Source organism: Streptomyces flavalbus, from assembly GCF_042674625.1.
Classification (GTDB): Bacteria; Actinomycetota; Actinomycetes; order Streptomycetales; family Streptomycetaceae; genus Streptomyces; species Streptomyces flavalbus.
The window spans coordinates 2271912-2386551 of the sequence record NZ_JBHTEB010000001.1 but is presented as its reverse complement, the minus strand read 5'-3'; the positions used below and the strand labels follow the sequence as shown (position 1 = coordinate 2386551).

The 114640-nt window shown below is 68.6% G+C and carries 101 protein-coding genes and 8 pseudogenes (2 of these 109 only partly in view); 51 read left to right on the top strand and 58 right to left on the bottom strand.

The features are described 5' to 3' along the window. Positions 1 to 831, top strand: the 3' portion of a protein-coding gene (locus tag ACFQZ6_RS10610) for a hypothetical protein (protein WP_381607003.1). The gene continues 18 nt to the left of window position 1, outside the view; only the last 831 of its 849 coding nucleotides appear in the window; its start codon lies beyond the left edge, outside the window; its stop codon occupies positions 829 to 831. Between the two features lie 51 nt (positions 832 to 882). On the opposite strand, the gene ACFQZ6_RS10605 is transcribed toward ACFQZ6_RS10610, so the two are convergent. Further along, entirely contained in the window at positions 883 to 2328 is a 1446-nt protein-coding gene (locus tag ACFQZ6_RS10605) for a PCC domain-containing protein (protein ID WP_381607001.1), read from the bottom strand. Positions 2329 to 2444: 116 nt separating this feature from the next. After that, the gene (locus tag ACFQZ6_RS10600) at positions 2445 to 3890 is read right to left on the bottom strand and encodes a helix-turn-helix domain-containing protein (protein ID WP_381606999.1); all 1446 of its coding nucleotides are present in this window, start codon (positions 3888 to 3890) and stop codon (positions 2445 to 2447) included. A 505-nt stretch (positions 3891 to 4395) separates the two neighbouring features. On the opposite strand from ACFQZ6_RS10600, the gene ACFQZ6_RS10595 reads away from it, so the two are divergent. From ACFQZ6_RS10595 to ACFQZ6_RS10540, 12 genes are all read left to right on the top strand, one after another. After that, positions 4396 to 4557, top strand: a complete 162-nt coding sequence (locus ACFQZ6_RS10595) for a hypothetical protein (RefSeq protein ID WP_381606997.1) — start codon at positions 4396 to 4398, stop codon at positions 4555 to 4557. A gap of 88 nt (positions 4558 to 4645) precedes the next feature. Then, positions 4646 to 5857 carry a JmjC domain-containing protein gene (locus tag ACFQZ6_RS10590; RefSeq protein ID WP_381606995.1) on the top strand — a complete coding sequence of 404 codons (1212 nt, stop codon included), beginning with the start codon at positions 4646 to 4648 and terminating at the stop codon, positions 5855 to 5857. After that, complete coding sequence (locus tag ACFQZ6_RS10585) at positions 5791 to 6663, top strand: aldo/keto reductase (protein WP_381606993.1); 873 nt, start codon at positions 5791 to 5793, stop codon at positions 6661 to 6663. The genes ACFQZ6_RS10590 and ACFQZ6_RS10585 overlap by 67 nt, the downstream gene beginning before the upstream one ends. A gap of 314 nt (positions 6664 to 6977) precedes the next feature. Continuing rightward, positions 6978 to 7985 carry an NAD-dependent epimerase/dehydratase family protein gene (locus ACFQZ6_RS10580; RefSeq protein WP_381606991.1) on the top strand — a complete coding sequence of 336 codons (1008 nt, stop codon included), beginning with the start codon at positions 6978 to 6980 and terminating at the stop codon, positions 7983 to 7985. Then, positions 7982 to 8692 carry a phytanoyl-CoA dioxygenase family protein gene (locus ACFQZ6_RS10575; protein WP_381606990.1) on the top strand — a complete coding sequence of 237 codons (711 nt, stop codon included), beginning with the start codon at positions 7982 to 7984 and terminating at the stop codon, positions 8690 to 8692. The genes ACFQZ6_RS10580 and ACFQZ6_RS10575 overlap by 4 nt, the downstream gene beginning before the upstream one ends. Before the next feature lie 38 nt (positions 8693 to 8730). Further along, positions 8731 to 9732 carry a glycosyltransferase family 2 protein gene (locus tag ACFQZ6_RS10570; protein ID WP_381606988.1) on the top strand — a complete coding sequence of 334 codons (1002 nt, stop codon included), beginning with the start codon at positions 8731 to 8733 and terminating at the stop codon, positions 9730 to 9732. Further along, a complete protein-coding gene (locus ACFQZ6_RS10565) occupies positions 9729 to 10784 on the top strand; it encodes a glycosyltransferase family protein (RefSeq protein WP_381606986.1) in 1056 nt (351 codons plus the stop codon). The genes ACFQZ6_RS10570 and ACFQZ6_RS10565 overlap by 4 nt, the downstream gene beginning before the upstream one ends. Positions 10785 to 10801: 17 nt before the next feature. Further along, entirely contained in the window at positions 10802 to 12004 is a 1203-nt protein-coding gene (locus ACFQZ6_RS10560) for a polysaccharide pyruvyl transferase family protein (RefSeq protein ID WP_381606985.1), read from the top strand. A 110-nt stretch (positions 12005 to 12114) separates the two neighbouring features. Continuing rightward, a complete protein-coding gene (locus tag ACFQZ6_RS10555; RefSeq protein ID WP_381606983.1) occupies positions 12115 to 13137 on the top strand; it encodes an NAD-dependent epimerase/dehydratase family protein in 1023 nt (340 codons plus the stop codon). After that, the gene (locus tag ACFQZ6_RS10550; RefSeq protein ID WP_381606981.1) at positions 13134 to 13889 is read left to right on the top strand and encodes an HAD family hydrolase; all 756 of its coding nucleotides are present in this window, start codon (positions 13134 to 13136) and stop codon (positions 13887 to 13889) included. The genes ACFQZ6_RS10555 and ACFQZ6_RS10550 overlap by 4 nt, the downstream gene beginning before the upstream one ends. Continuing rightward, a complete protein-coding gene (locus ACFQZ6_RS10545) occupies positions 13886 to 14785 on the top strand; it encodes a glycosyltransferase family 2 protein (protein WP_381606978.1) in 900 nt (299 codons plus the stop codon). The genes ACFQZ6_RS10550 and ACFQZ6_RS10545 overlap by 4 nt, the downstream gene beginning before the upstream one ends. An 8-nt stretch (positions 14786 to 14793) precedes the next feature. Beyond that, complete coding sequence (locus ACFQZ6_RS10540; RefSeq protein WP_381606976.1) at positions 14794 to 15783, top strand: glycosyltransferase; 990 nt, start codon at positions 14794 to 14796, stop codon at positions 15781 to 15783. Positions 15784 to 15793: 10 nt separating this feature from the next. Here ACFQZ6_RS10540 and ACFQZ6_RS10535 read toward each other — a convergent pair whose 3' ends face one another. The 5 genes from ACFQZ6_RS10535 to ACFQZ6_RS10515 all read right to left on the bottom strand — a co-directional run bounded on the left by ACFQZ6_RS10535 (position 15794) and on the right by ACFQZ6_RS10515 (position 21510). Next, complete coding sequence (locus ACFQZ6_RS10535) at positions 15794 to 16624, bottom strand: RNA methyltransferase (RefSeq protein ID WP_381606975.1); 831 nt, start codon at positions 16622 to 16624, stop codon at positions 15794 to 15796. 186 nt (positions 16625 to 16810) lie between these two features. Further along, complete coding sequence (locus ACFQZ6_RS10530; RefSeq protein ID WP_381618198.1) at positions 16811 to 17650, bottom strand: phosphotransferase; 840 nt, start codon at positions 17648 to 17650, stop codon at positions 16811 to 16813. A gap of 32 nt (positions 17651 to 17682) precedes the next feature. Further along, complete coding sequence (locus ACFQZ6_RS10525; RefSeq protein WP_381606973.1) at positions 17683 to 19119, bottom strand: helix-turn-helix domain-containing protein; 1437 nt, start codon at positions 19117 to 19119, stop codon at positions 17683 to 17685. Between the two features lie 148 nt (positions 19120 to 19267). Then, complete coding sequence (locus ACFQZ6_RS10520) at positions 19268 to 19996, bottom strand: HAD family hydrolase (RefSeq protein ID WP_381606971.1); 729 nt, start codon at positions 19994 to 19996, stop codon at positions 19268 to 19270. Further along, positions 19993 to 21510: a helix-turn-helix domain-containing protein gene (locus ACFQZ6_RS10515; protein ID WP_381606969.1), complete on the bottom strand. Its 1518-nt coding sequence runs from the start codon at positions 21508 to 21510 to the stop codon at positions 19993 to 19995. Before ACFQZ6_RS10515 ends, ACFQZ6_RS10520 begins: the two co-directional genes overlap by 4 nt. 731 nt (positions 21511 to 22241) lie before the next feature. Here ACFQZ6_RS10515 and ACFQZ6_RS10510 point away from each other — a divergent pair. The 7 genes from ACFQZ6_RS10510 to ACFQZ6_RS10480 all read left to right on the top strand — a co-directional run bounded on the left by ACFQZ6_RS10510 (position 22242) and on the right by ACFQZ6_RS10480 (position 27681). Then, entirely contained in the window at positions 22242 to 22436 is a 195-nt protein-coding gene (locus tag ACFQZ6_RS10510; RefSeq protein WP_381606967.1) for a hypothetical protein, read from the top strand. A 132-nt stretch (positions 22437 to 22568) separates the two neighbouring features. Beyond that, complete coding sequence (locus ACFQZ6_RS10505) at positions 22569 to 23846, top strand: ATP-binding protein (RefSeq protein ID WP_381606965.1); 1278 nt, start codon at positions 22569 to 22571, stop codon at positions 23844 to 23846. Next, on the top strand, positions 23843 to 24274 hold the full coding sequence (locus ACFQZ6_RS10500) for a roadblock/LC7 domain-containing protein (RefSeq protein WP_381606963.1): 432 nt from the start codon (positions 23843 to 23845) through the stop codon (positions 24272 to 24274). The genes ACFQZ6_RS10505 and ACFQZ6_RS10500 overlap by 4 nt, the downstream gene beginning before the upstream one ends. A 23-nt stretch (positions 24275 to 24297) precedes the next feature. After that, a complete protein-coding gene (locus tag ACFQZ6_RS10495) occupies positions 24298 to 24612 on the top strand; it encodes a DUF742 domain-containing protein (RefSeq protein ID WP_381606961.1) in 315 nt (104 codons plus the stop codon). Next, a complete protein-coding gene (locus ACFQZ6_RS10490; RefSeq protein WP_381606959.1) occupies positions 24590 to 25192 on the top strand; it encodes a GTP-binding protein in 603 nt (200 codons plus the stop codon). The genes ACFQZ6_RS10495 and ACFQZ6_RS10490 overlap by 23 nt, the downstream gene beginning before the upstream one ends. Positions 25193 to 25203: 11 nt before the next feature. After that, positions 25204 to 26424 (top strand): cytochrome P450, encoded by a 1221-nt coding sequence (locus tag ACFQZ6_RS10485; RefSeq protein WP_381606958.1) that lies wholly within the window; start codon positions 25204 to 25206, stop codon positions 26422 to 26424. A gap of 12 nt (positions 26425 to 26436) precedes the next feature. Then, entirely contained in the window at positions 26437 to 27681 is a 1245-nt protein-coding gene (locus tag ACFQZ6_RS10480) for a cytochrome P450 family protein (RefSeq protein WP_381606956.1), read from the top strand. Between the two features lie 200 nt (positions 27682 to 27881). Here ACFQZ6_RS10480 and ACFQZ6_RS10475 read toward each other — a convergent pair whose 3' ends face one another. The 5 genes and pseudogenes from ACFQZ6_RS10475 to ACFQZ6_RS10455 form a co-directional block, all read right to left on the bottom strand. After that, entirely contained in the window at positions 27882 to 28496 is a 615-nt protein-coding gene (locus ACFQZ6_RS10475; protein ID WP_381606955.1) for a hypothetical protein, read from the bottom strand. Then, positions 28493 to 28621: a hypothetical protein gene (locus tag ACFQZ6_RS10470; RefSeq protein WP_381606954.1), complete on the bottom strand. Its 129-nt coding sequence runs from the start codon at positions 28619 to 28621 to the stop codon at positions 28493 to 28495. The genes ACFQZ6_RS10475 and ACFQZ6_RS10470 overlap by 4 nt, the downstream gene beginning before the upstream one ends. A gap of 41 nt (positions 28622 to 28662) precedes the next feature. After that, positions 28663 to 29673 (bottom strand): annotated as a pseudogene (locus tag ACFQZ6_RS10465) (MAB_1171c family putative transporter); the annotation flags it as partial. A 13-nt stretch (positions 29674 to 29686) separates the two neighbouring features. Continuing rightward, complete coding sequence (locus ACFQZ6_RS10460; RefSeq protein ID WP_381606952.1) at positions 29687 to 30196, bottom strand: hypothetical protein; 510 nt, start codon at positions 30194 to 30196, stop codon at positions 29687 to 29689. A gap of 164 nt (positions 30197 to 30360) precedes the next feature. Further along, on the bottom strand, positions 30361 to 30861 hold the full coding sequence (locus tag ACFQZ6_RS10455) for a helix-turn-helix domain-containing protein (protein WP_381606950.1): 501 nt from the start codon (positions 30859 to 30861) through the stop codon (positions 30361 to 30363). 372 nt (positions 30862 to 31233) lie between these two features. On the opposite strand from ACFQZ6_RS10455, the gene ACFQZ6_RS10450 reads away from it, so the two are divergent. The 12 genes from ACFQZ6_RS10450 (at position 31234) to ACFQZ6_RS10395 (ending at position 43264) form a co-directional block, all read left to right on the top strand. Further along, complete coding sequence (locus ACFQZ6_RS10450; RefSeq protein WP_381606948.1) at positions 31234 to 32235, top strand: hypothetical protein; 1002 nt, start codon at positions 31234 to 31236, stop codon at positions 32233 to 32235. Further along, positions 32235 to 32930 carry an ATP-binding protein gene (locus ACFQZ6_RS10445; protein WP_381606946.1) on the top strand — a complete coding sequence of 232 codons (696 nt, stop codon included), beginning with the start codon at positions 32235 to 32237 and terminating at the stop codon, positions 32928 to 32930. The genes ACFQZ6_RS10450 and ACFQZ6_RS10445 overlap by 1 nt, the downstream gene beginning before the upstream one ends. 118 nt (positions 32931 to 33048) lie before the next feature. After that, positions 33049 to 33615 carry a WhiB family transcriptional regulator gene (locus tag ACFQZ6_RS10440; RefSeq protein ID WP_381606944.1) on the top strand — a complete coding sequence of 189 codons (567 nt, stop codon included), beginning with the start codon at positions 33049 to 33051 and terminating at the stop codon, positions 33613 to 33615. Continuing rightward, positions 33612 to 34679, top strand: a complete 1068-nt coding sequence (locus ACFQZ6_RS10435) for a DUF2637 domain-containing protein (RefSeq protein ID WP_381606942.1) — start codon at positions 33612 to 33614, stop codon at positions 34677 to 34679. Before ACFQZ6_RS10440 ends, ACFQZ6_RS10435 begins: the two co-directional genes overlap by 4 nt. Before the next feature lie 105 nt (positions 34680 to 34784). Beyond that, complete coding sequence (locus ACFQZ6_RS10430; protein ID WP_381606940.1) at positions 34785 to 35009, top strand: hypothetical protein; 225 nt, start codon at positions 34785 to 34787, stop codon at positions 35007 to 35009. Beyond that, entirely contained in the window at positions 35006 to 35671 is a 666-nt protein-coding gene (locus ACFQZ6_RS10425) for a plasmid mobilization protein (protein ID WP_381606938.1), read from the top strand. The genes ACFQZ6_RS10430 and ACFQZ6_RS10425 overlap by 4 nt, the downstream gene beginning before the upstream one ends. After that, positions 35671 to 37440, top strand: a complete 1770-nt coding sequence (locus tag ACFQZ6_RS10420) for a relaxase/mobilization nuclease domain-containing protein (protein WP_381606936.1) — start codon at positions 35671 to 35673, stop codon at positions 37438 to 37440. Before ACFQZ6_RS10425 ends, ACFQZ6_RS10420 begins: the two co-directional genes overlap by 1 nt. Before the next feature lie 287 nt (positions 37441 to 37727). Continuing rightward, entirely contained in the window at positions 37728 to 37949 is a 222-nt protein-coding gene (locus ACFQZ6_RS10415; RefSeq protein ID WP_381606935.1) for a hypothetical protein, read from the top strand. Between the two features lie 236 nt (positions 37950 to 38185). Beyond that, positions 38186 to 40525 (top strand): argonaute/piwi family protein, encoded by a 2340-nt coding sequence (locus ACFQZ6_RS10410; protein WP_381606934.1) that lies wholly within the window; start codon positions 38186 to 38188, stop codon positions 40523 to 40525. Continuing rightward, entirely contained in the window at positions 40513 to 41076 is a 564-nt protein-coding gene (locus ACFQZ6_RS10405) for a hypothetical protein (protein WP_381606932.1), read from the top strand. Before ACFQZ6_RS10410 ends, ACFQZ6_RS10405 begins: the two co-directional genes overlap by 13 nt. Further along, positions 41073 to 41819: a PD-(D/E)XK nuclease domain-containing protein gene (locus ACFQZ6_RS10400; RefSeq protein ID WP_381606930.1), complete on the top strand. Its 747-nt coding sequence runs from the start codon at positions 41073 to 41075 to the stop codon at positions 41817 to 41819. Before ACFQZ6_RS10405 ends, ACFQZ6_RS10400 begins: the two co-directional genes overlap by 4 nt. A gap of 200 nt (positions 41820 to 42019) precedes the next feature. Beyond that, positions 42020 to 43264, top strand: a complete 1245-nt coding sequence (locus ACFQZ6_RS10395) for a DUF6236 family protein (protein ID WP_381606928.1) — start codon at positions 42020 to 42022, stop codon at positions 43262 to 43264. Positions 43265 to 43523: 259 nt separating this feature from the next. Here ACFQZ6_RS10395 and ACFQZ6_RS10390 read toward each other — a convergent pair whose 3' ends face one another. The 6 genes from ACFQZ6_RS10390 to ACFQZ6_RS10365 all read right to left on the bottom strand — a co-directional run bounded on the left by ACFQZ6_RS10390 (position 43524) and on the right by ACFQZ6_RS10365 (position 46038). After that, complete coding sequence (locus ACFQZ6_RS10390) at positions 43524 to 43733, bottom strand: hypothetical protein (protein ID WP_381606926.1); 210 nt, start codon at positions 43731 to 43733, stop codon at positions 43524 to 43526. A 332-nt stretch (positions 43734 to 44065) separates the two neighbouring features. Then, entirely contained in the window at positions 44066 to 44371 is a 306-nt protein-coding gene (locus ACFQZ6_RS10385; RefSeq protein WP_381606924.1) for a hypothetical protein, read from the bottom strand. A gap of 30 nt (positions 44372 to 44401) precedes the next feature. Then, positions 44402 to 44635 (bottom strand): hypothetical protein, encoded by a 234-nt coding sequence (locus ACFQZ6_RS10380; RefSeq protein ID WP_381606922.1) that lies wholly within the window; start codon positions 44633 to 44635, stop codon positions 44402 to 44404. Positions 44636 to 44968: 333 nt separating this feature from the next. Further along, on the bottom strand, positions 44969 to 45298 hold the full coding sequence (locus tag ACFQZ6_RS10375; protein ID WP_381606920.1) for an esterase: 330 nt from the start codon (positions 45296 to 45298) through the stop codon (positions 44969 to 44971). Between the two features lie 91 nt (positions 45299 to 45389). After that, positions 45390 to 45602 carry a hypothetical protein gene (locus tag ACFQZ6_RS10370; RefSeq protein WP_381606919.1) on the bottom strand — a complete coding sequence of 71 codons (213 nt, stop codon included), beginning with the start codon at positions 45600 to 45602 and terminating at the stop codon, positions 45390 to 45392. Between the two features lie 94 nt (positions 45603 to 45696). Next, a complete protein-coding gene (locus tag ACFQZ6_RS10365) occupies positions 45697 to 46038 on the bottom strand; it encodes a DUF317 domain-containing protein (protein WP_381606917.1) in 342 nt (113 codons plus the stop codon). Positions 46039 to 46204: 166 nt separating this feature from the next. On the opposite strand from ACFQZ6_RS10365, the gene ACFQZ6_RS10360 reads away from it, so the two are divergent. Beyond that, entirely contained in the window at positions 46205 to 46522 is a 318-nt protein-coding gene (locus ACFQZ6_RS10360; protein ID WP_381606915.1) for a hypothetical protein, read from the top strand. Positions 46523 to 46526: 4 nt separating this feature from the next. On the opposite strand, the gene ACFQZ6_RS10355 is transcribed toward ACFQZ6_RS10360, so the two are convergent. From ACFQZ6_RS10355 to ACFQZ6_RS10280, 16 genes and pseudogenes are all read right to left on the bottom strand, one after another. Next, positions 46527 to 47015, bottom strand: a complete 489-nt coding sequence (locus ACFQZ6_RS10355; protein ID WP_381606913.1) for a hypothetical protein — start codon at positions 47013 to 47015, stop codon at positions 46527 to 46529. A 34-nt stretch (positions 47016 to 47049) separates the two neighbouring features. Beyond that, complete coding sequence (locus ACFQZ6_RS10350; protein ID WP_381606911.1) at positions 47050 to 47529, bottom strand: DUF317 domain-containing protein; 480 nt, start codon at positions 47527 to 47529, stop codon at positions 47050 to 47052. A 438-nt stretch (positions 47530 to 47967) separates the two neighbouring features. After that, on the bottom strand, positions 47968 to 48636 hold the full coding sequence (locus ACFQZ6_RS10345; protein ID WP_381606909.1) for a hypothetical protein: 669 nt from the start codon (positions 48634 to 48636) through the stop codon (positions 47968 to 47970). Continuing rightward, positions 48633 to 49121 (bottom strand): hypothetical protein, encoded by a 489-nt coding sequence (locus ACFQZ6_RS10340; RefSeq protein WP_381606907.1) that lies wholly within the window; start codon positions 49119 to 49121, stop codon positions 48633 to 48635. The genes ACFQZ6_RS10345 and ACFQZ6_RS10340 overlap by 4 nt, the downstream gene beginning before the upstream one ends. Next, entirely contained in the window at positions 49118 to 49885 is a 768-nt protein-coding gene (locus tag ACFQZ6_RS10335; protein ID WP_381606905.1) for a glycosyl hydrolase, read from the bottom strand. The genes ACFQZ6_RS10340 and ACFQZ6_RS10335 overlap by 4 nt, the downstream gene beginning before the upstream one ends. After that, a complete protein-coding gene (locus ACFQZ6_RS10330) occupies positions 49882 to 50478 on the bottom strand; it encodes a DUF4913 domain-containing protein (protein WP_381606903.1) in 597 nt (198 codons plus the stop codon). Before ACFQZ6_RS10330 ends, ACFQZ6_RS10335 begins: the two co-directional genes overlap by 4 nt. 287 nt (positions 50479 to 50765) lie before the next feature. Then, positions 50766 to 51278, bottom strand: a complete 513-nt coding sequence (locus ACFQZ6_RS10325; RefSeq protein ID WP_381606901.1) for a hypothetical protein — start codon at positions 51276 to 51278, stop codon at positions 50766 to 50768. Between the two features lie 13 nt (positions 51279 to 51291). Further along, a pseudogene (locus tag ACFQZ6_RS10320) lies at positions 51292 to 51531 on the bottom strand (DNA cytosine methyltransferase); the annotation flags it as partial. A gap of 118 nt (positions 51532 to 51649) precedes the next feature. Next, positions 51650 to 51829, bottom strand: a pseudogene (locus ACFQZ6_RS10315) (DNA cytosine methyltransferase); the annotation flags it as partial. Position 51830: 1 nt separating this feature from the next. Next, complete coding sequence (locus ACFQZ6_RS10310) at positions 51831 to 52427, bottom strand: hypothetical protein (protein ID WP_381606899.1); 597 nt, start codon at positions 52425 to 52427, stop codon at positions 51831 to 51833. Positions 52428 to 52485: 58 nt separating this feature from the next. Beyond that, positions 52486 to 53654, bottom strand: a pseudogene (locus ACFQZ6_RS10305) (DnaB-like helicase N-terminal domain-containing protein). Then, the gene (locus tag ACFQZ6_RS10300) at positions 53651 to 53896 is read right to left on the bottom strand and encodes a hypothetical protein (protein WP_381606896.1); all 246 of its coding nucleotides are present in this window, start codon (positions 53894 to 53896) and stop codon (positions 53651 to 53653) included. The pseudogene ACFQZ6_RS10305 and the gene ACFQZ6_RS10300 overlap by 4 nt, the downstream one beginning before the upstream one ends. A gap of 258 nt (positions 53897 to 54154) precedes the next feature. Next, positions 54155 to 55168, bottom strand: a complete 1014-nt coding sequence (locus ACFQZ6_RS10295; RefSeq protein ID WP_381606894.1) for a hypothetical protein — start codon at positions 55166 to 55168, stop codon at positions 54155 to 54157. After that, a complete protein-coding gene (locus ACFQZ6_RS10290; protein WP_381606892.1) occupies positions 55165 to 56949 on the bottom strand; it encodes a type IV secretory system conjugative DNA transfer family protein in 1785 nt (594 codons plus the stop codon). Before ACFQZ6_RS10290 ends, ACFQZ6_RS10295 begins: the two co-directional genes overlap by 4 nt. Positions 56950 to 57065: 116 nt before the next feature. Further along, complete coding sequence (locus ACFQZ6_RS10285; protein ID WP_381606890.1) at positions 57066 to 57740, bottom strand: hypothetical protein; 675 nt, start codon at positions 57738 to 57740, stop codon at positions 57066 to 57068. Positions 57741 to 57908: 168 nt separating this feature from the next. Further along, entirely contained in the window at positions 57909 to 59186 is a 1278-nt protein-coding gene (locus tag ACFQZ6_RS10280; protein ID WP_381606888.1) for a hypothetical protein, read from the bottom strand. A 681-nt stretch (positions 59187 to 59867) separates the two neighbouring features. On the opposite strand from ACFQZ6_RS10280, the gene ACFQZ6_RS10275 reads away from it, so the two are divergent. Next, the gene (locus ACFQZ6_RS10275) at positions 59868 to 60818 is read left to right on the top strand and encodes a hypothetical protein (RefSeq protein WP_381606886.1); all 951 of its coding nucleotides are present in this window, start codon (positions 59868 to 59870) and stop codon (positions 60816 to 60818) included. An 887-nt stretch (positions 60819 to 61705) separates the two neighbouring features. Here the strand turns inward: ACFQZ6_RS10275 and ACFQZ6_RS10270 are convergent. Both ACFQZ6_RS10270 and ACFQZ6_RS10265 read right to left on the bottom strand, forming a co-directional pair. Next, positions 61706 to 62479, bottom strand: coding sequence for a hypothetical protein (locus tag ACFQZ6_RS10270; protein ID WP_381606884.1), 774 nt, complete (start codon positions 62477 to 62479; stop codon positions 61706 to 61708). 864 nt (positions 62480 to 63343) lie between these two features. Further along, positions 63344 to 64042: a hypothetical protein gene (locus ACFQZ6_RS10265; protein ID WP_381606882.1), complete on the bottom strand. Its 699-nt coding sequence runs from the start codon at positions 64040 to 64042 to the stop codon at positions 63344 to 63346. Positions 64043 to 64217: 175 nt separating this feature from the next. Here ACFQZ6_RS10265 and ACFQZ6_RS10260 point away from each other — a divergent pair, with 175 nt between their 5' ends. Then, on the top strand, positions 64218 to 64463 hold the full coding sequence (locus ACFQZ6_RS10260; RefSeq protein WP_381606880.1) for a hypothetical protein: 246 nt from the start codon (positions 64218 to 64220) through the stop codon (positions 64461 to 64463). Positions 64464 to 64588: 125 nt separating this feature from the next. Here ACFQZ6_RS10260 and ACFQZ6_RS10255 read toward each other — a convergent pair. The 10 genes and pseudogenes from ACFQZ6_RS10255 to ACFQZ6_RS10210 form a co-directional block, all read right to left on the bottom strand. Then, positions 64589 to 65968: pseudogene (locus ACFQZ6_RS10255) on the bottom strand (ATP-binding protein); the annotation flags it as partial. Between the two features lie 57 nt (positions 65969 to 66025). Beyond that, on the bottom strand, positions 66026 to 66796 hold the full coding sequence (gene istB / locus ACFQZ6_RS10250) for an IS21-like element helper ATPase IstB (RefSeq protein ID WP_381604214.1): 771 nt from the start codon (positions 66794 to 66796) through the stop codon (positions 66026 to 66028). Next, a complete protein-coding gene (gene istA / locus ACFQZ6_RS10245) occupies positions 66793 to 68142 on the bottom strand; it encodes an IS21 family transposase (RefSeq protein ID WP_449334067.1) in 1350 nt (449 codons plus the stop codon). The genes istB and istA overlap by 4 nt, the downstream gene beginning before the upstream one ends. Before the next feature lie 191 nt (positions 68143 to 68333). Continuing rightward, positions 68334 to 68528: pseudogene (locus ACFQZ6_RS10240) on the bottom strand (ATP-binding protein); the annotation flags it as partial. A gap of 30 nt (positions 68529 to 68558) precedes the next feature. Beyond that, positions 68559 to 69011, bottom strand: coding sequence for a DUF6238 family protein (locus ACFQZ6_RS10235; protein ID WP_381606877.1), 453 nt, complete (start codon positions 69009 to 69011; stop codon positions 68559 to 68561). Positions 69012 to 69045: 34 nt separating this feature from the next. Further along, complete coding sequence (locus tag ACFQZ6_RS10230) at positions 69046 to 70518, bottom strand: SCO6880 family protein (protein ID WP_381606875.1); 1473 nt, start codon at positions 70516 to 70518, stop codon at positions 69046 to 69048. A 135-nt stretch (positions 70519 to 70653) separates the two neighbouring features. After that, a complete protein-coding gene (locus tag ACFQZ6_RS10225; protein WP_381606874.1) occupies positions 70654 to 72045 on the bottom strand; it encodes an SCO6881 family protein in 1392 nt (463 codons plus the stop codon). A 27-nt stretch (positions 72046 to 72072) separates the two neighbouring features. Then, a complete protein-coding gene (locus tag ACFQZ6_RS10220) occupies positions 72073 to 72762 on the bottom strand; it encodes a hypothetical protein (protein ID WP_381606872.1) in 690 nt (229 codons plus the stop codon). Beyond that, complete coding sequence (locus tag ACFQZ6_RS10215; protein ID WP_067020063.1) at positions 72762 to 73070, bottom strand: DUF6112 family protein; 309 nt, start codon at positions 73068 to 73070, stop codon at positions 72762 to 72764. Before ACFQZ6_RS10215 ends, ACFQZ6_RS10220 begins: the two co-directional genes overlap by 1 nt. An 87-nt stretch (positions 73071 to 73157) precedes the next feature. Next, entirely contained in the window at positions 73158 to 74303 is a 1146-nt protein-coding gene (locus ACFQZ6_RS10210) for a C40 family peptidase (protein WP_381606870.1), read from the bottom strand. Positions 74304 to 74883: 580 nt separating this feature from the next. On the opposite strand from ACFQZ6_RS10210, the gene ACFQZ6_RS10205 reads away from it, so the two are divergent. Further along, positions 74884 to 75630 (top strand): DNA-methyltransferase, encoded by a 747-nt coding sequence (locus ACFQZ6_RS10205; RefSeq protein WP_381606868.1) that lies wholly within the window; start codon positions 74884 to 74886, stop codon positions 75628 to 75630. Between the two features lie 96 nt (positions 75631 to 75726). Here ACFQZ6_RS10205 and ACFQZ6_RS10200 read toward each other — a convergent pair whose 3' ends face one another. Next, complete coding sequence (locus ACFQZ6_RS10200) at positions 75727 to 76647, bottom strand: DUF5655 domain-containing protein (RefSeq protein WP_381618194.1); 921 nt, start codon at positions 76645 to 76647, stop codon at positions 75727 to 75729. A 413-nt stretch (positions 76648 to 77060) separates the two neighbouring features. On the opposite strand from ACFQZ6_RS10200, the gene ACFQZ6_RS10195 reads away from it, so the two are divergent. From ACFQZ6_RS10195 to ACFQZ6_RS10170, 6 genes are all read left to right on the top strand, one after another. After that, a complete protein-coding gene (locus ACFQZ6_RS10195) occupies positions 77061 to 78263 on the top strand; it encodes a serine/threonine-protein kinase (RefSeq protein ID WP_381606866.1) in 1203 nt (400 codons plus the stop codon). A 105-nt stretch (positions 78264 to 78368) separates the two neighbouring features. After that, positions 78369 to 81542: an SNF2-related protein gene (locus ACFQZ6_RS10190; protein WP_381606864.1), complete on the top strand. Its 3174-nt coding sequence runs from the start codon at positions 78369 to 78371 to the stop codon at positions 81540 to 81542. After that, complete coding sequence (locus ACFQZ6_RS10185; protein ID WP_381606861.1) at positions 81539 to 87025, top strand: hypothetical protein; 5487 nt, start codon at positions 81539 to 81541, stop codon at positions 87023 to 87025. Before ACFQZ6_RS10190 ends, ACFQZ6_RS10185 begins: the two co-directional genes overlap by 4 nt. After that, positions 87022 to 92784, top strand: a complete 5763-nt coding sequence (locus ACFQZ6_RS10180) for a DEAD/DEAH box helicase (protein WP_381606859.1) — start codon at positions 87022 to 87024, stop codon at positions 92782 to 92784. The genes ACFQZ6_RS10185 and ACFQZ6_RS10180 overlap by 4 nt, the downstream gene beginning before the upstream one ends. After that, positions 92781 to 93734, top strand: a complete 954-nt coding sequence (locus tag ACFQZ6_RS10175) for a hypothetical protein (protein WP_381606857.1) — start codon at positions 92781 to 92783, stop codon at positions 93732 to 93734. The genes ACFQZ6_RS10180 and ACFQZ6_RS10175 overlap by 4 nt, the downstream gene beginning before the upstream one ends. Then, the gene (locus ACFQZ6_RS10170; RefSeq protein WP_381606855.1) at positions 93731 to 96043 is read left to right on the top strand and encodes a UvrD-helicase domain-containing protein; all 2313 of its coding nucleotides are present in this window, start codon (positions 93731 to 93733) and stop codon (positions 96041 to 96043) included. The genes ACFQZ6_RS10175 and ACFQZ6_RS10170 overlap by 4 nt, the downstream gene beginning before the upstream one ends. 57 nt (positions 96044 to 96100) lie before the next feature. Here the strand turns inward: ACFQZ6_RS10170 and ACFQZ6_RS10165 are convergent, their stop codons facing one another. From ACFQZ6_RS10165 to ACFQZ6_RS10145, 5 genes are read right to left on the bottom strand one after another with little or no spacing between them, the layout of a single operon-like run. After that, entirely contained in the window at positions 96101 to 97069 is a 969-nt protein-coding gene (locus ACFQZ6_RS10165) for an S-4TM family putative pore-forming effector (RefSeq protein WP_381606853.1), read from the bottom strand. 7 nt (positions 97070 to 97076) lie between these two features. Then, positions 97077 to 97931, bottom strand: coding sequence for a CBASS oligonucleotide cyclase (locus tag ACFQZ6_RS10160; protein WP_381606851.1), 855 nt, complete (start codon positions 97929 to 97931; stop codon positions 97077 to 97079). A gap of 24 nt (positions 97932 to 97955) precedes the next feature. Then, entirely contained in the window at positions 97956 to 98459 is a 504-nt protein-coding gene (locus ACFQZ6_RS10155; RefSeq protein WP_381606849.1) for a hypothetical protein, read from the bottom strand. Beyond that, on the bottom strand, positions 98456 to 98902 hold the full coding sequence (locus ACFQZ6_RS10150) for a hypothetical protein (protein WP_381606847.1): 447 nt from the start codon (positions 98900 to 98902) through the stop codon (positions 98456 to 98458). The genes ACFQZ6_RS10155 and ACFQZ6_RS10150 overlap by 4 nt, the downstream gene beginning before the upstream one ends. 19 nt (positions 98903 to 98921) lie before the next feature. After that, positions 98922 to 99809 carry an AAA family ATPase gene (locus ACFQZ6_RS10145; protein ID WP_381606845.1) on the bottom strand — a complete coding sequence of 296 codons (888 nt, stop codon included), beginning with the start codon at positions 99807 to 99809 and terminating at the stop codon, positions 98922 to 98924. A 328-nt stretch (positions 99810 to 100137) separates the two neighbouring features. On the opposite strand from ACFQZ6_RS10145, the pseudogene ACFQZ6_RS10140 reads away from it, so the two are divergent. The 4 genes and pseudogenes from ACFQZ6_RS10140 to ACFQZ6_RS10125 all read left to right on the top strand — a co-directional run. Beyond that, positions 100138 to 100236 (top strand): annotated as a pseudogene (locus tag ACFQZ6_RS10140) (helix-turn-helix domain-containing protein); the annotation flags it as partial. A 512-nt stretch (positions 100237 to 100748) separates the two neighbouring features. After that, the gene (locus ACFQZ6_RS10135) at positions 100749 to 101189 is read left to right on the top strand and encodes an ImmA/IrrE family metallo-endopeptidase (RefSeq protein WP_381606843.1); all 441 of its coding nucleotides are present in this window, start codon (positions 100749 to 100751) and stop codon (positions 101187 to 101189) included. Positions 101190 to 101787: 598 nt separating this feature from the next. Beyond that, complete coding sequence (locus ACFQZ6_RS10130) at positions 101788 to 102066, top strand: helix-turn-helix domain-containing protein (RefSeq protein ID WP_381606841.1); 279 nt, start codon at positions 101788 to 101790, stop codon at positions 102064 to 102066. Positions 102067 to 102193: 127 nt separating this feature from the next. Continuing rightward, entirely contained in the window at positions 102194 to 103456 is a 1263-nt protein-coding gene (locus ACFQZ6_RS10125; RefSeq protein WP_381606839.1) for a tyrosine-type recombinase/integrase, read from the top strand. Positions 103457 to 103593: 137 nt separating this feature from the next. On the opposite strand, the gene ACFQZ6_RS10120 is transcribed toward ACFQZ6_RS10125, so the two are convergent. Genes ACFQZ6_RS10120 through ACFQZ6_RS10110 form a run of 3 tightly spaced genes read right to left on the bottom strand, consistent with a single transcriptional unit; the run spans position 103594 to position 106033 of the window. Continuing rightward, entirely contained in the window at positions 103594 to 103926 is a 333-nt protein-coding gene (locus tag ACFQZ6_RS10120; RefSeq protein WP_381606837.1) for a hypothetical protein, read from the bottom strand. Further along, positions 103923 to 104495, bottom strand: coding sequence for an RNA polymerase sigma factor (locus ACFQZ6_RS10115; protein WP_381606835.1), 573 nt, complete (start codon positions 104493 to 104495; stop codon positions 103923 to 103925). Before ACFQZ6_RS10115 ends, ACFQZ6_RS10120 begins: the two co-directional genes overlap by 4 nt. Next, on the bottom strand, positions 104492 to 106033 hold the full coding sequence (locus ACFQZ6_RS10110; protein WP_381606833.1) for a sodium:solute symporter family protein: 1542 nt from the start codon (positions 106031 to 106033) through the stop codon (positions 104492 to 104494). Before ACFQZ6_RS10110 ends, ACFQZ6_RS10115 begins: the two co-directional genes overlap by 4 nt. A gap of 168 nt (positions 106034 to 106201) precedes the next feature. On the opposite strand from ACFQZ6_RS10110, the gene ACFQZ6_RS10105 reads away from it, so the two are divergent. The 5 genes and pseudogenes from ACFQZ6_RS10105 to ACFQZ6_RS10085 all read left to right on the top strand — a co-directional run. After that, positions 106202 to 106423 (top strand): DUF3311 domain-containing protein, encoded by a 222-nt coding sequence (locus ACFQZ6_RS10105; RefSeq protein ID WP_381606831.1) that lies wholly within the window; start codon positions 106202 to 106204, stop codon positions 106421 to 106423. Positions 106424 to 106500: 77 nt separating this feature from the next. Continuing rightward, positions 106501 to 108675 (top strand): carbon starvation CstA family protein, encoded by a 2175-nt coding sequence (locus ACFQZ6_RS10100; RefSeq protein WP_381606829.1) that lies wholly within the window; start codon positions 106501 to 106503, stop codon positions 108673 to 108675. Next, entirely contained in the window at positions 108672 to 108863 is a 192-nt protein-coding gene (locus ACFQZ6_RS10095) for a YbdD/YjiX family protein (protein ID WP_381606826.1), read from the top strand. Before ACFQZ6_RS10100 ends, ACFQZ6_RS10095 begins: the two co-directional genes overlap by 4 nt. Positions 108864 to 109488: 625 nt before the next feature. Next, positions 109489 to 109791 carry a hypothetical protein gene (locus ACFQZ6_RS10090; RefSeq protein WP_381606824.1) on the top strand — a complete coding sequence of 101 codons (303 nt, stop codon included), beginning with the start codon at positions 109489 to 109491 and terminating at the stop codon, positions 109789 to 109791. Between the two features lie 939 nt (positions 109792 to 110730). Beyond that, positions 110731 to 111565: pseudogene (locus ACFQZ6_RS10085) on the top strand (BREX system ATP-binding domain-containing protein); the annotation flags it as partial. Positions 111566 to 111689: 124 nt separating this feature from the next. Here ACFQZ6_RS10085 and ACFQZ6_RS10080 read toward each other — a convergent pair. The 3 genes in view from ACFQZ6_RS10080 to ACFQZ6_RS10070 are tightly spaced (at most 60 nt apart) and all read right to left on the bottom strand, a layout consistent with a single transcriptional unit that may run on beyond the window. After that, positions 111690 to 113300: a VWA domain-containing protein gene (locus tag ACFQZ6_RS10080; protein ID WP_381606822.1), complete on the bottom strand. Its 1611-nt coding sequence runs from the start codon at positions 113298 to 113300 to the stop codon at positions 111690 to 111692. A 21-nt stretch (positions 113301 to 113321) separates the two neighbouring features. Further along, entirely contained in the window at positions 113322 to 114515 is a 1194-nt protein-coding gene (locus ACFQZ6_RS10075; protein ID WP_381606820.1) for an AAA family ATPase, read from the bottom strand. A gap of 60 nt (positions 114516 to 114575) precedes the next feature. Next, positions 114576 to 114640, bottom strand: the end of a protein-coding gene (locus ACFQZ6_RS10070; RefSeq protein WP_381606818.1) for a glycoside hydrolase family 64 protein. 1123 nt of this gene lie beyond the right edge of the window; 65 of the gene's 1188 nt are visible here — the last part of the coding sequence; its start codon lies beyond the right edge, outside the window — the gene reads right to left on this strand; its stop codon occupies positions 114576 to 114578.

The following is a 114640-nucleotide window of genomic DNA, read 5'->3' as shown; positions in this document are numbered from 1 at the left end:
ACGGTCACTTCCATCGATTTGCGCCTTCAACCGGTTGACGAGGTACTCGAACGCGTGGAGCGTGCGCTCGACGTGCGGGTAGAGCCGGAGTCGCTGGTCCGGAAGCGCCGAACGGTTGGTGCGCGAACGGACCGTGGAACCTGGGTACGGATCGAGCGGCGTCCGCTCGGAAAGGTAAGAGGGCAGGGCTGGAACGGTACGGAGTGCGCCGCCGTTCTGGACGGCGTGGCGAAGCCCGTGTGGTTCCAGGGTGTGTCCTGGAGCGACCCGCCTGGAGCGGCGATGTGGCGCGCCGACGAGACCGAGCTGCTTCCCGGGGAGCCCGTGCGCCCGGATTCGGTTTTGGTGCTGTCCGAGGAGTGGTGGAAGGCACTGAACAGCTCGCTGGACGCACTCGCTGGCCAGCGCACGACGCGCGTGGCGACGCCGGACACCGTCGCGATCACTCAGGCAGGAGTCACAGCCGCGATCAAAGAGACGTTCCCGGCGGTATCGGATACGACCATCGGGGAGTGGGCGCCAGCACACGCGGATCTGAACTGGGCGAACATGACCACCCCGCAGTTCTGTCTGTTCGACTGGGAGGACTGGGGGATGGCTCCCCGTGGCCTGGATGCCGCGTGGCTATGGGGAAACTCGCTCGTCCTCCCGGAGCTGGCCGAGCGGGTGCGGCGGGAGCGTCAGAGGGACCTGGAGAGCCGGGACGGCAAGCTCATGTCGTTGTTCTTCTGCACGAAGATCCTTGGCCCGCACGCCGATCCGGGTGACCCCCGGAGAGGGCTCGCCCGGATCGAAGCGGATCGAATCGTGGCGGATCTCCGAGCGGGATGAGCGTTGGCGCCGTGATGGATCCGTTGGCTGGGTGCTCGACGGGCGAGGGCGTCACTCCGGTGTGCCGAAAGTGAGCAGTGGCACGTCGTACAACTGAGGGTTTCGAGGCCGGGTCATGGTCGGCGAGAGCACCTCGACGACGTAGAGCTCGCTCAGGAACTGGACCCTGGCGCTCAGGAGGTGGCTGGTACGCCCGTCAGCGGACAGTGCCTTCAGGCCGGCGGACACGTGGATGTGCGGCAGAATGGCCCCCGTCTCCGGATCGTGTGCGATCGTTCCCGCGCCGAAGGCCTCGACGTTGGTGACGTGCGTTCTGTCCCAGACCGGGGCGTCCGGGTTTTCGAGCTTCCCGCAGGCGCCTACGATCTCGGCTTCGGCGAACGCGCCGATGAACGAGGGAATGTAGCCCTGCCGCACCCCGTGGTCACGGCAGAACGCGGAAAGCGCGTCGAAGAAGTCCTCGCCGTGGTCGAAGGTGACGCCGAACGTCCTGCCGGTGTCCAGCACGTGAGCACGCATATGGGTCCTCTCGGATGGGACTGAGGTTCGTGGGTCAGCGCGCGAGGGCGGAGAACTTCGAGGTGATCGTCTCGTGGTCCGCGTCCTGGGCGAGCAACGCCTGAAGCAGGAGCCGCGCGTGGTACGGTCCAGGTCGCCGGCCGGGATGAGCCCTCGGCCGATCAAGTCCTTCTCCGATCCGGGAAAGCCGTAGGTGCCTGTCAGGACAGGGCCGTTGCCGATGCGAGAGGCGAGAACCACGGGAATGCGTGCGGCCAGCCGTTCGAGGCTCGCGACGAGCCGCTGGGGAACATGCCCCACACCGAAGGCGGCAACGACGAGCCCGTCGCACCGTCCGTCCCACGCATCGAGCAGCGTGCCGTCATCGCCGAGGCTGACCGTGTAGAGGCCCACGCGTGCGTCACGAACAGCCGGCGCCAGGGGGGCGACACGCGTGGGTGGCGGGGAAGCCAGCCGTACGCGGTCCTCGGCGACCCGGCCGACGGGTCCGGCACCGGGTGACGTGAAGGCGGCGGGGTTGGTGGTATGGGACTTACGGACGTGGCGTGCCGCGTGGATCTCGTCGTTCAGGACGACCAGCACCCCGGCGCCATGCAGCTGCGGGTCAGCTGCGGCGATGACGGCGGCATACAGGTTGGCAGGTCCGTCAGGGCCGACCATGGTGGGATTGCGCATGGCGCCGGTTACGATGACCGGTTGGTCGTGACCGTGATGAAGGTCGAGGAAGAACGCGGTCTCCTCGATGGTGTCGGTGCCCTGCGTGATCACGACGCCGTCGATCTCGCCGCCGCCGAGGGTCTTGTCGATCGCCGCGCCGAGCTCCGTGAGATCGGCAAAGGTGAGCGAGGCGCCGGGCGCCCGGCGAAAGTCATGCACACGCAGGTCGATGCCGTGACGGTCCAGGCCGGGCACGGCCGCCAGGAGATCGTGCGCGGAGAGCGCCGGCACAACCCCTCCGGTCGCCGGGTCGGTGGCCATCGCGATGGTGCCACCGAGAGAGTAGACAGCTACCGTTCGCGTCATGCCCGCCATCGCTCCAACTTCCCATCCGGCTCAGCCTGGTTGGATCTTCCTCGGAGATCTTTCTGAGCAGGCTATCGGGTCGCCCCTACGCGAGGGCCAGCTTCGGGCTGCAACTCGACTGCCACGTATGCGCAGGCCCGATCCAAGGCAGCGAGGCTCAGGTGGCGACTTCGTGGCTTGGCGAGCCCGGTGGTGCCTACAGCCGCGAGCTGTCCACAGCGGCGGATGAGCCAAGCACGATCAAGGCCCAGAAAGTCCGATGTCGCTGCCAGGCGTTCTCCGGGAGTCGTTCCCGCAGTGACGCTGTGGGCTCGCGCGTGGCCAGTGATGTCCTCGAAGGCCCGCAGCGAACGCGGCCCGGCGGTCAGAGCGGTCTGCGGGGTGCGTTCGGCGCGTACCCAGGTCGCTATCGCGGCCCTGTGTCCAGGGACGAGTACGAAGCCGTCCGTCTGCTGGAGATCGGCTTCGTCGGTCACCCACGTCGTGACGCCGTACGACTCCATCAGCGCGATCGCGAGGAACAGCAACACGCGCTCGTACAGGGGCGAGGCGACGACCTCTTGGTGGGGGATACAGAAGGCTCGTCCGACGCCGTCGTGTGTACGTGCGGGAGCCATCGTCCGGAGGTAGTGGTGCTTGTGTTCGAAGAGCAGCCAGGTCGCAGCCTCCTCCCCTCGCTGCTCGCGCGTCCAGAAGACCGGATCACCGGACAGCTCATCGCGTTGGTTGAGGATGAAGCTGGCGCACGCCCGCGAGCCGACGAGCATCTGCGAGCCGTCAGTGAGGGCGTCAGCAGCGATCGACCGGCTGTCAGTTCCTAATCGGGGCTGGGACAGAAGATCGAGACTCCCGTGTAGTGCTGCGTCGTCGCCGAGGACTGCGGAGTCGAACCCTGCCGTGGCCCAGAGGATTCCATAGGTGAGATCGTCGAGTTCGTAGGCCATGGGGATCGCGAAAGACGTGCCCAGTTGGTCGCGGTCGCCCCCGCGCGCGTCCATGACGAAGTGCCGCTCTTTCCCGACTTCGCCGTGGCGCACGGCGAACAAGGCCCTGAGCGGCATCCGACTCCATGCTGCGGCCTCCCGGTTGGACGTGAGCCAAAGGGCGTCCCTCTGTGAGGAGACGGCTGGCTCAGTCAGCGTGGGAAGTGCTGTGGGCGGCAGGTTCCGTCCTGCCGGAAGGAGGAGTTGCCCCGGTCCTAGCGGAAGGGCCAGGCGGCCACGGGTGCTGCCCGCGGTTGACGAGAGCCGGTCCACGTCGGGCAGCGCACCCAGGAGTCCGACAGGAACTCCGAGGGCCTCGCTCCACTGGGCAAGCTGGCGGCGGTCGCGGATCTTCTTGCGACCCCGCTCAAGCCGACTCACTTCGGCCTGATCAATGTTGACGAGCCGAGCGACCGCTGCCTGTGACAGACCGGTGTGCTGACGGAAAAGCCGCACGACCACACCGAGATCCCAGGCCCGGATTGCTGTCTCAACTGAGGGATCGGCCCAGAACCCCTCCTTGACCTGGGGCACTGCGCCACCCCTATGGCAGGGCCCACACCGCGTTCCCGCGTTGAAACGGCTGAGCGTCGCACGGCACACCGAGCAGTGCCGCTCCACCTCGCCAGCCATCCCGGTCTCACCTCTAGGTGATCAGGCCCATCTCCAGCTGTTCGACGTCCCGCAGATCTACTTTGCCGCGCGGTTCCAGCGTCCAAACCCACCGGCCGAGGCTCAGTATGGGCTCTGCCAGGCCCAGGGGGAATCCCGTGCGGAGGCCCGCCGTCGCTGTGTTCGAGTCTGTCCAAAACCCACTGGATCACGGAAGAGATATCACGGCCGTGATGTGCGACTGCCGACCGCCTGAAGCAGGTTGGGCTCGGGGGTGAGCGAGGGCTGGTGCAGGAAGACGACCAGTGCCCGGCACCGCGTTTGGCCCGACCTCTGCGGTTCCAGCCGGACAGCTCCCCAGGTTCGACCTAGCCCCCAGGACCGCCCAGCGGAGCCCCGTTGGGCAATGAGGTGGAAGGAGTACGTGGTGAAGGAGAACGCACCCCCGGCGCCTGGTGGCCTGCTCGTGGCCGTCGAGGTTCTGAAGGCCGTACACAACCGCAACGACACCAGCGCCTCCGACCCGTCGCAGGGCGGCGGCGGAGACGGCCCGTGGCCCGGTGGCGACGGCCTGAACCACCCCGTGTAGCAGCCAGCACACGACCGTACGGGGACCGTGTGATCCGGCGCGGTCCCCGTACCGGACAGTCCGTTACCACTCGAACGATGGGGAGACCATGGAGCACCGACTGATACGTGGCATCGAGCAGGCGCTGGGGTGGGACGGCCCCGAGGGTCTCGGAGGAGCCTTCGCCCGCGGCAGCCTCACGGACACCGTGCTGACCGAACGAATGCTGACCCCACAGCGACTGCTGGACATGACGATGCGGCGCACCCTCGCCCACCCGCAGTTCCGCATGTTCCGCGACGGCGAGGAACTGCACCCGCGCCGGTACCTCCACCAGGAAGTCAGTCGTCGGGGCCAGAGTGTCGACATGGTGGACATGCGGCTCCTGGCGGGCCTGCTCCGCGAAGGCGCGACGATGGTCCTGGACCAGTCCAACGTGTTCGATCCCACGATGGAGGTCGCCTGCCGGGCCCTGCAGTGGTGGTCCCGCGAACACGTCCAGGCGAACATCTACCTCACCACGAACGAGGCCGCCGGCTTCAGGCTCCACTGGGACGACCACGACGTCGTGATCGTCCAGCTCGCCGGGGAGAAGGAGTGGGAGGTCCGTGGGATCTCACGCCCCTACCCGATGTACCGCGACGCGGCACGCAACGATTCCCCGAGCGAGGAGATCGTCTGGGCCGGCACCATGAAGACGGGCGACGTCATGCACATCCCGCGGGGCCACTGGCACCAGGCCACGCGCAACGGACGCGGCTCCGGGCAGAGCCTGCACATGACACTCGGGTTCGAGAAGCGCACCGGGGTGAACTGGCTGTCCTGGCTTGCCGACTGGTCTCGCGAGACCGAGATCTTCCGCCATGACCTCGACCGATGGGGCAGCGTGAACGAGCAGAAGGTCCAGCAGCGGCTGTTGACCGAAGCCACGGTCTCGCTCATCGGATCGCGCAGCCCGGCGGACTTCCTGGCCTCCCGTGAACAGGAAGTCGCTCCGCCCCGGCACGTGCCGTACGTCGACTTCTTCGGCCCCCTGACGTCCGTCGTCTGCATCACCAACTTCCCGCCGCGCATCGTGGAGCTCGGCGAGGCGGTCGAGGTCGTCGCGGCACGCAAGAAGCTGACCTTCGCGGTCAAGGCGCTCCCTGCGCTGCGGCTCTTGCTGAGTGGCCGCCCCGTGCACATCGAGGAGGCAGCCAGCCAGGTCGGTGCCGAAGTGGAACAGGTCGCGAAGATCCTGACGGAGGAGGAGCTGTGCGCGCCCCTGACCGCAGAATTGCTCTCGGGCTACACCGATCTCGTCACCAGCGCGACCAACTGACCAACGCGCTCGACCTGGGGATCACCGCGATCGACACGGCCTTCAGCTACCGCGGGTTCGCCTCCCACACGATCCTCGCGGACATCGGGCGCGGCCTGCTCGACCGCTTCACGATCTCCACCAAGGTCGGCTTCTTCCCACGGCCAGGCGGGGCCGAGCACTCACTCGACCCGGCCCGCCTGATCGGGGCCCTGGAGCAGACGAACCGGGTGCTGGGTCGCGCACCCGACCTCGTCTTCCTTCACAACCCGGAGCACAGCCTCCGGGATGCCGTCACGGGGCGTGCCCACGACGCACTCGCCCGGGCATGCGCCGTACTGGCGGACGCCACGGACAAGGGGCTCTGCGGGGCGTGGGGCGTCTCCACCTGGGACCCGTCTCCGTTGGCCGACGCGATCGACACCACCGTGGCCAAGCCAGCCGTCCTGATGGTCAGGTGCGGCCTGCTTGTCGGCGTTCACACGCTTCGCGCGGCGGACTTGCTCGCCCACCGGTGGGGTGATCACAGCACCCAGGTGTGGGGCATGAGCCCTTTCAGCGGAAACGCCCACGACCCGGTGTGGAGCAGGTTCGACGCCCGTGTCTTCCTACGAGAGCGTCCGGACCACGTCACCCAGGTGCAGGCAGCCTTCAGGACGGCCTATGCCCTCCCGAGGGTGAGCACAGTCGCGGTTGGTACCGACAACCCCGTCCACCTTCGCGAACTTGTCGACGCGCTGACCTTCGAGGTGGACGAACAGGCGGTCCTCCAGTACCGAGACCTCCTGCTGGGCGGGGCAAGGCAGGACGCTCATAAACGCTCATAAGCAGGTGGACGGTTCGCCGTCATCGTGGAGTGCGAGCCAACTGCCGAGGCTCCACATCTCGCGGTGGCTCCCGACCGAGGTGAAGCCGTGCTCAGGCAAGGGACCACGTCTGGCGAGTGCCAGACGATGACCTTGGCGCTCTTCCTGGCCAGCAGTTGCGTTCGCCGTTGCTGCAGCGGTCAGGGGCCCGGGTGCCGTCGTCGAGGATGCTGACCAGGCCGCCGGTGAACTCAACCCGGACTGGGCTCGGATGTCTGACCCCCGTAGCAAGCCCCGACTTTGCAACCTGGCTACGAAGGATGAGATGAGGCGCTATGAAAACCTCCCGAAGGAGGAACAGGCCGCACTCGGATTGGGGCGGTCCCATCCGGCGTGCCGTCGTCACCGGCGGCTGTGGGTTCGTCGGCTCGCACCTGTGCGACCTGCTGCTCGACAGCGACGTAGAGGTGGTGTGCGTCGACAACTTCCTGACGAGCAACGGGGACAACGTCGCGCACTGCCTGTCGGACGGCCGCTTCGAGTTGCTGGACCACGACGTCACGGAGCCGATCCCGGTACCTGGTGAGGTCGACCTGGTCCTCCACCTGGCGTCACCGGCCTCCCCGCAGGACTACCTGCGGCTGCCGGTCGAGACGCTGGAGGCAGGTTCTCTCGGAACCTTCAACGCCCTGGAACTGGCTCGGCGGAAGCTGGCCCGCTTCGTGCTCGCCTCCACCTCCGAGGTGTACGGGGACCCGCTCCAGCACCCGCAGCACGAGTCGTACTGGGGGAACGTCAATCCGGTGGGGCCGCGCAGCGTGTACGACGAGGCCAAGCGGTTCGCGGAGGCTGCGACGATCGCCTACCGCACGACACACGGCGTCGACACCGCGATCGTGAGGATCTTCAACACGTTCGGGCCACGGATGCGCACGAAGGACGGGCGGGCCGTACCGACCTTCATCCGCCAGGCGTTAGCGGGTGACCCGCTGACCGTCACCGGCGACGGCTCGCAGACGCGGTCGCTGTGTTACGTCGGCGACACCGTACGGGGCATCCTCGCCGTCGCCGCAAGCAGCCACCCGGGCCCCGTCAACCTGGGCAACCCCGCCGAGACCACGGTCCTGGACCTCGCACACCTGGTGCGGGACCTGAGCCGGTCCACCGCCCCGATCGAGTTCGTCGCCCGACCGGTCGACGACCCGGGGCGCCGCAGACCGGACATCACCCTCGCCTGGGAACAGTTCGGCTGGAAGCCGGAGACCGATCCCCGCAAAGGACTGAGCACCACCGTCGACTGGTTCGCCACGCAGCTCAACGACACCGCAGCGAGGGAACGATGACGCGACACGCACCTCGTCACGCGGGGACTGACGAGACGCCGTTACAGAACGCCCGATTCGACGGCGGGCTCCAGGGCTTTCGTACAGATGGCTACGCGGTCCTGCGCCAGAGGATCACGGGGAACGTACTTGAGGCTCTGCGGACTGAGGCCGACGACCTGGTCCGGCGCTTCACCCAGGACGGGTTCCGCTCGGACGACTACTGGTACTTCACGCCCTCCGGCACGGACGCGCCCGTCCTCTACCGCATCCACAACCTGGAGAACCAGGGCTCTCCGACCGCGACACGGCTCTACACCGGCGGAGGTCCCCTGCACTCGATGGCCGCCTCCGTCCTGGGTGGTCCCGTGCGTGCCACCGCGTGCGCCATGATCGTCAAACTGCCCAGGGTGGCCGCCTCGGTGCCCTGGCATCGCGACCGCACCGACGTTCCGCCGCACACCGTGTGCAATCTGAGCGTCTTCCTCGATGACTCCGACGCGGACAACGGATGCCTCGAATTCGTCCCCGGCTCACACCTGTCGCCCGACGACGAGGGGGCCGGGGAGCTCCAGGCCCGAGGCCCGGTCCACGCCCTCCCACTCTCGGCCGGTGACGTCGCCGTACACGACGTGCGCATTGGCCACGCCTCGCGCCGTAACCACTCGGGGCGGATCCGGCGCAGCATCGTCATGGAGTTTGCCCCCGCTGATCTGGAGCTGGCGTGACCAGCCCCAACCCCGCTGGCCGGAGCCCGAGAGTGAGGGTGGCCACCATCACGGTGGGCACCAACGAGCGCCGCTGGCTGGAGCGTTGCTTCGCCACACTCGTCGACAGCGACACGCCCGGCATAGACCTGACGGTCTGGTACGTCGACAACGACTCCAACGACGGCAGCACGGCGTTCGTCGGGGACCGCTTCCCCGAGGTGCGTGTCATCCAGAACCGGAGCAACGTCGGTTTCGCCCGCGCCAACAACATCGGCATGCGGGCGGCGCTCGACGACGGTGCTGACTACGTGTTCCTCGTCAACCCGGACACCCGGACACCGAAGTCGCTGGTACGCGATCTGACCGAGTTCATGGAGATTTGGGCCGACTACGGCGTTGTCGGTCCCATGCAGTACGAGTACGACGAGTCGGGCGGCACCGCTCTAAGCGCGTACAACGACTGGTCGAAGACGGCTCTGCGCTGGGGCGAGCAGCATGCCTTCGCCGGCGACTGGCCGAACCACCCCTCACCTGCCAGCCCGCCCGAAGGCCGTGCCCCGAACACCCTGGAGCACGCCTACGTCCAAGGGGCCGCCTTCTTCGTCCGCGCCGAGCTGTTGCGCACCGTCGGACTCTTCGACGAGGTCTTCCACACGTACTACGAGGAGACCGATCTGTGCCGTCGCGCTCGCTGGGCCGGGTGGCGCGTCGCCCTCAGGCTCGACGTCGGGATACAGCACTTCGGTGGCGGCGGAACCGCGGGCAGCAACTACCGGCGTCTCCAGATGCGCCGCAATCGCTACTACTACCTCCTCACCGACATCGACTGGCACGCGCTGCCCATGCTGCGGCTGGCCAGTCGGTGGCTGAAGAACGATCTGCGTGGGCGTGGCGTGGGTGGAGTGACCAGCTGGTGGCGCGGGAGTTGGGAGACCGCCGAGGCCGTGTGCTGGCTCGCGCGCCGTGCACCGTTGATCAGGGCCCGCCGCCGCGCCCACCGCCAGCTCGGCCGGCAGACGGTCGGTGCCGGTCGTTCGCAGGCAAGGAGCGCGCGATGACCACACCCCGGATCCTGTTCGCCGGTGTATTCCACTGGAACGCGGGCTCCAGCCACATGATCGCCGAGTACGCCCGGGTCGCCTCAGAGGTCGGATGCGAGGTCGGCGTCTCCAGCCGACTGTCACGCCTGGACGGCACGGTGAACGTCCACCTGCGGCTCGTGGACGACCTCACCTGGGCCACCCACCTCGTCCTCGTCTTCGAGGGTCGGCAGTTCCTTTCGACCGAGCAGCGTGAGCTGTGCGAGGTTGTGCCGCGCTGTCGGCGCATCATCCTGGACCCCGACGGCCACTGGGGCCCGTACGTCACCGCTGACCTGGACGACAACGCGGGCGCGGACACCATCGAGTCCTGGCACAAGCTGTATGCCGACCTCAGCGACGTGATCCTGCAGCCCCACCTCTCTGAACGGCTGCCCGACGGAGCCGAGTTCTTCAGCTACTTCGGCATGCCGGACATCCACCGCCTCGCCACAGACCTCCCGGACCCACAGTCCCTGGCGTACGAGCTCCAGTACGTCGGCGCGAACTGGTGGCGCTGGGAGGCGATGACCAGCCTTGTCCGGGCCGCAGCCGCGGCCGAACCACCGATCGAGCGCATCCGGGTGTGTGGACGCTGGTGGGCGGGCGACCCGCACCCCGACCACCTGACCGCCACCACCAGCGATCCCGGCTGGATGCAGGATCACGGTGTCGAGGTGGCGCCGCCCGTTCCGTTCGGGCACGTGGTCGCCGCCATGTCCCAGGCAGCGATCACACCGGTGCTGGTCCGTCCGCTGCTCGCACAGATGGGGCTCCTGACCCCCCGCATGTTCGAGACCCTCGCCTCGGGCAGCATCCCCGCGCTCTGGCCCGGCCTGGACTACCTGTCCGAACTCTACGGCGATGACGCGGAGCTCTTCCTGCTCGGCGACGGTCCGGCAGACACCCTCTCCCGGATGGTGCGCGAGCCGGCTCGGTACCGCGAGCGCCTGGCGGCCGTCCAGCTCCGAGTCCACGAGCGCTTCAACTACCGGGCCCTCCTGGCCGAACTCATGCGGTTCACCCGATGACCACTGTGAGGTCCGCTGTGTCCAACATCTTGATCACCGGTATTACCAGCTGCGAGAGCCGGGGTGTCGAGGCCCTGGCCCGGGCCATCACCGAGCAACTGAACCGCGAAGGCGGCAACAGGGTCACCGTCCTCACCCAGACCCCGGCGCTCGACGAGGAAGCCCTCGCCCCCGCCGGTGCCCGCTGCGCGGCCGATCCCTTCGTCGTCTCCCGCTCCTGGCAGCAGATGCGCCCTCAGGAGAGCCCCGCCGAACTGACCGCACGCAGCGAACAACTGCTCGCCGAAACCGACCTGCTCATCGCCACCGGGGGCGACCTGCACACCTCTGACTACGGGGTCTCCACACCGTACCTGCGGGCTTTGACCGCCGCTCAGCAGCGGGACATCCCGACAGCGATGATCGGCCAGTCCGTCGGCCCCTTCGACGATCCCGCCGACGCCGAGGCCTGGCTCACGGTCGCAGCCCGGTGCGATCTGCTCAGCGTCCGGGAGAGCGTCTCCCGCGGCTACCTCACGGGCAAGCTCGGCCTTCCCGAGCACCGTGTGCAACTGTCCTCCGACCCCGCCTTCCTGCTGCCGACAGCCACCGCCGAGCGGACCTCGGCCGTGCTCGGACCCCTCGGGCTCACCTCCGAGGACCCCTACATATGCCTCGCCCCCAGCCAGGGCATCACCCGCTTCAGCGGCTTGGGGGAGGCACAGCACGCGGCCGCACTGACGCGATTGGCCACCGCTCTCGTCCGCACCCGCAAGATGCCGGTCGTCCTCGTTCCGCACTGCCACGACTCCCGACCCCACAACGACGACCGGATCCTGGCGGCCCGCATCGCCGAGGCCGCTGGCATGTCCCAGGTCGTGGCGCTACCCGGCGCACTGACGGCCTCCGACTACAAGGGCGTGCTCTCCCGCGCAGAACTCGTCATCTCCGAGCGCCTGCACGCCGCGATCGGTGCGCTCTCCGGTGGCGTCCCCGCGATCGCGATCGGGCACTCGCACAAGTTCAACGGCGTGCTTGCCGAGACCTACGGCGACACCGTCGACGTCGACGACATCCACGCAGACGTCCGGGCCTTCGCCCGGGACAACACCGTCATCGACCGGATCGTCCACGACACCGACGCGACCGTGCTGCGCACCACCCTGCAGCAGCGGCTCCCGCTGATCACGGACCGCGCCCGCGGCGACTTCGCCCAGATCAGCAGGCTCCTCACGTACTGAACTCCCCGGCTCCACGCACGGCTCGTCCGCACCGCATCCCGCACGACCCGCTGTGCACCGCTTCTGGACAGCAGCGGGGACCGACTGACGAAAAGGGAGACACGACAACCATGCCCACGCATTTGGTGTCCGGCGGCGCCGGCTTCATCGGGTCCCACCTTGTCGCATCCTTGATCGAGCGCGGCGACGACGTCGTAGTCCTGGACAACCTCGACGGCGGCAAGACCGAGAACGTGCCTGCCAGCGCGACCCTCGTCGTCGGCTCGGTCGCCGACCAGGCCACCGTCGCCGAACTCTTCGCCTCGTACCGCTTCGACGGCGTCTACCATCTGGCAGCCTTCGCCGCCGAAGGCATCAGCCACGCCGTCAAGCACCACAACTACTCCGTCAACGTGCTCGGCAGCATCAACCTGATCAACGCCTCACTGGCCGCAAAGGTCAGGTTCTTCGGTTTCGCCTCGTCGGTGGCCGTGTACGGCCATGGACACGTCCCGATGCGCGAGGACGAGCACCTCGTCCCGGCCGACAGCTACGGCAACGCGAAACTCGCCGTGGAGCGTGAACTCGCCGTCACCATGGAGCTTCAGGGCCTGCCGTACTTCGCGCTGCGCATGCACAACGTCTACGGCGAGCGGCAGAACATGGGCGACCCCTACCGCAACGCCGTCGCCATCTTCCTCAACCAGATCATGCGTGGCGAGCCGATCAGCGTGTACGGAGACGGCAGCCAGGTCCGCGCCTTCACCTATGCCCCGGACATCGTCGGCACCTTCCTCTCCGCGTCCGACCAGCCGAGCGCCTGGGGCCAGGTCTTCAACGTCGGTTCTTCACAGACCGCCACCGTGCTGGACATGGCGCACGCCGTACGCGCCGCGATGGGTGTCCCCGACCACCCGATCAAGCACCTGGCGGCCCGCCACGAGGTCCACGCCGCGTACACCGACAACAGCCTCGCCCGTAGGGCGCTCGGCGACTGGACCGACACCCTGCTCACTGACGGACTGCGACGCACCGCGGCCTGGGCCCGCGAGCAAGGCCCTGTCGAACCCGCGACCTCCCTCAGCATCGAGAACGACACCGCGGAGAAGCCCGAGTGGTTCGCCTGGGCCTCGGGACGGACGGTCACGTCATGAGGGCCAGCACGCTCGCCGTCGACGTCGGCGGCGTCCTCTACTACGACGAACCCTTCGACCTCGCCTGGCTCCAGGGCGTCTGGGAGCTGGCGCAGGAGGACGATCCCACCCTCACCATGGACGCCTTCCTCCAGGCCGTGCGTGACTTCTACCGCCACCGCACGCCTGGAACACCCCCACCCAGCCTCTTCCCACCCAACGGCACGAAGAGCTGGCAGTGCGTCCGCGAACGCTGGACCTCGCTCGTGCAGCCCATCCCTGGAGCCGTCGACGCGCTTGGCCAACTCGCCGGCGAGTACGAGACGTGCATCGTCGCCAACCAGCCCCTGGAATGCCTCTCCGCCCTGGGCGCCATGGGCATCGAGCAACAGGTCCGGCTGGTCGCACTCGACTCCCTCGTCGGCTACGCCAAACCGGACCCCCGGCTCTTCGAGTGGGCCCTGGACCGTCTCAACTGGAAGCCGGAACACACCGTGGTCGTCGGCGACCGGACCGACCACGACGCTGCTCCGGCACTCGCCCTCGGCTGCTCGGCGGCGATCGTCAACGTCGACGGCGGATGGAGTGCACCAGCCGAGGTCGATCCCGAGATCGAGGCCGTCTACCGCGGACTGGAAACCCGTCAGGGCTACACCAGCGAGGGCAGCGCGAGGTACTGGTCCGTCGCTGCCCTCGGAGACCTGGCCGATGTGCTCTGGGCCGGGGGTCGCGAAGAGTGTTGCCCCTGGCCGAGCCAGGAGGTGCACCCGTGACTCTCGGCGCCGACCTGCCCCTCACCATCGTCATCTGCAGCAACCGCCCCGACAGTCTGCCGGGAGCTGTCGCTCGAACCGCCGCGGCGATCGGGCCCCGAGACCGCCTGCTGATTATCGCGGACATGCCCACTCAGCAGCTTCCGCCGGTGCCCGAGAGCTCCTCGCTCCCCCCGTCCTGCGTCCGCGTCATCTGCAACGACGAGAACCAGGGACTCGCCTACAGCCGCAACAAGGCCATGAAGGAGGCCGCGACGCGACACGTTGTCTTCCTTGACGACGACATAGTCCCCACCGCTGAGGCCCTGACGCAGATGCGGGTCGCTCTGGCCACCGGCGCACACGTCACCGGGACGCGGATCACCGCCCATCTTCAGGGGCGCCGTCGCCCGTGGTTTCTCACCTCTGGTCAGCTGCACTACCTCGGGTCCCACGCCCCTACCTGGCCAGCGACGATCTGGGGCGGCAGCTTCGCCATCGACTCCGAGCACGCCCGCCTGCTCGGAGTCGCCTTCGACGAACGCCTCGGCCGGATCGGCACCTCCCTCACCTCCGCCGAGGACACCACCTTCGTCCGGGAGATGACCGCCCGCGGCGCCACCGCGACGGTCCTGCACGACGCCGAGGTCCGACACCTGATCCCCGCCCATCGGCTGACCCTTGCCTATCTGTTGCGCCGCGCCTTCTGGCAGGGGCGCAGCGAAACCCGGCGTAACGACGCGCGGCGAGGCATCAGGAAGGAATGGGACCGTAACCGGTCGGGAGACGGCGCCCGTCCACTTCGGGACGTCCTCGCGGTGCTCTACACCGCCAGCGTCCTCATTGGCGTCTGTTGGGAGGCCATCACGTGGCGCTGGGCCGGCGCCGCCGACCCTGGACCCAGGGGCGACCGATGAAGGTGGCCATGGTCGTTCCGCCGTACCGGTACGGGGCCGACCCCACCCAGTGGATCACCGTGCCACCCCAGGGCTACGGCGGAATCCAATGGGTCGTTGCCACGCTCATGGACGGCCTGCTGGAGGCCGGGTGCGAGATCCTGCTGCTCGGAGCCCCTGGAAGTCCGGTACAGGACGGTGTCACGGTGTCCCCCGCGGTCAAGACAACGGACATCCACGTCGCCATCGAGGCGTTCGCCCCGGACGTCGTCCACGACCATTCGAACGCCGCCGCGCTTCCACCCGGCGGGCTCAGGCCGACGGTGAGCACGCACCACCTCAACGGCGTGCCGGAGGGCCAGATCAACGGCGTGTACCTCTCCCGGGCACAACGCATCGCCGCGGGGTCCGAGTCCGCCCCGGTGATCAGACTGCCGGTCAACGCTTCGCGATATCCGTTCCAGGAAGCGAAGGACGACTACCTCCTCTTTCTGGGCCGGGTCTCCGCACACAAGGGCGTACGCGAGTCGGCCGCGTTCGCGCGCGCCGCCGACCTGCCGCTGACGGTCGCCGGACCAGCCTGGGAGAAGGACTACCTGGACGCTCTGCTGGCGGACTTCCCGCACACCGTCCGCTACGTGGGAGAGGTCGGTGGCAGCGCCCGTACCCGCCTGATCGCACGAGCCCGAGCGCAGCTAGTGCTGTCACAGCCCTGGGGAGGACCGTTCAGCGGACGATGGGTCGAACCCGGCGCCACCGTGGTCTCGGAGGCCGCCGCCAGCGGCACCCCTGTCATCGCGAGCGACAACGGTTGCCTGCCCGAGATCGTTCCCGGTGTCGGGACGGTTCTGCCGGTCGGGCAGGAGATCACGCCCCGAGACGCGGAGCGGGTGCTGGGATCGCTGCCTACGGCCCAGGCCGTGCGCGAAGCAGCGGTGGACCGATGGAGCCACCACACCATCGCCCGCCAGTACCTCGCGGTCTACAAGAGAGCGGTCAGCGGCGAGGTCTGGACGTGACCTCGGCAGATCACGCCGTACGCTGCCTCGCGAGACGCTGACGGCGCGTCTCGTAGAGAACGACGGAGGCGGCGTTCGACGCGTTCAGGGAGCTGGCCGAGCCCGTCATCGGAATGCTGACCACGTGGTCGCAGAGCTCACGCCAGGCCGCACTGAGGCCCGCGGTCTCGTTGCCGATCAGCAGCAGGACCGGCTGGGTCAGGTCGAATTCCGAGACATCGGCGTCGCCGTCCTCGTCCGTGCCCACGACGGCCACCGGGCGCCCCTGGGAGCGCTCCTTCTCCAGCCACTCCATGACCTCGTGGTGCGACTGGCTGCGCACCACGGGCACGGCGAAGAACGACCCCGTGGAGGCACGCACCGACTTGGGGTCGTAGGGGTCCGCAGCGTGCCCCGTCACGATGAGCCCGTCGGCACCGAATGCGTCGGCTGAGCGCACGATGCTTCCGATGTTGCCGGGCTGGGTGGGTCGGTCGAAGACCAGACCGAGGAAGTCGTCGTGGACCTTGATCCGTGACAGGCTGTCCGGCGCCATCTCGACCACCGCCAGGACCTCCGGAGCACCGTCGGCCTTCTCGCTTAGCTCGGCCAGTAGCTGCGGCGCCATCGCCACGCGTTCGGCACCGACACGGCGCAGCAGGTCCTCAGCCCATCGGGAGAGTGGGCGGGTGGCGTCGTAGAGGAGGGAGCGAATGGTCCAGCCGTGCTCCACGGCCATCGTGATCGGACGTACGCCCTGGACCAGGAACTCCTTGGCCCGCCCTCGCTTCGTGCGGTTGTTGAGCAGCGTCTGCAGCTGCTGGAAACGGGCATTGCGGGTCGAGATCCGCTGTACTGCCACCCGTCCTCCAAGCCGAAGATGATCATTACGGACCCGGTCGTCTCGTCCCAGTGGAACTGAGCAGCGGGCAACCCGAAGGTTACACGGACCAGGCCGTCACCCAGGGTGTCCGTCCGGTTGCGTCAGGCGTCTCCATCCGAGCCCGTACCGGAGACGGCAGCTGGTACCGGAGCGACTTCGGACTCTTCAAGCCGAGCCCCATTTCGCTTGGCCGTCCAAGTTCCTCAACGTCTCAATGCGATACGACAGCTGGTCGGCGGCGGCCGTGTCTCCGCGATCCGCGCGCCGAATGAAGGAGCCGAGCGTGTGCAGGTCTCGGATGCCGACCAGGACCGGGAGGCCCGGCCACTCCCTGATGTCGTAGCCGTACCGGAGGCTGAAGTCGTCCAGTTCTGCGGAGGTGCGCCCGAAGCGGACCCCTTGGAACGTGTTGGCCAGATCGATCTCGCGAGGTCCGACCGCCGCCTCGTCCCAATCCCCGAGCCTGATGCTCCCATCGTCCCAGAGGGTGTTGCCGGGGTAGGCGTCGCCGTGGATGTGGCCGTAGCCCAGGCGGAATTCGAGCCCCGCGTAAGCGTTCAGGAGTTCCTGCCTGCGCTCCATGAGCCACGTTCGCACGTCGGGCCCAAGGTACGTGCTGGATTCCACGGTGGCCTTGAGCGACGCAAGGGGCTGGTACTGCGGCAGCGTCACTGATGGGGTCGGCAGGGAGTGCAGGGCACGTAGAAGGTCCCCCAACCGGCCGGTCGGGGGTCGGCCGTGCCCGGGCTGGGGATAGTACCGCCAGAGCGTGACGGCGTAGGGCTCGTACGCCACCGGCTGGGGCACGTCTGCTGGTTCTGTCGCCGGAAAGCCGTTCGCGACGAGCCAGCGCGTGAGCGAGACGGCCGTCGCGAGGTTCTGCTGCTGCGCGACGGGGCTCACTCGTACCACCATGTCCTCCGCTGACAGGAGGAACACGGAGGTGGCGTGGTGGTGAAGAGGGGCGAGGGACCGGTCTGTCAGACCTGATGCCCGGCAGGCCATGCGGGCGGCGGACTCAGGAGAGACCGTCAATGTCATGAGGTGAGGGCCTTCGCTCGGGTGTCGATCGCCTGGTAGCCGCGGGTGGCGTCGGCAAGCTCGCGCACAACGCGGTTTCCGGCGAACCGTGGGTCTTCCAGAAGCCTAGCCACTCCTTGCACCGCGTCGCCGATCTGTCGGATGCGACGGTTCACCGGCAGTTCCAGGATGGGGTGGAGCTGTTCGCCTACTCCCTCGATCTCGCCCGCCGCAATGCGTGCGGTGACGATGTCGATGCGTGCCAGGGACTCGTCACCGTACGAACGCTGCTCCGCCGGGCCTGTCGCGTACAGTTCGATCGCCGCGGCGGCGTGGTGCTCGGCCAGTTCGTGCTCGCCCAGCAGGGCGTACGTCCCGCCGATGTAGTACTCCTGCTTGGCTTCCGGGAAGGTGAGCAGCCCTCCGAAACGCGTGAGTCCGTCAGGGTCCGTGTGTTGGTCACGGGCGCGTTCGAGTTCCCGGAGCGCGGTCAGTGCTGTGTTCCGGTCGCCGATACGTGCCGCTGCCCTGGCCTTGATGGCGGCGGTTCTGATCCGCGTCTCACCGTCGGGAGCGTGTCGGATCGCCTGTTGCGTGTACTCCAGGGCCGTGAACCGGTGAGTCGACCACTCGGCGATCAGTGCAGCTGTGCCCTTGACCCATGCCCGGAGATCGTTGTGGTCGGTGTGATCGGCTAACGTCCAGGCCGTCTGGAGCTGGGCGATCGCCGAATCCTGGTCACCGAGGTTCTGTGAGGCATGGGCGAGGAGCAGGCAACACGTGCCGGCGAGGAGGTACAGCTCGCGGGTTTGCGCTGGCGGCTGTTGGCCGCTTAGGAGCGAGAAGATCCGGTCTCGCGTAGACAGCAGGTCGTGGAAGAGCGGGTGGAGAGGAGCGTGAACGTAATCGGTCGCGATGTGGGTGATCTTGGACTCCAGCGCCTCCAGCTCGACGTCGCTCACGTTGCTCCTCGTGACCTCTTCCGTGAACCGCAGCGACTGCGACGCGGCCTGTGCCGCGAGTTCATGCAGGTTCCCGGTCCGTTCGCCGGTCGCGACCTGAAGGTCGGTTACTGATGGACCCCGGTGTGAAAGGGGAACGTGCGACACAACCTCGCGGTGCTCGCGGAACGGCGGCGGGAGGAGGGCATCAGGCGTCTCGATGCCCCTGAGGAACCGGGCGACCTTGTCGAGGCTGGTCAGACGACGGGTTCCGGCTTCGAGCATCGACAGGAAGCCTTGGCTTAGCCCGGTCAAAGCAGCCATGTCGTCCTGGCGGAGCCTGGCCCGCTCCCGGACGAGGCGGCTGACGCGACCGAAGTCCCACGCCGCGATAGCTTTTTGAACCTCTTCGTCCCGCCAGACGGTGTCCGGTACCTGGGGTTCGACGCGGGAGGCAAGACGCCTGCCACGTGCGCAGGTGGCACACCGGTCCTCGTCGTTGTACTGGCTCAACCGGCATCCGCAGTCGGCACACACGCGAGTGTGCTGTCGCATCGCACCCCCGTCTCTCGTCCGCGCACGTCAGGGTACGAGGGGTACGAGTAGGCCGGTATCACACCTGTAATACGCGCAGTTGACGTCTGGTGCTGTCCGTCTCGCCTCAGCTACCGGAGGCCGTCGCGGTGGCTATCGCATCCAGGAGCCGCGGGACGTCCTCGAGGCCGTCGAGGACCACGTCAGCTCCGGCCGAGGTGAGTTCGGCGGCGGTTGTCTTGCCGGACGCGACCCCGATCACCGGAGCGCCTCCTTCGAGTCCCGTACGGACGTCTTCGAGGGAGTCTCCGATGATCACGGTGTTGGAGCGGGCGAACGCCGACCCGTACTTGGCCTGGGCCCGCTTCTGCGCGACGGCGACCAGGGCGGGGCGGTGGTCGTTGTCCGAAGAGTAGCCGCCGATCTCGGTGTCGAGGTACCTGCCGAGGTCGAACGCTTCCAGTTTCAGGACCGCGTTTGGCTTGAGGTTGCCCGTGACGACGGTGGGCACGAGGTTCGGCTGCGCGCGGACCGCCTCCAGGGCTGCGACGGCGCCGGGCATGAGGACGCCTTGCTCACGCAGATCCTCTGAGTGTGCCGCGAGACGGTTGGGAAGGAGTTCCACCATGCGCGGCACCAGGTGGGGGACGTCCGGTTCCGGGACGCCGTTGTCCAGGAGGAGGGATCGGATGGCGAGGGGCATGGTCACGCCGGTTCCCCGTGCGGGCAGGTGTTCTGCGGGGCGCCCGACGATCTCTGCGAAGGCTTCGCGATAGACCTGCCGGTCGATGTCGCCGACGTATACCAGCGTGCGGTCGATGTCCCACAGCACAAGGACCCTCGGGCTCTCCGTCAAGTTCGGCTCCCTGTTCCCGTCGCGTCGGCGGCTCGTTCCAGTACACCTTGAGCGTACGGGTTGTGGATCACAGGCCGGAGGTGGCCGAGCATGACGTCGATGTGGTCGTTCAGGCGGGTGGACTGAAGTTGGTCAGCGAGGTCGAGGGCCTCGTGCGCCGTGACGGCTCCGGCTTCGAGATCGCCGTTGGCGAAATGGGCGGTCGCGGCACGAGAGAGAAACAGACCCCTGGTCCGGTGGTCACCGGGGTTGAGGGCCTTCCGCGCCTTGGTGAAGCTGGCAACCGCGCTCCGGGCATCACCGAGGTCCAGATGGCAACTGCCGGTCTGTCCGTGGATCTCGCCTTCGTTGATCCAGTACAGCCAATCCGGATCATGCTCTGAGCGGCCCTGTGCGCAGAGTTCCGAGGCACGCCCGAGCGCGGCGAGTGCGGCCTGCCCTTCGCCGAGCTTCGCGTGCCCGCGCGCCTGTCGAGTGAGCAGCATGGCTTCGAGGGCGGGCGTGCCGAGTTTCCTGATCTTCTCCCGTGCTGTGTGGGCCGCGGTGACTGCGTGATGCGGCGCCCCCGTGGAGTAGGCGTGGATGGCGATGTACGAGAGGGCACCGGCTCCGAGCCGGATGTCCCCGGAGGCCTTGGCAGCACGGAGAGCGGCGTACAGGTAGCCGAGGGTCTGCTCGCGTTCACCGGAGTCGAAGGCGAACCAACCTGTCTGGGTCGCCGTGTCGGCGATGATCGCCGCGAGCCGCTGTCCCGTGGCCATGTCGTATGAAGTACGGTCCACAAGGTGTCTGAGGAACTTGAGGTGTGTGTTGCCCAGCTCGGTCAAGGCGCCGCTGCCACTACTGGCGTCCATGGTCCGCAGGCCGTCGGTGGTGCGCTGCAGGCTGTCGAGTAGCCCCGGAGTAAGTCGGCTTCCCTCGGCGACGCGTTGGAGAGGCTCGACTTCGGCGCGGTCCCACTGGTTGACGTAGGCGGTGAGTGCTACGCCGCTGGCGGTGAGGAATCGTCGGCGTTTCATTGTGTTCCCTCCTACCGCGGTATCCAGTGCTGCCACCATGCGAGCCGAGGTCCAGGGCAGGGTCGGATCGGCGTCGCCGGGGTACTGCGTCAGGGGTTCCCGCTGGGCAGGTAGGGGCGCCCGGGGGAGGGGCAGCGGCACCAGTTCGTCGGGTACGGCAAGGCCCGCGAGGAAGTCGACGATTTTGTCGATGTTCGTAAGACGGCGGCTGCCCGATTCCAACATGGACAGGAATGCCTGACTCAGGCCGGTGAGTTGTGCCATGTCCTCTTGGCGAAGACCGCCGCGGAGCCGAACAAGACGGCTGGCTCGACCGAAGTCCCATACCGAAAGGGCGTCCCGGACGTCCTGGTCAAACCAAACGTGCTCCGGAACGGTGGGGTTGCTTGCCTCCCATGTTCGTAAGCGAGCGCAGGCGGAGCACAGTGTGTCCGTGTTGTACTGGCTCAGGGGGCAGCCGCATCGGTCACAACGTCGCTGCGCAGGCTGTAACACCTTGCCTCCCCTGACCGAGTACGCGGCCGACAGGCCCTTGTCGGAACCGGAATCACCTAAGTGATATCACCCTCGGAATGTGCGTAGTCGCCGTTCGTTGACCAGCCTTGGGGAACCAGAGAGCGTCCTGGTGACAGAAGTCGCCCGGATCGCGACCCAGCCAGTGCGCCCCGAGGTACGGGAGATTCCGGTGATTGTCTCTCCAGGTCGGCTCGAAGCCGCCTCTGATCCGCTTGCCGACCAGCCGTCGGCGTTAGGTGCCGCGCTCCGGAACGGCGAGTCCCAGCCCAGTCGTCCCCTGCTGGTGGGTTCGACGTCACCGGACCCGAGGCAAACCGCACTGCCGTGGAAGCTTCAGCTCGGGATGAGTCCGCCTCGGCAGCTCGAAGCATCTGACGTCGTGCAGGTGGGGCTGCTGTTGGGGCTGCGAGCGGTGGAGCGCCTGCGCGAGCGGAGGCTTCCTGTTGGCCCGGTCCTTTGCTGCATCAAGCACTCCCTGGTTCACATCCTCGTCGAACCGGGGACGGTGGACCGGTGGCACGCGCCGCAGACCATGTGCCGTACGGAAACGCGGGTGTGTTCGGTCGACAGGCAGGGATCGGCGTACGCGACCTGCATGGGGGTCTGGCTGCTTCCCCCTGACGGTCGTCACATGTTCACCGACAGCACCAGTCTCCACCACGGAATCTCCGTCACACGGTCTTCCATAGCTAGCAACTCGGTGATGCCGTATGGCGGTTAGCGTCTCGGCCGTCGTTCTCCTGGCGATCGTCACGTTCTTGCTGATCAGGAAGGGCGGACTGAAGGCCGGCCATGCCGTCGTCTGTACCTTGTTCGGCTTCTACCTCGCGAGTTCCTCCATCGCACCCACCGTCTCGCAGACGATGACGAGCCTCGCCAACATGATCAGCGGCTTCAAGATCTAGTCGACCACCAGTGGCGAGGGCCAACTCGGGCCACATCGCTCGGTCGTCGCTTCAGTGATCACCAGCCCGCGCTCGTGCGACTGCTCGTCTTTCCCCGCCGTCGCTGCCCCTTCGATCCCCGTGAGAGAACTGATGAGTCACGAGATAGCCGTCGTGGTGTCCTTGGGCTCGGCCGCCCTGGTCGTTGCCGTCGCAGGACTGGCCGCATACTTCGCCTGGCTGTCCCGTAGCCACCGCTCGCAGGCCGCCCACTGGCAGGAGCAGGTCGTGGCGCGGGACCGCGCTCTGCACGGTCTCATCGCCCAGGGCTTGGGCTCCGTCGCATCCTCCGTTCAGATGTCACAGCCCGCTGCGACGGAGTTCGACGTGTCCGACTGCCTGGCCGACTCCGCGTTCGTGAACGACTTGCGCGTGCTCGGGGAGCGGTATGTCGCCGATCTCCAGCAGGTGCAGACGGAGACGGCGGTCTCGGTGAGGCGTCAGGTCGAGGACGAGGCCCGTGAGGCGGCCCGGGCGGCGGTCAAGTCGTTCGCCACGGCCGCCGTGAGCGTAGGTATCGACGTGAGCAGTGAGATCGCGCGGGCCCTCCGCCAACACCACGACAGCACCGTCTTCACGACGTTGACCAGAATCGATCACGGTGTCCAGCAGATGCTCCACCAGGCCCAGTCGTACGTCGTCCTGGGTGGGGGACTGCTCGGGCAGAGGTGGCCGGCCAGCACACTGACCGAGGTCGTGGGCGCGGCACAGGGGGCCATTCGCGACTACACACGCGTTCAGCCCTACGCATCCGACAGGGCCGTCATCAGCCGGATGGTCGGACCGGTGAGGCTCATCCTGAGCCACCTGCTGGACAACGCCGCCCGCTACTCGCCGCCGCAGACGTACGTCGAGGTGAGTACCCAACCCGGCCACCACGGGGTGACGCTTCTCATCGACGACGCCGGCAAGCGCATGAGCGATGAGCAGCTGGAGCGCGCGCGGCAGATCCTGGAGGGCCGCCGCCAGGTCGACATCCTGGCGATGGAGGCCTATCCGAAGGTCGGCTTCCCGGTGATTGCCCTCTTGGCCCGTCGGTACGGCATCGAGGTCGTCCTGACCGGCCCCAACCGCTACGGAGGCATGCGCGCTTCGGTGTTCATTCCCGATGCGCTGCTCACCACCGTGCAGGGCGATCCTGCGACGACTCAACCCGCTCAGATCGAAATGAGCGCCGAGTCCCCGGTGACGGAGAACGGGCTGCAGATTCGGCGCCGCCGCTCACCGGGCGGACAACAGCAGACCACGGCGGCGAGGCGTGTGAGTACGGCGCCCGGCCGTTCGGGCGTCATCGGAGCTTGGCAGCAGAGCAGCAGAAGCAGCCGGGAGACGGCTGCACGGACACAGGAATCGAGGTCCTCGGACTCATGACGACGCAGGTGAACGGTGCCGACAACCGGCTCGGCTGGATGCTGAACGAGCTGGCGGACATGCCGGAGGTCCGCTTCGTCGTTCTGCTGGCGGCCGACGGGATGTCCATTGCCTATTCGGAGTCGGTGGACCGCGACACGGCGGACAAGGTGGCCGCCTCGGCCAGCGGCTTCCACTCGATCGGCGTGGCGCTGGCTCCCTTCTGCGGCGGGAAGGACAACGGTCTGCGTCAGGTGGTGGGCGAGTTCGACGAGGGGTTCCTCTTCGTCAAGACGGCTGGCAAAAACACGCTGCTGGCCGTCTCCACCACCGATCTTGTGAACGCCGAGATCGTCACCCACCGGATGAACGGGCTGGCTGAACGCGTCGGTGAGGAACTGGTCAGTCCGGCGCGGAGCCAGGGCGGCGAAGGCGGCGCTCGGCCGTGAGCGGTCCGCGGCGCGATCCGGACATGATCCGGGCGTACGTCAGAACCAGAGGGCGCTCGACTCCGTCCCGCGACGACCTGGAACTGACATCCCTGGTACGCGCCGCGGACCGACCGCTGCAGGGCCTCGACGCAGAGGCCGTCAGGGTGGTGCGCGTCTGCGGCGGACCGATGGCGGTCGCAGAGATCGCCGCGCTCCTGGACATTCCACCGACCGTGGCGCTCATCGTGGTCTCCGGACTCCTCGACACCGGTCACCTCGACACCCCCGCGCTGGCCGACGCCCCCAGCATCGACATCCTGAAGGAAGTACTCGATGGACTCCGTGCTCTCGTCTGAGCACGTCTACCTGCCCACCACGGTGACCCGGTCGGCGAAGATCCTTGTCGCCGGCCACTTCGGGGCAGGGAAGACGACACTGGTCGGAAGCGTCTCGGAGATCAGGCCGTTGCGCACCGAGGAGCCGATCACACAAGCCAGCGTAGGGATAGACGACCTCAAGGGACTGTCCGGCAAGACCGAGACGACGGTCGCCTTCGACTTTGGTCGTCGTACCCTCAGCCCCCACCTGGCTCTGTATCTCTTCGGCACACCAGGACAGAACCGGTTCACTCCCTTCTGGGAGCACCTCTTCCGGGGCGCGCTGGGCGCCTTGGTCCTGGTCGACACCCGTCGGCTGGAGGACTCCGACGGCGTTCTCGGCCTGTTCGAGGAACGTGCCCTCCCTTTCGCGGTGGCCGTCAACGAGTTCGACGGTGCTCCTCGCTACCCCCTGGACGAGATCAGACAGGCCCTCGCCCTTGAGGACGACGTTGTGCTCACGACCTGCGACGCGCGCGACGAAAGCTCCTCGATCCACGCGCTGATCGCCCTCGTCGACCACCTCCACCGATCCCGCCGACTGGAGCACCTCTCGTGAACAGGACGCCGATGCCACCCCCTGCCGGCTGCCCCGCCCACGCCGAGCAGTACCGCTTCCCGATGTACGCGCACGAGTTCGCGGCCGATCCGTACGCCGCCTACGCGTACATGCGGGAACGGTACGGATCCGTGGCGCCGGTGTACCTCGATCCGGACGCCCCCGCCACCCTGGTGATCGGCTACCACGCGGCGGTACGCATCCTCCACGACACCGAGCGGTTCCCGGCCGACCCTCGGATGTGGCAGCAGACTGTCCCGGCCCACTGCCCGATCCTGCCGATGATGGAGTACCGGCCCAATGCCCTGCGCAGCGCCGGAGCAGCGCACACTCGCTACCGCACTGCCAACGTCGACGCTCTCGACAACGTGCGCCAGCACGTCCTGCACTCCACGGTGCAGCAGGCCGCCCTGCCCCTGATCAACCAGATCTGCGTCACGGGCCAGGCCGACCTGCTAACGCAGTACGCGCACCCTCTGACCTTCCAGGTGCTCAACGCCATCCTGGGGTGCCCACCCGAGATCGGACAGCGTGTCGCAGCGGGAATGGCCGCCATCTTCGAAGGCGTGAACGCCGAGCAAGGCAACGCCATGCTTGCCCAGGCGCTCACCGAACTCGTCGACCTCAAACGCCGCCACCCCGGCATGGACATCACCACCGGGCTGCTGATGCACCCGACCCACCTCGACGACCTGGAAATGCTGCACCAGCTGGTCACCCTCTACGGCGCCGGCATCGAGCCCCAGACGAACCTGATCGCCAACACCCTGCGGCTGATGCTCAGCGACGACCGGTTCTCCGGCGACGTCCTGCGCGGGAGCCTCAGCGTCCGCGACGCCCTCGACGAGCTCCTGTTCGTGGACCCACCGTTGGCCAACTACTGCGTCTCCTATCCGCCAGTCCCCGTCGAGGTGGACGGCGTGGTTCTGCCGGCCCACCAGCCGGTCGTCATCAGCATGGCCGCCTGCAACAACGACCCGGCCATCGCGTCCGACTACCGGGCGGGCAACCGCTCACACCTCACATGGAGCGCCGGTCCTCACGTCTGCCCCGCCCAGCCCCTGGCCTACCTGATCGCGCAAGTGGCCATCGAGCAGATCCTCGACGCCCTGCCCGAGATGGAACTCGCCGTGCCTGTCGACCGCCTCACCTACCGCCCCGGCCCGTTCCACCGCTCCCTGACCGCGCTGCCGGTCCACTTCCCCCCATCGCCGCGCCTCACCCTGACCTAGGGAGAACCGAACATGGAGCTCACCCTCCCCCTCGTCCTCGACCCCACCGGCCGTGCCCGCTCGAACGAAGAGGCCGCCCTCCACGCCGCCGGTCCCGCGACGCTCGTGGACATCCTCGGAGTGGCGGCCTGGTCGGTCAGCGACCCGGCCATCCTCAAGAGCCTCCTCAACGACCCTCGGGTGTCCAAGGACGCCAGCAAGCACTGGCCAGCCTTCATCAGCGGCGAGATCACCGAGAAGTGGCCGCTGGCCCTGTGGGTCGGCGTGGACAACATGTTCACGGCGTACGGGGAAAACCACCGACGACTGCGGCGCCTCGTCAGCAAGGCGTTCACCGCGCGACGCACCGCCGAGATGGTGCCGCGCATCGAACAGATCACGGCCCGTCTCGTCAACGAGATGGCCAGGACAAAGCCCGGTGAGGTCGTCGACCTGCGGGAAGCCCTGGCGTACCCCCTTCCCATCCAGGTCATCGGCGACCTCATGGGCCTGTCCGAGCAGGTCTGGCCCAGGTTCCGTACCGTGGTCGACGGAGTCTTCGACACCACGCTCAGCAGTGAGCAAGCCACCGCCAACACCATGGCCCTGTACGGCATCCTCACCGAACTGGTCGCCGTGAAGCGGACCACGCCCGGCGCGGACATCACCTCGGCGCTCATCGACGTGCGCGACGACGAGGGCGACGGCTCCGTCCTCACCGAACAGGAGCTCCTGGACACGTTGCTGCTGGTCATCAGCGCCGGCTACGAAACCACGGTCAACCTGCTCGATCAGGCCGTCACCGCGCTGCTCGCCCACTCCGAGCAGCTGGCTCACGTCCGCGCGGGGCGCGCGTCATGGGACGACGTGATCGAGGAGACACTCCGGTATGCGGCGCCCATCAGCCACCTGCCCCTCCGGTACGCGGTCGAGGACATCCCTCTCCCCGGGGACATGGTCATCCGCCAGGGCGAGGCGATCCTCGCTTCGTACGGGGCCGCCGGCCGCCATCCGAACCTGTACGGCGTCACCGCGGGAACGTTCGACGTCACGCGGAAGGACAAACAGCATCTCGCCTTCGGGCACGGCGCGCACTTCTGCCTCGGCGCACCCCTGGCGCGTGCCGAAGCCCGAGTCGCGCTCCCCGCCCTCTTCGACCGCTTCCCGGAAATGGACCTCGCCGTGCCCGTCGCGGATCTCGAACCGGTCGCCAGCCTCCTCATCAACGGGCACCGCACGCTGCCCGTCCGCCTGCGGCCCACCGGCCAGACCGGTTGAGCCGGGGCACGGCAGCCGATACGTCACCGCACCTGACGCGGAATCGACCAGCACAGCCGCCAGTGTCAGTGGATCCTGACGAGCAGAGCGCTGGTTCGCCAAACAGCACGTGGGCCCGAAGCCGGACCTGGCAGATTCAGCACTACGACCTCGGCTCAGTCGACGAGGACCACTGATGGGGTGACCGTGTGCGGAACGGGTCAGCGCAGCCCCGCGAACACCACGGCTGCCGCCGTGCCGCCCAGGATGGTGCCAACGATCACCTGCGCCGTCGTGTGGTCGCGCAGCGAGACCCGGGACCAGCCGACGGCGGCGACACCGAGGAAGAGGAGGGCGGCCCACCAGCCGTAGGCGACGGTGATGACGACGGCGACGCCGGAGGCGACGGCGGTGTGGACGCTGACCTTCCACCAGACGGTGACCGCCATGGTCAGCAGCAGGCCGACGATCATGGCGGCGACCAGGGCGACGACCTCGCGGGGCGCGTCGAGCGCCAAGAGCAGGCCCGTACCGAGGAGAACGGAACCCAGGGTGACGAACAGCGGTATCCAGCGCTGGGAGCGGACCTTGAGGTGCTTGTCGCTCCAGCGGCCACGGCGGACGCCTATGACGATGTAGGCGATCGGCAGGCCGCCGCAGAAGGTACCGGCCAGCAGACCCCAGCCCGCACCCGCAGGGGAGTTGGTGGAGTGCCAGCCGATCACCAGCAGGACCCCGATGACCAGATTGGCGGGCGCCAGGACCTCGGTGACGAGGCGGGCGGAGCGCCGCTCGGCAGGAACGGAGGCAGTGGGCGGAAGCTGCGTGGTGGTCATGCCGGTGTCCCCTCAAGGTGGGCGCGGAGGAAGTCCTGCGTGGCGCGGGAGCGGTAGGCGGTGCTGAGGGTGGTGAGGGCGCGGATCTCCGTGGCCAGGTCGCGGCCTCCGCTGGCGGGGGGCATGGGCTCGCCGGAGCCGACGGCCGTGCCGCGGAGTCGTTCCTCGCGGGCGACGGCCAGCCAGCGGCCTCGGCGGTGATGTCGGCGTGGGCGCCGATGAAGCCGAGGGAGGTGGCGTGGTCGTAGGCGCGTCCGCGGAGTTCCGCCGGTGCGTGGTCGGCGAGGGTGAGGATCGAGTCGCGGATCTCGATGGTGCGCCGGTACAGCCGGTCGTGCGTACGCAGTGGGTTGGTGGCGTCGGCGGAGCGGCTCGGCGGTGTGTCGAGCCGGGTCTCCGGGACGGCGTCGGTGAGGGTGCGCCACAGGGGGTAGAGGCTGACGAGCTGCCAGTGGGCCCGGATGCGGGCGAGGACACGTGGGGCGGCGGGGAGGGTGCTGCCCAGCACGATCAGCAGCAGGGCCAGGAAGAGCAGGCCCGTGCTGAGCGTGTGGTTGACGTGATCACCGAGCGGACTGCTGCCGACGTAGTCGATGAACAGCACGACGACGCGGTGGAGGGCGTATACGAGGCCGACGGCGGTGCCGGTGCCGGTGAGGATCAGCCCTCGGCCGACGAGTCCACTGTCGGGGCGGCGCCCCCAGCGGAAGCAGAGCAGCGTGGCGCTCAGCAGGGCGGCGCCGAGGTAGGAGGTCCATACGACGCCGTACGCGAGGATCGTGGCGTGGTCGGCGTAGTCCGCCAGGAGGTCCTCCGCCTCGTGAGGCTGGGGTGTGGCGAAGAAGCAGGCAGCCAGAAGGACGACCGTGACGACAGGCACGGCCTTGTGCAGCCTGGACACGCGCATCCCGGTCTTCGACTCGGCCATGTCGGCGACGAAGGTGAGGACCGATGCCGCCGCGACGGTCGCGCAGATGTGCTTGATCAGGAACGACAGGTTGGTGACGTGCAGGTGCTCGTCGACGGCCGACGCGATGGCGACTGGTCGGACCGACATGGCCACGGCGAGTGCCGCGAAGGCCAGCCAGAGACTGAGTCGTTCGGGTCTCCGGAAGGCGGAGCGGGCACGCCAGAGGGTGACGGCCCAGAGCAGGACGGCGGGTATCGCGTCAATCATGTGTGGGGGAGTCTCAGGAGTCGCTGAGCGCGGCATTGAGCCGGCGCAAGGTGCTGGGGGTGGTCCGGTCGCCGTTTCCACGTAGAGCGGCACGGGTCGCGATGAGGCCGGCGAGCGTCTCGGCGCTCCGCTCTTCCTCGGTCTCGTAGCTCGTGCGGCCGAGGACACCCGTCACGAGGTCGGCGTCGAGGTGGTGGAAGGCACGGCCGAGGGTTTGGCGAGGGGTGTGCCCGAGGAGCATGTGGCTGACCTCGTGCAGCACGATGTGGTCCCGGTGGAGAGGGCTGGTGGACTCCTCAACGAGGATGTGGTCCGCCTTCTCCGTGGCGAGCCAGGCTCCGCAGGGCAGTTCGTCACCGGTGATCGCTGGGAACGTATGCAGGTGGATAGGACGGCCGCGCTTCTTGGACACGCGGGCGAGTAGTTCCTCGATCTTGAAGGGGTCCGGAAGATCGAGATCGTCCAGGACGGATTCGAGCCGGATTCCCTGATCCTGGGCAGGCCTCGAACGACCGGACTTCATCTGCCCTCCGACTCCGACACTTCTCGAACGCGCGACTCATTGCCGCGATGCCGTGGCGAGTATATGGATCATTTCCGGTCGCACATCTGGAGGGCTACTGATCGTGCCGGGCGAATGCGGACAATCATGCGCAAGTAGGGCGGTGGATCCTGGCTAGTGGTGTATCAGTTCACGCCGTCGTGATGTTTGCCACTGGAATTCACATCGATGATCGAATCCTCGCCAGGGGTACCGAGGCCTTCGAGTTCGCGGGCGCGTTCGATGAATTCGGAAATGATCTTGAGGCTCTTGTCGGAGAGCCCGGACGCACGTAGAGCCACTGATCTCACACCAGCGTCACGCATGGCGGCGAGCGCGTCGAGTTCGGCGGCGATCTTCTCTGATTCGTCGTCGTCGAAGAAGTAGGCGGGCTTCACGCCGAAGAAGGTGGAGAGAGCCTCGAGGTGGCGCTTGGTCGGATTGTCCTTGGCGCCGGTCCTCAGTTGCCAGATGTAGCTCGCGGAGATGGTCGGGCCGCCCTGTCGGCGGATGCCCGACGCCACCTCCTCGTAGCTGTACGGGCCGCGGCCCTTCGGGTGGACGGTGGTGAACAGCCGGTCCAGGCGACCGGCAAGCGTGGTCCCGCCGCCCGCCTGCGCTGCAGGTGGGTTGTTCTCGTGGTCCATCGTGGCCGTCCTCCGGTCGCGTCGCCTTCACTGGTGTGAATGGCTGCCCCGCCTGCATTTTCTCTGGTTGACAGCGGCGCCCCACCTCAGTCTAGTGTGATCATCGTGCCATCCACCCACGAAAACGGTCCAGGCCAGGGTGGGGCCAAACGGCGATGCCCAGGAGCGCCAACTCCCGGGCATCCGTCGGCTGCCCTCGCCGAGGGCACCCAATGATCCGGGGCCGCGTAGCCAGCTTGCAGGCGACAACCACGCAGCCCCGTCCATGAGGACGGAGTATCACATGCGCCCACCCGGCAGGGGAATCCCGGCAGCCTCGACGCGGGGCCGATGCCAGCGGCTCCAGCGTCGTCGAGCTCGCCGGGAGAGCTGATGGCCCGCATCCGGACAGTCAAGCCCGACCTGTTCGTCAACGAACGGGTCGCGGCCTGCTCGGTCACCGCCGTCGTCACCTACATCGGCCTGTTCACCCAGTCCGACGATCACGGACGGCACCGGGACAACCCAGCGATCATCGCCGGCCTCCTCTGGCCGCTGCGCGCCGAGCACACCCCCGTACACGTGGAGGAGGACCTCCAGCAGCTCGCAGACGCCGGGCTGATCTGCCGGTACACCGGCTGCGACGGCAAGCGTTACCTGCACGTCACCGGTTGGTACGAGCACCAGAAGATCGACCGGCCCAGCCAGTCCCGGCTCCCGGTCTGCGTCGCCCACAACAGCGACAAGAGGTGCGGCCGGTGCAAGGGAGCCTGCGCCGAGACCGAGGCGAAGACTCGGGGAGCAGTGGACGAGCCTTCGGCAGATTCTCACCGAGCCCTCGACCGGCACCCGGCACAGCTCGCGCGTCCGCACAGCGACCGCACCACGGCCCCGGGCACCGGCGACGACAGGCGTCCCGACACCAGCGGGACGGCCTGCCCCACGGGGAGGGAATCCGCAGGTCAAGACCAGTTCGTCGAGGCTTCGGCAAACCCTCCGCGAACCCTCGCCGGAGCCTCGACATCCGGATCCAGGATCATGGATCCTGGATCTTCTTCACCTACGGGGCGCACAGCGCCCGACGGCACCGTCACCGCCGGGAACCTCCTCGCCGAGTACGTGGGCTCCTGCACCGAACGTCCGCCCGGGGACGTCCTCGGACACCTCGGCCGACTGCTGAAGAAGCTGCTCGCCGAAGGCATCGACGTGGACCACATCCGCGCCGGCCTCGCCCGCTACGCCGAGATCCAGGGCCATCCCTCACGGCTGCCGAGCCTGGTGAACGACGCCATGAACGCCCGCATCCCTGCCCAGACGGCGTCCCAGCTCGGCGCGCCGCACCGAGCGTGGACCAACCCGGTCGATGCTGCCGCCGCCTACGCGGAGGAGCTGTGATGAGCCGCGAGCCGGAGCTCCTCGGCGCCGGTGCCCTCCAGCGACTGCAGCGGATCCTCACCGCCCGGGGCATGAACCCACAGCGCCTCCCCGACACCCCGGACGAAGACAAGCCCTACAGTCCGCTGGGCCTGCTGGACGCCCGGATGCCCCCGCGCTACCGGACCGCCCGCGCCGACCACCCCGAGGTACTGGCCTGGACCCGCGACGTGATCGCCCGGGCCGAGGCACCCAACCCCGGCGCGCGACGACAGATCACCACCGGCCCCAGCCTGCTCCTCGCCGGCGTCACCGGCGCGGGCAAGACCCACCAGGTGTACGGCGCGGTCCGAACCCTCGTCGAAGTGGGCATCGCAGTCCGGTGGCGGGCCACCACAGCCGCCGACCTCTACGCGGACCTGCGTCCACGCCCCGGCCATGACACCGAACGCGAACTCGAGACGGTCAGCCGCTACCCGCTGCTGATCCTGGACGACCTCGGCGCGGCCAAGACCTCCGAGTGGGTCGAGGAGATCACCTACCGGCTCATCAACCGCCGGTACAACCTGATGCTCCCCACGCTGATCACCACCAACCTCGCCATGCGCGACCTCCGCGACCAGCTCGGCGACCGCGTCGCCTCCCGGCTCGCCGAGATGACCACCCGCGTCACCTTCGAGCCCGTCGACCGCAGACGCCAGCCCCACGCCGCCTGACCTGCCGCAGGCCGCCACGCCGGGCCGCGCAACCGGCGCGCCGCCCACGTACTTCCCGACCCAGCGACACCTCTCCGCAGACGCCCACCACACGCGGAGAGCGATCGGAGCAACCAGCATGACCCCCACGACGATCAACCCTGCCCGCCACCGCTCGCTCGGCGACCACACCTGGCAGGACCAGGCCGTCTGCCAGAGCACCGAGTACAACCCGGTGGAGCCCGACATCTTCTTCCCCGAGCCCGACGAGACCGCCAAGATCGCCGCAGCGAAGTCGCTGTGCGGCCAGTGCCCGGTCCGCCGCACCTGCCTGGATGCCGCACTGGAAGGGGGCGACACCCACGGCATAAGGGGCGGGATGACAGAGGAGGAGCGCGAGCCGCTGCACGAACACCTCGCCAGCCGCCTCGACTACAGCCGGGTCAACGCCACCGTCGCCGGGCGCGACGTCCACCTCACCAAGGCCGAGCGTCGCGCGGTCGTCCGCGCCGCCTACCGCCACGGCCTCACCGAACAGCGCCTGGCCTGGCTCCTGAAGATCAGCGAGGAACACGCCCAGAAGCTCTACCGCGAAACCCGCCGAGCCCTGCGCAACCGAGACCTGGAGCAGACCACGAAGAGCACCCCGCCCCCCGGGGCCGACGGCAAGCGCCTGGGCCGCGACAACTTCGGGACGGCGGCGTGAGCATCGCGAGCGCGCGGAGCACGGCGCACGTCACCGGGTGGGATCGCGCGGTCGTCATCGCCCTCGGCGGTGCGGGGTGCGCCCTGTCCTACGACGCCCTGCAGCAGATGGCCGTCGCCGTCCACGTCCGGGGGCTGTTGACCTACCTCTTCCCCTTGGTGATCGATGGGTTCATCGCGTACGGCATCCGCGCTCTGCTCGTCCTGCGCGACGCACCGCTGCGCGCCCGGCTCTATGTCTGGACGCTCTTCGGCACGGCCACCGCTGCCAGCATCTGGGCCAACGCGCTGCACGCGGTCAGGCTCAACGAAGTGAGCACCTCAGCCACCGGGCTGCGGCTCGGAGACATGGTGGTCGCGGTGCTGTCCACCATCGCCCCGCTGGCCCTGGCCGGAGCGGTGCACCTGTACATCCTGATCGCCCGGGGGCCGGTCAAGGACAGTGACCGAAGTGACCGCGATGGCCTCGGTCAGGCCAGCCGCCCCAGTCAGTCCGAGCATCTCCCGGTCACTCGGACTGACCGGGCCGGCCGCCAGCAGCCACCGCCCGGTCAGGTCAGCGCCGGACAGCCAGCCACCGCCCTGACCGACCGGCCCCGCCTGTCCCCGGACAAGCAGGAACCGGAGGCTCGGACGCTGACCGGTGACAGCGCCCCAGCGGGCAGCAGGAGCCCGGACACCAGTCGCCTTGACCGGGAGCCCAAGTCCACTGACTTGGGCGGACAGCAGGACACCACCCTGGCGGTCAGCGGCGGACCGGCCGTCACCGAGCCGGTCACCAGTCACCCGTACAACCTCCTGCAGGTCACTGACGGGCCGGTCACTCAGCCACCGGTCACTGACCGCGCCCCCCGGACAACCGGTGACCGGCGACCTGACCCGGACACCGAGGAACTGCTGGAGATCGCCCGGTCAGCGGTCAGGGCCGAAGACAAACTGACCCGCAAGGTGGTCGCCCAAGCGATCCGCGGTCAGCAGATCCCGCTGTCCAGCGACACACTGACCCGCCTGATGGCCCAGCTCCGCCAGCAGCACGGACAGTCGGTCACCACTCCCCGGAACTGACCGCACGCCCCATGGGGTGGGTGACCAGCCGGACACCTCGGCCGGTCACCCACCCCCCAGACACCCCACCCCACGACCTCCTCCCGTGAACCGGAGAGCACCGCCATGCGCACGAGCCCCGCCACACCCGCCGAGGTGGACACCTGGCTGACCGTCCTGCACCAACGCGGCCACCTCCACCGCGCCGAATCCGGTCCCGACAACACCTGGACCGTGCAACGGTGCCGACACAGCCGCCCCTGGACGCTGCACCACCCGGTCCTCGCCATGGACTGGATCGAGGACCTCGTCCGCGACATCCGCCAGCAGGACGCGGAGACGGGCCGATGACCGCCAACGACCCGGCGGCCACCACGTCCGGACCGCAGCGTGGACCCAACTCGGCTTCAGGCGGAGCAAGTTGTCGCATACGACGGTCCTATGGCCCGGCGTACGCACTTGCCCCCGCCCAGGGGAACGGGGGAAGCCCGGCTGGTCCTCGAGCGAGGGCGCACGGTGACCAGCCGGACTCCCGGCACCAGGAGGCGCCCGTCGGAGGAGGAGAAGGAGACGACCGCGCCCCGCGCGAGCAGCAGAGCCCGAGCCAACCTGCGTTCCCCGACCGCAAACCGCGCCGCCGCACCCGCAACCCGAGCCAGCGCACCCACAAGACGACCATCCGCCTGTCCGACACCGAGAAGACCGAGATCACCGCCGCCGCCAAGCAGCGCGCCGTCACCGTCGCCCGATTTCTCGCCGCCGCCGGCCTCGCCGTCGCCCGCGGTTCGACCACCGTGCACACCAACGAACAGCTCGACGCCGCCATCGACGAGCTGGCCGCGCTGCGCACCGCCATCTCCCGTGTCGGCAACAACATCAACCAGATCGCCTACGTCTACAACGCCGGAGGGCAGCCCCGCCCCGGTGAACTCGACCGCGCCCTGACGACCGTGAACCGCGTCCTGGCTCGCGTGGACGACGCGGCCGACGCCCTGGTGAAGAAGTGCCTCTGATGGTCCCCAAGATCCGACGCGGCTCCCGCACCCACGGCCTGCTCGTCTACCTGTACGGTCCCGGCAAGCGCGACGAACACACCGACCCCCACCTCGTCGGCAGTTGGGACGGCTTCGCCCCCGACCCCGGTCGCGACACCAGCCCCGACCCCGACCCCAAGGTCACCCTGGCCCGGCTCACCGCCGCCCTGGACCTGCGGGTGAAGCAGGCCAGCGACAAGGCGCCGGCCCAGCACGTCTGGCACTGCTCGGTCCGTACCGACCCCGGCGACCGGACCCTGAACGACGATGAGTGGAACACCGTCGCCCGCCGTCTGGTCCACGCCGTCAACCTCGCCCCCGAAGGCGATCCCGACGGCCGCCGCTGGGTCGCGGTGCGCCACGCCGACGACCACATCCACATCGTCGCCACCATGGTCCGAGGCGACCTGCGCCGCCCGAGGATGAACTACGACTTTAAGAAGGCCCAGGCCGAATGTCGTCGCATCGAACAGGAGATGGGCCTGCGCCAGCTCAAGCCCGGCGACGGCACCGGAGCCAAGACGCCCACCAGCGCCGAGCGCTTCAAAGCCGAGCGGACCGGCCGACCCGAGACACCGCGCGAGACGCTTCGCGAAGCCGTCCGCCAGGCCGTCGCCGGAGCCGCCAGCGAAGCCGAGTTCTTCACCCGCCTTCGCGAGGCGGGCTTGCGCATAAAGCTCCGGCACGCCCCCTCCGGGGACGTTCTCGGCTACACGGTCGCACTGCCCGGCGACCGCAACCGCGATCGCGAGCCGGTCTGGTTCGCGGGCTCGACCCTGGCCCCCGATCTCTCCTATCCGAAGATCCAGCGCCGCCTCGCCGACGGAACTCCCGAGACGGGCCCGCTGCCGGAAGCCGACAGCGTCCGCTCGGACTGGTCGCCGTCCGCACGGGAGCGACGCACCGCGACCGGGGTCGCCGAGCGCGCCGCAATCCTCCTGGACAGCGACGACGACGAAGCCGCAGCCCAACTTGTCGGAGTCGGTGAACTCCTGGACGCCATCGCCCAGACCTCCCCGGCCGCCACCCGCGCCGAACTTGGCGCCGCCGCTCGCTCATTCGAACGCGCCACCCGCAGCCACATCCGAGCCGAACGCACCGACACCCGGGCGATCCGCTCGGCGGCCCGGGGCATCATCCAGGCCGGAGGCGCGCTCGGTCGAGGAGAAGACGGCGGCACCACCGCCATGCTCGTCTCCACCCTGGTCCTGGTGGCGCTGGCCGCAGCACGCTGGCACTCCGCACACGGTCACGCCCAGCAGGCCGAAGCCTCCCGTCAGACCGCCGAGCACCTTCGCGCCGCCTACCGCCAGGCCGCCGCCGCACCCATGCAGGCCCTGCGCGACCAGGGCCGACGCTTGCCCGAAGCCCAGCGCCGCACCTACGAGACCACCATCCGCGCCGCCTTGCCCGAGAACCGAACCCGACCCGGCACGAGCACGAAGGACGACGCCCTGGCCGCTACCTTGGCTCAGGCCGAGCAGGCAGGCCACGACCCGAAGGCCCTCCTGCAGGAGGCCATCGCCATGCGCGAACTCGACACGGCCGAGGACGTGAACGACGTCCTGGTCTGGCGACTGCGCCGCCTCGCCCAGCTCCCCGCCCACCCGGGCGAAGCCACTCGACGCCCGCAGGCTGGCACCGGTCGCGCCACGCCTCCCGCCAACCCGGTCAGCGTCCGGACCGCGCCCCCGGCCTCGCCGAGGCCCGCCGCACCGGACCCGCGCAGCCGCCCGCCGCGCCGCTGACCAGCAGTCCGGCAGGCCCGCCACCGTCCTGCCGGACTGCGCGAAACACCTGGACAACCCGCTCCACCGGCTGTTACGGATAAAGAGAAGGACCTCGACCGGGAGATGACGCTCGTGCTCAGAGCGACCGACCACCACGTAGAGCCGACCCCCGTCCTGCCCGCCGCGCCCGCCGGAAACGATCCGCTGCCGCAACTCCAGTACGAGACACAGTCGCCCAGCGGACCCGGCGCAACGCGCTGCCTCAGCCACCCACCGGAGCTGTCCCTGCGGGGCATCCCCGTGCTGTGCTCGGCCTGCCGGTCCGGCGCGACTGGCTGCTCATCAACCACGGCCGCAACGTCTGGGTCCGCTGCCGCTGCGGCAACCAGTGGCTCGAGCCCGAGATCAGCCGCGCCGACTTCGACGCCATGATCGCCATCCCGGACGGGACGACCTACCCCAGCGTCGAGCAGGGCCTGATCGCACTCGGCTTCGACGGCGCCTTCGCTGGCATCTACCTGGAGTAACGGAGCTGCGAGCGGTCAGGTTCGAAGGCACCGCTTCCCATGGCACCCGTCGCTCCTGGACGAACAAGGTGAACAGCTTCCCGTAGCGCGTGGCGGGATGTTTGTGAGCCGAGGCAAGATTGCACATACTGCGTGGGTCAACTGACCCCGTGTGAGCTACTCGACTGCGTCACAATTGAATGAGCCGGAGCCGCAGAGGCGGCACCGTGGGCATGGTAAGAGTTCAGGCAGGAGGCATGAGGCTCGCGATGCCATCCAATTCGCCGGCGGTGCGACGAGGCGCAGCCCCGAGGCGGGATTCCGCACACGGTGGTTCGCAGATCGTCTTCAACTATCTGCCTGTTCAGTACCGACCTGGCCGTTTCAGCGCTGGCGTCATGCCCTACGAGGCTGCTGAGCAGCTCCGCAGGCTCCGCGACGATCTCGCCGGGACCCACGTCGTGATTCGTAGCGGGGACACGATCGTCTGCGTGCCCGTTGTCCCCGACGCCCCTACTATCGGCTCCGAGCAGGAGTTCAACACCGAGGCTGACTCGGTGGTGGTCACTTCCTTGCTACAAGCGGCCCTGAGGCGGGTCCTCACCGAAGGCTGGAACTTCCGGCTGCGAAAGTTCGCTCCGCTGGTCTTCGTGTCGCGCATTCCGGGACGTGACTTGCTGGAGGCAGCTGCATCGGGCACGAACGTGGAAGGGCTGCACGTCTACCCCGAATACCGATTGGACGTACGACGTCGAGGGCCAGCGGGAACACCCGGGATCCTCGTTGGCATCAAGGCTCGCTATGAGATTGATCTGCCCGTCAGCGAGCTGTTGCGACGGGGCGTGCGTGTTGAGGGCCGGTACGTACTGGCTGTCGACCACGACGTGCCAGTGCAGCCGAATACGGACTTGAGCGCACGGCGACGACTGGTCGGCATGGTCGAGGTCGTGGTGGGAGACCGGCTGCGGCTGACCGATTCCTCGGGGCAGTCCGAGATCCCCGCCTCTGAGGCTTGGTTGGAGCCGAGGCGAGATGTTTTCCACGACATGCTCGCCATTGCAGCGGGAAGCGGATATCGGCGGATCGAGAGCCGGCTGAACGAGGCTGCATTCAAGCTGTCCGGCGCGGAGGGGCGTTACGAGCGCACGAAGGAGATCGCGGACGGTCTGGGGCGGCATAGCCCACTGACGATCGCCGTGGGCGTGCAGGCTTCCATTGGCGAGCCAGCAGGGAGCACCAGCAGGATCTCCACACGGCGACTTGATTCTCCGACTTTCGTATTCGACCTCAGTGGGGACAAGACTCACCGGTATCCGAGACAGGGATTGGAGCGGTACGGCCCCTTCGATTCCGAAATGTTTACCCCGAAGACGCCCTCGGTAGCCGTGGTCACACCACAACAATTCAAAGGCAGCGCTGAGGAGTTCATGCATGCCTTCCTGCACGGCGTGCCTGGTAAGGAAGCATTCTCCCAAGGCTTCATCCGTAAGTATCGGTTGACCGACTGCAAGGTCACTTTCACCGTCTTCGACGGCGGTGCTCAAGACGCCGGTGCCTACCGGCAGGCTTGCTTGACTGCCCTTGAGGCAATCAAGCCCGACCTGGCGATCGTGCTTGTCAGTCAGGAACAAGAGCACCTGTACGGCGATGCCAGCCCATACATGGTTAGCAAGTCGACGTTCATGAGCCAGGGCGTGCCGGTCCAGGAGGTCCAGGTCGAGACCATCCGGGACGCTGATCGAGCCTCCACGCTCAGCACCATCGCCTTGGCCTGCTACGCGAAACTAGGTGGCACGCCGTTCGTGATCGGGACCTCGCACCGGGCCATGGCCCACGAACTCGTGATAGGCATCGGTCGATCCGATGTTCAGACGAGTCGGCTAGGCGGTTCGCAGAGGTTCGTTGGTATTACTACCGTCTTCAGCTCCGACGGCAACTACATGCTGTCCAACGCCTCGAAACAGGCGCCCTATGAGCAATACCCGCAGGAGCTGCTGCGGACGCTGCGGACGTGTATCCAGGACGTTATGGCGCGCCACGCTTGGCAGCCAGACGACACCATTCGGCTGATCTTCCACGTGTTCAAGCCGCTCAAGGACAGGGAGACGAGGGCGGTCAAGGAGCTGGTAGAAGAGCTGACCAAGGACTACGCAGGTGTCGACTTCGCTTTCCTGCACGTCGGCAACGACCACGACTGGATGATGTTCGACCTCCGTAGCGCTGGCACCAGACGTCGGGGCCAGGTGACTGGCCGTGCCGTACCTGCCCGAGGCCACGCCGTCCAGGTCAGCCGAAGCGAAATGCTGATCTCGGTCACTGAGCCCGCCGACATGAAACTGCCGCTGCAAGGTGCGCCGCGCCCGCTGAAGATTAAGCTGCATAAAGGATCGACGTTCACTGACCTGGACTATTTGGCTGGGCAGGTCTTCCGGTTCACCGCACTTTCGTGGCGCCGCTTCTACCCTGCAAGCCAGCCCGTAACCATCTTGTACTCCGAGTTGATCGCCGGGCTGCTCGGCCAACTAAGAGACGTCACTAACTGGAACCCAGACATGATCTCTGCAATGCCGTTGCGCTGGAGCCGGTGGTTTCTGTGAACGGCCCGGCGGAAGAGGACGGGGCACTCACTATTCAGATCGGGACGCAACTGTCGGCCCTCGAACGGCGCGTCACCGAAGCCAACACGCCCGGAAATCTGGACGGTTTGCTGGCTTACCACGTCCTGAATGGCGCAATACCGGGGTTTGCCTGGAACGTCGACCCGGCGGCTGGGTCATGGATGCAGGAGAACGAGGAACGCCTTGACCCTCCTGCGCTCGCCGTCCTCGGATACGGAATCACACACTTCCCTGCATTGGCGAACCCGGCAGTGGTTCGCAGGCTGCGCGAGGGTTTGCACCGACTCAGACAGCGCAATCCCTTCCCAGGGGATCGGCTCTCCTTCCTGTATGAACCTCGCCTCCTCCTCGGAATCTGCCTAGCAGTGATGACCGCGAGGGACGACGTGCCGGAGTTTGAAAGCTGGCTCCAAGACGCCCTCACGAGCCCCCAGTACCAGCCCGCCGACCGCTTCCAAGGGCTGATCCAGCAGCACGCCCTCGCGCTATTGGCCGACCGGCCGCCCGAATCACCGATGTCGCCACCATGAATGAGCCCGTCGAGTTGGCCACGGCACGATGGATGATCGCTACCAGCACGGGCACCCTCATCGACCCCGATACAGATGCCAGAGTGCTTCAACAGCGGATCATATGGGCGTTGCTTCACTGCGACACTGAAAGACTGGCAGTTCCCCGTGCCGCTCTTCTGTACCGGGCCGTGAGCGACGTCTTGTACTCCAGCATCGACCAGCTGATTCTCAGCCGCTCACACCTCAGCCGCGTGCTGCGCCGATTCGAGGCCGCCATGCTCCGTTGGCGGTGGGATAGAGACGAACTCCGTCACCCCATCCGGTGGGAAATCTCCTCCGAGCGTGAAGTACAGGACATCCTATGGATCATCCTGCGCTCAGTGTTCGACGACGTCAAAGACGAAGAGACCCTGCCCAAGGTGGGCCACAGCAGCTACCGCGCGGACTTCGGCCTCCCGCAGCTGGGCATCTTGATCGAAGCGAAGTACGCGTACAAAGGCGCCGACTTCAAAGAAATTGAACGACAGGTCATGGTCGATGCGGTCGGATACCTCAACAAAACCGACGTGTATAAGGAGATCGTGGTCTTCATCTACGATCATTCAAGTTCAGTGGAGCGCCACGATCTCACTCGACAAGCCTTGATGGGCGTGTCCGGAATCACCGACGTGGTCATCGTGTCGCGGCCCGGCATGCTGCCAGCCGAGATTCCGCGCTCGGCCAGAACACCTCGGAAGCGGGCGTCCGCCAGCCCGTTATAGGCAGGTCTACGCTGTTGTGTCACGGAGGCGGCCCCACCTTTCCCTGGGCGAGACACGAAACCCTGGGGCTCGGACCGTAACTGGCGTCCGCTGCGGCGTCCCTCGGTGACGACAGACCAGCGGCGAACACTTGTTGCGTAGCATGCTGTCGGCCCCCGGACGCACCTGGCGAGGCCGACGGACGCGGTGAAAGGGCAGCAGTGCAGCGGATCGGCCTCTACTACCCGTACGTGCACTTCCGCAAGGAGCAGTGGATCAAGGCCGCCGCCCTCTACTGGCCGGGCGTGGCCCGAGTCGTCCCACGCGGATTTCCTGTCAGCGACCCGGACCTGGTCAAGGCCCTGCGCGACGGGCTGGACAACTTCCTCACCGACGTGGACCCCAGGGAAGCGGCAGCCACTGTCGCCCCCGCCTTCCTGAAGGCCGTCGAGGACCACGGCACCGAACTGAGGCAGCGCTTTCTGGCCACTGCCGACACCCGGCCCTTCCATACGCAACAGGGGAACCAGCCCGAGCCCTTGGTGATGGGACAGCGCATCATCAACGCCGAGCCGACCTCGCCTGACGACCTGCGAACGCTTCCGCGAGACGAGCGCCCCCTCGCCGGCCTCTACCCGCACGAGGTAGACCCAGGGCTTGCCGACGCCCTACGCGGTGCCGGTCTCGCCGTGCCGGCCGTGCGGTCGCGCATCGCCAGATCCGCGGACGTGACGTGGCTGGCCATGGACCCGGTCCTGGCCTGGATCTACAAGTGTGTGCTCACCGAGGAGCTGGCCCGCCGTACGCGGTACGCGCCGATCACCGACCAGGTCGCGGCCCACAGCGCCACGGACGGCTGGGACAGCGACCGGATCGCTGCCGCCATGTTGGGCGAGCGGCCCCGACCGGCAAGCTCCGACGAGACAACACGACTCGGGCTGATGGCCGTGCAGTGCGTCCTCCCGGACGGCCTGCGCTCGGTGCCGGTGGCGAAGATCATCCAACTGCGGAACGACTACCGGGCAGAATTCAGTGCCTTCACCCAGGCAGTCGACAAGGCTGCGGCAGACCTGCGAGAGCAGGTGGGCGGCATCGAAGACCGCGCAGCCTTCGAACTCCACCTTCGGATGACATTCGACGAGAGCATCGCCCAGCCACTTGAGGACCTGCGCAAGACCATGAGCGGCCTCAACCTCAAAACCTTCTACAGCGCGCTGAACTACAAATTCGAAGTGCCCGCCCTCGCCGCGGCGGCGAGCGGCTGGGCAGGCAACGTGCCGATCGCCGGAGGAAGTCTCGCGATCGCCGCCGCGACCCTGCGCCAGGCCACGGTGGAGGCACGCGACGCTCAGCTCGTTGGCTCTCCGGTCAGCTACCTGCTCAGGGTGGAACGGAACCTGAAGCCGACCACGCTGGTGCGGCGAGTCGCGCGAGCGCTTGGCCGAGCTGCGGGCTCCGGAATCTAGCTCGCACTTCGCGGGTCACTCTTTTGCACAGTTACCGAGCTTGATCACGGTCCTCAGGTGATCGTGCTTCGGCAGGTTCTGCAACTCGGACCGCTGCGCTGATCGGTGGCTGACCCGCTATGATCAGTTGATCTTCAAATGGGTGACCTGCGGAGAACGGGCTAGCGCCGGGCTGGGCACCGGCGCCCGCTCGACCTTCCAACGGCATCGAGCACCCGGCACCTGTCCACCAGTGGCACTACCCGCAGTAAGCCCTCACTCAGCAGTCGTAGCTCTTGAGCGTCTTCGAGGCACCGGTGGCCGACTTCAGGTAGTCGTTCTCCGACTTCAGGCTCTCGTTCTCCGCCGTCGACTCCGCCAACTGCACGACCAGTCCGGCAGCCATGGACCGGAGCCCCTTGTACTTCCAGGCGAGGACCCCGAGGGCGGTGGCGGTGGCGGCCAGAACGCTGGCGCCGACCGTAACCACGACCCCGGCTTTGCCGAACTTACCTCCGGCCGGCCCAGCATCCTCCTTGCCGATGCAGACGTGGCCCGTCTGCTGCGAGTGCTGTTGAGCCTCGCTGAGATGGTCGCTCTGAAACGAGCACGATCCGCATTGGTAATGGGTCATCAGTCGTTCCTCCCCCAGGGAGATGAGCTTGCCACAGGTCACGTGCCTCCGGCGCTCACTTGGTCATCCTTGTACGCCCACCGACGCTGAGGGAACGACACGCTCCTACACCGGCGTGCGCGCCCGCGGGTTATGGGCTATGCCGTCAACGCTCCCAGGAGGTCCCATGGTCGCCACGGGTAGCTCGTTCAGGTCTCTGGCCAGCGGGGATGCGTCGGTTCCAGGCCGAGGAGGTCGAGGAGATGGAGCTGGACGCCGCCGCTGATGACGATGATGGGCGGGTCGGTGGCGCCGACGACGCGCAGCCGCAGGCCGGAGAGATGGTAGGGGATCATCCGGCCGGGGGGCCGGACCTGCTGGTTTCCGGGATAGAGCCCGGGCATCTTCTGGCCGCTCCCGAGGGCCCGGCGGACCTGGCGCTCGATCAGGCAGAACACGAACAGGGCCAGGCAGATCACCATCACCAGTGCGGGGACCCTCTTGTTGTCCTGCACGGAGACGGGAGTGAACGGATCTAGCCGCGCTCATCCGCGGTTGCCGTGCTTGGGCAGCTCGCCCCGGAAGTCGCAGCCGGGGCACTCGTCCTCGCCTTGGACATGGCCTTCGTACCAGCTGTGGACGGCTGCGTGGAGGATCTCCCCCTCCACCGAGGCTTCGCCGCTGCGGACCGACGCGATGGCGTTGCCGACAATCAGCCGAAGCACGGCGCTGTCGGGCGAGGGGAACGGCGGGGACCGCATCGGCGAGTCGGTCGTCATGGCCGCAGCCTATGGGGGGGACCGACTGCCGGTCAGCCGGATGCGGTGCCGTCGGGTCGGGCGGTGCCGTGCAGGTCGCTGCGGAACCCACCGGGCCTCCAGCGCGGCCGGTCCGGCACCCTGGTGTTGTCGGGCTCCGGCAGAGTGCCCCGGCTCTTGCGGCTGCGGGCGGCCCGGACGCTGATGCCCAGGTGGGCGGCGATCTCCGGATACCTTCAGAGCTGCTGGTCGTCGGCCATCGTGTCCTCCTCGTTCGTCGGTGATGAGCGTGGGCGTGCGTACGGCAAGGCCGCCGCTGCCGGTTCGGCGAGGGGCGGCCTTTTGCGGTTGCGGTCAGACTTCGGCGAGGCGGTTGGAGAGGTCCAGGGCGACGGTGGCAACCGCGAGGGCGGCGCACAGGCCGGTCACCTCGTGGATGGTGGGGCGGACCAGGCGCGGCCAGTCGTCGGGGGCGGCGGGCCAGGAGGCGAGGAGGGCCTCGGTGGTGGCCAGGCCGAGGTGGGCGGTGACGTCCCAGCCCGCGCGGGAGGCGGGCTCCCAGTGCAGGCGGAGACGGCCGAGCGGCAGTTCAGGGGTGCCCGCCGGGAGCCAGGAGACGTCGAGCGGTCCCTCCGGGAGGGCGGAGACGCGCTGGACCGGTGCGCCGCGCACTCCCGGCGGCATGGGCCGCACGGCGAGGGTGTGCAGCGGGTAGGCGGTGGAAGGGTGGGGTCGCGGTGAGATCGGGGCCTCCTGGACAGGTCCGTACGGCGGGTCAGGCCCAGGCGAGGGCGTTGCGGACCGATGCCGGGAGGTAGCCCTCTTGGCCGTCCTCGGCGATGAACGCCATGTCGTCGCCCACCACGACGTCGATGCCGAGGTAGTGGGCAAAGGGCCAGTCGGGGTTGACGGCCAGGCGGATCGGCAGGTCGGGGTCGAGGTTCTGAAGTTGGCAGAGCAGGTGGCCGACGGTCAGGTGCTGGGGCAACGGGGAGCCTCCGGGATCGAGGGCGAAGCAGTGGTGATGGAGCGTCAGGGGTGTCGAGGCAGAGTTGGTCGCGCAAGATCGGCTGCTGGGTGGTTCAGCGGCTTGCGATGAGCGTGGCGAGGAAACCGGCCACGGCGTCGGAGGGGGTGTCGGGGCCGAACTCCTGGATCCTAGGGGCGGCGTCGGAGGGGCGGACCCGGACCTGCCAGACGATGCCGCGCTTCCAGGCGGTGATGTCCTCGGGGAGCCAGCCAACGTAGACGCGGCCGTCCGGGCTGGTGCAGTGCACATTGGCCTCCGAGGTGTCGACGATTGTCCAGCCGAGCCCGCGGAGCAGTTCGAGTACCGGGCTCGCACAGTGGTCGCTGGAGAGCCAGGCACGTTCCTCCACGGCGGGGCGGACGACGGCTGGCAGGAGGGTGCTCGAGGCGTTCACGAGTGGGCGTCCCTTCGTTGACCTGCGGGTTTTCCCGACGTCCGTACGTTGGCATGCGGTGTGCCGAAGTACGTAGTCGTTTCCGGGAAGGTGAGGTCTGCCGTGGGCGAACTGGCCGCCGAGGGGGAGGAGGTGGCGAGCCGGGGAATGGATCGGCGCGACTGGTTTGCGTAACCCGGTTGCGGCGCAGGGCCGTACGGAGCAGAAGGGACAGGCCGTGGCGGAGTCGAGCAGACACTGGGACGGTGTCGGGCTGGAGCGCAAGACCCGCTCCGCCGGGCGGCCGTGGACGGTGGGCGACATAGCGATGGTGGCCGACGGGCAGTGGGCCGTGGGCGTCCAGGCCCGGAGGCAGCGTGGCGGGGAAGCCGTGGTGGAGCGTCGGATCGCGGACGGGCGGCGCGTCGAGCTGACGTTGGTGGAGCTGGCCCGGGCGATGGACTCCCGGTTCGGTGCGACCCAACGCGACGAAGGCTCCCGCTGACCGGTTACCGTCCGGGCCCGGTCGTGGCCACCGTGGGGCGGACAGCGGCCGACGGGGCGGGCTGGTCCGGTGGTTGGCCCAGGGCACGCGGCGCGTGCGCGGAGCGGGCGACAGCGGCCTGGGCCAGGCTGAGCGACGGTGCCCGGTCCGCTGTCACGGCGGCTTCGCGGGCCTCGATTACGTGGCTGATCGCCTGCAGGGCTATGCGGCTCTCGGCCTGCGCGACACGCAGGTCCACCGCCGAGCTGGTGATCCGCTCCAGGTCGTAGAAGGCCGGCACATGACCGGGCCTGGCGAGGGCATGCAGACGGTCCTGGTGGACGGCGACCGCGTTGTTCGAGACAACGAGGCTCGAACGGATATGCATCGCCGAGCGCAGGAGCGGATCCTCGACGGGGCGGCGCACCGCGAGGGTTTCCAGTGCGTCGATGGGGCGGCCCCAGGCTTTCTCGATCATCGCGTCGGCCTGGTCGAGGGCAGTGGCGTCGGACAAGGGTGGCTCCGGAGGGTGAGATAGGGAACGGTGGTCAGAGGCTCTGCCCCGGGCGCGGCACCTGCGGAGCCGACGGCGGGCGCGGTGCCGGTATGAACGGCCGCGCGCTGGCAGGCGAGGGGGCCACGGTGGCACGGGCGTTGGCAGCGTGGACGCGGCGCATGTCCAGTGGCGTCGGTGCCGGGGGCTTCACCGGGGTCGCGGTGGCCTGCGGGGGAAGGCGGCGCAGGTCGTCGCCGTAACGGATGACAGGTGCCGGATCAGTGAGGGCGGTGTTCATCGCGGCGACCAGGTCCTCTGGGGTGAAGGACGAAGCGGTGGCGTACCACTGGTTGCCAGGCGGTCCGGCCAGCATGAGCCAGCGCTCTTGATGGCCTGTCATTTCGGCCGCGTGGTCGAGTCGGTTGCGGCGTAGGTAGACCTTGGCCAGGCCGTCCGAGGATTCGAAGGAGGTGTCGGTCGTGCCGTAGCGGTGGCTCCAGCCTGCTGCCGCAAGAGGTGTGCCGACGTCCAAGTTCGAGGTCTACGACTTCGGCCGCGTACCGCAGCACGAGGTCGTCGAGCGCGTGTTCGCCGGAGCGGCAGCGCTGCCAGGCCGCGTCGAGATTGCGGCGGGCAGCACGGGCATGGGCGTTCGTCGAGGCCAAGCCGTCGAGCCGCCGCAGCACGATCGGCAGGACAGGATCTCCCGAACCGCCATTCGCGCTGTGGCGCTGGAGGTCCTCCAACGGGAGGCCGTACCGGTGCTCGACCAGGTGGCGGGTGTAGATCACGCTGGACATGGGCGTCTTCCTTCTGGGGATTTCAGCGGGAGCGAGAGGGCTTGGCAGTCGTGCCGGCGGGGAAAGCGGGTCGCGGGGTGGATGGTCGTCGCTCAGCGCCAAGGGGTCCTCGACACAGAACTCCTCGGCGACCAAGTGCGCGCCGGGCCGCTTCGCCATGTTGTGCGGGTTCATTCGGCAGCGTCCATCCGGGCGAGCAGGGAGCGCACCAGAGTGGGCAGGCTGTCGGGGCCCTCGCCGATTCGGACATGATCGGTTGCCTCGCCTAGGACGTACGCGGCGTCTTCGAGCAGGCCGCTGGAGATCTCCATGCAGGCGTCGGTGATCCGGGAGGCGGCGAGCAGGGACCGCGAGAGCACCTCGACGTAGTCCCCGGGGCTGAGGTCGGCAGCCTTGGCGGCTGTGCGGATGGCGGCCAACTCCAGCGCGCTGAACGCGAAGTCGGACTCGTCGTCTTGGTCCGTCGGCGAGGGCGCGACGAAGGCCGGGTCTGGCGGCTCGGCCGGGATGCCGACGCGCGTGCAAATCTGGTCCACGGAGGCGGTCAGCTCGGCGAGGGACTCGGTGAGCCAGCCGAGCGCGGAAGCGTAGGACGCCAGGGTGAACAGACCCGCGGGGGTGGAAGGCAGCGGCTCCTCGACGACGAACTCTTCGAGCCGGTCGTTCAATTCGCGGACCACCCGCGGACCGGCGGACAGCGCGCCGAGGACGGGATGCAGATAGGAGCGGCTGGCGGAGGTGGGGTACTCGGTCGTGAGGACCTTCGAGACGCTGCGCGCGGCGTCGGTGAGCAGCCCGGCCAGTTCGGTGCGGTTGAGGGACGCACGGTCGGCGGTCATCGCATGGAGGCCTTTCGGGAGGGGGCCGGGGCGGCGGGGTTGGCTGCCGCCGGTGCGGAGGCTGGGAGGGACGCGGTCGGGTCGATCGCGTGGGGCGACTGGGACCGGGCCGCCTGGACTCGTGCCTCGGCCGCCGCGTCGATGCCCTCGTGCCGGTTGAGGCCGGTCCGGTTGGTGCGGAGCTGGGCCGTGCGGTAGACCGCGTAGTCCTCCCGGGCACCGGCCGCGACGAGGTAGATCTCGCGCTTGTGGGTCGAGGTGGGCGGAGCCGGGCGGAACTGGATGACCATCCGGTAGGAGACGGCCGGGTCGACGTACACCTTGTGGAAGCCCGCAAGGCGGCCGGTCAGCGGCAGGCAATCGTCGCTGCCGTGGACCAGGTTCTGCAGTTCCAGCAGTGCCAGGTCGCGGATGTCGTCGGGGAGTTGGCGCAGGTCCGCGATGGCGTCCGGGTGGGCGGCGAAGGCGAAGCGGGCGCGGCTCACATCGGCCTCCGGGGGGTCGAGCGCTGGGCCGTTCCTGCCGACGGTGCGTTGCCCGTGTCGAGACCGGCTTTCGGGATCGCGGAGGCACCCGACGACCGGGTGAGGGCGGCGCGGGTCAGCCGGGCGGCGGCCTCACCGCAGTAGTCCGGAGGGTGCGGTAGCGGACTGCCGCGGTGCTCCAGCCAGTGCCGGGCGGCGGCCTCGTCGGCGAAGGCGCCCTCGCGCATCGTGTACGTGTGGGCGTCGGGGTTCTCCTCTTCGAGAAAGACACGAATCGGTGCCTGAGCGGCGCTGGAGTCACGGGTCACCGTCCACGTCTCGGAGGGGGCGAAGTCCGAGGTCCAGCTGTCGAGGACCTTGTAACGAGAGCCTGACCCCCGGATCTGCCGCTCGACCCAGAGGGTGAGATCGTCGGCGGGCTTCAGGGAGTCCCCCTTGGCCTGGGCGATCCGGTCGGGCGGGCAGCCATGCTCGATCAGCCAGTTCTGGGCGAACGCCAGGCTGGCGTGGTTCGCGGTCTCGAAGGTGAACGTGCGCTCGCGCAGGTCCCGCGTGATCTTGATGGCAACGAGAGCTGGATCACCGAGGACGCCCCAGGTCATCGACCTGTCGTGGGCGACGAGGTAGCTGTGCGTCCCCTCCGGGGTGGTGTGGTGCTCGGCCAGCACGGTCAGGTCTCCGCCCCAGACGCTGCTCTCGGCCAATTCGGAGGCGGCGTCGGCAGGCTCGAAATCGGCGAGGCGGAAGTCGGGTTCGGCGATCACTGGGTGGCTCCCGTCAGCTCGGGCGCCGGGGTGGCCAGCACGCGGTGGTTGGGCCGAGTCGGGCTCGTCGTGCATGCGGCGAAGGGGCCGTCGGGGGCACGGAGATGAACCAGGGCCTGGTCGAGGTGGTCGCGGTGCCACGTCGAGGGGCCGGACAGGCCGGCCTCTGCGTCGGTGAGCTGCTGCCACGCGAGCCAGAGCGCGTGCAGCCGGGCAACGGCTTCGGGGTGCTCGTGCCACTGGCCGCACCACGGTCGGGTGGTGCTGATCTCCCGTCCGTAGACGGGCAGGAACAGGTAGTTCACCCAGTCGCTGAGCGCGGCCAGCTCGACGGCGTACGCCTCGCCGCCCAGGGCGAGGATGAACACCGAGGCCGGGGCGTCGGCCTTGTCGGCGTCGACGGCGTCTGTGGTGGAGGCGTCCGCAGTGGGTTGAGGGGTGGAGACGGGCTCGGAGCCGAGACGGTCCAGGATGACGCCGTGCTGGCGTACCTCCGCCATGGTCTTGGCGAGGGTGCTGGCGAGATCGTCGAGGTCTCCGTCGGGAACGCGGAACGGCTCGGGCTCGGGGGTGGCCTTGCTGGGGTCGGACATGGCGGATCCAAGGGAGTGAGCGAGCAGGGCGGAGGCGAAGTGCGGCGCGCTCTTCTGGAGGTCACGGCGGTGCTCCCTTCGCAGGTCGGCATGGGCAGGAGGATGCGGAGATTCCGCGATTTGGTACGGCCGGGGAAACCGGGTAGTGGGGCGCTACGGCGCGGTGCAGCGGGGGCAGCGTGGGAAAGGCGGTGCCAGCAACTGCACGGCTCGGGCGGCATGTTGGGGGACCACGCCGTTGCCGAGTGCGGTGAGCTGAGCCGGTCGGCCGAGTCCCGGAGTGGCGGTCACCCAACCGGGAGCCAGGCCCTGCATCCACTCCACGAAGTCGGCGCGCAGACGTCCGGCAGCGTCGGTGGGCGCCGGCGCGGGGCGGGTGAGGTTCTCCCATCGGGCGATGGCGGAGGCGTACGCTCCCCATCGCCCGTCGGTTCCTCCGCTTCCGGTGCCGCCTCCGCCCACAGCGGCAGGACCACCGCCGACAGAGGCGGGCGCCAGCCCTTGCCCGGACGGCGGCCCGGTGTGCCGGTGTCGCTCGCCCTCGGGGTGGGCAGCAGCGACGCTGCCGCGCTCGGCAGCGTCATGTCCCCGTTGCCGTGCCGCTGGTTCGGCGAGCCCTTGATCCCGTCCGACGCCTTCGGCGTGGGCAGCAGCCACTCCACCTCGTCGGCCAGGTTCGGGCCGTGGCCGCCGCTCTTCCTCTTCGACGGGTGCTGGGAGCCACCGTTCTTGCCGATGTTGCTCGTCGGGGTCTTGAGCAGGGTGCTCGGCGGGCCAGGCGGTGAGGAAGGTCCGCTCACGACGATGGGGGGCTCCGACGTCGGAGGCACGAAGCACGAGCCACCTTGCGTCGTACCGGAGATCGGCCAGGGAGCCGAGTACGGCACCAAGTGCGCGCACAGGAGGCTGGGTTGAGTCGTCTCCCAGACACCACGGGCAGAATTCCACGTCGCCAGGGGAACCGGCGGGCGAGGTGAGGAGACCTCGGACATTCTCGATCACCACCAAACAGGGGCGGAGGGCTTCGACTGCACGAGCGACGTGCAGCCACAGCCCCGAGCGGGTGTGGGGGTTGAGTCCGGCCCGGCGGCCGGCGACGGAGACGTCTTTGACAGGGGAAACCGGCCGTCAGGACGCACACCCGAGGCACATCGGCCCAGTCGACGGCGGTGATATCCCCCAGATTGGGTACGCCGGGCCAGTGCCGGGCCAGGATGCGCGCGGCGTCGGGGTTGATCTCGGCGTGCCAGGCCACGGTGCCGCCGAGCGCGGTCTGGACCCCGAGGTCCAGACCGCCGTAACCCGAGCAGAGCGAGCCGAACAACGGCGTTCGCGCGGTGGTGGGTTCCATGTCACCGGCCACGTGCGATTCGGTCCGAGGGGGTCGCCGGGGCCGTGGTGATGTTGGGCGGCGGGTGCCCCGGAATATGCGCCGTGATCGCGGACCGGCTGCGGGCGGCCTGGAGCCGCGCGGTCGGGGGAGAGACCGTTGCCGACGCGGCGTACAGGGAGTTGGCCCCGTCGTGCAGGGCCGTGCCGGCGGTGGCGAGTGCTTCCTCCATCACCCGTACTGCTGCCTCCCGGGCATCCCTGGCTTCGGGCTGGTCGCGCAGGCTCTCAGTCTGGTTCAGGAAGGCGAGCTGGTGGGCCACCGCTCCCAGGGCGGAAGCCGCTTCGCCCGCGGGCTCGACGGCGGCGGCGAAGTTGGTGATCACGCGAGCGGTGTGGGGCGCCTGGTCCTGGTCGGCGGCGCGGAAGAGGACCTCGTCGCCCAGATCGGTGACCAGCTTTCCTAGTTCGGAGATCTGGCGTGCGACGGCGACGACATCGGGCGAGCGGTGGGGGTCTCCCGGCACCGGCAGCTTGCCGCGCTGGGCGTCGAAGGCAGAGGCCGTGGCGCGCAGGGCCAGGGCGTCGGAGAGCGAGGTGTTGTCCATGGGGCGTTCCAAGGTGGGGACGGTCGGATGGGCTGGGTTGGTTGGTGAGCGGGTGAGGGCGGAGGACGGCTCAGCCGTGGGTGCGCGAGGGCGGTCGTGCGGCTGATGATGTGGAGGCAAGGCTTGGGCGTTCCGAGGGCCGTGCGGCCGGTCGCGCCGTGCTGCGGGCGAGGGCGGCGTGGACCTGCGCGGTCGGGGGTCCCTCTGTCGGTGGCGCGGGCGGCGGCGCCGGAGCGGGGTGGCCGTTCGCGGTCTGCCAGCGGGCGCGCACGTTGTCGAGCGGCCCGAGCGCGTGCAGGGCGTGGCTGATGAGCCGTCCGGGGGCCAGGGTCTCGTTCTCGGCGAGGGTGCGGATGGCGCGGGCGGAGGCGGCGGCCGTACGGGCGACGGAAGAGCGCATGATCTGTTCGCCGAGCCACTCGGCGCTGCCGGCGCCGACGCCGTCGCAGATGGCGGTGAGCTGTTCGGTGGTCAGAGTGCCGTCGGCGAGCAGACCGCGCCGCTGGGCTTCCCACAGCACGGTGATCCGGTCCATGGGTTCGCCGCGGTGGTGCAGCGCTCCCAGGCAGCGGTAGAGCTGGCCGTGGGCGGGGTCGGCGAAGTCGCCGGGGCGCAACCAGCCGACGACTTCGTCCATCGCCTTCGGCCGCTCGACCAGGACCGCCAGCAGGATCTGCTCGTCCTCGGCGACCTGTTCCGCTCGTACCGACGGCGGTGCGACGGGAGCTGTGGGGGGCGGTGTCGTCGGGGCGACCGGGCGCGGTTCAGACCCCCAGCGGCGCGCGAGGTCTTCGAGCACCCCGGCCAGGACGTCCGCATGGTGCAGCGCTCCTTCCACCTCACCGCGGAGGGCGTCGGCGCGGGCTGCCTGGTGGAGGCGGATCGCGTGCGCGGTCACGCTGCGGTGGATCGCTCCCTCCAGCACCATCCGGCCGTACACCGGGGCGTGCTCGGGTCGCGGGCAGGCCGAAATCAGGATGTGGGGATACACGGCGGTCAGCCCTCGGACGTGTTGCTGGCCTCGGCGACGGCGTCCGTCACCCAGGACAGCAGCACGCGTTCTCCGGTCGCCACGGCGGGATGGCTCTCGGTCCGGAGCTTGCGCAAGGCGGCGAACAGCGCCTGGTGGATGGGCCGGTAGAAGTGATCCGGCGCGAGCCAGTCCAGGTGCGCGAGCTGGCCGGGGTCGAGCAGCACCGAGCCGAGCACCGCCTGCTCGGCACTCAGCAGCGGGTTCATCGCCGCCGCCCGGGGCGGGGAGTCGGCGGGTCGTCCTGCTGCGAGCGGAGATCGGCGACGGCCTGGTCGGCGGCGGTCATCGCGTCGGCGAAGCGGTCCAGCTCGCTGGTGAACGTCGGGTCTGTGGCGAGGATCGATTCGGAACCGGTGACCAGCCACCACCGGCCACCGCGTCGGACGATCGGTGACTGGGCGAGGCGTTCGGAACGCGTCGGAGGAGGGGACGGAGTGTGCGAGGACACGAGGGGACTCCTGAGCAGGTAGAGGGGAGGGACAGGCCGTGAGGTCGATGTCGGCCCGGACGGGGGTGCCGGAGCGGCAGGACCAGGCAGGAAGCCGCCCGGATGGCCGCTTTCCGTTTCGGCGCCCGTGAGCGCGTCGGAGATGTCGCCCTGACATCTGGACCACTCGTGTGGGCGGTGCCCGGTCGATCGGTGCCTGGTCCAGAGGCCGACGACTGCGGTGCGGATACGCCGGGCCGAGTAGCGGCGTGCCCTCCGTCAGCGGCGACGGCCGCGGTCGAGGGCCGTCTGCGCGGACGCCGGGAGGGATGACGTGGTGGGCGGTGGGGTGTGCGGTGTGGGGCGGGGTGTCGTGGTGCGTGCGGTGGCGGCTCGGACTCGTGGGGAGGTGTCGTCGGTGTGACGGAGGGCGTTGGCGGTGTCGGTGAAGCGGCGCCAGGCGTAGTCGGAGCGGTCCGCGGTCCAGGCCGGCGCCCGGGCGACGAGGGCTTCGGCGAGGGCGGCGACGTCGTTCTCGGGTGCGGTGCCGCGGGCGAGGAGGGGGCCGGCGGGGGACCACAGGTCGATACGCCATTCGTCGCCGAGCCGGACGGCGGTGACGAAGCCGTCGTCGGGTGCCGGCTGGTAGGTCCACATGTGGGCGTGGACTGTCCAGCCGGGTCCGACGAAGGCGGGTGGGGCGGGCTCGGGTAGCGGTTCGGGTGTGCCGACCTCGAACAGGTCGAGCAGCGGTCCGTCGTTGAGAGCCGCGTCCATGAGCCGCAGCGCGTCGTCCGTGGAGACGTCCCGGCGTCCCTTGAGCGCGGCGAGGACGGTGCGCAGGGCGCTGAGGTGTTCCCGGGCGTCGCCGGGGTCGAGCCGGTCCTCGGCGGGCCCGTCCTGGCGTAGCCAGTGCCGCACCGACGCCGCCTGGGACCGCAGCGATTTGATGTCCCCGGCGGAGAGCCGTTCCGACAGGTGCTCGACGCGGTGGACCAACTGCCAGTAGGGCTTGAGGTGTTCGTTGACGACGTGGCGGGCGATGCGGTCGATCTGGGGGCGGAAGCCGGCCACGGCCCCGGCGCGGACCTGGTCGTCGTGGTGGCGTAGATCGGTGAGCAGGCGCATGTAGGCGTCGTGGGTGTCGATCCGGTCGCGGACGGCGGACTCGTAGGCTCGGTTGAGGAGTTCCAGATCCGACAGTTCCTGCGCGCCGGACTCGGGGTGGTGGGCTGCTTCGCGCCGGAGGGCGGCGACGCGTTCGGCGGCGGGGACGTCCCAGACCCCGCTCATGCCGCACGCCCGAAGCCGGAGTTCTTCGCCTTCGCGAGTGCGCGGTTGGTGATGGTGGCCGTGGCGGCGGCGGAGGCAGGCGCGATGGTCTTCGCCGACGGCTCCTTGTACCAGGGCTTGAGGTCGAGCAGCGCGATACGTAGGCCGGTGGCCAGGAGGAGTGCCTTGCCCTTGGGCAGCGCACGGATCGCGTCGGGGGCGAGGATCCGCTCCGTGCGCATGGACACGGACGTCGACTTGCCGCTGTCGGAGCGGGAGACGGAGACGGTCCGCACCTCGTGCTCCCCGATCGCGCGGCTCAGCCTGTCGGCGAAGTCGATGTCGTCGATGCCGGAGCCGACGATCTTGACCGTGGCGGCGCTCCACAGTGCGTCCATGCCGGCCTCGCCCCAGCACCGCTGGCCCTGCCGGTAGGACTGCAGGATCGTCATCGGGATCACGCCCCGTGAGCCCAGGTGGCTGTACAGGTCGGGGAGATCGGAGATCTTGCACACGTTGGCGGCCTCGTCGAGGACGCACAGGGCGGGCGGGTCGAGCCGCCCGCCGGAGCGCTCGGCGACGACCACGGCCGCGCGCATCACCGCGTCGGCCGCCGCCGCGATGATCGCCGATGCCGAGCCGCCGCCGTCCTTGCTGAGCAGGTACAACGTGTCGCGGGAGGTGGCGAACGCCGAGGGCTTGAACTCGGGAAGACGCTTGTCTGGTGTGACCCAGGCGGCGACGTCCGGGTCGAGCAGGCAGCTCGCGTACTGCCGCGCCGTCTCATAGATGCCGTCCCGCGTTTCCGTGGCCCCGCTGACGGTGCCCTGGAGCTGAGCGGCGACCGCCTCGTGGCCGACATCGGTGAGCAGGTCCACCGGAGTGCGGTCAGCGGGGGAGGCAAGCCAGGCCAGGACATCGGTGATCGGGCGCCGATGGCTCGCGGCGGCCAGGAACAGCGCACCCAGCGTGTTGCTCGCGGCAGTGGACCAGAAGTCGGCACCGCTGGACTCGTCCACGCTGGCGGCGACGAAGTGCCCGGCCAAACGTTTCGCCCCGGCCAGGTCGCGGGCGTCGGCGAGGATGTCCCACCACATCTCGCGCGGGTGGTGGGCGATCTGCTGCGGGTCGAGCGTCCAGATCGTGCCGACCTCGGCGCGGGCGTCCACTGTCGCGGTGAAGGCATCGTTCGCTGCCTTGTTCGAGGTCAGCAGCACCGGGCCGGGAGCGGCGAGGATCGCGGGGATCGCCAGCCCGGACGTCTTGCCGGAGCGCGGGGCCATGATCGCGACGATCACGTCCTCCCAGGAGGCGCGGACCTCGGCCCGGCCCGGGGAGTGCGTGCCGACGAGGATCCCGCGGTCCGCGGGAGCGACCTCCTTCGGCTTGAGGCCGGACAGGCTCGGTCGCAGGCTCTTCGCCTTGGCGGCGATCTCCTTGTTCATCAGAGGGGCGAGATCCCGCCTGAGGGCGAGGCCGTTCTTCGCACCGCCGCGCAGCCGCAGCCACACAACCAGGCCGGTGACGGTGAGGCAGACGGAGAGCAGCCCGGGAACGAGCCGCGCGCCGACCAGCAGAGCGGTGGGGCTCAGGTGCGGCCACAGCACGTCGGGGTGCAACAGCGCGTTGGTGGCCTCGAACGGCGCCCAGGGGCCGGTGCCGACGAGAGAGTTGGTGAGGTTGCCGGTCAGCCAGGCGAGGGAGCCGAAGGCGGTGCCGACGCCGAGGACGCCGAACAGGAGGTAGAGGAGCGCGTCGGAGCCGGTGGTGGTCGAGGGCGCGCTGGTACGCGGTACGGGCATGGCGGGTCCAAGCAGGGAGAGCGGACAGGGCGAGGCGGGGCGCGCGGCGCTCTTCTGGTGGTCATCGGGGCAGCTCCTGCTCCGGGAAGGGGGCGGCGGTCGAGGTCAGGCCGAGGTCATCGCGTGCGCGGCGACCGGGGCGGTGAGGCGCTGGTGGGTGGTTCGGAAGTCGCGTCGGCGGAGGGCGCGGTCCGCTGGGTGCCGGCGTGCGGGGAGGAGGCACGGGCGGCTCGGCATCGGTCCGCTTCCGGGTTCTGGGTGGCGGGCGGCTCGTCGTCCGCGACCGCGTCGTTGCCGAGGACATCGCTGAGCTGCTCCCTGGTCCGCAGTGCGGGCACCTCGTCGCGGTACTTGGGGTCGCTGAGTTGCACAGGGCACGCGGCGATCATGTCCCCGGCGACTGCCAGTTCCTCCTGGACGTCCCGCAGCATGCGGGTGGCGGCGGCCAGCCGTGTCCAGGTCTCGAAGGTCGGGTTGTGGTGCGGGTTCTCGAAGGCCAGACGGGCTCGGGTCCAGTCGGCCCCTGCGGCCACGAGCTCGGTCAGTTGGGGGAGGGCCCCGAGCGCTCCGTTGACCTCCTCGATGATTCCGGCGACCTCATGGGGAGTCGCTGTCTCCGTGAGCCGGGCGATCATCCCCGGGACGGCGTACGCGTCGGCCGCCGGGTGGGGCAGGCGTCGGGCCTGCAGGGACGCGTCGGGGCCGGACGCTTTGTGGCCGTAGGCAAGCCGGATGTTGTGCTGCATCGCGGCGCCTACGGCCTCGCCGATGCTCGGGTAGAACTCGGGCACTGTTCCTCCTTGGGCGCGGTGCGTGGGTCGGTGCCGGGTGGGTTGGACAGACCTTTCGGACCTTGGCCGGTCTGACGGCGGACGTGCTGGCCAGAGCATCGATGGCTGTCCGCATGAGGTAGGTGCGCATCAGACCGCCGAAGGGGGTACGAGGGGAGAAGACCGGGATCAACGGGTCCGAGGGCTGGCGACCTGCGGCGCACCTACGGCGGTACCGATCTCCGGAGACGGAGTTCCGAGCGCCGAAGACGCCTTGGCCCTGTCCGCCGCGGGCGACGAGGCGAGAGCCGCGTTTCGTGCGTCGGGCGGGGCTGGGGACTGCGTCTGCGCCCCGGCGTGGTCCTGCTGAGAGTCGTTGACACGATGCAGTTCGCGTCCCGCTTCGACGAGTTCTGATTGCGCTGCGCTGACGAACTCCGCGGCGAAGCCGAACCGGTCGGCGAGCGCGTACGCCTCGTCGTCGAGGTCGGTGATCTGTTCGCCTGCCGTCTCCAGAGCTTCCCGGAGGCGTTCCAGGACGCCGTGCTCGGGATGAAGGAGGTGATCGACCGCCTGGGCAAGGCCGGCACCGTTCTCGGCGGCCCTGATCTGGTCGGTCAGCCGCAGGACTTCGGCTCCGGCGGCGTAGAGCCCGAGAGGGTTGGCCGGGCTGGTCAACCGGCTCGTGTCGAGGTCGGGGTCCAGCTCGACGCTGTACCGGGCGGCGCGGAGCATCTCGGCTGCGTGGGAGGCGATGGCGACGCGCTCAGCCTGCGGGGTGGTGGTCGCCAGGCGGTGGCGGCGGCCGTACCAGTCCTCGATCTGCTGGAAACCGGCGTGCTTGAGGAGCGTGGCGGACAGGTCGTCGCTGGCGCCCTTCGCGGAGACGCTGCCGCTGGGCTCTGCGCTGATGGTGATTTTGTGGGCAGGCACGTGGGTCTCCTGGGCGCGGGGTGTGGGGCGCGGGGTCGGGGGCAGGTGGCCGAGTTCGGTGGCGATGTGGTGGCACTCGGTCTGGAGACGGAAGGCGTCGCGGTAGGCGTTGTGGAGGCTGCCGTCCTCGCGGGCGAGGGTTGCTACGACGTGCACTTGCCGGGGCTGGTTGCGCACGGCGATCCACCGGCAGGCGTCCGGATCGCCCTCCGGGGCGATGCCGGTGGCCGCCACGATCCGGCGGGCCACCTCGGCCCACTGCGCGTCGGTCGGGTCGGGGTGCCGGGGATCGGAGCGGACCGAGCAGACCCACACCGGCCGCTCGGGAGCTCGGGTCCCGAGGCGCTCGACGGGTGCGTCGAGGGCGTGGGCCAGGTACGCCGGCGCGTCGGTCTGGGCGAGCATCTCGATCGGGGCACCGTGGCCGTCCCCCGCGATCAGGCGGGGGTTGGTGTGGTTGCCGCGCTCGTCTGGCCCGTACAGGTACTCAAGGAGGCCGACGGTATGGCTGGCACGCTGCAGGTGGGCGATCACGGCGTCTACCTCGAAGGGGAGTGGTGAACGGGAGCCCGGGTGGTTGGGCCATCAGGGAAAGAGGATCCGCGGAATCTGCGATTTGGCCCGGCCGGAGATGAGTGGTAGGTGCCTGAGGCCACTGCGGCTCGTCGAGGTCCTGGTTGTAGGGAGTCCACGCAGGCCGAGCGCGCAAAGGACGCGTCCTTGTGCAGCTGGGCGCAGCGGTCATCCTGTCGGATGACTCTGTCGGTGATGTCGAGCCCGTCGTGTCGCGCAGGGCCGCCCATCCGCAGGCTGCGGGATCGTCATACGCCTCGATGCCGGTGACGCTGATGGGGATTCTTGGAAGCAGCCAGAGCTACTCCTCGCGTCACTCGACCAAGTTATGAAGTGAGCGGGGAAGCTCAGCGAGCAGCTGGCTGTCGATGAGCCAGGCCACGCGCTCGATCAACTTGAGGCGGAGCCGATCACTGGGGGCCAAAGTCGAATAGTCCTACCAGGTAGGCACCCGCCGCAATCCGGCAACGGCGCGATGGTGGCTGGCACCTATGCCCGAAGCCAGTCGCAGAGGCACGGGGAGGCTCTACCGACGAGTGTGACGCACATCACGGCGCTGGTTGCAAGATTTATTGCCGGATCGGGGTGCTCCCGAGCCTAGGTAGAGAAGCCCCATTCACCTCAGCTCAGGAGGAGCCCCGAGTGAGCAGTCAGGTCACATCAGAAGCCGCCACGCTTCAAGCGGACGTTGATGCCGTGTTTGACTCCCTGGCGCGGGCCATGAAGTCGTTCGAAGCAGAGTTCGAAAGTAGCGACGGGCCCAGAGTCGTCTGGCGTGAGCACCTTGCTTCCCTGACCTTCCACATGATTGAGAAGGTCAGGGAGTGCATTTGTGACTTGCGTGCCCTCGTCGGAGGGGGTGGTCTTGCCGGGGATGAGACTGGCCCCCAACGTGTGGAGGACTTTGAGAGGAATGTCCTCTCTCCGCTGGCTTCAGGACTGATTGTGGGCATGCTGCTCAAGCTGAACAGGGTGCTCTGTCGGCCGTTCCTGGTGCGTCCCATTGAGGCGCTGGCCGCGGCGCTGATTGCGCGGAACGCTGTCATCGAAGGAAACAGCGACACTGTTGACGCTTTCAGTAGGAAGGTGCTCGGCTTGGAACACCCCGCTCGCTGGCGTGAAGCTGTCGAGATGGCGCTGCTTGGGGACTGGGTGGCGTTGCTTGGTACAGGTACGGTCACCAAGACGTACGTGCATGACCAGTTACGGCGCCATGCTGATGTCCAGCACCGCTATCTGCAGCCGGTGTGGGAGGGAAGAATCAAAGGGGAGCGCACGGTTCTTCTAGCGCAGCCTGTAGACGAGGCGAGAACCATCGCAGACCTGCTGGTTGAGCACTGGACGCCCGAGCAGGATCTCCTGTCCAAGGAGACAGATGCTCGGGTGTCCACGGTGCTGAAGTACCTAAGCGCTGAAGAGCTGACGATGGCGCTGGAGTGGGCTGAGCATGGTGGTCCCTGGCCTGTAGTAGCCAACGAGCTCGGCTGGGAACGGAAGTTTGGGGAGAGGGTGCGCCGCAAGCTCAGCAGACTGGGTGAACGTCACACCGACCGGGCTGCGGAGGCAGAGCGCACCACACGGAGAACGCGGTGAACGTGCTCACCGCTGCGCTGCCCGAGTTCCTTGGCAGCTTGGTCAGCGGGCTGGTTCTTGGGGCGGTCGGCTGGTTCATACGCTGCCGCCGTTGCAGGAGCCCCGCTCCGACGAACCCGGAGCGCTACGACACTCCGTCCGACTGATGGTCCCCTTGGCCGGGCTTCCAGAGTCTCCGGCCAAGCAGGCGCAACCTAGGCAGGACCAGCGCCAAGATCCATGTCGGCAGCAGCGAAAGGGCGCAGGAGTAGGTGGGGTAAGCGCAAACGGGTATGGCCATGTAGCAGCAAGCAGGGTGAGCCGAGGAGTAATCCCGGGCCAAGAAGCACGGGGTGGCGCGCCTTTGGGGCAGGGGTTGTCCCAGCAGTGCATAGGGAAGTACGGGAGGGTGGCCGCTCCCGTACTCTTCACTCATTCGAGTGTCCCGGTATCCGTGGATCTGGAGAATTGCCTGCGATTGCGGTGTCCTGCCTCCATGCCCAAGAACGTGAGCGGCGGCGCCGCACCCTCAGATTCAGACCGATTCCATGAAGTCCGCGGTCAGGGCTTCTACTTGAGGATAGACCGTCAGCCCGACTCTGCCACTGAGTGGCTCCGTCTTCTTGCCCGAGTCGGCGGGTCTTTGGCGGTGGAATTTTGGGCGGCAACCTTGCTGGGAAGTCCTCGCTCAGCTCGACCTGAGCGGGTGTGAGGCGCGACGTGTTTCCTGTTCTGGCCACGCGGACGAGAGCATGAGAGTCGCATGACTGCCCTCGCCGTCGGCGTGTGCGCACCGGCGGGGCACTGTCGGCGCCGGGCAACACCGGTGCGGCACCGGGCATTCCGCATCTTGGGATTTCCCGCCGTACCAGCAGCGGCCATGAGAGCTGCTCCTTGCGGTAGTTGAGTCAGCGGTTACGGGAGAACGCGGTGCGCGGGTCCATTGGGCGGGCCGCTGGACCGGAGGCGGCGGGGATGGTCACCGGCGCCGTACCCGGCAGGTCGGCGCGGGCGGGGCTGGCGGCGAGCGCGGCGGCGCTGATGAGGAAGCTGTGATTGGTGACGCCCTGCAAGCGCTGGTGGTGCGCTGCTGTCATGGGCGCGGATGAGTGGCGCGCGGCGACCTCCTGGGCGAGGAGGGGCTGCACGGCCACCCGGAGGTCGGCCCGGTGTATCGCCAGCGTGGAAGTGGCGACCTTGTCGAGCGCCACGCTGCGGCGTGTGGTGCTGGGCAGCGTGTAGATGTCCAGGCCCGGGTTGTGCCGCCAGCCGTGCTCTTCCAGGATGAGCGGGCCGCCGAGAGCGGAGGAACCGTCGGCGGTGGCGGCGACCACTCCGAGCTGCGGATGCTCGGCGAACGCGACGTCCGGCTCGGTGCGTGTGGGCCGGTCGTGGGCGGGCGCTGGTCCGGAGGTCGGCGAGGGTTCGAACGCGGCGTCCACGTCGACCCGGTAGCCGGCTTTGCGCAGTAGCGCGACGGCCCGGGTGGTGCGGCCCTGCCCATCATTGTGCTGGTTGGCCAGCGCGTACAGGCTGGGGTGGTCGGGGACGGGGCGGAAGTCGAGTCCCTGCAACATCCAGGTGCTTGCCGCCAACTGCTTGGGGTTGGCGGCGACGATGCCGAAGTCGGGGTGGCGGCCGACCGCGATGTCGGGCAGCAGGTCGTGCTCGGAGTTGGGCATGGCGGATCTATCCGATGGGCGCAGGGGGAGCGGGGCGGTCGAGGGTGGGGACGGTTCTGCTGGTGCGGGCGGGACATGGCGGGCTCCAAGCTGGGCAACGGTCAGCGACCGGGCGCGGAGGAGGGCCGGGCGGTAGGACAGGACGGAGGTGCGGCTGAAGCTGACGGCAGTGGGGCTGGGTCGTGCGCCGTGCGGTCGGCGAGACCGCGAGAGCGGCGGCGACCCGGGAGGCCACCGGTTCCTCCGGGGCGAGCCTGGTCCACCCGAACCTGGAGCCTGCCGGGGGCGGTGTCCCGGTCGGCCAGTTCGCCGCGCATGGACCGAATATCCAACGCGTAGGGGTCGAGGTTCTGGGCGATGTAGCGCAGCCGGTTCGCGTAGTGGGGATCTGAGGGTTCGGCCCTCCCACCAGTCGGCCGTCGTGTTGAGGGACTCCACGACGCGCTGGAGAACGCCGTCACCGGGAGCAGTCAGCTCGCTCAGTGCGGCGACGAATTCGCCCGTGTGCGACGCCGACTGGATGCACCGCGTCGGTGCCGCACACGTGGGCAGGTCGCCGCGGTTCCGGTCGGGGCGGCAGGCAGAGCTGGTCCAGGCGAGTGTCGATGGTGGCGAGCAGACGGGGGATGCTGCCGCCATGTCGGGCGTGGGGTTCGCTGGTGCGCGCTGTGATGCGTGTGCCCTCCCGCTGGAGGGTGACCAGGGTCCGATCGGGGGGCATGTTGGCTTCTCCGTGGCTGGCCGTCCCCAGCGGTCGACGGCGGCGGCAAGCCGCAGCCGGGCGGGGACGGCAGGGATGGTGGCGTTCGTCGAGGATCCGGCGATCGGACGGTTTGGCCTCGCCGGAGGTCGGTGCTAGAGGTTTCAGCGCGAGCGGCGCATGGCAGGGGGGTCGGACGTCGCCGAGGCGGGCGGCGAAGTGGGAGAGGCACCGTGCTGGCCTGAGGCGGATCGGGCCAGGGCCGCGTGGACACGCCCGGTGTGCGCGGACTGGTTATCGCTGATCCGGTCGGCCAGGTGATCGGCAGCTCTGGCCAACGCCGCTCCCCTGTAACGGAGTTTGTCGGCGTAATGCCAGCCTTCGGGGTTGCGGATCTCGCGGGCTCGTTCCTCGTAGAGCTCCCGTGACCCGGGCATGCACCCCTCCATGAGCGCGATGACCTGATCCCACTCGCGGCGGATCTCGCCTGCTCGCTCCAGCACGGAGTCGATCCCGCGCAGGCGCAGCAGGTCGGCGCTGATCGGGCCGTCAAGGTAGTCGGCCGGTTGCGCGGCTGACCGGACACCGGAGAGGACTTCGGGGCCGTGGGCCAGGAAGGTCTCGACGTGCTCCCAGGCGGCGGCGTCCCGGGCCACCTTGCCGTCGGCGTGGCCGGTTTCATCGACGGGCCAGCCGTCCTCGTCGCAGTAGGAGTCGGAGACCGCGTCCCACTGGTCCGAAGCCTGCCTGATGCCGTCAGCGGCGGAGGCCAGGGCCTGGACACGCGCCCGCCATGCCGCTCGTTCGTCGACGTCTTGCGGCTGGCAGTCGGGGGTGGCGGAGGAGTCGGGAGAGGCGGGCATGGTCGTTACTCGTTTCTGTACGGGTGCCTCACCGCGAACGCGGGAGCGGGCGCGTGACGGATGCTGGGAGAGGAGACGGAGCGTCGTTCCGCTGGCCGGGGGAGGTCTCCCGGGTCGACGCCGCCGGCGAGAGACGGGCTGCTGCTGCCGCTTGGTGCGCCCGGGAGTGGATCTCGTGTTCGACGTTCTCCGCGACGAGATGCAGTTCCTCGCCGAGGTCGGTAAGCCGGGAGGCGATGGCGTCCAATTCGGACGCGCTGCTTCGGGCACCGTGGACGCGACACCACTCGGAGGCGGTTTCGAGCATCTGGTTCAGGCGGGCCACCGCGCCGAAGTCCTCCGTGACGGCCTCGCGGAACAGGGCGGTGAACTCCTCGGCCCGGGCTGCGGCGAGGCGGTCGTTTCCGTCAGTTGCCGGTGAGCCGCTGTCCGGACTCGTGGCCGGGCCGGCCGTCGGGTGGCGCTGGAGCTGGGCGGTGTCCTCGACCGAACCGAACCGGAGACCAGGGACGAGCCCGGACCGGGAATCCGAGACTCCACGGGGGCTCACTGCTGAGCCTCCCCGCTCGGTTCATGAACTGAGGTGTCGTCAGTTACGGTGAACTCGCGGGGTTCTGCATGCATCCGGGCGTCCGTGTCGAACAGTTCACGCTCGGCCGGATGCAGGATGTGCTGCGTGATGAAGCTCCGACCAGCGACTTTCCACAGGCCCCGGCCCTTGGTCAGGGCGGACACGGCCTGGGTTTCGATACCGGTCAGGCCGAGCAGCGACGCGGCTGCGGCGAGCTGGTCGGGCTCCTGGCGGTAGATGATGCGGGTGGAACAGTCGGCGAGGAGGCCCTCGGCCAGCACCCGGCCGCGCGAGCCGGCGTCGCCCGCGCTCAGCAGATCGCTGAGCCGGTGGATGACCATCAGGTTGGCGATGCCGAGCCCTCGGCTGAGCTTCCACTGGCTCTGCATGCGCTCCAGCAGGCCAACGTGCCTCATCACGCGCCACGCCTCGTCGTAAATCACCCAGCGTCGGCCGCCGTCCGGGTCGGCGAGCGAGGACTCCATCCAGGCGCTCGCGCAGGTCATCGCGAGGACCAGCGCGGTGTCGTCGCCCGAGCCGCCCAGGCGGGAGAGGTCGATGGACAGCATCGGGGTGGTCGGGTCGAAGGCCACGGTCGAGGGAGCGTCGAACATGCCGCTCAAGTCGCCGTGGACCAGGCGGCGCAGGGCGTGCGCGAGGTCCTGCGCTGCGGCTCCCATACGCCCGGCCTGGTCGCCAAGAGCCCGGTCGAGGCGCTCGGGCGAGCCGAGGGTGTGCGCGATCTCGCCGAGCAGGGGCACTGTGCCGCCTGCCTCGGCTTCGGTGACGACCAGGTCCAGCGCGAGATCGAGAGCCGTGTGTTCCATCGGCTGGAGATCGCGCTTCAGTACTGTGCGCGCGAGGCCGGCCAGGAGCAGGAGACGGCGCTTGCGGACCTCGGTCGACCAGTCGTCCTCGCTCACCGAGGCAGGCCGGGCCGGGGCATCCAGGGGGTTCAACCTGCCCGGGAGCCCCGGGCCCAGCGCGATGCTGTAGCCGCCGAGAGCCTGCGCGACGGCCGTCCACTCGCCCTTGGGGTCGCATGGCACGTAGACCCGGTAACCGTGGGCGATTGCCCGGGTCGCGATGGACTTGGCCAGCGCGGACTTGCCCATGCCTATGATCCCGGCCAGGACCGCGTTGGGGTTGGTGAAGCCCTCGACCCGGCCGCTGCTGTACAGCGAGAACGGGTCGTAGCAGAACGCGGCCTCCGCGTGGACGTCGCGGCCGATGAAGATGCCCTCCGCTCCCAGGCCGCCCTCGGCGAGGAAGGGATAGGCCCCGGACACCGTGGCTGTGGTCATCCGGTGGGCGGGCAGGCGGAGTTTGCCACCGCGTGCCGAGGCCAGGCTTGGGCTGTCCAGGTACTTATGTGAGTGCACCACCGAGTACGAAGTTATGTGCACCACTGGTTAGGCCACGTCGGTCTCCCGCTCGATGGCCTGGAGGCGGTTCTTGAGCCGGTAGCTGTTGCCGTTGATCGAGACGACTTCGCAGTGGTGCAGGAGCCGGTCGAGGATCGCGGTGGCCAGGACCTCGTCGCCGAAGACCTGGCCCCATTCGCCGAAGGTCTTGTTCGAGGTCAGGATGATCGAGCCCTTCTCGTAACGCTTGGAGATGACCTGGAAGACCAGGTTCGCCTCGGCCCGTTCCAGCGGCTGGTAGCCCACCTCGTCCACCACGAGAACGGCGGGCCGGAGGTAGCTGGTGAGCTTGCTGATCAGACGGCCCTGGTCCTCGGCGGCCTTGAGGTGGCGGACCATGTCGTCAAGGCTGGTGAAGTAGATCGAGTAGCCGGCCCGGCAGGCCGCGACCGCCAAGGCGACGGCGATGTGCGTCTTGCCGACCCCGGGCGGTCCGAGCAGAGCGACGTTGGCCTTGTCCTCGACGAAGGAGAGGGTGGCCAGGTCCTTGACCTTGCGCGGGTCGAGGTCGGGCTGGAAGGAGAAGTCGTAGTCCTCCAGCGTCTTGTGGTGCGGCAGCTTCGACAGCCGCAGACCGTTGCGGAAGCGCCGGTCGTCGCGGACGGCGAGTTCCTCGGCCAGCACGAGGTCGAGGAAGTCGAGGTAGCCCATCTTGGCCTCGTCCGCCCGCTGGACGTACTGGTTCAGGGCCTCGGCCAGGTGCGGCAGGCCGAGCTTGGCGGCGGTGGTGCGGATGCGGGTGCTGGTCAGCTCGCTCAACGGGCTTCCTTGGTCGGGGTGGTGAAGGGACGGGTGCCGGTCAGCTCGTCATAGACCGACAGCGGGCGGCGGCCGACCTCGACGTTCGCGGCGGCGGCCCGGTTCAGCAGAGCCTGCAGCGGTCCGGCCTCCGCCTTCGGCGGCTGGCCGCGTCGGGGTGAGGGCAGAGCGTCGTCACCGGTGGTGACGCGGCGGCCTGCGCCGGTGGGAAGGCCGTCCCAGTGCGTCTCATCCACGATGCGGGCGCCCCGGCCAACGGCCCGCGGATGGATGGCCAGCAGGGTCTGGCCGCTTGCATCGGGAACGGTGGAATGGAGGCTGACTTGCGATTTCGTGGCCCGGATCTCGACTAGCTGGCGGGGGCGGACCTTGCGGGCGGGCACCGAGTAGAGGTTCGCGTCGAAGGCGACCAGGCAGTCCTTGCCGACATGCCGCAGGTGCCTTTGGGCGACCACGTAGGGGGCCGCCGGCAGCGGACGCAGGGCCATGTGGTCGCGCACGGCCCGGTGTCCGATGACCTCACCGTGGGTGCCGTGGACCTTCGCCCGCCGCAGCGGGACCCAGGCGGCGAAGGCGGCGTTGAGTTCCTCGATGGAGGAGAAGGCCCGCCCGGCCAGGACGTGGTCGCGGACGATGTTCACCTGCCGCTCGACCCGGCCCTTGCCCTGAGGCCGGTAGGCGGCCAGCACGTCGATGTCGAAGTCGTAGTGGCCGGCGAAGGCGACCGCCTCCGGGTGCAGCGGAACCGCCTCACCCGGGGCGACGTGCCGGCGCACGACCGTCTTGGTGCGGTCATAGACGATACTTATCGGCACCCCGCCGAAGTGCGCGAACGCGGCCCGATGGCAGTCGAAGAACGTGGCCAGGTCCTGGCTGGTGGTGAAACAGCAGAACGGGTCGCGCGAGTACGACAGCGTCATGTGGAAGGAATAGACCTTCGGGATGCCGACATGCGCGAGGATCTTGCCCTCGTCTCCCCAGTCGACCTGGGCCTGAGCACCGGGGACGACCTCGAAGCGCCGGTGCAGGCCCGCCAGCTCACCCGGGCTGATGCCCAGTTCCTCCGCGATCCGGGGCCGGGCTTCCTGCAGATAGAGCTTCACCCGCTGGTAGTTGATCGCGACCCCGTACTCCTGGGCCAGGCGGTCGTGGATCACCCTGCCCTTGAGCAGGATCTCCGACCTGAGCATCGCGTCGATCAGCGGCGCGACCTCATCCACCACCCGCCGAGGCCGCTGATCTGCTGTTTCTCTCTTCGGCGGCGCGACCGCCGCGGAGTCCTTCAGGTACTTGCTGACCGTCCGGCGGTTCAGCCCGGTCTCCTTCGCGATCTCCCGCAAGCTCATCGCACCGGACTCGTACAGCGGCCGGAACCGCCTCAACTCCAGCCAGCGATGTGGATCCAAAACCACCGTCAGCGGCCTCCCTGCCACCCCGAAACGACAGCAGCAGGCTCACGGCTGGCACCCCATCACCGCATCAAGAATGGTGCACTTTCATCCGTACGAGGTGGTGCACGTTCGCTTGTACGCCGACATGGGCGTCCGGACGGCGGATAGGTCGGCCGCAGCTCCGGGTCGAGGCTCTCCTCGGCGCGGCGCTTGGGCGGGGCTCCGGCGAGGCGGGCCTGGCGCCGGGCCTCAGCGAAACCGGCTCGGGCGGCGCGCTGCTCGGTCCGCGATGCTTTGCGGGGGACGAACAGGTGGGAGGCGCTGGCGCGAATACGGGGCATGAACGATTCTCCAGACGGAAGGCAGGGATGTCAGTGGCGGACGAGGCCGGTGAACGGGGAGTGGAGGTCGGCCGGGGTGGTACGGCGTCGGACCGTGTGCGCGGTGCGCTGGTGGCGCTGGCAGATGGTCAGCTCCGGTGCGTTTTCCGGCAGGCCGGCCTGGCACGCCTCGCGGTCGGGGACCTCACCGGAGCCGGGCCGGGGGGCCGCGTGGTAGGCGGCGTGGACGTGGTCGGCGGCCTGCCAGACCCGGGTGCGGGCGGCGCTGAGCTGGTCGCCCTCGATCGGCACGAGCTGGCCTGTGCGGGCGGCGTGGGCATCGAGCAGGCCGTGCAGCGAGACGAGGTGGGCGTGCAGGGCGTCCAGTTCGGCGCGGGTGGTGACGAGTGGACCGCCTGGCATGTTGAGCGCGCGGTGGAAGTCGAGCGCGGCGGTGGCGAAGGGCACGAAGTCCTGCGCGGTCGGGCTGGCGGTGCGGGACATGGGGGTGCTCTTTCGGAAGGGAGGAGGGCTGGCATCAGACGGCGAGGGCGAGCGGCACGGCGGCGGCAGTGAACGCCTCGGCCTGCTGCCAGGTGAGCGGCCGGAGGTCGAGCTGGGCGCCGACCGCCGCGGTCTCCACGACCGCGCAGGCGGAACGAAGTTCCTCCTCGGAGTCGGCCGAGACGGTCAGCAGGCCGGTCAGGGCGACATCCGCGTGGCCCGCGATGAGCTGGCGCTCCCGGGATTTGATGTCCTGGTACTCGATGGAGTCCGCTTCGGAGTCGACCTGGCCGCGCCGCGCCCGCTCGGCGGCGTCCGCGATCACACTGGCCTTCCTGCGCTGGACATCACGCAAGGCAGCGTCCAGCCCCTTCGGCTCGTACGACAGCGACAGGGTCCGCCGCACCCCAGCGGTGAACAGCAGCTGGTGCAGGAAGCCCGCTGACGTCTCGGTGCGGGGCCAGTTCTCCACCCAGTACGTGCAGTGGACGGCGGAGTCGGTTGCGATGTGGTCCGACTTCTCGACGACCACGACCGGGCCGGCTGCGGCTGCTTCGGCCTCGGGCCTCCCTGAGGAGGACCAACGGTCCAGTGCGGAAAGGGCCTTGGGGTCGTACGCCGTTCGTACGACTGCCGCGATCTCGCGGGCGGTGAGCCAGCCGGTGGGGTTGAGCCCGGCGGTGCGCGCGGCCTGGTCGAAGGTCGAGGTCAACTGCGCCAGGACGCTGAAGGACCCGGTCAGACCACCACCGGCCTGGTTGATCAGGCGTCGCGCGGCCTTGGTGTCCAGTGAGACCGCGACGTACGCCTCGTGCGGAGCAGCGGCCGGGCCGGCGCTCTGGACCAGCTCGCTGTAGACCTGGCCGGCCACCGGGGCATCGGGCCGGCCGTGTTCCTCCCAGTACCGGCGAAGGGCGTCGCCGGAGTCCGGTACGGTGCGCTCGATCACCTGGATCCGGGCGACCTGGCCGGTGCGGGCCAGCGCGGCGAGGGCACGGCCCCAGCCGTTGATGTTGGCGTTCTGGGTGCCCGGGTCGAGCAGTGCGTAGGCGCGGGAGGACACCTTGACGACGGCGGTCAGCGTGCCGGCGTGGGGGTCGTGGACCGCGCCGTACCGGCGGTCGGGTGCGGTGACCACGCGCAGGCTGGCAGCGGTACCGGGCAGGTGGAGGAGTCCTTCGCGGACCGGGCGGCGGGAGGGGCGGACGAGCCAGATCAACTGGCCCCGCATCCGGCGGAGCACGTACCGGGTGACGATCGGAGCCCAGTCGGCCAGGGCCCGGCCTCGGTAGCGAACGAGGACGAGCAGGGCGATGGCGGCCCACAGCGGGATGAGTGCGAGAGCTCCGACCACACCACGGGCGAGGATCACGGCGAGCAGGAGCAGGCCGGTGAGGCTCACGACGATCAGTTGCGGGGCGGTCAGGCCAAGCAGGATGCCGCGCCTGCTGCGGTGCGGGAACTTCACGGTGGCCGTGGTGGCTTCGGCCTGGCGGTTGTCAGACATGTCGGTTCCAGACAGTGGGAGCGGGCAGGACGAGGCGGAGGCGGGGCGCTCTCGTGGAGGTCATCGCAGGACACCACCCGTGTGGTCGGGGAAGGGGGCGGGCTGGAGGGAAGCAGCCCGCCCCCGGGTAGTGGGTCAGGACTCCGACGGCGGCTGGTCGGGGTAGACCCAGCTCGTCGGAGTCGGGGAGCCGGTCGCCGACGGACTGGTGGAGGGCGGCGGTGGTACGGCGGGACCACCAGGCGGAGCGGCACCTACGCGGGTCAAGCTGCCGCCCGGAATCGACGCGCCAGCGGGCTGAGGGGCGGAGGGAGCGCCCTCGGAGCCTCCTGCTTCGCTGTCGGCAGGCCGTGTGATCAGCGCGGGAATGCCGGGGCGCTGGACCAGGGCGCGGCCCTTGTCGCCGGAGGCGTTCGGGTCCTCGCCGTACCGGAAGCGGGTCTGCGGCTTCGGAGGTCCGGCGTCGATGCCCTCCTTGCTCAGGTTTCCGCCGGTGGGGTTGATGCCGGAGGCGACACCGTCGCTGCCCGCGCCGGGGACCTTGCTCGGCCCCTGCGGAGCGGGAGTGCCGGTGCTGGCCTGCATTGCGAGGCTGCCCGCGGTCTTCGCCGCGCCTGCGGCGACCGCCATGCCGACGACGCCGGTACGGTGCAGGTCGTCGTGTCCGCCGCCGTCACTCGCCCAGTGGACGAACTTGTAGGTGGCGTACGGGCACAGCAGGACTAGGACCATCACGACGATGCCAGCCATCGCGTCGGAGAGGGCGGCCATGCCGTCTGTGGCGTCGGAATTACCCATGACCGAGACGCCGATCAGGAAGACCACGGTCATCAGCAGTTTCGACACGACCAGGGTGGCGGTTGCCTCGATCCACCCCCGCCGCCAGCGCTTGGCGACCTCCCAGCCACCACCGGCTCCGGCGAAGACCGCGAGGGCGACCATGATCAGGACGCCGACCTTGCGGGCGACCATCACGCCCCAGTACATGAACGCGCCGATCGCACAGCCGAAGGCGACCAGGGTTGGGACTGTCCAGCCGAGGCCGTACATGGGCCCCAACTGGTTGACCTTGATGACGCGGCGGATCGCGTCGTCCACTGAGCTGTTGGCTGCTTGGAACAGGCCATCGGACAGGGCGTCGACCACTGTGATGGCCACGGAGGTGAAGGCGACGGCGCAGAAGGAGAAGAGGACGCCGGTCATCGTGCCGATCGCGGCTTGGGCGAGGGCGCGTTCGTCCCGTCGCCAGGCCGCGAGCATCAACTGGATGCAGAACGTGCCGACGGTCAGGGCGAGACCAATGGGCAACAGCAGCTCGTAGTTGTCCCGGAACCAACCGGCGTTGAGATCGATGGCGGTGGTCTCGTTGACGGCTTCGGCGGCGAGATCGGCTGCGCTGGCGGCCAGCTCGCCCGCCGACTTCGCGATCCACGCCCCGATGCCGTCGGTGACGGTCCCGGCGGGATTGGTGGCGAAGTCGACGGCGCCGCAGACCTTGTCCATCAGCGGAAAGTCGCAGACTCCCATGTCGATACCTCCTTTCTGGGACGGGGGTCAGGGAGCGACGGCCGACAGGACCCCGGCCAGGGCGCAGGGCTGGGAGGGCCGGCACTGGACCGCGAGGGTGGTGACGCGGTTCTCGGCGCCGCCGTGCGGCGAGCCTTTCCAGGCGATCGACTGTTTGCCGGAGACCGTCACGGCGTAGACGTACGCAGTGGTGATCGCCCCGGGGTCCGCCTGCAGGGCCTGGGTGAACGAGTCGGGGAAGTGCCCCTCGTTCACCTTGGCGGTGGCGAACTGGCCGTTGGCGGCCATCTCCTTCCACAGCACGCGCGAGGGGACGAGCATGTCGAGCGAGGCGGTGTCGGCGTACTTCTTCTCGCTGGTCAGCCACCCGCGGAGGGCGGCCACCAACTCGCGCTGGGAGTAGGCGCGGGTGTCGTACGACCACAGCGCCGCGGCTGCCGCCTTGCCGAAGGCGATCGGGTCGTGCGTGGACGGGGGAACGGGGAGTTCGCCACGGCTGCCGTGCGGTCGTGACGAGGCGGAAGCAGAAGCGGCCGGAGCGGAGGGGGGAGTCGAACTCACCTGGAGTGCGGGAGTCTTGGATGAGGTCCTGCCGTCGCGGGTGAGGTAGGCGGCCAGGCCGGCGAGGGCGACGAGCACCACCAGGACGGCGGTGCCGAGCAGCGCCCGGCGGCGTACGAGAGAAGCGCCGCCGGGGTTCGTGGAGCGGGAAGACATCAGCGGACCTGGCTCCCCAGCGTGCTGAAGAACGCCACCACGCCGTTCGCGGCACCCAGCAGGAGGGCCGCGCCAGCGCTGACCAGCACGCCCTTCTTGCCGTTGGCCTCGGCCTGGTGGCCGCCGGAGTGGTGGCCCCAGGCCCACACGCCCGCACTGACGGCGAGCGCGCCGACCACGGCGATGATCCCGAAGAGGTTGATCGAGCCCATCACCTGCTTGAGGACCGACAGACCCGGCAGCCCGCCCTCGTTCGGCTTGATCCCGGGGTCGTAGGCGAGCTGGACGACCGTGTCGACGAGGTACATAGGTGTGAACTCCAGTTCGATTTGGTGCACGCCAAAGCCCGAGGGGGCGAAGCGCCAGTGCAGGAGGGGGAGGGAGAGAAGCGCCGGTCAGACGACTCGGCGGGCCGCGAGAATCTGCGGCTTCCAGGACGCGAGGGTCGCGAGGCGGACCACGTCCCCGGTGCGCGGGGCGTGCACGATCAGGCCCTGGCCGACGACCATCCCGACGTGTTCCGGGACTTTGGCAGTCCCTTCGGTGAAGACGAGGTCACCGGGCCGGAGAGCGTCGACCGATACCGGCTTGCCCTCCTTGACCTGCGTGTAGGTCGTCCGCGTGAGGGTGACCCCGGCGGCCTTGTACGACTGCTGCATCAGGGAGGAGCAGTCGCAGCGGCCCATGGGGTCGCTCCCGTGGGAGTCGGTGCAGTTCCCGCCCCACTGGTACGGGGTGCCGAGTTGGCCGAGCGCCCAGCGGATCGCCGTCTGGACCTTGGGCGGAGCGTCTGCCGGAATCTTGTATCCGGCCGGCACCGCGCCGGGCGGGATGGTTCCGAAGTCGGTGCCGTCCCCGTCGGCCGTACAGCCGCCCGCGGTACTCGGCGGAGGACTGGCCGTGCTGTCCGAGCCGGATGGCGAGGGGCTCGGCGACGTGCCGCCGGCCTTCGACAGCAGCGGCTCGATCGCCTGCTGCAAGGCGGTGGCCAGGGGCTCCCACTTCGCGTAAGCCTCGGGGAAGCCAGACCTCTGCACAGCCTGGGCAGCCTGGGTGACGGACAGGGACTGCCAGCCCGAGACCTTTCCCAACGCCTCGTAGAACTTCGTCGAGGCGTGCACCGGGTCGAGGATCTCGTTCGCGGTGCCCCAGCCCTGCGACGGCCGCTGCTGGAACAAGCCCAGTGAGTCGCGGTCGCCGTAGGTGAGGTTTCGCAGGCCGCTCTCCTGCAGGGCGGTCGCCAGGGCCACGATCTGGCCCCGGGCCGGGATGTTCATCGCGACGCCGGTGGCCTGGATGGTCTTGGCGTTGGGGATCTGTTCGGCCGGGTCGTCCAGGCCCGGCACGGAGACCGTGCCCTTGCCGCCGCCGTCCAGGATTGCCTTCACCTGAGCGGCAACGGCCGAGGTATCCACAGCCTGTGTACCGCCGGTCGAACAGGAGGCCGAAGCAGTCCCGGCCCCGATGGCGAGGACCGGAACGGCCAGCAGCAGCGGACCGGAGGCGAAGAGACCGACGACCGCTCCGGTGGTCTTCTTCATCGACGCTGCCGTTCGCCGGGGCCGAGAACCCGACCGGGAAGCGGAGCTGGGTCAGGGCGTGGGCGTATCAGGGCGAGCTGCATACAGCGACTCCTCGCGGTTCGTAGGAGGCGCGGTGCTGACTTCTCGTGCAAAGCCGTCGACACCGCGCGGATGTGAATCCCGCCTCTCAGGGCGGGCCCGGGTCAGGAGGAGTTGGTAGCTCCCGGACGCCGGTTTCAGGTCATGCGCGGCAGCCAGCCGCGCTCTTAATCTCAGGCGGTGCACCGGGTCTCCTCACGGCTTCGGGAACGGGTAGTCAACGCGCTACCCGGTCCGCGTTCTTGGACGCGGAAACATGGATCAGCACAGGTCAGCAGGGGTGGAGCCGGACTCCGCCTCGGCGACGTGGCGAGACAGTAGACCGGGATTCCGGCCGCACCAAACGACCGCCGAACCGGGCCCGAACCACGGCACAGGCTCGCTAGGTACGGCCGGAAAACGCGGCTAACCTCCGGCGCAATCCTGCTCCGGGCGGCTGTCGTTGACCGCCGTCCGGGGCGGGCCGGAGTCCCGTCGTGCCCTGAAAGAGGCCCCGCACATGAGCTACACGCTGCACCGAGGCGACGCCCTCACCGTGCTGAAGACCCTCCCGGACGAGAGCGTCGACGCCGTCATCACCGACCCCCCGTACAACTCCGGCGGACGCACCAGCTCGGACCGCACCGGCCGCACCGCCCGCGCCAAGTACGTCACGGCCGGATCGGCGCACGACCTGCAAAACTTCCCCGGCGAGAACCGCGACCAGCGGAGCTATCGCAGCTGGCTGACCGCGCTGCTCACCGAGGCGTACCGGGCCGCGACCGAGCACTCCGTCGCCATGGTCTTCTCCGACTGGCGCCAAGAGCCCACCACGTCCGACGCCCTGCAGATGGCGGGCTGGACCTGGAGCGGAACGATCCCCTGGATCAAGCCCGCCAGTCGGCCCCGCAAGGGCGGGTTCAAGCAGTCGGCCGAGTTCATCGTCTGGGGCGTCAAGGGCAGCCTCGAAAAGGACCGGGATCTTTACCTGCCAGGGCACTTCATCGCCTCCCAGCCCCGCAAGGACCGTGTCCACATCACCCAGAAACCGGTCGAGATCATGCAGCAGCTCGTGCAGATCTGCCCCGAAGGCGGCACCGTCCTCGATCCCTTCACCGGCAGCGGCTCCACAGGCGTAGCCGCCTTGCGCGAGGGCCGGCAGTTCGTGGGGGTCGAGCTCTCCGCGCATTACGCCGACGTCGCCGAGGCAAGGCTCCGAGCGGAGCTGAGCCAGGACGACTTCGTCCTGGCAGGACCGCAGGCATGAGCGTGAGAGCGACCGGACCGGGGCCGACGGACCGCAGACGGACAAGGGCGGCTGGTGCATCGAGAAACCGGCGCACCAGCCGCCCTCCCTCTTGCGTCAGGCCGCCTCGAACGCCCGCCGGATCAGCGGTCCCGCCTTCTCCAGGTCGGCTGCCGAGGCGATACGCACCTCCAGGTCGCCGGTCCCGAGGTGGCCGATACCGCGCATGTCGCGCGAGAAGCCCTCCTCCAACTCGACCGTGTCCGGGTCGACCTTGAGGTAGACCAGGATCACCTCGTGCTTCGGACGGAAGATGACGGAAGCGACGTTCACCATCCGGCGGTACGCGATGTAGTGCCGAAGCTGAGCCACCTCGACCTCGCCCCATGCGGTGAGGGCCTCGTCCAGCTCGGCGTACAGGTCCTGCAGGCAGCCAGGAATCGCACCCGGAGTAGCGGTCGCCGGAGCGGACGTTTTTCCGTCCTTGCTGGCGGCACCAGCCGTGACCTCCCGCTCGCGGCTCTGGCGCCGATCCGAGATCTGTCTCGCAGATCCTGGCGTGGACTCGATCAGCAGCAGGCTCAGCAGCCCACCCTCGAAGACTCTGTAGCGCACCAGGTCAATCCGCTCGCGCAGACGGTGCACCGCGACTCGGTCGTGGTGCGAGAAGCCAGCGGCGATGCAGACCATCCGAGGGTTCCGCCAGTCGATCGACTCGGCGGCCTCGGGGCCCAGCTTGTCCTTGACCAGTGCCTCGAACTCGTGACGCGCGGAGTCCAACCACGACAGGTAGGAGACAGCCTGCGATAGGACACCGCTGTCGGCGCCTTTCTTGTATTCGATCAGCGCAGGTGTGCCGTTCTCGTCCAGACCGAGCGAGTCGATCCGGCCCCGGTGCCAAGGCCCCGTCGGGTACTCCGACGCCAGGAAGCGGATACCGAGCATGGCCTCCCTGCTGGGCTCGATCCGGCGCTGCAGCTCGACCTCAAGCGCCACCGTCGAGCCGCCCAGCTCGACGTCCTGGCCGTCGGTATCCATCCGGAACAGCTTCAGGTCGGTCACCAGCGTCTCCCTCTGCGTGATCTCTACAGGAGAAGCAATGGAAACCGGGCCCCTGGCTATTCCGATCCGGCTGTGAGCCTGCTTCGTCGGCCGGGCCTGCTCTCAGGACACCCACGCGTACATCTGTCGGCCCCGCCGCAGGATCTGGACGGACCAGGATGGTGTTCACTGAGACGATTGAGTCACATCCATGGCGGCCTGATTTCGGACATGAGCCTGGAGGCTGGCCCAGTCCGATGTGATCACTTTCTCCTGTGGGATGCCGATCAGTAGGCTGTAGTGGTGATTCGCCGGTGTCCATGTCCCTCGTGCTTCGCTTCTTCTACGGCGGAGCGGGGGCATGCGCCGAGCGAGGGTGTGCTTTCGCTGCGGGAGTCAGGGGGTGTGCGGTGAGCGGCGCGTCTATACCGTCGCGTATCGGGCCGTACCTCGTCGAGCGGCGGCTCGGCGCGGGCGGGATGGGGGAGGTGTACCTCGCCTACTCGGTCGCGGGTGAACCAGTCGCTGTGAAGGTGATCCGGCCTGACCGCACGGATCCGCACACGCGCGCCCGGTTCGAACGCGAGGCGACGATGGCGCGTACGATCTCAGGAACGGGTCGTGTGGCTCGTTTCATCGAGGCGGATCCGTTCGCCGAGCAGCCTTGGCTGGCCATGGACTACGTTCCTGGCCGCCCGCTCTCCGATGTCGTAAAGGACCAAGGTCGGCTGTCCACGCCACTCGTGGCGAGCCTTGGCGCGCTGTTGGCCGAAGGGCTTGCCGCCGTGCACGCCGCGGGTCTGGTGCACCGCGACCTGAAGGCGCAGAACGTCATTCTCGGAGACTTCGGTCCGGTGATCATCGACTTCGGTCTCGGGGCCTTCGTCGGGGCATCTAAGGGGTCGCTCACGCAGGCCGGCATGGTCATCGGCACGGTGCGTTGCATGCCGCCCGAGCAGGCACTGGGCGAGCTGGAAGTGACGCAGGCCGCTGACGTGTACGGGCTGGGCACGGTGCTGCTGTACGCGGCGACCGGGCACTATCCGTACGACGGCGCGCGGTGGGAGGCGGTGGCCGCGCAGGTGGTCAACGCCGAGATTGGCCCCGACCTGTCCGGGCTGCCCGCCGAGCTGACCCCCGTCGTATCGGCCATGCTGGCGCACAAGGCTGAGGACCGCCCCTCCCTGGAGGAGGTGACCCGGCAGTGTGCCGATCTGATGCATCTGCTGGGCACGAGTCCCGCCCGGGCACGGCGCGCTCTGATCCAGGAGACGACGCCAAGGGACCATCCCACGATGGTGCTGCCTCAGCCTGATACGCCCATGCTGGACCGGCTCGACTCGCTGGAGAGGCATCTGCGGGAGGAGTCGGCGGCTCCGGCGGATAACGTCCCCGCCTTGCCGTCCGATGGTGAATCCAGCCCAGACGCACCGGCCCAGGGCGATGTCCAGAGCGGCGTCGAAAGTTCGCTCGTGTCCGTGCAGGAATCCCCCAGCGGACGCCCGGCCGAACCCGCGCCGAAGAAGGGCCGTCCCCCCGCTTCCCGGCGGGTCGCCGACGAGCTGCGGAAGCGCTACGCGATGGGCCCGGCACTCGCCTGGTCGAAGTGCTGAACTACTCTTCCCTACCTTTCGCCGACGGAGTCGGTTCGGGGCGATACAAAGGGTGGGCAGCGGCACACCGCACATCACGAGTACACAGTCCAAGAGGAGCACCACGTGGCCACGGCGATGCAGCCCGAGGTTCCTGAGGCGCGCGACGCCGATGCGGCGTCGGCGTATCCGGCCGGTGCGAAGCCGACCTTCGCGCCTGGCGCCCAGGTACGCATCCGCCACGAGCAGTGGCTCGTGAAGTCCGTCGACGAGTCTCGCGACGGACTGATGGTCGAGGTCAGTGGCGTGTCCTCGTTCGTCCGGGGCTCGGACGCGGTGTTCTACTCCGGCCTTGACCAGATCGACGTACTCGATCCGCGCAAGACCCGGCTCGTGCCCGACGACACCTCCAGGCACGCCAAGGCCCGCCTGTATCTGGAGGCGGTGATCCGCAAGACCGCACTGCCGCAGACCGAGCACGGCATCGCGCTCGCCGACTCCTTTCTCATGGACCGGCAGGAGCACCAGCTGCGCCCCGCTGAGCTGGCACTGTCCATGCGCAACCCGCAGCCACGGCTGCTGATCGCCGACGTGGTCGGGCTGGGCAAGACGCTGGAGATCGGCATCACACTCGCGGAGCTGATCCGGCGCGGGCGCGGCGAGCGCATCCTCGTGGTCACGCCCGCCCATGTGCTGGAGCAGTTCCAGCGCGAGTTGTGGACCCGCTTCTCCCTACCGCTGGTGCGCCTGGACTCCACCGGCATCCAGCGCATTCAGCAGGAGATCCCGGCGGGCCGGAACCCATTTGCTCATTTCAAGCGCGCCATCGTCTCCGTCGACACCCTCAAGTCGGCGACGTACGCCCACCACCTGGAGAACATCACCTGGGACGCGGTGGTCATCGACGAGTCGCACAACCTCGTGAACAAGGGCACCCGCAACAACCTCCTGGCCGGTCGTCTCGCCGAGCAGACCGATGCGCTGATCCTGGCCTCCGCCACTCCGCACAACGGCGACGCCGAATCCTTCGCCGAGCTGATTCGGATGCTCGACCCGGCGGCGATCGCCGACCCCAAGAACTACAAGGTCGCCGACCTCGACCACCTCTACATCAGGCGCACCAAGTCCGACCGTGAGGTGCGTGACGGCCTCAAGGACAAGCCTTGGGCTGAACGCGGCGACTCCCTGCCGGTGCCGGCTCCGGCGACACGGAAGGAAGTCGCCGTCCTGGAGAAGCTCGCGAGCGAATGGACGCCGGGCGACCCGAACCGTTCGTCGGTCTGCGCCGATCCGCTGGTCGGCTACAACTTCCTGAAGGCGTTCCTCTCCTCCCACGTCGCCCTGCGTGAATCCCTGGCCAACCGGCGTGCCTACCTGGACAACCCGAAGAGCGTCACGGCGAAGGGCAAGGCCAAGACCGCACCGGACACCCCCGAGCGCCGCGCCGCTCTCGCCGCCGAGAGCAAGGCCCTCGCCGAGCTGGAGGCGCTGGTCGCGGACTTCACCGACCAGGACTCCGCCAAGCTCGACGCACTCGTCCGCACGCTGAAGGACGACCTCGGCGTCGGCCCGGACTCCGAGCGCCGCGTCGTGATCTTCTCCGAGCGGGTCCACACCCTGGACTGGCTGGCCCAGGAGGTCCCGGCCCGGCTTGGCTTCAAGAAGAAGAACCTGGCCAAGCCCGACAAGATGCGTCCCTGGAAGGCGTACGACGGCGCCGTCGAGGTCATGCACGGCGACACCACCAACGACCAGCAACAGCGGGAGATCGTCGACCGCTTCGGCCGGCGCGAGGAGCCAGTGCGGCTGCTGTTCACTGGTGACATCGCCTCCGAGGGCGTCAACCTGCACCACCAGTGCCACGACCTCATCCACTACGACCTGCCTTGGTCCCTCATCCGTATTGAGCAGCGCAACGGACGTATCGACCGTTACGGGCAGGCGGTCAGCCCTGAGTTCCGTGCGCTCACCCTCACCGCCGACGTGCCCTGGCGGCGCGATGAGGAGAGCGGCGAGATGCTCACGCTCGACGACCGGCTCGTCGGCACCCGTCTGCTGCGCCGCGAGGCCCAGGCGCACGAGATCGAGACCGGCGAGGGCAGTGCCGAGGCCGTCACCGGTCTCTACAACGACAAGAAGGAAGAGGACCGCCTCACCCGCGACCTCATCAAGGGCGGCACCGTCGAGCGTTCCGTCAAACAGTCCCAGCAGGAGTCCGGCGGGGTCCTCGCGGGGCTCCTCGCCGGCGCCAATGCCCGGCTCGCCGACCCAACGGCCGCTCCGGCCACTCTCGGCACGGCCGCGGTGCCCGAGGCCGACGTACCCCACGTCTTCGCCGACACCAAGGCGTACTTCCACACCGCCGTAGACCTCATCTACCCGCAGGCCGAGCGCGAGGCCCTCGACTGGAAGCCCGAAACGGCTGGCGGCCGCATCGAGTTCACCCCGCCCGACGACCTGCAGTACCGCTTCCGGGAGCTGCCAAAGTCGTATCTGGAGCAGGAGAAGATCCTCACGACGTCCAAGTACGACGGCACGCTGCGCATCACCTTCGACAAGCAGTACGCCGCCGACCGCCTGGAGGCCGCCCGCAATGCCAAGCAGGGCAAGACCGACGAGCCCACGTCCCAGTGGCCCAATGTCTCCTACGTCTCCGACATTCACCCGGTGCTCGACTGGGTGACGGACAAGGTCCTCGCCAAGCTCAAGTATGACGAGGCGTTCGTCCTCGCCTACCAGCCGGACGTAGCCAAGGCCAAACGGATCGACGCAGCTCTGCCTTCGGCCCTGACCGGCCCTGTCTATCTCCTCCAGGGCGTCTACTCCAACGCGGCGGGCAAGCCGACGGTCGTGGAGTGGATGGCCGTCACCGGCCTCGCCGAGGCCACTCCTCGCGTGTGGCGCATGGACTCGGCGTTCCTCGCCGCCTGCGGCGTGGGCCCTGACATGCCCGGCCGCGCCCAGCCCGTTGACCCCGACCTCCTCCAGGAACTCGTTCCCGCGGCTGTCGATGCGGCCGAGACCCACCTGCGTGAACGCCGCGCCGACTACGACCAGCAGGTCGACTCCTACCTGGCGCCGTACGAGGACCGGGTGCAGGTCTGGGAGCAGGGGGCCCTGATCGCCGTCGGCAACCAGGAGCGTCGTCGTAAGCAGGTGTACGACACCGCCAAGCGCCGCCGCGCCCTCGTACGCCGTCTGCGGACCGATGGCGACCCGATGCTGCGGGTCCTCGGCGTCCTCGAACCCCTCCACCCTGCCACCGTTTCCGCCGCACACGCCGAGGAGTCCGCACGATGAGCTACACCTACGACTCCTTCGCCAACCGCGGCGAGTACCTCTCCGCCCACTATTTCAGCGAGGAGCTGGAGAACACCCTTAAGCGGAGTAAGGCGGGCGATGAGGGCCTGTTCACCCTGTGGACCAGCCGCGAGACCGACCCCCACGACCCGCAGCCCACTCCGCGCGAACTCCTCCCTCGACTCCGCGGTGAGTACTTGGCCACCGTGCGCCCCTTCCTGTCCGCCCGCGCCCAGCAGGAAGAACTCGGTAGCACCTACGACGACCCCACGGGCGAGTGGACAGAACGCCTCGCCACCTGGCACACAGCTGTCCTTAAGGCCCTCGGTTACAGTGGTGACCGGCCTGAGCCGATCACCGTGCACAACGCGGGCCGGGAGTACGAACTCCAGGTCGCCTGGCACGGAAACGGCATCCTCGCCATCGACTGCGGCTGGACCGCCAAACTGGACGACGCCCTCGACCCCGAGAAGGCCGGACAGCTCCTCCACCTGCTCAAGACCGCCGACGGCCTCATTGATGTCGGCGAGAAGCTGGCGGGCTGGCTCTTCCAAAGCGAACTGCACGAGCCCGGTGGCGACGGACCCCGCTTCATCCTGCTGCTCTGCGGCGGCGTACTCGTCCTCGCCGACCGCAACTCCTGGGCCGAAGGCCGCTATCTCGCTGCCAACCTGGACGCGGCCCTCGCCCGCAACGACACGGCGAAGGCCGGCGAACTCTCCCTCCTCGCCGCCCTCTTCTCCCATGACATGCTCGCGCCCCGCCCCGACGGCAAGGGCCGACGCCTCGACGACTTGCTCAAGGCCTCACGGGACAACGCCGTCGGCGTCAACTCCGAGCTGCGCAAGGGACTCCAGCACTCAGTCGAGATCATCGCGAACGAGGTGCTCGCCCGCCTGCGTGAGGAGGAGGTCGAGCCGCGGGAGATCGAGGACCTCAAGAAGGGCCCGTTCGCCAAGCAGCTCACCCGCGAATCGCTGCGCTATCTCTACCGCATCCTCTTCCTCCTCTATGCGGAGGCCCGACCCGAACTGGGCATCCTGCCCGCCGACGACTCGACGTACCAGACCGGGTACTCGATCGCCCGGCTGCGAGAACTGGTGGCGCGGGAGCGGAAGCTGGTCGAGGAGGACAGCCGGAACGGCTTCCACCTCTACGCCTCCCTCGACGTTCTCTTCAACAAGGTTAACTACGGCCACCGTCCGCATGGCACCGAAGCCGACGACGACAAGCCGGCCGAGGAGCGCAGCCAGCTTCGCGGACTGCGCTTCGAGCCGCTGCGCAGCGAACTGTTCGACCCTAAGGCGATCACCCTCATCGGCCGCCACATCCTCCACCCCCACTGGGACGAGGACGGGGACGAGCAGCCGAGGTGGCTGGACCTGCGACTGCGCAACGAGGCGTTGCACCAGGTACTGCGTCTGCTGACCATGAAGGAGGCTGGCCAGAAGGGCAGACAGGGCGGCTTCATCTCCTACCGCAACCTCGGCATCAACCAGCTTGGCGCCGTCTACGAGGGCCTGATGTCCTACACCGGCATCATCGCCAAGGACGAGCTGGCTGAGGTCGCCAAGCCCGGCGCGAAGAAGGGCGGCAAGCAGTACGGCGACCCGGAGAAAGGTTCTTGGCTCATCCCGGCCGAGAGACTAAAGCACTACCCGGAGAACACGCATGTCGTGTACTCCCCCCAGGATGCCGAACAATACGGTCTGCGCGGTCCCAAGAAGTACGCCAAGGGCACCTTCGTCTACCGACTGGCTGGCCGTGACCGAGAGACGTCCGCCTCGTACTACACCCCCGAGTCCCTCACCAAGGTCACCGTCGAGCTTGCCCTTAAGCACCGCCTCGACCAGGACAAGGACGCTGACGGCAACACGATCCAGACCCGCGCGAGCGAGCTCTTGCGCTACACGATCTGCGAACCGGCCCTTGGATCTGGCGCGTTCCTCAACGAGGCGATCAATCAGGTCGCCAAGGAGTACCTGAAGCGCCGTCAGGAAGAGCTGGGCGTCAGCCTGGACACCTCCAAGGCGCTCGATGCGGAGCAGAAGGTCAAGGCGTACATCGCCCTCCACAACGCGTACGGGATCGACCTCAACGCGACGGGCGTGGAGCTCGCAGAGGTGTCGCTGTGGCTCAACACCATGCATCCCGGCATGCGTGCGCCGTGGTTCGGACTGCATCTGCGACGGGGGAACTCACTTATCGGAGCCCGGCGTTGGGTGTACGAAGCCGAGCGCATCAAGAAGGAGCGGACGATCGGCGCGCAGGTGCCCACCAAGCTGCCGTTTAGGGCGGCTGGTGATGGCGCGAAGCAGCTGCTGCCGGATGGGGCTGTGCACCAGTTTCTTCTGCCCACGCCTGGGTGGGGTGCCGTCGCGGGGGCGAGTGGGGATGCGAAGAAGCTGGTGGAGCAGCTCGCCGGGACACAGGTGGAGCAGCTGAAGGCGTGGAAGAACAGCATCAAGGCAAAGCCCAAGACGACCGGCGGCAAGGGCAGCCAGCTCGCCCGGTTGCAGGCTGCGGCCCAACGCGTTGAGTTCCTGTGGAAGCTAGTTGCCAAGCGCATGGAGCTGAGCGAGCAGGAGATCGCCCGTACCATCGATGTGTGGGGGACGGATCGTGAGGAGGACGCGGGGGAATACGCCTTCCTCCGCCGCGACAAACAGAACCCTGACCAAAGCCTGCCGCTGACCAAGGAGCAGGTCTTCAAGGACCTCTTCGAGGCAGAGGGCTCCCCGTACTGGCGGCTCAAGCAGGTCATGGACGCGTGGTGCGCGTTGTGGTTCTGGCCGCTGGAGAAGGTGGGCCTGCTGGATGGGTCCGATGCGGAGTACGACACGGCTCCGTTGGTGACGGCGCAGGAGGGGGCCGACCTTGACGCGTTGTTGTCCTCGGTGGCCGGGGCGGCGGTGGAGGTTCAGGAGCGCGCGCCCGAGCCGACGCCTGTGCCTCAGTTCCTTGAGCCCGGGCTCCTGTTCACCCTAGACGGTGACCAGATTTCCTTGGGTGAGGCTGAGAGCGACGACGAGGCCGGGAAGAAGAAGGCGGCCAAGAAGACACGTGCCTCCTCTGCATCCAAGAAGCCCAGTGGACCGGCACGCCGCCGCGATGTCATTCCGCTGGCGGACGTGGGCGACTGGATCGCCTTCCTGGAGTCGCTGCTCGGCACGGGATCGGTCCCGGAGGACACCCTTGCCACGACGGTCGACTCTCTGGAGGAGCTGAAGAAGCTCGAAGACCTGATCCAGGCCGAGATGGGTATGGACGACGCCCGCAAGGCGGTGGAGACGCGGTATCCGTGGATGCGGGTCGTGCGGGATATTGCGGAGGAACAGGGGTTCCTGCACTGGGAGTTGGACTTTGCGGGTGTCTTCGCCGGGGAGGCAGGGGGCTTCGACCTTCAGGTGGGTAACCCGCCGTGGGTGCGGCCGGAGTGGAAGGAGGATCCGGTTCTTGCGGAGTACGAGCCGTGGTTCATGCTCACGGAGAAGCCGAAGGCGGAGGAGAAAAACCGGCGGCGGGAGGCCGAGCTTGGGCGGCGCGAGGTACAAGAGTACCTGCTCGGTGTGCTGACGCACACGGCGACGATGGCGTCGTACCTGGCGGCCGCATACGTCTATCCGTTCATCTCGGGCAGCCAACCCAACCTGTACCGGGCCTTCATGTGCGAAGTATGGGACCACTCTGGGCACGGTGGCACGGTGGGGATGGTGCACCCGGATACGCACTTCGCGGGAGACAAGGAGGCAGCACTGCGGGCGGCGGCTTATCGGCGGCTGCGTGTGCACGGCGACTTCGTTAACGCCAATAACCGGTTCTTCCCAGAACCGGTTAGGGACGTGACTCACTTTGGCGTGCACATCTATGGTCCTGATCAGGAAGTCGATTTCTACTCGTTGGCTTGGCTCTACGCGGTAGATGTGTTGCGACTTTCGGATGCTGTTGATGACCCCGGGGAGGATCCGGGTGTCAGGTTCAATGGCAGCTGGGATGAGCGCCCTCACCCAAAGAGGATGGTGCGAGTAACCCGCGGAACTCTCGAACGGTGGCAGCGATTTGCTGGCGAAGATGGACCGCTGGAGGAAACGCCCCTCCTCACACCGGTGAGCACGGCGGAGGACCCGGCGATCGACGCACTTGGCCTGTACCCGCTGAGGCTCGGGGAACTGAACCCGGATATCACCCGTGGGTACGACGAAAGTGGGGCTAAGAAGGCGCAGTTCGGCCCGGACAGGAACCAGCGACTCATCGACTACAATACCGGCATCGACGGCCAGAAAGACTACCATACCGCGTCATGGGATGACGTCATTCTCAAGGGCGTGCAGATTGACGTCGCCAACCCGATGTTCAAGCAGCCCAGCCAGGGTAAGGGTGAAAGGCGCGGGCTCAACCCATTGGCTATCGCCGACGACGAGGTACCCGAGTCGGAGTACAAGCGCGTGGCGACGCCCCAGGTGTTCCTGGCTGCCCAAGACGAGTGGACTGACGGGAAGGCGTACGAGGCGCTGCTCGCGTCGGATGAGGAGTGGGAGAAGGCTCGGGCTCGGGTTGCGGCAAAGAGGAAGATTCCGGAGGAGGAGGTCGATGCTGGGGAGATTGAGGTGTTCCTGCGAGACAAGGCGGGGATGCCGTACAGCGCGTGGTATCGCGTGGCGTGGCGTGAGAGGGTCACATTCGATACAGAGCGTGCGCTCTACGCAACGCTGATTCCTCCAGGGACCAGCCACATTCACGCAGTGCGTTCCGGACGCATCACGTCACCCCGCCTCACCGGGCTCACCGCCGGGTTCATGGCTGCTCTACCCGTGGACTACCTGTTGCGGACCGCCGGGGTCGGGCATCTGGACGTGGCACAGGCGAGGCGTCTTCCGGCGCCACAGTCAGGCCACCCTCTGGCCTCCGCTCTCCTTCTCCGTACCCTACGCCTCAACGCCCTGACCACCGCCTATGCTGATCTCTGGGCCGATCTCTACGACCCCAAGTGGCCCGCCTACGAGCCCTGGGCGATCGACTGGCCCGGCATGCGCACTGACCTACACGCTGTCACCCCTATCTGGCAGCGGGACACCCCGCTGCGTACCGAGTACGCCCGCCGCGCCGCGCTAGTCGAGATCGACGCACTCGTCGCCGTCTGGCTCGGCATCGACGCGGACACGCTCATCGTTATGTACCGGGCCCGATTCCCTGTACTTCAGGGCTATGACGACGTGACATCGTTCGATGCTAATGAGCGCAAAATTGCGGCCAGACGGGACACTTACGGTTTCGACCAGACCAAGGACCACTGGACCCAGTTCCAGGCCTACCAGGACGATCCCGAGAACAACCCCGTCCCCGTCGGCTACACCGCCCCCTTCTACAAGGCGAACCGCGAACGCGAAATGCGCCAAGCCCACGCCTACTTCAAGAAGCGGCTCGATGACGCCGTGGCAAAGGGTCTCTGGGACCCGGAGAAGATGGAGGTCCCGACCCCGTGAGGCCGACCCTCGAAGCACAGGGACTCAAGGAGAGCCTGCTCCAGTACCTGTCCACGACGTACGGTCTCGCGGACGAGGGCGCGCGTAAGGCGCTGAATGCCTTCCTCGGGGACGAGACGGCAGGCATGTTCCGCGGCCCGTACCTCCGCCTGCGTACCCCCTTCACCCCGGCCGACGACGGCTGGCAACAGTACCTGGACTGGGTCCGTACCGACGGCTGGACACCGTACGCCCACCAGGCCCGCGCCTTCGCCCGGCTCACCTCCAAGGACGGCCACACACCTCAGCCCACGCTCGTCACGACAGGCACAGGTTCCGGCAAGACCGAGTCGTTCCTGTACCCCGTGCTCGATCACTGTGCGCGCGAACGCGCGGCCGGGAACAATGGGGTCAAGGCGGTCTTCCTCTATCCGATGAACGCCCTGGCCACCGACCAAGCCGCCCGCATCAACGATCTGCTTACCGATTATGACGAGTTGAGCGGTGTCCGCGCCGGCCTCTACATCGGGGAGAAGGCGGCGACGCACTACGACCGGGTGTACACCCGCCGCCAGGACATGCAGCTGTCCCCGCCGGACATCTTGATCACCAACTACAAGATGCTCGACCTGCTGCTCCAGCGTGCCGCCGACGCACCGCTGTGGGACGGCAGCGACATCCGCTACGTGGTCGTCGACGAGTTCCACACGTACGACGGCGCGCAGGGCACCGACGTCGCCATGCTGCTGCGCCGCCTCGCCATCGCCGTCGATGCCAACCAGCCTGGCAAGCCGCTCGGCTCGATCACCCCCATCGCCACCTCAGCGACCCTCGCCTCCGGCACCGATGAGGACGGGGTACAGCAACTCCTCTCCGTGGCCACCAACGTATTCGGCACGGAGTTCACCGAGGACGCGATTGTCGGCGAGAACCGGCTGACGGTCGACGAGTTCATCCTGGGCGAGGATGAGTCGATCCCGGACGCGCGATTCCTCCCCGGCCACGCCACGCCTCCTGAGACACTCAGCGCCCTGCCGGATCCGGCGTCCGGCCGCGAAGAACTCGCGGACCTCGCCGAGGCCGTCACCGGAAGCCGGGTCACTGATCCGGTCGCTCTCGGTGCAGCCCTCAAGCGCAATCGGCTCACCTACGCCGTCCTGAACGCCTTCGACGGCACGGTGCGCACCTACGACGAGGTGCTCGACGTGATGCGCCGTAGTGGGGCGAAGAGCTGGGACGAGGCGATCACGACGCGGCCCCAGATCGCTGCGCTGGCACTCGCCCGCTTCGTCGCGCTGTTGTCGGTGGCGCGTGACCCTGACACGCCGGCCGAGGTCAGCCGCCCCTTTGTCCAGGTCGAGGTGCACCAGTGGGCGCGGTCCGTCACCCGGATGCTGCGGGGTGTATTGCCGTGGCCGAAGGCCGAGTTCGCGTGGGATACGGCCGCGGCGCAGAGCCAGTCGCGTACGACGCCGGACACCACCACCTCCCGCGACACCAAGATCTTCCTGCCCGCGGTGTACTGCCGAGAATGCGGGCGTTCCGGCTGGTCGGTCCTCGCTCCCGAGTCGGACTTCGAGGAGCTGAACTTTGAGGCTCACAAGATCCGCCGGGCCACCGTCACCGCCGAGAAGGCCAAGGTGCGCACCCTGGTGGCGGCCACTGATAACGAGGCCCGAGAGGGCAACGGCCGTACTGCCATGGACCCGGCGGTGCAGAGGTCGCTGACCACCGGCGGCGCGGGCGTGCTCATGGTGCTCGACGGCCTGTCCCAGCGGCTGCGGCTGCCCGACCCCCAGGGCGACTACGACGACGAGGGCAACCCGGCGCCCGCCGGCCCCGACTCCGCCTTCGTCCTGGTCCAGCTGGGCGACACCGCGGAACGCGCCGCCAAGGACGACTGGTGCCCCGCCTGCGGCACGCACAACGCGATCCGCTTCGTCGGTACGGGCGCTGCCGCTCTCGCCGCCGCCTCCGTCACCCAGCTGTTCACCGGCGGGGAGATGGACAAGAGGCAGCGTGAGACAAAGACACTTATGTTCAACGACTCGGTGCAGGACGCCGCGCACCGGGCCGGTTTCGTCGCCTCCCGCTCGTACACCTTCTCCTTGCGGGCCTTGTTCACCAAGCACCTGAGCGAACAGCAGCCCAGCGCGCTCAACGACCTTGTCGCCGACGTCGTAGCGGCGACCACCGACCGTGAGACACTCGCTGCCGTCGTCCCGCCGGACCTCCACGACGACACGGGCGTAGCGCGCCTGCTGTCCGGCCAAGGACGCGGCGGGGACAAGAAGACCTGGGACCTGATCGGTGAACGTTTCGCGTTCGAGGCCGTCATGGAGTTCGGCCACCGCTCCCGCAACGGCCGTACCCTCGAACTGACCCGTACTTCAGCCGCCTGGGTGGACATTCCCGATGAGCAGGCGGCTGTGGCGCTCGTGCGCGGCGCTCATGAGGAGGCCGCCCACCGCGGGTTGACGCTCACCGAACACGACGACGCCCGCTATCTAGCGTTCCTGCGCGGCCTGCTGGAGCGGCTGCGCACACGGGGGGCGGTCGGGCACCGGTGGCTGGAAGAGTTCCTCGACGAGGCGGGCACCAGCCGCTACTTCATCTGGGGAGGCCGCCCGCGCGGCATGAAGGCCTTCCCCAAGGGGGTCTCCGCACCGAGCTTCCTGCTCGCGCGGCCCAAGCCGAGCAGCGAGTTCGACTTCGCAGCCGGACGTCTGTCCTGGTACCAGAGCTGGGCCCAGCGCTGCCTCGACATGACCCGTGAGCAGGCTGACGAGTTCTGGGTGCGGCTGCTGCCCCGGCTCACCGACGCCGGGCTGCTCTCGGCGCGCACCCCGAGCGATACGGCCGCCCGCTTGTACGGCCTTCAGCCGGGCGCCATCCGGTTGCAGTTGCTGACCGACGCCCAGGTCAACGAGGCATATGTGCGCTGCCCGAAGTGTTTCTGGGAGCAGACCGTCCATCCCTCGCTGCTGGCCCAGTACCACGGGCAGCCTTGCCAGGCGTATCGCTGTGCGAAGGGGCGGCTGGTCGCTGGTGATCGGTGGCTGGAGACCGTGGACCGGCACGACCGGGACCGGGACTACCGCGACGACTACTATCGCCGCCTGTACCGGCGAGCGGGTACCTACCAGGTCATCACCGCCGAGCACACCGGTCTGCTTTCCCGCGGCAAGCGCGAACGCGTCGAGGACGCCTTCCGCAACGGCGAAGGATTCAACGACCCCAACGTGCTGTCGTGCACGCCCACCCTGGAGATGGGCATCGACATCGGCGACCTGTCCGCCGTCGTCCTGGGCGCCCTACCGCGCCGTCCGGCCAACTATGCCCAGCAGGCGGGTCGGGCCGGACGCCGTACCGGAAACGCCTTCCTGCTGACCATTCCGGACCGCAAGCGCCGCGACCTGTACTTCCTCGACCGGCCACGGGACATGATCGACGGACGGATCGTGCCGCCGGGCTCGTATCTGTCGGCCATCGAGATCCTGCGCCGCCAGTACACCGCCCACCTCCTCGATCTCGCAGCGCGCGGCCGGCTGCTGCGCGAAGACGGCAAGCCGCTGGCAGCCCTGTCGCGCCGGGTCGATGAGCTTTTCGGCCCCTCCGGCTACCTCGCCGACTTCACCGACGCCGCCCTCGCCCACGGCGAGGAGCTCGTCGCGGGCTTCCTCGCCCTATTCCCGACCGGCGTGAGCGACACCGCCAAGAAGGAGCTGGAGAGGTACGCGGTCCGCGGCATCCGCAGCGCGATCGAGAAGGCCGAGCGGGAGTGGGAGCGCGAGAACCAGAAGCTGCGCACCCGTATCCGTACGATCCGTTCCGCGATCGACGAGCTCAAGGACGGTGACGACGAACAGGCGAGCACGAAGGCGGAGTTGGAGGCTGAGCTCGGCGCCATCTCCAAGCAGGGTGCCGCACGGCAGCGTCAGCCCGCCCAGACCGTGCTGTGCGACCTCGGCCTGCTGCCCAACTACGCCCTCATCGACGCCACGACCACCCTCGACGCCACCGTCTTCTGGCCCGAGGGCACCACACCCGAAGGCCGGCCCCGCTACAAGTCGAAGTCGTTCTCGTACGGGCGGCCGCGTGGCTTCGCCCTGTCCGAACTCGCCCCCGGCAACACGTTCTATGCCGAGGGCTACAAGCACCGGATCACCGGTATCGACATCGTCACCGGCCGGGATCAGGACTGGCGCCATTGGCGCTTCTGCCCCTCGTGCGGCTACGTCCGCACCGAGAACGCCGAGAACGACATCACGCCCTGCCCGCGCTGCGGAGAGACGGGCATCGCCGACTCCGGCAGCCTGTGGCAGATCGTCCAGCCCAGCGTCGTGACGGCCCGCGACAAGCGGGAGGACGCCAGGATCGGCGACGAGAGCGACGACCGCGACCGCCGCTTCTACACCGTCGTCGACATGGTCGACATCCACCCCGACCACTTCGCCAAGGGTAAGTCCTGGCGGCATACCAAAGAGGTCTTCGGCGTCGACTACACCCGCCGTGCCGTCATCCGCCGTATCAACGCCGGACCGCTCAGCATCGGCGCCCAGGAGAACGAACAGCTCGCCGGGAAGCCGGTGCGTATCGCCCCCTTCCACGTGTGCACCGCCTGCGGAGCCGCGAGCGCCGACGGCCGTCCGGTCTTCGACGACGACCGGGACGCCGTCGACAACTCCGCCAACCGCCAGCGCGAACTCAAGCACCACACTCCCTGGTGCCCGCTGCGGCGCGGCAAGAAGGGCGTACCCCAGGAACCGGTCCTGCTCGCCCACGAACTGGAGACCGAGGCCCTGCGCATCCTGTTGCCGGCCGCGACCGTCCTCGTCGAGGAGAAGGTCCACTCCTTCCAGGCGGCCCTGCGTCTGGGCGTAGACGGCGCCTTCGGCGGCGACCCGCAGCACCTCGCCACCACGCTCGCCACCATGCCGGACCGTGACACCGCGGAGAAACGGCACTTCCTGGTGCTGTACGACCGTCTCCCGCACGGCACCGGCTACCTTGACCGGCTCACCGACCCCGCCGCCTTCCGTCAGGTGCTGGAGGGCGCCCGCCGGTTGCTTCTGGAATGCCCCTGCAACGAGGAGGGCGGGCCGGCCTGCCACCGCTGCCTGTACCTCTACGCCGACGAGCAGTACATCGAGCGCGTCTCCCGCCAGGCCGCCCTGGAGATCCTCGACGAACTCCTGGGCACGGACACCGACGCCTGGGACACCAAGAAGGTCGGCAACACCGATCAGATCGGGCTGGACGGCCAGGTCGAGTCCGATCTGGAGGCACGCTTCCTCAAGGCCCTGCGCGGGTGGGCCGGACAGCGCGGCGACGCCGTGCTGGAGGAGAGCGGCGACAACAGCGCCTATCTGCGTCTGGACGCGGTCGGCACCGTGCACGGCTGGCGCCTGACAGCGCAACGCAACGAGGGGTACACCCGTACCGACTTCACCTTCGAACGCGTCAATGGCCCCAAGCAGAAGATCACTGTCTACCTCGATGGGCACCGCTTCCACGCCTCTCGTCGCCACAACCGACTCGCTGGCGACGCCGACAAACGCAACCGGCTCCGGGCCGGGGGAGAATTGTCTTTCAGCTCACCTGGGACGACCTCGACGCCTTCGAGCGGCAGACGAACACGGCGGAGTCCGCCGCAGGGCGGGAGGCGGCCGAGCCGGTGTGGCCGCCGTACCCTCGCAGTGCCCAGGACCTCGCCAAACGACTCTACGCCGACCGTGGCGGCGACGACCTTGCGGCCACCGCCTTCACTGACCCGATGACCATGCTCCTCGCTTACCTCCGCAGCCCGGACGACGCGGCCTGGGGCAGGAGGGCATCAGCCATAGTCGGCGGGCTCCTTGGGACCGGTCAGGAGATCCTCGTCGGCAACGGCACCCCGGACCAGACGCGCCAGACGCTCAGCGGGCTCCTCGACGCCTGGGGCCGCACCGACGGCATCGACCCGGCTCCCATCCAGGGCACCGGCACGCTCAACCTGTTCCAGACCTGCGACCAGTCCGGTCTCCCCATCGCTTTCCTCGTCGACGCGGCCACCAGCCGCTGGTCCGCCCTGGCCTGCCTCGACGACACCGCACACGACCAGCTGGGCACGCCCGAACACAAGGCGCGCTGGCGCGCGTGGCTCCAGTGGTCCAACATCCTGCAGTTCCTCGCCCACGACGGCGGCGACGGTATTCAACTCACCACAGCCACTGCAGCAAGCTTCGACCTCTCGGTCCTCAAGGCCTTCGGCGGCCTCGGTGAACTCGAATCCCTCGTCGTGCGGTATGGCACCGGCACACCCGCACCGCAGCCCGTCCCCGCGGAAGCCTCCAACGAGACTCCTCTCGAAGCAGCGGTGCGGGATCTGCTGTGGGACCGGGAGATCCTCGAATACCTCGACGAGGACGACCCCAACTCCCCTCTCACCCGCCTCGCCCACGTCTTGGCCGACGGCGGCAAGAAGGCCCCCGCTTACGGCTACGAGCTCGGCGAACGCGGCTGGCTCGCCGACTTCGTCTGGGACCACGGCACTCCGCGGATCGCCGTCATGGCCGAGCCTTACGACCAGGAGGACGAGGAGAGCAACAAAACCTGGAGCGCCTACCGTGTCGCCGGGTTCAGCATCCGCTCGGCCGACGACTGGCTCGCCGATCTCGATGCTCTGCTGGGCGTGCTCCCCGACGCCACCGTCCGTCCCGACTCCGAAGAACAGAGTGCCGCACGATGACCGCACGCCTGAGCCTCTACCAGAAGGCCGAGAACGAGCTCTACAAGATGGACTCGTCGGTCAAGACGAAGTTCTACGACTTCTGCCACCAGTTCCGTCTCGACCCCGATCACCCCAGCCTCGATCTCAAGCCCCTTAAGGGGGACGGCCGGATCTTCCGCGCCAAGATCGACCGTTCGTACCGGGCGCTGCTGGCCCGGGCAGGGGTCGGCGCCGATGGTGTCCAGCAGTGGCTGATTGTCGCCGTCCGCCACCGCAAGGACGTCTACGAAGAACTCACCGTCGCCATCAACCGGGTCACCGGCGAGATCGAGTTCGTCGACCTCGGCGTCGTCGGTCAAAGCGTCCTCCAGCGCGCGGGACTCCAACTCACGCCGGCCCAGGAAGAACACACCGCACCGGCCGAGCTCACGCCCGCCCCCGTTGTGTCGCCACGACCGGCCGTCCCCGCCGAACCGCTCCTCGTCGGTTGCACGCCCGAGGACCTGCGTCGGCTTGGTGTCGCCGACGCTCTCATCGGCCCGGCCCTCGCGGTCACGACCGACGAGGAGCTCGACCAGCTCATCGCCGGAGCCCCGCGCCTGACCGCCGAGGTCCTCACCGGGCTTGGCTCCGGCATGTCCGTCGACGAGGTCGAGCGTGAGATCACCGAGCCTGCCTCCACGGAGCTCGAACCGGGCTTCGAGAACGACATGGCAGCGGCCCTCACCCGTACCGCGGTCACCACGGTCGACGACGACATCCGCAACGTCCTGGCCGAGGGCGACTTCCGAGCCTGGAAGGTCTACCTCCACCCCACCCAGCGCAAGATCGTCGAGCGGAACTACAGCGGCCCCGGCCGGGTCAGCGGCGGCCCCGGCACTGGCAAGACCATCGTCGCCCTGCACCGCGTCGCCCGCCTCGCCGCGGCTCTGCCGCCCGGCCATGGCAGGCCGATCCTGCTGACCACGTACACCAAGAACCTCACCGCCGACCTGCGCTCCCGACTCACCTCGCTCATGGACCCAACGCTGCTCGGCCGCGTCGACATCAAGCACATCGATCAGCTCGCCCAGAGCGTCCTCAATGAGAACACCGCACCGGGCGCACAACGCAGCCTGATCACCGACGACCAGGCTCTGGATGTACTGCGCGAGGTCCTCTTCGAACATGACGAGCAGCGCTGGGACGCCGAATTCCTCTTCGACGAATGGGAGCAGATCGTCCTGGGCCAGTCCCTCGGCACACGCCAGGACTACTTCAAGGCCCGTCGCGCCGGCATGGGTCGCGCCCTCAACCGCCCCGAACGCGCCGTCGTCTGGAAACTGCTCGAACAGTTCGCCCTGCGCCTCAACGGCATGGGACGGGAGACCTGGGCCCAGGCCGCCGAGCGGGCGGCGCGGTACGAGATGGAACGCGCCCGCAAGATCCAGACGCGGGCCGAACGCAAGGCCGATATCGGCGGCGGCGACCTGGCCCACCTCGACGACAACAGCTCCGCGATGCGTTACCTGCGTCACCGCTACCGTCACATCGTCGTCGACGAGGCCCAGGACCTCAGCCCCGCCCACTGGAAGATGCTGCGCGCCATGGTCGCCTCCGGCCCTGACGACCTGTTTATCGCCAGCGACACCCACCAGCGGATCTACGACCGGCAAGTCACCCTTTCCACGGTCGGCATCAACATCCGCGGTGGCCGCTCCTCGAAACTGACGCTGAGCTACCGCACCACCCAGGAGATCCTCGACCAGGCCGCCAAGGTCGTCCGCGGGGGCACCTATGACGACCTCGACGACGGTACCGACACCCTCGACGGCTACCACTCCCTGTTGCACGGGCCGGCCCCCGAGTACGTCGCCTGCGCCGACTGGATTGACGAGATCACTCAGCTAGCCGAAGCCCTCAAGCAGTGGCGCGCGGACATCACGCAGCCCACCGAGGACGGCACCGTACGCGACCCCAGCGGCACCATGGCCGTTTGCGTCGCCGACGGCGACATGGCCGGCCGCGTCGCGGCCGACCTGGAGACGAAGCACGGCATCACCACAGCGACCCTCACCAAGGAAGGCCCGCAAGGTGACGGCGAGGTCCACGTTGGAACGATGCACCGCTTCAAGGGACTTGAGTACCAGAAGCTCGCGGTCATCGGCGCGAGCGACGGCATTCTCCCGCGCACTGCTGTCGTCGAGAAGTACAAGACGACTGACCCCAAGCGCTACGAACGCGAGCTCAAGAAGAGCCGCAACCAGCTCTTCGTCGCCACCACCCGAGCCCGCGATGCCTTGCGCATCTCCTGGCACGGTAGGCCCAGCCCGTTTCTGCCGTTGTAGGCCGGGGCGACTCTAAGCCGCTACGGGGGGCGGGCTTGGAGTATCCCGCCCAGCGAACTACGTGGGAGGGGGTCTGTCTTGGGCGAGGCGGACGCGGTGGCCTTCTGCGGTATCGCCGAAGTCGCGTTCGTCGTCGTCGCGGAAGCGTTTGTAGAACCACTCGGGTACTCGGGTGGTGTCCAGGCGGGTGCGGAGTACGCCGTCCTGTACGTCCCGTGCAACGTTTCGAAGGCGGCGCCATTCTTCGTCGGGGACGGGGCCGGGGCGTCCGTTGTGTATCTCGGTGTTGACGACCTTGGTGAGTCGGTCGCGCTCGTCGGCCACCTTGCGTTGGCCGGACCAAATCTCGTAAGCGATCTGGTAGACCGCCAGGGACGGGACGAAAAAGCTGAGGAGAGTGTCGCCCAGAGTGGTGTCCGCCACCACCAAACCGGCGACGAAGCCGACGGCGGCCCACACCCCCGCGGTAGCAGCGATGAGGTAGCTGTAGCGGCGGCGAAGGCGGGCGTCCCAGGCAAGATTCTGTTCCTGGGCGATGAACACGTCGTAGGGGTGGTGGACGTCGTGGGTGGGGTCGTACCAGCCGGCAGTGATGCGCTTGTCCTTCGGGCCACCTCGGCGGAGCTTGCGCGCGAGACGGCGGACGTCGGGTTCGGGGATGGGATCGCCTGCAACGGTGGCGCGCCACGGCAAGTGGAACAGGGCGACGTCGAACATCTCCTGGAGCAGGGCGCCCTGGCGGGCGGTGTTCCCGGCGAGGCCCTTGAGCAGGAACGCGGAGACGACGAACCAGAAGAACCCGACGATCGAGACCACTGTCCGGCCGTGGCCGATCAGCGTAATCAGGACACCAGCGGCGGCGAGCGCGACGGCGGCTGTGACGCGCACGGCTTCGAGGAACTGGCCGCGTTGATGGCTTGCCGACGCGGCGCGCTGGAGGAGCAACATGTCGTCGTCGAGCTGCCGCTCGTGGATAGCCCGAGGCGGTATCCCGTGGACGCCGCCGGGGTCGGTGAAGAGGTTCATGGCCTGGTCATCCTGTTCCCGAACAGCTTCCTCCACTCGTCGTAGGCGGCGTGCTCCTGGCCCTCGTCCTCCAGATCGACCGCCCGCTCTGCGATGGCGCGGCCTGGTCGAGCGCGTTGGCCGCGGCGAGCTTCTGAGTCGCGCTCATGACGGCGTTGACGTCACCACCCAGGCCAGCGGGGTCAGGCCACTCGTCGCCGATGCGCTCGGCGGCGGTGGCCAGGAACAGCACGATCTCGTCCTGGTACCGCCCAATCGGCGGTTTCACCAGCGACTGAGCCATGACCTCCAGCAGGAAGGAGGGCGACACGGGCTCACCGAGTTCGCGGTTGATGCCCTTGACCATCTTGACGAAGGGTACGTACTTGCCGTCGCAGTCGGCGTTCTTGGCGATGCTCAGCTCGTGGTGGCGCTTGGGGTTGGTCGCGATCCAGTCGCCTGCCGAGGGATTGGGGATGTAGTAGCCGCCTTTGTCTCGCTTGAAGGCGGGGACCACGTCGATCGACATGACCTCGTCGTCGGGTCCGCAGGGGATGACGACGGCCATGCCGTCGCGGGCGGCAGCGCTCCACTTCTGACGAAGCAGGGTCTCCAGGGCGTTGATCACTTGGATGGGCGCCTGATCGCGGAAGCCGGCCTGGGAGCCGTCGGCGTCGAGGACCACGAAGATATCGATGTCCTTGAGCTTCTTCGTCTTGGTGTCGCGCCTGTAGCTGCCGGTGAGGAAGTCGTCGGCGAGGTCCCAGTGCGACCGGAGGAAATCGCGGATGGCCTCGTGTCGTGCCTTCGCCAGGTTCTGCTCGGTCTGGGTGATCTCCAGGTTGTGCTTGAGCTTGGTGAAGGCGTCGTCGATGTATCCCATGGCGGTGTCTTCCTGATCGTGGTCTCACTTGTGGTAGTACCGCATGCCGGTCGAGGCGTGCGGGGCGGAGCCGAGGGTGCCGAAGGTGATACCGCGCAGGCCGTCGGTGCTCGCCCGCTGGCCGGGGCCCCAACCCGGTTGCGGGGTGCGGGGTCCGTTGAAGGTGCAGAACAGCCGATAGGTTGTGCCCGCGGGCACCCGGTCGAACTTGGCCCGGAACCGGGCGGCTCGGGCACGAGAGGCCGTGAACTCGGCGTTGCCGTCGCCGGAGGTGGCGTAGGACACCGGGAACTCGATCACCGGTGCCACGGCGCCCGAGGGCTGGTGGCACTCCAGGACGACCGTGTCGAGGGAGCCTTCCTCGATCCACGCCTTGATCGCATCCTCGTTCTGCACCCAGTCGCGACGGAACCGATCCATGTTGATCCCCAGGTCGGCGAGGATGTCGGTGATGGTGCCGAGGATGACATCGGTCAGATGCGTGGCGGTGTGGGTCCGGGTGTAGCTGTAGGTATGGGTGGAGGTCATCGCTGGGTCACCGCCCGTCGCAGAGCCTCGCGGTCGATCAGCGGACCAGAGATGGCAGCCTTCGTCTCCGGAGCGGGCGGGACAGCGTCGGACAACCGGGCGTGACCGTCGACAGCTGCTTTCACCTGCTCCTGGAGCGGCGCCGCGGACGGCAGGTGGATCGTGAAATCGTCGGCGCCCGCCGCGCCGGGGACGGGATTGAGGTTCTCCTCCAACGTCAGCGCCGCCGTGCCGGACACCGTCGTGATCTCGCAGTGCACCTTCCCGACCACCAGGGTGATCGGGTGCTGCTGCAGGTGCCCTGCCGCGATCAGCATCCGCCCGACCGCCTCGGCGGCCGACATCGCCTGCGCCGCCTCGTCGCGGGATAGCGCGGAGGACTGCGCCACTGTGTCCGCCACGAGGTCCGCGATCACCGCCCAGGTTCCGCTGGCACTGCGCATGGGAGAGGCCGCCACCTGCCTAGTGCGCCGCACGGGACACCTCCGGCTCACCCGTCTGCGCGACGGCGTTGCGCACCGCGGAGGCAAGGTCGTCTTCGGTGAGGCTGCCGGGGTCCAGCACCGTGTCCAGCCGCTGAGCCAGGGCTTCGAACACCACCTTGCGCGTACGGCGGCCGTCCAGCCCGTGAGCCGCCTCGGCGATGCGCTCCATCGCCGAGGAGCGCGCCAGCTCACCCAAGACCGGGTACTTGTCGGCCAGCATCAGCAGCGTGGAGGCCAGGATCTTCCGCAGCGCCTCCGGCTCGGGAAGCGGGACGAGGATGGCGGCGTCGGAGCGGGAGAGGAACGCCTCGTCCAGGGCGGTGGTGAAGTTGCTCGTCGCGACGAAGAACAGGTGCGGGTGCTCGGCGGCGTTGAGATCCAAGGCAGTGAGTACCGCGTCGGTGGCTCGGTGGACATCGGCCGGGTTGGCAGCCAGCGACGCCGCAGAGCGGGCGACTGCCATCGACTCGACCTCGTCGAGGATCACCACGGTCGGCACGCCATCCGACGCCAGACCCGGAACGTACTCGCCGAGCAGCTCGCTGACACGCTGCTGCGACTGCCCATGCTCTGCGCTCATGAGCCCGTGCGGGTTGATCTCGATCCGCCGGACCGCGCCTCCGCCGACGTAGCGGGCGACCTGCGCAGGCAGACCCCGTGCCAGGGTGGTCTTGCCGGTGCCGGGAGGGCCGTAGAGCGTGCACAAACCGTGCAACGCCGTCACCGCAAACGGCAGGTCAGGCCGCACAAGCAGCGACAACACAGTCTGGTTGCGCAACCGCTCCTTGATCTCCTCCGGCACCACGATGGCGTCCCACAACCCGGCCTCCTCCGAGTCGGCGGGTATCACCTCGTCCGACAGCACGCACTCCTGAACCCTCATTCTCCTCAGCTCCGTCCCCCCCACGCTTGGTGGGATACCTCAGATCTGAACATCATCTTCCTGGTTTCCGGTAGGGTACACGACGTGACGGAGATTCAACTCGACACACTTCACTCGGGCGTGTTCGGCTGGAACCGGGTGTTTTGACCGACCGGTAACCAAGGTGTGCCTAAGATGCGAGCGGAGCATTCAAGATCGAGAATCGTCCACTGATCGGTGGACGTCGACTGGCGCGGAGACGAGCGACGTGAACGACCCGCAACTGGACCCCGGCGACATCGCGGCCCTCTTCGATCGCGCCAGGCTGCGAATGGCGCGCGAACTCCGTGGACTCACCCAGGTGCAGCTGGCCCGGGAAGTCGGCTCCGTCACCGCGGCTTCGATCAGCCAGTTCGAGAACGGACATACCAAGCCGGCCACATCGACGCTTCGCCGGCTCGCGGTCGCGTTGCGGGTACCGGCGTCATTCTTTGCCGCTCCGGCTCGCCCTCCTGCCCAGGATCAGGTCAACGGGTTCTTTCGCAGCCTTCGATCCACCTCCCCCCGAGATCGCCAACAGGCGCTCGCCTACGTGCACCTTGCGCGGGAACTCGCGCTTGAGCTCGAAAAGCACGTCGCGTTGCCCGACCTCAATCTCCCGCGCGTCCCAATCGACGAAGAGCAGCCTCTTCAGTCCGTCGATATCGAACAAGCGGCAGCCCAGGTCCGTGACCACTGGAATGTCCCACGTGGTCCAGTGCGAGATGTTGTGCGACTGCTGGAAGTGAACGGAATCGTTGTTGTCCGCTTCCGTGTCAGCATCGAAAAGGTTGATGCATTCTGCGTTGACTTCCCCGACAGGCCCGTTGTTGCCCTCGGGGCCGACGGGACCTGCGTGACCGTTCCCGCTTCGATGCAGCCCACGAACTTGGCCACCTGGTCTTGCATGGCGTCACTGGAAAAATTGGCGACAAAGTTACTGAGAGTCAAGCCCACGAGTTCGCCGCCGCGTTCCTCATGCCAGCCGACGACATCAGATCCGAGCTTCCGGATCGGCTCGATTGGCCCGCTTTTCTCCGCTTGAAGGCGAAATGGCACGTTTCGCTATCCTCCCTTTTGGTCAGGGCAAAAACGCTCGGTGTCATGAGTGAACACACTTACACGCAGGGGTGGAAAGCCTTGTCTGTACGAGGATGGAGAAAAGTAGAGCCAGGTCCCCTGGGAAATCCAGAGGCTCCCGTACTCCTGCAGCGCGCACTAGAACTCATGGAAACAACGGGTATCTCCTTCGCTGATTTCATCAATAGTTCCGGCCTTCCGGAAGTCGACGTTCGAACCCTGCTCAGTCGGGATATCAGCGAACGACCCCGCGTGGAGTTCTGACCTACCTCATCCGGCCACTTAGCACCCCGAGGCCACCAAGGCCGCAGTAGTGGTCCCCCCAGCGCCGACGCAGTTCGACGAGCCCGACTCGGTCGGCGTTACTACCTCGGCGCTCGCTGTATCGGATGCATGCGGTCGGGACACGGCCGCGTCGGACCGCGTCGGTGCGCAGATCTCGAACCTGGAGGGCGCGGTCCAAGGCCAGTTCCATGACCCGGGTGGACACCGGCGTCGGGCTCAGCCGCAGTCGCTCCAGCTCCGAGACGCGCTTATTCTGGGGCACTTCGAGTAGCCGTACCTTCTCGGTGCAGGTCGGTCGCGCGGCATCTCCTCGTTCAGTGTGGCGTGCAGCCGGGCGATCTCCTCTGGCGGACCGCGGCCGCCATCCGGACTAACGTCGCGCGGTAGCCACGGAGTCATGTGAGTTGACCCGCACGCGGTCTTGGCCTCGCTTTATCACGACGGGACAGCCGCGCCAAACCGCTGAATCCCAGGATTCTGATCCTGCTCGCAGACAGTGATCCGCGCGGTTTCGCTGCGCGGTGGGCGGGAGGACGAACGACCGCTGCTCTGGCAGCGCTTACCTCGGAGACACACGATGCTTAACCAGTCCCAGTCCGCGGTTGAGACTACGTTCCTGAATGTTCAGAACGCCGCAAAGTACATGGGTATATCGGCGAACACCCTCTACGTCTGGCGCCACCGCCGACAAGGGCCGCCCAGCTTCCGGATGGGCCCTGGCGGAAGGGTCATGTACCGCCGGGACCTGCTCGATGAGTGGCTCAGCGAACAGCAGCAGGCGGACTCGCGGTCGAACCCGACCCTCGACCCGCTGAACAGGGCCCCGCGGCAGCGTGAGCGTCGCCGGGCTGCCTGACCTGGGAAAACGGGTCAGAAGAGTTCAGCACCACTCGGAATTTCATGCGCACGCAGATCGTCTGTGTGTCTGATCGCGGCGCAGGTGGCGCCGAGAGAACCGCGTCTAGGCCGAGGAGAAGATGCGCATGGCGGGTTACATCGAAGACCGGTGGCTCAAGAAGCGGCCGAACAAGGAGACGGGCAAGCGCGAGCGCACCGCCCTGTGGGGCAAGTGCACGCGCTACCGCGTCAAGGGGATACCGGGGGTCCGCGACCGGTCTTTCGATACTGTCGCGGACGCCAAGGCGTGGCTGGCCGAGGCCCAGACCGACACGCGTCGAGGAGATTTCGTCGATGCACGACACGGTGCGATCAGCCTTCGTGAGTACGTCGAGAAGCACTGGTGGCCATCCCAGGTGCACCCCGCTCAGACGCTAGAAAGCATGAGGCACCGGATCTGGGGGCAGGTGCTGCCGCAACTCGGAGACCTGGCGCTCAGGGACATCGGCGTCGCGGAGCTGCGCAAGTGGTCGGCCGACGTGCAGAGGGCGGTGGCGTCGAGTACGGCCTATGTCGCGTGGGTGTACCTCAAGGCGATCATGCAGGCCGCGGTCGAGGACAAGCGGTTGTACCGCAACCCGTGCAAGGGCAACAGCTCGATCAAGCCGCCGAAGAAGCCGGAGCGCAAGGCTCGCGCCTGGGAGCAGGATCGTGTCGACGCCGTACGGGAGGCACTGGCCGACCGCTACCGGATCATGCTCGACCTCGGCGTCGGATGCGGACTTCGGCAGGGTGAGGTGTTCGGCTTCAGCCCGAGTGACATCCATGGCGACTTCGTGCACGTAGAGCGGCAGATCCTCATGTACAAGTCGCAGTTGTACTTCGGCCCGCCCAAGGGCGGCAAGGAGCGCGACGTGCCTTTGCCGAAGGTGCTGGCGAAGCGGCTCCTCACCCACCAGGAACGCTTCGAACCGATCGACGTCACCCTGCCGTGGCTGGACCCCGAGGAACCCGACCTCGCACGCGAGGACCGGCGCAAGGTGACCGTCCCGCTGCTCGTCTACACCGGGCGGCGCGGCGCGATCAACCGCACCACCTGGAACACCAAAGCCTGGAAGCCCGCGCTCGCCGAAGTGGGAGTCATCCCGCCGCTGCCCGAGCGGCAGCCGGGCGAGAAGCCGTCGCGCGTGTGGGAACCGAGCCGCGAGCACGGCTTCCACGTCTTGCGCCACACGTACGCTTCAGTGATGCTCGAAGCCGGTGAGTCGATCGTCTCGCTCGCGAAGTGGCTGGGGCACTCCGATCCGGCGTTCACGCTTCGGACGTACACCCACTTCATGCCGCAGGCCGGCGCCCGGGGACTGTCCGCCATCGAGGCGTGGTTCACAGACTCGGCCGAAAGTCCCTGAGAAGTCCCAGAGGGCGAAACCAGCCGCCGGATGCCCGTGAACATGCAGGTCAGAGCGTGATCGCTCCCTGAGCGGAACAGAACCCGGCGTACAGCCCGACTCGTCTGCCCGTAAGACTTCTCCGCACGTCCCGCGTCTCAGGGACCCTGCGAGCCGGGAGGGCGAGCGGACGGCGCGGTCGCGGTGCTGGTACCGGTTCCGGTTCCGGAAAAGATCACTCCCGGATCTGACGGGGTCCGGTTGAGCACCCAAAGCCCGATCAGCACCGCCACCGCGAACACGACCGCGACCAGGACCGTCAGGATGACTCGGCGGCGGCGTTCGCGGCGGAGCCACTCGCCGCGGGCCGTGCGGTAGGCGTCGGGCATCGGGTGGACGGCGCCCGCGAGCGCGGCGAGGGACTCCTGGAGTTCCTGTTCCGTGCGGTCGGGGCTGGTGCCGTGCGACGGCGTCGTGTCTCGGTGCGTCATCGCCGGGCCTCCATCGCCTGGGTCAGGGCGGCGAGGCCGCGCGAGGTGTGGGTCTTGACGGAGCCGCCGGAGATGCCCATCGTGGCGGCGATCTCGCTCTCCTTCAGGCCGAGCCAGTGACGGAGGACCAGCGCCTCCCGCTGGCGGGCGGGCAGTTGCTGGAGGGCGTCGAGCAGCACCCGCTGGTCGTCGCGGAGCAGCGCGGTGCTCTCGGCCGAGGCGACGGTCTCGTCGGTGAGTTCCGGCGGGTTCTCCACGTGTCTGCGGGCGACCTGGAGGTGCCGTATCCGCATCCGGGTCAGGTTGCAGACGGTGGAGCGCAGGTACGCCTCCGCCGCCTCGATGTCCCGCAGTCGCCGCCACTTGCGGTAGATCTGGTAGTACGCCTCGGCTACGACGTTCTCCGGGTCGTCGGCGCCGAGCAGTACAGCGAGGCGGAGCATCGAGGTGTAGTGCAGCTCGAAGAGCCGGGCCACGCCCGCCTCGCGCTCCAGCTCTGCCGGGTCGGTCACCGCCGGGGCGAGCGGCACCCGGGTTACCGGGGTGGTGGGTCTCACATGCTGTCTCACGCGTTGTTCGCTCCCGTCTCGGGACGCCGGCTGACGGTCAGGCGCGACGGCAGGTCGGTCAGGTCGGCACCGCGTGGGACGCCGAGGCGTTCGAGGATCACGGTGCCGACAACGGCTACGGCCAGGTTCAGCAGAAGGGCGGCGAGCCCCGCGTAGACCTCGAACGGGCCGGTGCCGATCGACACGACCGACGAGAACCCCTCCCGTACGACCAGGAACGTGCCGACCAGCATCCCCGTACCCCACCCGGCGAGCAGCGCCCGCGGATGCAGCCTCCCGGTGAAGAGACCGACCGCCACCGCCGGGAAGATCTGGAGAATCCAGACACCGCCGAGGAACTGGAGATTGATGGCGGCCTGGTCGCGCAACCCGAACACGAACGCGACCGCGCCCACCTTCGCCGTCAGCGACACCGCCTTGGCGATGCGCACCTGCCGCTTGGGCGTGGCCGTCGGATGTACGTACTCGACGTAGACGTTGCGTACGAAGCTCGTGGCGGCGGCGATGGACATCACCGCCGCCGGCACCAGCGCCCCCACGGTGATCGCGCCGAACACCAGCCCGGCCAGCGGGGCGGGCATCAGCCGGTCGACCAGCATCGGTACGGCCGCCTCTGCGCCGCCTTCCGGAGCCCGCACCCCGGTGGCGAGCGCCGCGATGCCGAGGAAGCCGAAGAGGGCGAGGAGTCCGGTCCAGGCGGGCAGCGCCACGGCGACCTTGCGCAGGGTGTGCGAGCTGTCGGCGGCGAAACCGGCGGTCAGGACGTGCGGGTACATCAGCAGGGCGAGCGCGGAACCGAGGGCGAGGGTGGCGTACGCGGGCTGCTGCTCGGGGGTCAGCAGGAGCGCGGGTCCGCCCAGCCGCTCCGCCGCCCCGTCGAACACCTTCCCCGGGCCGCCGAGGCGGGCCAGGACCAGCCAGGTGACGGCCGTGAGCGAGACGAAGACGGCGACCGCCTTCAGCGCGGAGATGACGGTGGGCGCGCGCAGCCCGTGCCGGTAGGTGGCCACCGCCAGCCCCGCGAACAGCGCCACCATCACCAGGTCCTCGGTCGCGCCCCGCGCATAGACGCCCCCGGCGGTCAGCACCGCCCTGATGCCGAGCAGTTGCAGTGCCAGGTACGGCATCGTCGCGAGGATGCCGGTGAGCGCGACGACCAGGGCCAGCGGCGGGGAGCCGTACCGGCCGCGCACGAAGTCGGCGACGGTGATGTACCCGTGTCGGCGGGCCACGCTCCACAGCCGGGTCAGCAGCACGAACGCGAGCGGGCAGACGATCACCGTATACGGCACCGCGAAGAAGGCGGGTGCGCCGTTGCCGTACGCGAGTCCCGGTATCGCGGCGAAGGTGTACGCGGTGAAGATCGTGCCGCCCAGCAGGAACCAGGTCCACACCGGGCCGAGGCTGCGGTCGGCCAGCGCCCACCCCTCCAGGGACGGCAGCCGGTCGCTGGGGCGCAGACGGCGCGCGGTCACGGCGAGCAGCGACGCTCCGCCGATCACGGCGAGGAACGTCGCGGTCATGGCGCCGTCGGCCATGGGTCACCGTCCTTGGTGTGCCTGTGCCCTCGCGGGAGAGTTGCGCGGCGGGCCGGTTCGGAGGACAGGGAAACGGCGGGAAATCTTCTGGAAATCCGCTGTCAACCTTCTCCGCCGGGTCGGCAACTCTTGCACAGACCGGCAGAGAGCGGGAGAGGAGCGTGAGGGATGGCACAGACGGCTCATCACCGGCTGCGGCGCCTCGCGATCGCCGTGCTGCTCCTCGCGCCCGCCGCTGGCCTGCTGTGGGTCCCCTGGTACGCCGACGCCAGCCCGCGGCTGGCGGGGACGCCGTTCTTCTACTGGTACCAGCTCGCCTGGGTACCGGGGTGCGGCCTCTGCCTGCTCGCCGCGTACGCGCTGACCCGGCACGGCAGCGACGATCCCTGATCCGTCGCCGCCGCCCAGGTATCACCCCTCCGCACCTCCCCACCCCCACCCCACCGCCGCCCCGGCGAGGAGCCGCCATGCCCGCATCAGCCATGCCCGAATCCGCTCTCCCCGCGCCGGGGGGCCCACCGCCGCCCCGGCGGTCCCGGATGACCCCCAGATCGATCCTCGTGTGGACCGCCGTCGCCCTGGTGGGGGCGATCGGCTGGGCCGTGGTCGCCCTGTCCCGTGGCGAGGAGATCTCCGCCGTGTGGCTGGTGATGGCCGCCCTCGGCTCGTACGCCATCGGCTACCGGTTCTACTCCCGGTTCATCGCGCGCCGGGTCCTGGAGGTCGACGACACCCGCGCCACCCCGGCCGAACGGCTGGAGGACGGTGTCGACTACCACCCCACCGACAAGCGGGTGCTGTTCGGCCACCACTTCGCGGCCATCGCCGGAGCGGGCCCGCTGGTCGGCCCAGTCCTAGCCGCCCAGATGGGCTACCTGCCGGGGACGCTCTGGATCATCGTCGGCGTGATCTTCGCCGGTGCGGTCCAGGACATGATCGTGCTGTTCCTCTCCATGCGCCGGGACGGCAAGAGCCTCGGTCAGATGGCCCGGGACGAGATCGGCAGGGTGGGCGGTGCCGCCGCGCTGATCGGCGTCTTCGCCATCATGATCATCCTGCTCGCGGTCCTCGCGATGATCGTCGTCAACGCGCTGGCGGAGTCCGCGTGGGGCACCTTCTCGGTCTCCATGACCATCCCCATCGCCCTCTTCATGGGCTTCTACCTGCGCTACCTGCGGCCGGGCCAGGTCGTCGAGACCAGCGTCATCGGTGTGGCGCTGCTGCTGATCGCCATCCTCGGCGGCGGCTGGGTGCAGGACTCCTCCCTGGCCGAGTACTTCGTCTGGAGCCCCGAGACCCTGGTCCTCTGCCTGGTCGGCTACGGCTTCGTCGCCTCCGTGCTGCCCGTGTGGATGCTGCTGGCCCCGCGTGACTACCTGTCGACCTTCATGAAGGTCGGCACCATCGCCCTGATGGCCGTCGGCGTAGTGATCGCCGCCCCGACCCTCAAGGCCGAGCCGGTCACCGAGTTCGCCTCGACGGGCGCCGGCCCGGTCTTCGCCGGGTCGCTGTTCCCCTTCTTGTTCATCACCATCGCCTGCGGCGCCCTGTCCGGCTTCCACGCGCTGGTCTCCTCCGGCACCACCCCCAAGCTGATCCAGAAGGAGTCCCAGGTCCGGCTGATCGGCTACGGCTCCATGCTCACCGAGTCCTTCGTCGCCGTCATGGCGCTGATCGCCGCCTGTGTACTGGAGCCGGGACTGTTCTACGCGATGAACTCCCCGGCCGCGCTGCTCGGCCCGACCGTGGACAGTGCCGCCGAGGCGGTCCGCAACCTCGGCTTCACGATCACCCCGGACCAGCTCACCGCAGCGGCCCAGGCCGTCGAGGAGGAGACACTGGTCGGTCGCTCCGGCGGCGCCCCCACCCTGGCCGTGGGCATGTCGGAGATCTTCGCCAGTGTGCTCGGCGGCGCCGGGATGAAGGCGTTCTGGTACCACTTCGCGATCATGTTCGAGGCGCTGTTCATCCTGACCACGGTGGACGCCGGTACCCGCGTCGGCCGCTTCATGCTCCAGGACATGCTCGGCAACGTGTGGAAGCCGATCGGCCGGGTCACCTGGAAGCCGGGCATCTGGATCACCAGCGCCCTGGTCGTGGGCGCCTGGGGCTACTTCCTCTACGCCGGTGTCACCGACCCGCTCGGCGGCATCAAGCAGCTGTTCCCGCTGTTCGGCATCGCCAACCAGCTACTGGCCGCGGTCGCCCTGGCCGTCACCACGACCATGCTGATCAAGGCGGGCAAGCTGCGCTGGGCGTGGGTCACGGGCATCCCGCTGGCGTGGGACGTGGTCGTCACCTTCACCGCGGGCTGGCAGAAGATCTTCTCCGACGACCCCAAGATCGGCTTCTTCGCCCAGCGTGACGTCTACGCGGACGCCATCGACGCGGGCAGGCTGCTGCCGGGCGCCACGGACATGGACGACATGCACACCATCGTCCTCAACAACACCGTGGACGGCGTACTCATGGCGGTCTTCCTGCTGCTGGTCCTCATCGTCCTGGTCAACTGCGCGGTGGTGTGCGTCCGAGCCATCCGCTCCCCGGAGCCGCTGCCGACCACCGAGGTGCCGTACGTCGCCTCCCGTATCGACGTGCCGGAGCGGCGCGACAGCGACTCCCTGGTGGGGACGGGCTCATGAACGCCGTACGGAAGGCGCTGGCCACCGTGCTCTGGTACGCGCGTGAGGTGACCGGCGAGACGGAGTACGAGCGCTACTGCGCACGCCACCGCCACCACCACCCCGACGCCCCGCTGCCCACCCGCCGGGAGTACCAACGGCTGCGCACCCTGCGACGCGAGTGCGAGTCGCCGGCCCGTTGCTGTTGATCCCCACACACGCGCGAGCCCTGCCCGTCCCGCGATCGGGACGGGCAGGGCTCGCGCACGCACAGTCGTCAGGCTTTCGCGCCGCCGAGCGGGCGAATCTCACCGCCGGTCGTCAACCGCCGCCACTTCTTGGCGCGAGCGGGATGGTCTGCGCCCAGTCGGCGAGTACCTCGGGGCTGGTGTGGTGGCTCGCGGACATGTGGCTCATGTATGCGCGAAAAGTGATCGCTGAGCTGAGGGTGGCGTGCCAGGATGCTTCAACCGGCTTGACCAAGGCGGTAGTTGGGGGAACGAAAGTGAGAAGCGAGAGCCTCGACGTGCCACTACAAGCTGGGCATCGGTGACATTCTCCAGAAGAGGGGTGGGATCCCCTGTCTCCCCTACCATTCCACCAACACCTACTGGAAGTCGGTGCAGAGCCTTGTGGCGCAGTATCCGAGAGCGACGTATCACGCCTTCCGCACCTGAGGGAGGCGGACGCAGTCCCAGGGGGCATAAGGCGGGGCTGCTCGGGGCCGCGCTCTGTGCGGTGCTCCTCACCGCGTGCGGAGGCGGGGACGGCTCCGGGTCGGCGAAGTCCCCTGACGTTGCGGACCAGGACCGTTTTCTGCGGGACTACGTGCGCTTGCTCAACGATTCCGACGGGGAGGGGCTCGCCCGACTGCTCGACGCCCACCCCCAGGGCGCCCTGGACGCCCGTGCCCGGATCAAGGCGTACGGCGGACAGGGCTGGAATGTGCGGTGGACCCGTACCTCGGAGTTCGCGAGCGTGTGGAACGTGGATGTGACCGGCACCGCTGGTAAGGAGCACAGGCCGGTCCGTGTCACCGAGACGATCACCTGGGAGAACGCGCAGTGGGTGATGGCCCCGCTCCCGGGTGTGGTTCCGACACCGCCGGACGCGGCAAGGACGGAGCCTCCCGGATGAGCCTGGTGCCTAGGACCTGAGGGTCCAGAGGGCAGAGCAGCTCAAGTAGGCCCCGCGCCGGAGTGAGCTGTTCGCCGGTGACCGGGCCGGGCTGAAGTGCATGAGGTCGTCGCGGAAGGCGCGGCACTCCTCCAGGGCCGTGACGAGCCGCTACGAACGGCACGTAGACGACATAACACCGCGACTGCCAGGCCCCCGTACAAGCCTCGCCCCGCTTCTGCACAGCACTTCGTCGTCGTGAGGGCGGCTGGCCCGGTTCGCCGCGGAGCCACTGCCGCTGACCCTGCTCCACCACGCCGACATCAGCACCGTACTGCCGCGCGCCTCGACGCGGCGGTGCCCGGCGTACCCGACGTGGGTCCGCACGATCCGGCACCGCGTCTGCCGGTGCCTCCCGCGCTGGCGGTGCTGAGGCACATGGACGGGCCGACCGCCGCCGATGCCCTGGCCGTGGCGACGTGGCTGTCGGTCGCCCTGCGCCGGACCGCTGACTACCTCTTGGCGTGGGAGACCGCACGGGGAGCGGCGGACCTGGCCGAGCCACCGCTTGGCGCGGGCCACCGGACAGTCCGCCCCGCCCCACTGTTCCGGTTGGGCAAGTACGCGGCGGCCGAGGCGGTGCACCGCGCGGTGCGGAACGCCCAGGCGCGGCTGTTCGGTGCTGACGACCCCGACTCGACTGACAGCGGTTACGGACTCCGACTCGTGCTGGCCAACCTGGGCAGCCGGGAGGCAGTCGTCGCCCCGCTCCGTGACCCCGTTGCCGTGCGGCGCTCGGTACTGGGTCCCGCGCATCCGCTGACCCTGCGGGGCCGGGCCAACTTTCTGGAGATGCCCGCCGGTGAAGTGGTCACCGGGAGGGGGCGCGCTGCTCACGCTGCCCTCGGAACGCGACCGGGTCCTCGGCCCCGAGGACATCGTGACCGTGGGCGCCCGTGTCTCACCACGTCCAGCTTCCCGCCCAGCGCGCTACGGCTGGCCGTGGACGTCTGGTTCTCTGCCCTGGAGGAGGACGCCCTCGCGGCCGGGGCGACCGAGGAGGAACTGCCCGGTGAGGTGGAGAAGCTGCTCGTCGCGGTCTCCCGGCACGCCCCCTCCTTCGCCACCGCCCTGCGCGGCTCCGGGCCGCACGCGCGGAACGCGACGAGGCGACCGCCTCGGCCGTTCTCGCCGGGCTCGGCGGCCAGCCGCATGTGGCGGCCTTTGCCCGTAGGTCCGCCGGTGCGCGCGGAGACCGCGACCACTTCGGTGCCCTCGGCTTTCTGTGAGGACTCCTCACCGTGCTGCGCGACTCCGGGCACACCGGGCTGTTCGTGGTGCTGGACGAGGTGGAGACGTCGCAGCGGTCCGGTCGGATGCCCAAGACAAGGCACTCAACGCGCTGCGGCAGCTCATCGACGAGGTGCGCTCCGGCCGGTATCTCGTCATCACCGGCACACCCGCCTTCTACGACGGTCGGCAGGGCGCGAAGCGGCTGGCCCCGCTGGCCAACGGCTCGCCACCGACTTCACCACCGACCCCAGCTTCGGCCTCGGCGTCACCATCCGGGACCTGTACGCGGAGGCCGCCGCGTCGCCCGAGCGGCTGCAAACGGTCGTCGACGACGCCTGCGTCGCGGAACTGGCGCGAGCCGTCGACGGCAAAGTGGGTGTCACTCCCCGGCTGTTCCCGAAGAAGCTGGTCGGGGACGTACTCGACCGCGTTGGAGCGCAACCTGGCCGCCACGGTGTCCGGAGGTCCCGCCTCGGCCGACGACATCGACTTGGACCTGTGACGACGGACGCCGACAGCTCCGGCACGACGGGTCCGGACGAGGGCGGGGCCGATGTACTCGACCGGCTCGACCCCGTAGTGCTGCACCACATCGTCACCTCCCCGAATCTGATCCGGGAAGGTTCTCAGATCACCCGGAACAGATCCGCCGCCGCATGGACATCCGTCAGGTCCTCCACCACGCGCAGGTTGTCGCACAGTGCCTCCAGTACCGAGCCGTTCTCCGCGGGCCGTAGGTTGCCGACGGCGACGCCGAAGACGCGGAACTCCAGGCGGTGCTTGGTGGTGTTCCAGGTGCGCATCCAGTCCTCGGTGACGCCGCAGTCGTCGTCGGTGATCAGGACGATGTCGCCGCGGGCGCGGGCGGTGTCGTTGAATTCGTCGTCCAGGAGGGCGGCGGCGGCCGACAGGGGGGTCTGGTAGCTGGTGCCGCCGCCGAGGAACGTCTCCGCGAAGTCGAGGGTACGGGGCATGTCCGTGGGCTCGTCGGCCGGGAAGCGGAAGATGCTGATCTTGTCGGCGGCCGAGAACAGGATGCCGACGAAGTCGCGGGAGGCGTGGCGGGCCTGGTCCAGGAGGGCCAGGGCGCAGGCCTTGGCCCAGGCCTCGCGGGTGACTCCGCCCGGCCCCGCCTCGTACATGGAGTGGGACGTGTCCACGCAGGCGATGATGGCGCCCTGGCCGGTGGGCTGCTCGTTCTCGGTGTCGTAGAGCATCAGCTCACCGGCGGCGTAGCGGGCGGCGAAGACCGCGCGGAGGGCCGGGAGGCCCAGGCTCGCGAGTTCTGAGGGGATGACGCGGGAGAGGTCGTCGCCGAGGGTGACGCCGACCAGTTCTCCGGTCGCGTGCTCCGTCCTGCGGGCCCGCTCGCCGCTGGCCATCTGGCGGAAGCGGCCGATCAGTTCGGCCCACTCCGCGAGACGGCCGGTGCGGAGTCGCTCCGCGAGCCTGGCCCGCTGCTCGAACGGCATCCGCTCCGTCTCGGCGGGCGCGACGCCCCACGCCCGCATCAGCGCGGCCTCCTCCCGGACCGCCGCGAGCGCCTGCCTGGCCGCCGTGCGCGCGGTGGCGCGGGCACCGGGGACCGCCGCCGCCATGGCCTGCGCCCCGGCCTCGGCGGCCTGCCGGGCGGCTGCCTCGGCGGCCTCGACCGCCCGTCCCACGGCGTCGGCGGCGGCGGGCGGCACCGTGCCGTCCTCGGCCGCAGACGCCGTGGCCTGCTGGAACGCCTCCGCCACCGCGGTCGCCGCGCCCTCGGCGGTCTGTCGCGCCCGTTCCGCCCGCGCGGCCCGCTCCCTGGCCTCCCCGGCGCGCTCCAGCATCCCGCGCAGCGCGGAGCCCTGGGCGAGTACGGCCATGGCGGCGGCGTAGGGGTCGCCCGCCGTCTCCCGGCGCAACTCGGTGAACTCCCGTGACTCCATCAGGGAGGTGGTGAGGTGGTGGTTGGGGAGATGGGAGGGGGCCAACTCGGCGCGGTCGCGCAACCGGGGGGCGGGCTGGTACGCGGCCAGGAACACGTCGGTCAGGAGGTCGGCGGCGTGGTCGTGGCGCTCGGACAGCTCCGCGGTCAGTTCGCGCAGCCCGGCCGACTGCTCGTAGGTGTCGCGCCAGGTGATCCGGTCGAAGCGGTCCCCGACCACGGCCGTGGTGTGCCGTCCGAAGGCGGTGGCGGGGCCGCCCAGCCACCGGGCGGACCGGCTCGCCAGGTTCGCGAGCGTGCTGGGTGTCGTCGTCATCGTGATGCGGTCCGTCGATGCTCAGGGCTGCCGCGTCTGCACCATGCTCGCGTCCACACCCAGCGCCTCCGTCAGGACGCGGGCGCGGACCGCGCGCTGGCGGCCGGTGACGCGGTCGATGGTGGCCGTGGAGCGGCCCGCGTTCGCCGCCTCCTCGCGGAGCTTCTCCAGCCGCTTGCCCGCCATGGCGAGCTTGTGGTGGGCGTTCTTGATCACCCACTCGCTCAACGCCTCCCGGGACTGCCCGGCCATGGCGTCGAGCTGCGCCTCCAACTCCTCGATGACGTCGGCCAGGTCGAGCGCCTCCCTGGCGTCCGGGTTGACCAGGTGCAGCACCTCGCGCTCGACGGTCGGGCGCTCGGCGGGGGAGTCCCACAGCACGTGCGTCAGCACCGACAGGTCGGTCTCCGCGACCGCCGGGCGGCCGTCGAGGTACGCGGACGCCTGGAGCAGTCGTACGGCCTGCCGCCAGCGGCGGTCGGAGGCGATGAGTTCCTTGCGGCGCAGGGCGGCCCGCAGCGTGCACACCGCGTCCACGATCAGGTCGGGGACGTCCACCGCCGGGACCGATTCGGTCACGGCCCGCTGCAACTCGGTCAGTTCGATCGTCGTGCGGACCGGGGCCGCCGGGCGGCTGACGGCGGAGCGGACCAGCGCGGCGAAGTTGGCGGGGTCCGCCAGGTAGCCGACCTCGATCCGTACCAGCAGACGGTCGTAGATCGCCGCCGCGTCCTCGCCGCCGGGGAGTTCGTTGCTCGCCGTGATGGCGCCGATCAGGGGGCAGTGGATCGGCTCGCCGCCGTTCTCGGGGTGGTAGATCCGCTCGTTGAGGAAGCCCAGCGTCTCGTTCAGCGCCGCCGTCGAGCACTTGAAGATCTCGTCGATGAACGCGACGTGCGCGGTGGTGGCCCGGCCGTCGAAGACCTGGCGGTACTCGCCCCGGGCCAGCGCCGCGACGTCGATCGGACCGAACATCCTCGTCGGCGCCGTGAACTTCGACAGGAGGATCTCCCAGTAGGCCGCCCCCTCGATCCGCCCCGTCAGCTCCCTCGCCAGCTCGGACTTCGCCGTGCCGGGCGGGCCGAGCACCAGCGAGTGCTGCCCGGCCAGCAACGTCACCACCAGCGTCCGTACCACGTCGGCCCGCTCGTAGAAGCGGGCCGACAGTTCGTCGCAGATCGCCCGCAGGCCCTTGCCGGTGTCCCGCGCCTCCATGTGCCTCTCCTCGCCTCCCCCGAAGCAAGGTCAACGTAGCCGACGGCCGCGGTGCGCGGATCAGAAGGGGGTGAGCGTCAGCCGTATCCCCGTGGGCGCCGTGTCCTGGACGTACGACGCGAAGT

What these genes read in the sequence shown, in the direction of transcription:
- ACFQZ6_RS10605 (WP_381607001.1), bottom strand. Translation starts at nt 2,328, where the DNA reads ATGGCCACCGACCCGGCGACCGGAGGGGTTGTGCCGGCGCTCTCCGCG.
- ACFQZ6_RS10590 (WP_381606995.1), top strand. Translation starts at nt 4,646, where the DNA reads ATGGAGCACCGACTGATACGTGGCATCGAGCAGGCGCTGGGGTGGGAC.
- ACFQZ6_RS10580 (WP_381606991.1), top strand. Translation starts at nt 6,978, where the DNA reads ATGAAAACCTCCCGAAGGAGGAACAGGCCGCACTCGGATTGGGGCGGT.
- ACFQZ6_RS10575 (WP_381606990.1), top strand. Translation starts at nt 7,982, where the DNA reads ATGACGCGACACGCACCTCGTCACGCGGGGACTGACGAGACGCCGTTA.
- ACFQZ6_RS10565 (WP_381606986.1), top strand. Translation starts at nt 9,729, where the DNA reads ATGACCACACCCCGGATCCTGTTCGCCGGTGTATTCCACTGGAACGCG.
- ACFQZ6_RS10555 (WP_381606983.1), top strand. Translation starts at nt 12,115, where the DNA reads ATGCCCACGCATTTGGTGTCCGGCGGCGCCGGCTTCATCGGGTCCCAC.
- ACFQZ6_RS10550 (WP_381606981.1), top strand. Translation starts at nt 13,134, where the DNA reads ATGAGGGCCAGCACGCTCGCCGTCGACGTCGGCGGCGTCCTCTACTAC.
- ACFQZ6_RS10540 (WP_381606976.1), top strand. Translation starts at nt 14,794, where the DNA reads ATGGTCGTTCCGCCGTACCGGTACGGGGCCGACCCCACCCAGTGGATC.
- ACFQZ6_RS10530 (WP_381618198.1), bottom strand. Translation starts at nt 17,650, where the DNA reads ATGGCCTGCCGGGCATCAGGTCTGACAGACCGGTCCCTCGCCCCTCTT.
- ACFQZ6_RS10510 (WP_381606967.1), top strand. Translation starts at nt 22,242, where the DNA reads ATGGCGGTTAGCGTCTCGGCCGTCGTTCTCCTGGCGATCGTCACGTTC.
- ACFQZ6_RS10505 (WP_381606965.1), top strand. Translation starts at nt 22,569, where the DNA reads ATGAGTCACGAGATAGCCGTCGTGGTGTCCTTGGGCTCGGCCGCCCTG.
- ACFQZ6_RS10500 (WP_381606963.1), top strand. Translation starts at nt 23,843, where the DNA reads ATGACGACGCAGGTGAACGGTGCCGACAACCGGCTCGGCTGGATGCTG.
- ACFQZ6_RS10495 (WP_381606961.1), top strand. Translation starts at nt 24,298, where the DNA reads ATGATCCGGGCGTACGTCAGAACCAGAGGGCGCTCGACTCCGTCCCGC.
- ACFQZ6_RS10490 (WP_381606959.1), top strand. Translation starts at nt 24,590, where the DNA reads ATGGACTCCGTGCTCTCGTCTGAGCACGTCTACCTGCCCACCACGGTG.
- ACFQZ6_RS10485 (WP_381606958.1), top strand. Translation starts at nt 25,204, where the DNA reads ATGCCACCCCCTGCCGGCTGCCCCGCCCACGCCGAGCAGTACCGCTTC.
- ACFQZ6_RS10480 (WP_381606956.1), top strand. Translation starts at nt 26,437, where the DNA reads ATGGAGCTCACCCTCCCCCTCGTCCTCGACCCCACCGGCCGTGCCCGC.
- ACFQZ6_RS10475 (WP_381606955.1), bottom strand. Translation starts at nt 28,496, where the DNA reads ATGACCACCACGCAGCTTCCGCCCACTGCCTCCGTTCCTGCCGAGCGG.
- ACFQZ6_RS10470 (WP_381606954.1), bottom strand. Translation starts at nt 28,621, where the DNA reads ATGCCCCCCGCCAGCGGAGGCCGCGACCTGGCCACGGAGATCCGCGCC.
- ACFQZ6_RS10460 (WP_381606952.1), bottom strand. Translation starts at nt 30,196, where the DNA reads ATGAAGTCCGGTCGTTCGAGGCCTGCCCAGGATCAGGGAATCCGGCTC.
- ACFQZ6_RS10455 (WP_381606950.1), bottom strand. Translation starts at nt 30,861, where the DNA reads ATGGACCACGAGAACAACCCACCTGCAGCGCAGGCGGGCGGCGGGACC.
- ACFQZ6_RS10450 (WP_381606948.1), top strand. Translation starts at nt 31,234, where the DNA reads ATGGCCCGCATCCGGACAGTCAAGCCCGACCTGTTCGTCAACGAACGG.
- ACFQZ6_RS10445 (WP_381606946.1), top strand. Translation starts at nt 32,235, where the DNA reads ATGAGCCGCGAGCCGGAGCTCCTCGGCGCCGGTGCCCTCCAGCGACTG.
- ACFQZ6_RS10440 (WP_381606944.1), top strand. Translation starts at nt 33,049, where the DNA reads ATGACCCCCACGACGATCAACCCTGCCCGCCACCGCTCGCTCGGCGAC.
- ACFQZ6_RS10430 (WP_381606940.1), top strand. Translation starts at nt 34,785, where the DNA reads ATGCGCACGAGCCCCGCCACACCCGCCGAGGTGGACACCTGGCTGACC.
- ACFQZ6_RS10425 (WP_381606938.1), top strand. Translation starts at nt 35,006, where the DNA reads ATGACCGCCAACGACCCGGCGGCCACCACGTCCGGACCGCAGCGTGGA.
- ACFQZ6_RS10420 (WP_381606936.1), top strand. Translation starts at nt 35,671, where the DNA reads ATGGTCCCCAAGATCCGACGCGGCTCCCGCACCCACGGCCTGCTCGTC.
- ACFQZ6_RS10410 (WP_381606934.1), top strand. Translation starts at nt 38,186, where the DNA reads ATGAGGCTCGCGATGCCATCCAATTCGCCGGCGGTGCGACGAGGCGCA.
- ACFQZ6_RS10400 (WP_381606930.1), top strand. Translation starts at nt 41,073, where the DNA reads ATGAATGAGCCCGTCGAGTTGGCCACGGCACGATGGATGATCGCTACC.
- ACFQZ6_RS10380 (WP_381606922.1), bottom strand. Translation starts at nt 44,635, where the DNA reads ATGACGACCGACTCGCCGATGCGGTCCCCGCCGTTCCCCTCGCCCGAC.
- ACFQZ6_RS10375 (WP_381606920.1), bottom strand. Translation starts at nt 45,298, where the DNA reads ATGCCGCCGGGAGTGCGCGGCGCACCGGTCCAGCGCGTCTCCGCCCTC.
- ACFQZ6_RS10345 (WP_381606909.1), bottom strand. Translation starts at nt 48,636, where the DNA reads ATGACCGCCGACCGTGCGTCCCTCAACCGCACCGAACTGGCCGGGCTG.
- ACFQZ6_RS10330 (WP_381606903.1), bottom strand. Translation starts at nt 50,478, where the DNA reads ATGTCCGACCCCAGCAAGGCCACCCCCGAGCCCGAGCCGTTCCGCGTT.
- ACFQZ6_RS10295 (WP_381606894.1), bottom strand. Translation starts at nt 55,168, where the DNA reads ATGAGCGGGGTCTGGGACGTCCCCGCCGCCGAACGCGTCGCCGCCCTC.
- ACFQZ6_RS10290 (WP_381606892.1), bottom strand. Translation starts at nt 56,949, where the DNA reads ATGCCCGTACCGCGTACCAGCGCGCCCTCGACCACCACCGGCTCCGAC.
- ACFQZ6_RS10270 (WP_381606884.1), bottom strand. Translation starts at nt 62,479, where the DNA reads ATGCCCAACTCCGAGCACGACCTGCTGCCCGACATCGCGGTCGGCCGC.
- ACFQZ6_RS10265 (WP_381606882.1), bottom strand. Translation starts at nt 64,042, where the DNA reads ATGCCCGCCTCTCCCGACTCCTCCGCCACCCCCGACTGCCAGCCGCAA.
- istA (WP_449334067.1), bottom strand. Translation starts at nt 68,142, where the DNA reads ATGAGCTTGCGGGAGATCGCGAAGGAGACCGGGCTGAACCGCCGGACG.
- ACFQZ6_RS10235 (WP_381606877.1), bottom strand. Translation starts at nt 69,011, where the DNA reads ATGTCCCGCACCGCCAGCCCGACCGCGCAGGACTTCGTGCCCTTCGCC.
- ACFQZ6_RS10230 (WP_381606875.1), bottom strand. Translation starts at nt 70,518, where the DNA reads ATGTCTGACAACCGCCAGGCCGAAGCCACCACGGCCACCGTGAAGTTC.
- ACFQZ6_RS10225 (WP_381606874.1), bottom strand. Translation starts at nt 72,045, where the DNA reads ATGGGAGTCTGCGACTTTCCGCTGATGGACAAGGTCTGCGGCGCCGTC.
- ACFQZ6_RS10220 (WP_381606872.1), bottom strand. Translation starts at nt 72,762, where the DNA reads ATGTCTTCCCGCTCCACGAACCCCGGCGGCGCTTCTCTCGTACGCCGC.
- ACFQZ6_RS10215 (WP_067020063.1), bottom strand. Translation starts at nt 73,070, where the DNA reads ATGTACCTCGTCGACACGGTCGTCCAGCTCGCCTACGACCCCGGGATC.
- ACFQZ6_RS10210 (WP_381606870.1), bottom strand. Translation starts at nt 74,303, where the DNA reads ATGAAGAAGACCACCGGAGCGGTCGTCGGTCTCTTCGCCTCCGGTCCG.
- ACFQZ6_RS10205 (WP_381606868.1), top strand. Translation starts at nt 74,884, where the DNA reads ATGAGCTACACGCTGCACCGAGGCGACGCCCTCACCGTGCTGAAGACC.
- ACFQZ6_RS10200 (WP_381618194.1), bottom strand. Translation starts at nt 76,647, where the DNA reads ATGGATACCGACGGCCAGGACGTCGAGCTGGGCGGCTCGACGGTGGCG.
- ACFQZ6_RS10185 (WP_381606861.1), top strand. Translation starts at nt 81,539, where the DNA reads ATGAGCTACACCTACGACTCCTTCGCCAACCGCGGCGAGTACCTCTCC.
- ACFQZ6_RS10175 (WP_381606857.1), top strand. Translation starts at nt 92,781, where the DNA reads ATGACCATGCTCCTCGCTTACCTCCGCAGCCCGGACGACGCGGCCTGG.
- ACFQZ6_RS10170 (WP_381606855.1), top strand. Translation starts at nt 93,731, where the DNA reads ATGACCGCACGCCTGAGCCTCTACCAGAAGGCCGAGAACGAGCTCTAC.
- ACFQZ6_RS10165 (WP_381606853.1), bottom strand. Translation starts at nt 97,069, where the DNA reads ATGAACCTCTTCACCGACCCCGGCGGCGTCCACGGGATACCGCCTCGG.
- ACFQZ6_RS10160 (WP_381606851.1), bottom strand. Translation starts at nt 97,931, where the DNA reads ATGGGATACATCGACGACGCCTTCACCAAGCTCAAGCACAACCTGGAG.
- ACFQZ6_RS10155 (WP_381606849.1), bottom strand. Translation starts at nt 98,459, where the DNA reads ATGACCTCCACCCATACCTACAGCTACACCCGGACCCACACCGCCACG.
- ACFQZ6_RS10150 (WP_381606847.1), bottom strand. Translation starts at nt 98,902, where the DNA reads ATGCGCAGTGCCAGCGGAACCTGGGCGGTGATCGCGGACCTCGTGGCG.
- ACFQZ6_RS10130 (WP_381606841.1), top strand. Translation starts at nt 101,788, where the DNA reads ATGCTTAACCAGTCCCAGTCCGCGGTTGAGACTACGTTCCTGAATGTT.
- ACFQZ6_RS10125 (WP_381606839.1), top strand. Translation starts at nt 102,194, where the DNA reads ATGGCGGGTTACATCGAAGACCGGTGGCTCAAGAAGCGGCCGAACAAG.
- ACFQZ6_RS10120 (WP_381606837.1), bottom strand. Translation starts at nt 103,926, where the DNA reads ATGACGCACCGAGACACGACGCCGTCGCACGGCACCAGCCCCGACCGC.
- ACFQZ6_RS10110 (WP_381606833.1), bottom strand. Translation starts at nt 106,033, where the DNA reads ATGGCCGACGGCGCCATGACCGCGACGTTCCTCGCCGTGATCGGCGGA.
- ACFQZ6_RS10105 (WP_381606831.1), top strand. Translation starts at nt 106,202, where the DNA reads ATGGCACAGACGGCTCATCACCGGCTGCGGCGCCTCGCGATCGCCGTG.
- ACFQZ6_RS10100 (WP_381606829.1), top strand. Translation starts at nt 106,501, where the DNA reads ATGCCCGCATCAGCCATGCCCGAATCCGCTCTCCCCGCGCCGGGGGGC.
- ACFQZ6_RS10095 (WP_381606826.1), top strand. Translation starts at nt 108,672, where the DNA reads ATGAACGCCGTACGGAAGGCGCTGGCCACCGTGCTCTGGTACGCGCGT.
- ACFQZ6_RS10080 (WP_381606822.1), bottom strand. Translation starts at nt 113,300, where the DNA reads ATGACGACGACACCCAGCACGCTCGCGAACCTGGCGAGCCGGTCCGCC.
- ACFQZ6_RS10075 (WP_381606820.1), bottom strand. Translation starts at nt 114,515, where the DNA reads ATGGAGGCGCGGGACACCGGCAAGGGCCTGCGGGCGATCTGCGACGAA.